This window comes from Ruegeria sp. BC3 (genome assembly GCF_056539265.1).
In genome coordinates, this window is the sequence record NZ_JBQFUP010000003.1 from 284,372 (window position 1) to 398,182 (window position 113,811).

The 113,811-nt window shown below is 58.9% G+C and carries 108 protein-coding genes and 3 tRNA genes (1 of these 111 running past the window's edge); 45 read left to right on the plus strand and 66 right to left on the minus strand.

What is annotated here, in order from left to right:
• The 5 genes from ACR0MV_RS10340 to ACR0MV_RS10360 form a co-directional block, all read right to left on the minus strand.
• Positions 1-211, minus strand: the 5' portion of a protein-coding gene (locus ACR0MV_RS10340) for a DUF3422 family protein (RefSeq protein WP_480702062.1). Its footprint begins 1,067 nt before the window's first position; only the first 211 of its 1,278 coding nucleotides appear in the window; the start codon lies at positions 209-211; its stop codon lies off the left edge, out of view.
• A gap of 107 nt (positions 212-318) precedes the next feature.
• Positions 319-675, minus strand: a complete 357-nt coding sequence (locus ACR0MV_RS10345) for a VOC family protein (protein ID WP_480702064.1) — start codon at positions 673-675, stop codon at positions 319-321.
• A gap of 158 nt (positions 676-833) precedes the next feature.
• Positions 834-2,285, minus strand: coding sequence for an NAD(P)(+) transhydrogenase (Re/Si-specific) subunit beta (locus ACR0MV_RS10350; protein WP_170422610.1), 1,452 nt, complete (start codon positions 2,283-2,285; stop codon positions 834-836).
• Positions 2,286-2,298: 13 nt separating this feature from the next.
• A complete protein-coding gene (locus ACR0MV_RS10355; protein ID WP_170422612.1) occupies positions 2,299-3,870 on the minus strand; it encodes a Re/Si-specific NAD(P)(+) transhydrogenase subunit alpha in 1,572 nt (523 codons plus the stop codon).
• Between the two features lie 126 nt (positions 3,871-3,996).
• On the minus strand, positions 3,997-4,446 hold the full coding sequence (locus ACR0MV_RS10360; RefSeq protein WP_480702065.1) for a methyltransferase family protein: 450 nt from the start codon (positions 4,444-4,446) through the stop codon (positions 3,997-3,999).
• Between the two features lie 216 nt (positions 4,447-4,662).
• Here ACR0MV_RS10360 and kynU point away from each other — a divergent pair, with 216 nt between their 5' ends.
• Positions 4,663-5,856, plus strand: coding sequence for a kynureninase (gene kynU / locus ACR0MV_RS10365; protein ID WP_170422616.1), 1,194 nt, complete (start codon positions 4,663-4,665; stop codon positions 5,854-5,856).
• Here the strand turns inward: kynU and ACR0MV_RS10370 are convergent.
• Positions 5,849-6,427 (minus strand): TetR/AcrR family transcriptional regulator, encoded by a 579-nt coding sequence (locus ACR0MV_RS10370; RefSeq protein WP_170422618.1) that lies wholly within the window; start codon positions 6,425-6,427, stop codon positions 5,849-5,851. The two genes, kynU and ACR0MV_RS10370, sit on opposite strands and share 8 nt — an antisense overlap.
• Before the next feature lie 99 nt (positions 6,428-6,526).
• Here ACR0MV_RS10370 and ACR0MV_RS10375 point away from each other — a divergent pair, with 99 nt between their 5' ends.
• Together ACR0MV_RS10375 and ACR0MV_RS10380 are read left to right on the plus strand one after the other, a co-directional pair.
• A complete protein-coding gene (locus ACR0MV_RS10375) occupies positions 6,527-6,991 on the plus strand; it encodes a (2Fe-2S)-binding protein (protein WP_480702066.1) in 465 nt (154 codons plus the stop codon).
• Between the two features lie 3 nt (positions 6,992-6,994).
• Positions 6,995-9,235 (plus strand): xanthine dehydrogenase family protein molybdopterin-binding subunit, encoded by a 2,241-nt coding sequence (locus ACR0MV_RS10380; protein ID WP_480702067.1) that lies wholly within the window; start codon positions 6,995-6,997, stop codon positions 9,233-9,235.
• 46 nt (positions 9,236-9,281) lie between these two features.
• On the opposite strand, the gene ACR0MV_RS10385 is transcribed toward ACR0MV_RS10380, so the two are convergent.
• The 3 genes from ACR0MV_RS10385 to ACR0MV_RS10395 form a co-directional block, all read right to left on the minus strand.
• Complete coding sequence (locus tag ACR0MV_RS10385; RefSeq protein WP_480702068.1) at positions 9,282-10,061, minus strand: gamma-glutamyl-gamma-aminobutyrate hydrolase family protein; 780 nt, start codon at positions 10,059-10,061, stop codon at positions 9,282-9,284.
• 226 nt (positions 10,062-10,287) lie between these two features.
• Complete coding sequence (locus tag ACR0MV_RS10390) at positions 10,288-10,713, minus strand: GlcG/HbpS family heme-binding protein (protein ID WP_480702069.1); 426 nt, start codon at positions 10,711-10,713, stop codon at positions 10,288-10,290.
• Positions 10,714-10,738: 25 nt separating this feature from the next.
• Positions 10,739-12,871, minus strand: a complete 2,133-nt coding sequence (locus ACR0MV_RS10395; protein WP_480702070.1) for a malate synthase G — start codon at positions 12,869-12,871, stop codon at positions 10,739-10,741.
• Positions 12,872-13,075: 204 nt separating this feature from the next.
• Here ACR0MV_RS10395 and pepN point away from each other — a divergent pair, with 204 nt between their 5' ends.
• The 5 genes from pepN to ACR0MV_RS10420 all read left to right on the plus strand — a co-directional run bounded on the left by pepN (position 13,076) and on the right by ACR0MV_RS10420 (position 19,609).
• Positions 13,076-15,628, plus strand: a complete 2,553-nt coding sequence (gene pepN / locus ACR0MV_RS10400; RefSeq protein ID WP_480702071.1) for an aminopeptidase N — start codon at positions 13,076-13,078, stop codon at positions 15,626-15,628.
• Entirely contained in the window at positions 15,625-16,053 is a 429-nt protein-coding gene (locus ACR0MV_RS10405) for a hypothetical protein (protein WP_480702072.1), read from the plus strand. Before pepN ends, ACR0MV_RS10405 begins: the two co-directional genes overlap by 4 nt.
• A 192-nt stretch (positions 16,054-16,245) precedes the next feature.
• Entirely contained in the window at positions 16,246-17,433 is a 1,188-nt protein-coding gene (locus ACR0MV_RS10410; RefSeq protein ID WP_480702073.1) for a hypothetical protein, read from the plus strand.
• A 70-nt stretch (positions 17,434-17,503) separates the two neighbouring features.
• Positions 17,504-19,015, plus strand: a complete 1,512-nt coding sequence (gatB, locus tag ACR0MV_RS10415) for an Asp-tRNA(Asn)/Glu-tRNA(Gln) amidotransferase subunit GatB (protein WP_480702074.1) — start codon at positions 17,504-17,506, stop codon at positions 19,013-19,015.
• Positions 19,016-19,189: 174 nt separating this feature from the next.
• Positions 19,190-19,609, plus strand: coding sequence for a DUF4177 domain-containing protein (locus tag ACR0MV_RS10420; RefSeq protein ID WP_480702075.1), 420 nt, complete (start codon positions 19,190-19,192; stop codon positions 19,607-19,609).
• Positions 19,610-19,617: 8 nt separating this feature from the next.
• On the opposite strand, the gene ACR0MV_RS10425 is transcribed toward ACR0MV_RS10420, so the two are convergent.
• Positions 19,618-19,989 carry a VOC family protein gene (locus ACR0MV_RS10425; protein WP_480702076.1) on the minus strand — a complete coding sequence of 124 codons (372 nt, stop codon included), beginning with the start codon at positions 19,987-19,989 and terminating at the stop codon, positions 19,618-19,620.
• Between the two features lie 40 nt (positions 19,990-20,029).
• Here ACR0MV_RS10425 and ACR0MV_RS10430 point away from each other — a divergent pair, with 40 nt between their 5' ends.
• Entirely contained in the window at positions 20,030-20,566 is a 537-nt protein-coding gene (locus ACR0MV_RS10430) for a winged helix-turn-helix transcriptional regulator (protein ID WP_480702077.1), read from the plus strand.
• 18 nt (positions 20,567-20,584) lie between these two features.
• Here the strand turns inward: ACR0MV_RS10430 and ACR0MV_RS10435 are convergent, their stop codons facing one another.
• The gene (locus tag ACR0MV_RS10435; RefSeq protein WP_170466164.1) at positions 20,585-20,839 is read right to left on the minus strand and encodes a BolA family protein; all 255 of its coding nucleotides are present in this window, start codon (positions 20,837-20,839) and stop codon (positions 20,585-20,587) included.
• A 106-nt stretch (positions 20,840-20,945) separates the two neighbouring features.
• On the opposite strand from ACR0MV_RS10435, the gene ACR0MV_RS10440 reads away from it, so the two are divergent.
• The gene (locus tag ACR0MV_RS10440; protein ID WP_170422646.1) at positions 20,946-21,572 is read left to right on the plus strand and encodes a J domain-containing protein; all 627 of its coding nucleotides are present in this window, start codon (positions 20,946-20,948) and stop codon (positions 21,570-21,572) included.
• Between the two features lie 5 nt (positions 21,573-21,577).
• On the opposite strand, the gene ACR0MV_RS10445 is transcribed toward ACR0MV_RS10440, so the two are convergent.
• Positions 21,578-22,483 (minus strand): Hint domain-containing protein, encoded by a 906-nt coding sequence (locus tag ACR0MV_RS10445; RefSeq protein ID WP_480702078.1) that lies wholly within the window; start codon positions 22,481-22,483, stop codon positions 21,578-21,580.
• 259 nt (positions 22,484-22,742) lie between these two features.
• Between ACR0MV_RS10445 and ACR0MV_RS10450 the strand changes: the two genes are divergently transcribed.
• The 6 genes from ACR0MV_RS10450 (at position 22,743) to ACR0MV_RS10475 (ending at position 29,340) form a co-directional block, all read left to right on the plus strand.
• Positions 22,743-23,348 carry a methyltransferase family protein gene (locus tag ACR0MV_RS10450; protein ID WP_480702079.1) on the plus strand — a complete coding sequence of 202 codons (606 nt, stop codon included), beginning with the start codon at positions 22,743-22,745 and terminating at the stop codon, positions 23,346-23,348.
• A 149-nt stretch (positions 23,349-23,497) separates the two neighbouring features.
• Positions 23,498-24,484 carry a cobaltochelatase subunit CobS gene (gene cobS / locus ACR0MV_RS10455; protein WP_170422659.1) on the plus strand — a complete coding sequence of 329 codons (987 nt, stop codon included), beginning with the start codon at positions 23,498-23,500 and terminating at the stop codon, positions 24,482-24,484.
• A 13-nt stretch (positions 24,485-24,497) separates the two neighbouring features.
• Complete coding sequence (locus ACR0MV_RS10460; protein ID WP_480702080.1) at positions 24,498-25,199, plus strand: aspartate/glutamate racemase family protein; 702 nt, start codon at positions 24,498-24,500, stop codon at positions 25,197-25,199.
• Positions 25,196-27,073: a cobaltochelatase subunit CobT gene (gene cobT / locus ACR0MV_RS10465; protein WP_480702081.1), complete on the plus strand. Its 1,878-nt coding sequence runs from the start codon at positions 25,196-25,198 to the stop codon at positions 27,071-27,073. The genes ACR0MV_RS10460 and cobT overlap by 4 nt, the downstream gene beginning before the upstream one ends.
• A gap of 70 nt (positions 27,074-27,143) precedes the next feature.
• Complete coding sequence (locus ACR0MV_RS10470; protein WP_480702082.1) at positions 27,144-28,934, plus strand: aminopeptidase P family protein; 1,791 nt, start codon at positions 27,144-27,146, stop codon at positions 28,932-28,934.
• 64 nt (positions 28,935-28,998) lie between these two features.
• Entirely contained in the window at positions 28,999-29,340 is a 342-nt protein-coding gene (locus tag ACR0MV_RS10475; protein ID WP_480702083.1) for a DUF427 domain-containing protein, read from the plus strand.
• Positions 29,341-29,354: 14 nt separating this feature from the next.
• On the opposite strand, the gene ACR0MV_RS10480 is transcribed toward ACR0MV_RS10475, so the two are convergent.
• A complete protein-coding gene (locus ACR0MV_RS10480) occupies positions 29,355-30,680 on the minus strand; it encodes a Rossmann-fold NAD(P)-binding domain-containing protein (protein ID WP_480702084.1) in 1,326 nt (441 codons plus the stop codon).
• A 590-nt stretch (positions 30,681-31,270) separates the two neighbouring features.
• On the opposite strand from ACR0MV_RS10480, the gene ACR0MV_RS10485 reads away from it, so the two are divergent.
• Positions 31,271-32,638: a DUF3179 domain-containing protein gene (locus tag ACR0MV_RS10485; protein ID WP_480702085.1), complete on the plus strand. Its 1,368-nt coding sequence runs from the start codon at positions 31,271-31,273 to the stop codon at positions 32,636-32,638.
• On the opposite strand, the gene ACR0MV_RS10490 is transcribed toward ACR0MV_RS10485, so the two are convergent.
• The 15 genes from ACR0MV_RS10490 to ftsW form a co-directional block, all read right to left on the minus strand.
• Positions 32,635-34,320, minus strand: a complete 1,686-nt coding sequence (locus tag ACR0MV_RS10490) for a chloride channel protein (protein WP_170422683.1) — start codon at positions 34,318-34,320, stop codon at positions 32,635-32,637. The genes ACR0MV_RS10485 and ACR0MV_RS10490 overlap by 4 nt on opposite strands.
• Before the next feature lie 100 nt (positions 34,321-34,420).
• Positions 34,421-36,070, minus strand: a complete 1,650-nt coding sequence (recN, locus tag ACR0MV_RS10495; protein ID WP_480702086.1) for a DNA repair protein RecN — start codon at positions 36,068-36,070, stop codon at positions 34,421-34,423.
• 35 nt (positions 36,071-36,105) lie between these two features.
• Positions 36,106-36,948 carry an outer membrane protein assembly factor BamD gene (locus ACR0MV_RS10500; RefSeq protein WP_170422687.1) on the minus strand — a complete coding sequence of 281 codons (843 nt, stop codon included), beginning with the start codon at positions 36,946-36,948 and terminating at the stop codon, positions 36,106-36,108.
• Positions 36,949-37,075: 127 nt separating this feature from the next.
• The gene (lpxC, locus tag ACR0MV_RS10505) at positions 37,076-37,996 is read right to left on the minus strand and encodes a UDP-3-O-acyl-N-acetylglucosamine deacetylase (protein ID WP_480702087.1); all 921 of its coding nucleotides are present in this window, start codon (positions 37,994-37,996) and stop codon (positions 37,076-37,078) included.
• A 213-nt stretch (positions 37,997-38,209) separates the two neighbouring features.
• A complete protein-coding gene (gene ftsZ, locus ACR0MV_RS10510; protein ID WP_480702088.1) occupies positions 38,210-39,829 on the minus strand; it encodes a cell division protein FtsZ in 1,620 nt (539 codons plus the stop codon).
• Between the two features lie 349 nt (positions 39,830-40,178).
• Complete coding sequence (locus ACR0MV_RS10515) at positions 40,179-40,592, minus strand: hypothetical protein (protein WP_480702089.1); 414 nt, start codon at positions 40,590-40,592, stop codon at positions 40,179-40,181.
• Positions 40,579-41,913: a cell division protein FtsA gene (gene ftsA / locus ACR0MV_RS10520; protein WP_058279582.1), complete on the minus strand. Its 1,335-nt coding sequence runs from the start codon at positions 41,911-41,913 to the stop codon at positions 40,579-40,581. The genes ACR0MV_RS10515 and ftsA overlap by 14 nt, the downstream gene beginning before the upstream one ends.
• A gap of 8 nt (positions 41,914-41,921) precedes the next feature.
• Positions 41,922-42,917, minus strand: coding sequence for a cell division protein FtsQ/DivIB (locus tag ACR0MV_RS10525; protein WP_480702090.1), 996 nt, complete (start codon positions 42,915-42,917; stop codon positions 41,922-41,924).
• Entirely contained in the window at positions 42,905-43,822 is a 918-nt protein-coding gene (locus ACR0MV_RS10530; RefSeq protein ID WP_480702091.1) for a D-alanine--D-alanine ligase, read from the minus strand. The genes ACR0MV_RS10525 and ACR0MV_RS10530 overlap by 13 nt, the downstream gene beginning before the upstream one ends.
• A 108-nt stretch (positions 43,823-43,930) precedes the next feature.
• A complete protein-coding gene (gene murB / locus ACR0MV_RS10535) occupies positions 43,931-44,857 on the minus strand; it encodes a UDP-N-acetylmuramate dehydrogenase (RefSeq protein WP_480702092.1) in 927 nt (308 codons plus the stop codon).
• A 45-nt stretch (positions 44,858-44,902) separates the two neighbouring features.
• Positions 44,903-45,157, minus strand: a complete 255-nt coding sequence (locus ACR0MV_RS10540; protein ID WP_475204732.1) for a DUF2484 family protein — start codon at positions 45,155-45,157, stop codon at positions 44,903-44,905.
• Positions 45,154-45,402, minus strand: coding sequence for a DUF2484 family protein (locus tag ACR0MV_RS10545; RefSeq protein WP_475204733.1), 249 nt, complete (start codon positions 45,400-45,402; stop codon positions 45,154-45,156). The genes ACR0MV_RS10540 and ACR0MV_RS10545 overlap by 4 nt, the downstream gene beginning before the upstream one ends.
• Before the next feature lie 76 nt (positions 45,403-45,478).
• Entirely contained in the window at positions 45,479-46,888 is a 1,410-nt protein-coding gene (murC, locus tag ACR0MV_RS10550; protein WP_170422705.1) for a UDP-N-acetylmuramate--L-alanine ligase, read from the minus strand.
• Positions 46,885-47,982 carry a UDP-N-acetylglucosamine--N-acetylmuramyl-(pentapeptide) pyrophosphoryl-undecaprenol N-acetylglucosamine transferase gene (locus ACR0MV_RS10555; protein WP_480702093.1) on the minus strand — a complete coding sequence of 366 codons (1,098 nt, stop codon included), beginning with the start codon at positions 47,980-47,982 and terminating at the stop codon, positions 46,885-46,887. The genes murC and ACR0MV_RS10555 overlap by 4 nt, the downstream gene beginning before the upstream one ends.
• A complete protein-coding gene (gene ftsW / locus ACR0MV_RS10560; protein ID WP_170422710.1) occupies positions 47,982-49,145 on the minus strand; it encodes a putative lipid II flippase FtsW in 1,164 nt (387 codons plus the stop codon). Before ftsW ends, ACR0MV_RS10555 begins: the two co-directional genes overlap by 1 nt.
• Before the next feature lie 222 nt (positions 49,146-49,367).
• On the opposite strand from ftsW, the gene ACR0MV_RS10565 reads away from it, so the two are divergent.
• Positions 49,368-50,546 carry a BaiN/RdsA family NAD(P)/FAD-dependent oxidoreductase gene (locus ACR0MV_RS10565; RefSeq protein WP_480702094.1) on the plus strand — a complete coding sequence of 393 codons (1,179 nt, stop codon included), beginning with the start codon at positions 49,368-49,370 and terminating at the stop codon, positions 50,544-50,546.
• Here ACR0MV_RS10565 and ACR0MV_RS10570 read toward each other — a convergent pair.
• The 9 genes from ACR0MV_RS10570 to mraZ all read right to left on the minus strand — a co-directional run bounded on the left by ACR0MV_RS10570 (position 50,543) and on the right by mraZ (position 60,236).
• Positions 50,543-50,917 carry a glycine zipper family protein gene (locus ACR0MV_RS10570; protein ID WP_170466232.1) on the minus strand — a complete coding sequence of 125 codons (375 nt, stop codon included), beginning with the start codon at positions 50,915-50,917 and terminating at the stop codon, positions 50,543-50,545. The two genes, ACR0MV_RS10565 and ACR0MV_RS10570, sit on opposite strands and share 4 nt — an antisense overlap.
• A gap of 104 nt (positions 50,918-51,021) precedes the next feature.
• Positions 51,022-52,422, minus strand: a complete 1,401-nt coding sequence (gene murD / locus ACR0MV_RS10575; RefSeq protein ID WP_480702095.1) for a UDP-N-acetylmuramoyl-L-alanine--D-glutamate ligase — start codon at positions 52,420-52,422, stop codon at positions 51,022-51,024.
• A 150-nt stretch (positions 52,423-52,572) separates the two neighbouring features.
• Positions 52,573-53,655 carry a phospho-N-acetylmuramoyl-pentapeptide-transferase gene (gene mraY / locus ACR0MV_RS10580; protein WP_475204740.1) on the minus strand — a complete coding sequence of 361 codons (1,083 nt, stop codon included), beginning with the start codon at positions 53,653-53,655 and terminating at the stop codon, positions 52,573-52,575.
• A gap of 39 nt (positions 53,656-53,694) precedes the next feature.
• Complete coding sequence (locus tag ACR0MV_RS10585) at positions 53,695-55,086, minus strand: UDP-N-acetylmuramoyl-tripeptide--D-alanyl-D-alanine ligase (RefSeq protein WP_480702096.1); 1,392 nt, start codon at positions 55,084-55,086, stop codon at positions 53,695-53,697.
• Positions 55,083-56,564 carry a UDP-N-acetylmuramoyl-L-alanyl-D-glutamate--2,6-diaminopimelate ligase gene (locus ACR0MV_RS10590; protein WP_480702097.1) on the minus strand — a complete coding sequence of 494 codons (1,482 nt, stop codon included), beginning with the start codon at positions 56,562-56,564 and terminating at the stop codon, positions 55,083-55,085. Before ACR0MV_RS10590 ends, ACR0MV_RS10585 begins: the two co-directional genes overlap by 4 nt.
• A gap of 22 nt (positions 56,565-56,586) precedes the next feature.
• Positions 56,587-58,374 (minus strand): peptidoglycan D,D-transpeptidase FtsI family protein, encoded by a 1,788-nt coding sequence (locus ACR0MV_RS10595; RefSeq protein WP_170422725.1) that lies wholly within the window; start codon positions 58,372-58,374, stop codon positions 56,587-56,589.
• Complete coding sequence (gene ftsL, locus ACR0MV_RS10600) at positions 58,371-58,739, minus strand: cell division protein FtsL (protein ID WP_170422727.1); 369 nt, start codon at positions 58,737-58,739, stop codon at positions 58,371-58,373. The genes ACR0MV_RS10595 and ftsL overlap by 4 nt, the downstream gene beginning before the upstream one ends.
• On the minus strand, positions 58,736-59,728 hold the full coding sequence (gene rsmH, locus ACR0MV_RS10605; protein WP_480702098.1) for a 16S rRNA (cytosine(1402)-N(4))-methyltransferase RsmH: 993 nt from the start codon (positions 59,726-59,728) through the stop codon (positions 58,736-58,738). The genes ftsL and rsmH overlap by 4 nt, the downstream gene beginning before the upstream one ends.
• Positions 59,729-59,732: 4 nt before the next feature.
• Entirely contained in the window at positions 59,733-60,236 is a 504-nt protein-coding gene (mraZ, locus tag ACR0MV_RS10610) for a division/cell wall cluster transcriptional repressor MraZ (RefSeq protein ID WP_480702099.1), read from the minus strand.
• A gap of 903 nt (positions 60,237-61,139) precedes the next feature.
• On the opposite strand from mraZ, the gene ACR0MV_RS10615 reads away from it, so the two are divergent.
• Positions 61,140-61,364 carry a DUF1127 domain-containing protein gene (locus tag ACR0MV_RS10615; RefSeq protein WP_170422733.1) on the plus strand — a complete coding sequence of 75 codons (225 nt, stop codon included), beginning with the start codon at positions 61,140-61,142 and terminating at the stop codon, positions 61,362-61,364.
• 374 nt (positions 61,365-61,738) lie between these two features.
• A complete protein-coding gene (locus ACR0MV_RS10620; protein ID WP_480702100.1) occupies positions 61,739-62,029 on the plus strand; it encodes a DUF1330 domain-containing protein in 291 nt (96 codons plus the stop codon).
• Here the strand turns inward: ACR0MV_RS10620 and ACR0MV_RS10625 are convergent.
• Positions 62,026-64,419: an ATP-dependent helicase gene (locus ACR0MV_RS10625; RefSeq protein ID WP_480702101.1), complete on the minus strand. Its 2,394-nt coding sequence runs from the start codon at positions 64,417-64,419 to the stop codon at positions 62,026-62,028. The two genes, ACR0MV_RS10620 and ACR0MV_RS10625, sit on opposite strands and share 4 nt — an antisense overlap.
• A gap of 178 nt (positions 64,420-64,597) precedes the next feature.
• Between ACR0MV_RS10625 and ACR0MV_RS10630 the strand changes: the two genes are divergently transcribed.
• The 7 genes from ACR0MV_RS10630 (at position 64,598) to ACR0MV_RS10660 (ending at position 71,884) form a co-directional block, all read left to right on the plus strand.
• Positions 64,598-65,752: an alpha-hydroxy acid oxidase gene (locus tag ACR0MV_RS10630; protein ID WP_480702102.1), complete on the plus strand. Its 1,155-nt coding sequence runs from the start codon at positions 64,598-64,600 to the stop codon at positions 65,750-65,752.
• Between the two features lie 127 nt (positions 65,753-65,879).
• Entirely contained in the window at positions 65,880-69,317 is a 3,438-nt protein-coding gene (locus tag ACR0MV_RS10635) for a pyruvate carboxylase (RefSeq protein ID WP_480702103.1), read from the plus strand.
• Between the two features lie 78 nt (positions 69,318-69,395).
• Positions 69,396-69,779 carry an MAPEG family protein gene (locus tag ACR0MV_RS10640; protein WP_480702104.1) on the plus strand — a complete coding sequence of 128 codons (384 nt, stop codon included), beginning with the start codon at positions 69,396-69,398 and terminating at the stop codon, positions 69,777-69,779.
• A 316-nt stretch (positions 69,780-70,095) separates the two neighbouring features.
• A tRNA-Gly gene (locus ACR0MV_RS10645) sits at positions 70,096-70,170 on the plus strand.
• A 34-nt stretch (positions 70,171-70,204) separates the two neighbouring features.
• Positions 70,205-70,279: transfer RNA gene (locus tag ACR0MV_RS10650), tRNA-Gly, on the plus strand.
• 86 nt (positions 70,280-70,365) lie between these two features.
• Positions 70,366-71,232 (plus strand): GNAT family N-acetyltransferase, encoded by an 867-nt coding sequence (locus ACR0MV_RS10655; RefSeq protein WP_480702105.1) that lies wholly within the window; start codon positions 70,366-70,368, stop codon positions 71,230-71,232.
• Positions 71,233-71,263: 31 nt separating this feature from the next.
• Complete coding sequence (locus ACR0MV_RS10660; protein ID WP_480702106.1) at positions 71,264-71,884, plus strand: hypothetical protein; 621 nt, start codon at positions 71,264-71,266, stop codon at positions 71,882-71,884.
• On the opposite strand, the gene ACR0MV_RS10665 is transcribed toward ACR0MV_RS10660, so the two are convergent.
• A complete protein-coding gene (locus ACR0MV_RS10665; protein ID WP_170423282.1) occupies positions 71,885-72,124 on the minus strand; it encodes an Lrp/AsnC family transcriptional regulator in 240 nt (79 codons plus the stop codon). It lies immediately after the preceding gene.
• 154 nt (positions 72,125-72,278) lie between these two features.
• Between ACR0MV_RS10665 and hisB the strand changes: the two genes are divergently transcribed.
• Positions 72,279-72,866, plus strand: a complete 588-nt coding sequence (gene hisB / locus ACR0MV_RS10670; RefSeq protein WP_170422751.1) for an imidazoleglycerol-phosphate dehydratase HisB — start codon at positions 72,279-72,281, stop codon at positions 72,864-72,866.
• Positions 72,867-73,505, plus strand: a complete 639-nt coding sequence (gene hisH / locus ACR0MV_RS10675; RefSeq protein ID WP_480702107.1) for an imidazole glycerol phosphate synthase subunit HisH — start codon at positions 72,867-72,869, stop codon at positions 73,503-73,505.
• A gap of 4 nt (positions 73,506-73,509) precedes the next feature.
• Here the strand turns inward: hisH and ACR0MV_RS10680 are convergent, their stop codons facing one another.
• Positions 73,510-73,911: a DUF2147 domain-containing protein gene (locus tag ACR0MV_RS10680; protein ID WP_475204765.1), complete on the minus strand. Its 402-nt coding sequence runs from the start codon at positions 73,909-73,911 to the stop codon at positions 73,510-73,512.
• 134 nt (positions 73,912-74,045) lie between these two features.
• Between ACR0MV_RS10680 and hisA the strand changes: the two genes are divergently transcribed.
• On the plus strand, positions 74,046-74,768 hold the full coding sequence (gene hisA, locus ACR0MV_RS10685) for a 1-(5-phosphoribosyl)-5-[(5-phosphoribosylamino)methylideneamino]imidazole-4-carboxamide isomerase (RefSeq protein WP_170422757.1): 723 nt from the start codon (positions 74,046-74,048) through the stop codon (positions 74,766-74,768).
• A gap of 79 nt (positions 74,769-74,847) precedes the next feature.
• Here hisA and ACR0MV_RS10690 read toward each other — a convergent pair whose 3' ends face one another.
• Complete coding sequence (locus ACR0MV_RS10690) at positions 74,848-75,294, minus strand: DUF302 domain-containing protein (RefSeq protein ID WP_254445692.1); 447 nt, start codon at positions 75,292-75,294, stop codon at positions 74,848-74,850.
• A gap of 417 nt (positions 75,295-75,711) precedes the next feature.
• Between ACR0MV_RS10690 and ACR0MV_RS10695 the strand changes: the two genes are divergently transcribed.
• The 4 genes from ACR0MV_RS10695 (at position 75,712) to ACR0MV_RS10710 (ending at position 79,632) form a co-directional block, all read left to right on the plus strand.
• A complete protein-coding gene (locus tag ACR0MV_RS10695) occupies positions 75,712-77,757 on the plus strand; it encodes a fused MFS/spermidine synthase (protein ID WP_480702108.1) in 2,046 nt (681 codons plus the stop codon).
• A gap of 150 nt (positions 77,758-77,907) precedes the next feature.
• Positions 77,908-78,669 (plus strand): imidazole glycerol phosphate synthase subunit HisF, encoded by a 762-nt coding sequence (gene hisF, locus ACR0MV_RS10700; RefSeq protein ID WP_170422759.1) that lies wholly within the window; start codon positions 77,908-77,910, stop codon positions 78,667-78,669.
• The gene (locus tag ACR0MV_RS10705) at positions 78,666-78,983 is read left to right on the plus strand and encodes a phosphoribosyl-ATP diphosphatase (RefSeq protein ID WP_170422761.1); all 318 of its coding nucleotides are present in this window, start codon (positions 78,666-78,668) and stop codon (positions 78,981-78,983) included. Before hisF ends, ACR0MV_RS10705 begins: the two co-directional genes overlap by 4 nt.
• 73 nt (positions 78,984-79,056) lie before the next feature.
• A complete protein-coding gene (locus tag ACR0MV_RS10710) occupies positions 79,057-79,632 on the plus strand; it encodes a hypothetical protein (RefSeq protein WP_170422762.1) in 576 nt (191 codons plus the stop codon).
• Between the two features lie 4 nt (positions 79,633-79,636).
• Here the strand turns inward: ACR0MV_RS10710 and ACR0MV_RS10715 are convergent, their stop codons facing one another.
• The 4 genes from ACR0MV_RS10715 to rlmB form a co-directional block, all read right to left on the minus strand.
• Positions 79,637-80,107: a CoA-binding protein gene (locus ACR0MV_RS10715; RefSeq protein WP_480702109.1), complete on the minus strand. Its 471-nt coding sequence runs from the start codon at positions 80,105-80,107 to the stop codon at positions 79,637-79,639.
• Positions 80,108-80,305: 198 nt separating this feature from the next.
• Positions 80,306-80,758, minus strand: coding sequence for a YHS domain-containing (seleno)protein (locus ACR0MV_RS10720; RefSeq protein ID WP_170422766.1), 453 nt, complete (start codon positions 80,756-80,758; stop codon positions 80,306-80,308).
• Positions 80,759-80,863: 105 nt separating this feature from the next.
• The gene (locus ACR0MV_RS10725; protein WP_217358964.1) at positions 80,864-81,178 is read right to left on the minus strand and encodes a hypothetical protein; all 315 of its coding nucleotides are present in this window, start codon (positions 81,176-81,178) and stop codon (positions 80,864-80,866) included.
• Positions 81,159-81,932, minus strand: a complete 774-nt coding sequence (gene rlmB / locus ACR0MV_RS10730; RefSeq protein ID WP_480702110.1) for a 23S rRNA (guanosine(2251)-2'-O)-methyltransferase RlmB — start codon at positions 81,930-81,932, stop codon at positions 81,159-81,161. Before rlmB ends, ACR0MV_RS10725 begins: the two co-directional genes overlap by 20 nt.
• Before the next feature lie 116 nt (positions 81,933-82,048).
• Here rlmB and ACR0MV_RS10735 point away from each other — a divergent pair.
• Positions 82,049-82,132, plus strand: a tRNA-Tyr gene (locus tag ACR0MV_RS10735).
• Between the two features lie 88 nt (positions 82,133-82,220).
• Here ACR0MV_RS10735 and ACR0MV_RS10740 read toward each other — a convergent pair.
• From ACR0MV_RS10740 to ACR0MV_RS10770, 7 genes are all read right to left on the minus strand, one after another.
• Positions 82,221-83,342 carry an alanine racemase gene (locus ACR0MV_RS10740; protein WP_480702111.1) on the minus strand — a complete coding sequence of 374 codons (1,122 nt, stop codon included), beginning with the start codon at positions 83,340-83,342 and terminating at the stop codon, positions 82,221-82,223.
• Positions 83,339-84,586 carry a D-arabinono-1,4-lactone oxidase gene (locus tag ACR0MV_RS10745; protein WP_480702112.1) on the minus strand — a complete coding sequence of 416 codons (1,248 nt, stop codon included), beginning with the start codon at positions 84,584-84,586 and terminating at the stop codon, positions 83,339-83,341. Before ACR0MV_RS10745 ends, ACR0MV_RS10740 begins: the two co-directional genes overlap by 4 nt.
• Positions 84,587-84,672: 86 nt before the next feature.
• Positions 84,673-85,194 (minus strand): DUF2478 domain-containing protein, encoded by a 522-nt coding sequence (locus ACR0MV_RS10750; RefSeq protein WP_480702113.1) that lies wholly within the window; start codon positions 85,192-85,194, stop codon positions 84,673-84,675.
• A 72-nt stretch (positions 85,195-85,266) separates the two neighbouring features.
• Positions 85,267-85,932, minus strand: a complete 666-nt coding sequence (locus ACR0MV_RS10755) for an NnrU family protein (protein ID WP_480702114.1) — start codon at positions 85,930-85,932, stop codon at positions 85,267-85,269.
• Between the two features lie 109 nt (positions 85,933-86,041).
• Complete coding sequence (locus tag ACR0MV_RS10760; RefSeq protein ID WP_170422778.1) at positions 86,042-88,108, minus strand: ABC transporter permease; 2,067 nt, start codon at positions 88,106-88,108, stop codon at positions 86,042-86,044.
• Positions 88,105-89,154: a quaternary amine ABC transporter ATP-binding protein gene (locus tag ACR0MV_RS10765; protein WP_480702115.1), complete on the minus strand. Its 1,050-nt coding sequence runs from the start codon at positions 89,152-89,154 to the stop codon at positions 88,105-88,107. Before ACR0MV_RS10765 ends, ACR0MV_RS10760 begins: the two co-directional genes overlap by 4 nt.
• 10 nt (positions 89,155-89,164) lie before the next feature.
• On the minus strand, positions 89,165-90,115 hold the full coding sequence (locus tag ACR0MV_RS10770) for an ABC transporter substrate-binding protein (RefSeq protein ID WP_170422782.1): 951 nt from the start codon (positions 90,113-90,115) through the stop codon (positions 89,165-89,167).
• A 416-nt stretch (positions 90,116-90,531) separates the two neighbouring features.
• On the opposite strand from ACR0MV_RS10770, the gene ACR0MV_RS10775 reads away from it, so the two are divergent.
• Together ACR0MV_RS10775 and ACR0MV_RS10780 are read left to right on the plus strand one after the other, a co-directional pair.
• On the plus strand, positions 90,532-91,194 hold the full coding sequence (locus ACR0MV_RS10775) for a DNA-3-methyladenine glycosylase I (RefSeq protein ID WP_480702116.1): 663 nt from the start codon (positions 90,532-90,534) through the stop codon (positions 91,192-91,194).
• Between the two features lie 59 nt (positions 91,195-91,253).
• On the plus strand, positions 91,254-91,928 hold the full coding sequence (locus ACR0MV_RS10780) for a hypothetical protein (RefSeq protein ID WP_437440826.1): 675 nt from the start codon (positions 91,254-91,256) through the stop codon (positions 91,926-91,928).
• A 3-nt stretch (positions 91,929-91,931) separates the two neighbouring features.
• On the opposite strand, the gene ACR0MV_RS10785 is transcribed toward ACR0MV_RS10780, so the two are convergent.
• Entirely contained in the window at positions 91,932-92,330 is a 399-nt protein-coding gene (locus ACR0MV_RS10785; RefSeq protein ID WP_480702117.1) for a c-type cytochrome, read from the minus strand.
• 92 nt (positions 92,331-92,422) lie between these two features.
• On the opposite strand from ACR0MV_RS10785, the gene ACR0MV_RS10790 reads away from it, so the two are divergent.
• Positions 92,423-92,860, plus strand: a complete 438-nt coding sequence (locus ACR0MV_RS10790; RefSeq protein WP_170466324.1) for a DMT family transporter — start codon at positions 92,423-92,425, stop codon at positions 92,858-92,860.
• On the opposite strand, the gene ACR0MV_RS10795 is transcribed toward ACR0MV_RS10790, so the two are convergent.
• The 3 genes from ACR0MV_RS10795 to ACR0MV_RS10805 form a co-directional block, all read right to left on the minus strand.
• A complete protein-coding gene (locus tag ACR0MV_RS10795) occupies positions 92,844-93,530 on the minus strand; it encodes an ABC transporter ATP-binding protein (RefSeq protein WP_170422792.1) in 687 nt (228 codons plus the stop codon). The genes ACR0MV_RS10790 and ACR0MV_RS10795 overlap by 17 nt on opposite strands.
• Positions 93,523-94,818: a lipoprotein-releasing ABC transporter permease subunit gene (locus ACR0MV_RS10800; RefSeq protein ID WP_480702118.1), complete on the minus strand. Its 1,296-nt coding sequence runs from the start codon at positions 94,816-94,818 to the stop codon at positions 93,523-93,525. The genes ACR0MV_RS10795 and ACR0MV_RS10800 overlap by 8 nt, the downstream gene beginning before the upstream one ends.
• A 64-nt stretch (positions 94,819-94,882) precedes the next feature.
• The gene (locus ACR0MV_RS10805; protein WP_480702119.1) at positions 94,883-95,869 is read right to left on the minus strand and encodes a hypothetical protein; all 987 of its coding nucleotides are present in this window, start codon (positions 95,867-95,869) and stop codon (positions 94,883-94,885) included.
• 334 nt (positions 95,870-96,203) lie between these two features.
• On the opposite strand from ACR0MV_RS10805, the gene ACR0MV_RS10810 reads away from it, so the two are divergent.
• Entirely contained in the window at positions 96,204-96,563 is a 360-nt protein-coding gene (locus tag ACR0MV_RS10810) for a hypothetical protein (protein WP_480702120.1), read from the plus strand.
• Here ACR0MV_RS10810 and ACR0MV_RS10815 read toward each other — a convergent pair.
• The gene (locus ACR0MV_RS10815; RefSeq protein ID WP_480702121.1) at positions 96,560-97,453 is read right to left on the minus strand and encodes a glycosyltransferase family 2 protein; all 894 of its coding nucleotides are present in this window, start codon (positions 97,451-97,453) and stop codon (positions 96,560-96,562) included. The two genes, ACR0MV_RS10810 and ACR0MV_RS10815, sit on opposite strands and share 4 nt — an antisense overlap.
• The gene (proS, locus tag ACR0MV_RS10820; protein ID WP_480702122.1) at positions 97,437-98,777 is read right to left on the minus strand and encodes a proline--tRNA ligase; all 1,341 of its coding nucleotides are present in this window, start codon (positions 98,775-98,777) and stop codon (positions 97,437-97,439) included. The genes ACR0MV_RS10815 and proS overlap by 17 nt, the downstream gene beginning before the upstream one ends.
• 169 nt (positions 98,778-98,946) lie before the next feature.
• Here proS and ACR0MV_RS10825 point away from each other — a divergent pair, with 169 nt between their 5' ends.
• The 5 genes from ACR0MV_RS10825 to ACR0MV_RS10845 all read left to right on the plus strand — a co-directional run bounded on the left by ACR0MV_RS10825 (position 98,947) and on the right by ACR0MV_RS10845 (position 104,733).
• Positions 98,947-100,311, plus strand: coding sequence for an FAD-dependent oxidoreductase (locus ACR0MV_RS10825; RefSeq protein ID WP_480702123.1), 1,365 nt, complete (start codon positions 98,947-98,949; stop codon positions 100,309-100,311).
• A complete protein-coding gene (locus tag ACR0MV_RS10830; protein WP_480702124.1) occupies positions 100,311-101,285 on the plus strand; it encodes an isopenicillin N synthase family dioxygenase in 975 nt (324 codons plus the stop codon). The genes ACR0MV_RS10825 and ACR0MV_RS10830 overlap by 1 nt, the downstream gene beginning before the upstream one ends.
• An 89-nt stretch (positions 101,286-101,374) precedes the next feature.
• The gene (locus tag ACR0MV_RS10835) at positions 101,375-102,448 is read left to right on the plus strand and encodes an AI-2E family transporter (RefSeq protein ID WP_170466348.1); all 1,074 of its coding nucleotides are present in this window, start codon (positions 101,375-101,377) and stop codon (positions 102,446-102,448) included.
• Between the two features lies 1 nt (position 102,449).
• Entirely contained in the window at positions 102,450-103,127 is a 678-nt protein-coding gene (locus ACR0MV_RS10840; protein ID WP_170422812.1) for an HdaA/DnaA family protein, read from the plus strand.
• A 61-nt stretch (positions 103,128-103,188) separates the two neighbouring features.
• Entirely contained in the window at positions 103,189-104,733 is a 1,545-nt protein-coding gene (locus tag ACR0MV_RS10845; RefSeq protein WP_480702125.1) for a Ppx/GppA family phosphatase, read from the plus strand.
• 3 nt (positions 104,734-104,736) lie between these two features.
• Here the strand turns inward: ACR0MV_RS10845 and ACR0MV_RS10850 are convergent, their stop codons facing one another.
• From ACR0MV_RS10850 to scpA, 6 genes are all read right to left on the minus strand, one after another.
• A complete protein-coding gene (locus ACR0MV_RS10850) occupies positions 104,737-105,111 on the minus strand; it encodes a hypothetical protein (protein ID WP_480702126.1) in 375 nt (124 codons plus the stop codon).
• A gap of 37 nt (positions 105,112-105,148) precedes the next feature.
• Positions 105,149-106,144: an endonuclease/exonuclease/phosphatase family protein gene (locus ACR0MV_RS10855; protein ID WP_480702127.1), complete on the minus strand. Its 996-nt coding sequence runs from the start codon at positions 106,142-106,144 to the stop codon at positions 105,149-105,151.
• 3 nt (positions 106,145-106,147) lie between these two features.
• The gene (locus ACR0MV_RS10860) at positions 106,148-106,828 is read right to left on the minus strand and encodes a molecular chaperone DjiA (RefSeq protein WP_170422820.1); all 681 of its coding nucleotides are present in this window, start codon (positions 106,826-106,828) and stop codon (positions 106,148-106,150) included.
• A 9-nt stretch (positions 106,829-106,837) separates the two neighbouring features.
• A complete protein-coding gene (locus ACR0MV_RS10865; protein ID WP_480702128.1) occupies positions 106,838-107,362 on the minus strand; it encodes an N-acetyltransferase family protein in 525 nt (174 codons plus the stop codon).
• The gene (locus ACR0MV_RS10870; RefSeq protein ID WP_480702129.1) at positions 107,359-107,961 is read right to left on the minus strand and encodes a VOC family protein; all 603 of its coding nucleotides are present in this window, start codon (positions 107,959-107,961) and stop codon (positions 107,359-107,361) included. Before ACR0MV_RS10870 ends, ACR0MV_RS10865 begins: the two co-directional genes overlap by 4 nt.
• 105 nt (positions 107,962-108,066) lie before the next feature.
• Complete coding sequence (gene scpA / locus ACR0MV_RS10875; protein ID WP_480702130.1) at positions 108,067-110,193, minus strand: methylmalonyl-CoA mutase; 2,127 nt, start codon at positions 110,191-110,193, stop codon at positions 108,067-108,069.
• Between the two features lie 168 nt (positions 110,194-110,361).
• Between scpA and ACR0MV_RS10880 the strand changes: the two genes are divergently transcribed.
• Positions 110,362-110,808, plus strand: a complete 447-nt coding sequence (locus ACR0MV_RS10880; protein WP_170422830.1) for a DUF4174 domain-containing protein — start codon at positions 110,362-110,364, stop codon at positions 110,806-110,808.
• A gap of 76 nt (positions 110,809-110,884) precedes the next feature.
• On the opposite strand, the gene ACR0MV_RS10885 is transcribed toward ACR0MV_RS10880, so the two are convergent.
• Positions 110,885-112,930, minus strand: coding sequence for an acetyl-CoA carboxylase biotin carboxylase subunit (locus tag ACR0MV_RS10885; protein WP_480702131.1), 2,046 nt, complete (start codon positions 112,928-112,930; stop codon positions 110,885-110,887).
• Positions 112,931-113,047: 117 nt separating this feature from the next.
• On the minus strand, positions 113,048-113,251 hold the full coding sequence (locus ACR0MV_RS10890; protein WP_480702132.1) for a hypothetical protein: 204 nt from the start codon (positions 113,249-113,251) through the stop codon (positions 113,048-113,050).
• Positions 113,252-113,811: the final 560 nt, after the last annotated feature.

Genomic DNA, 113,811 nt, shown 5'->3' on the forward strand with positions numbered 1-113,811 from the left:
TGGCGCCCGGCTGAGGATGCTGCGCACCGTGGCGGTCCAGAAGGTTGATGAGATGCTCCAGATCTTCACGGCGATCCCGCGCGACGGCAGCCTCAGATTTCTTGATGGCCAAAAACACCACGGTGCAAGGTGTCGCCGCAATCGGAAACGGCCGCGCATGCAATTCATTGGCCAGCGCATAGCGCAGCGGATGGTCATCTATCGGCGTCATAAAGGGCTCCGTTTGGTTCCCGGCACTATACGCCATCCGCCGCGCGCATCAATTCTCTTTTTATTTCATATACTTACATGGATACGACGGTATACAAATCCGCTATCTCATTGATTTGGTTGCCACAGCTCAATCGGATTGCCCTCGGGGTCGTGGATGCGCGCAAACTTGCCGACCTCGCTGTCCCATTCGGCATTGGTTTCAACCTTAATCCCAGCCTCCTCCAACTGCGCCATCATGGCAGCCAGATCATCGACCCGAAAATTGATCATCCACTGTTGCTCGGCCCGACCGAAATACTCGGTATTCTGGTCGAAAGGGGCAAAAACCGTATAACCCTCTCGCTGCTTCCACGGCACCGGATCATAGTGATTGACCCCCAAATGCGTTTCATACCACGCGCTCAACGCCTCTGGGTCTCGCGCACGGAAGAACACACCGCCTATACCGTTCACTTTCTCCATTGGGCACCTCCCAAGCGCAATAGCACCATCAGTGTAACACATTCCGCGGGCTTCATCTGGCCCCAAATACCTTGGAAGTCAGGAGGCAAAGCCTCCTGCAAACGAAAAAAGAAAAGGGCGCCCGCAGGCGCCCTTTGCAATTTGATAATACCGTTCGATCAGTCGATCATGGGCAGCAGTTTGTCGAGCGACTGTTTCGCGTCGCCATAGAACATGCGAGTGTTCTCTTTGAAGAACAGCGGGTTTTCGATGCCCGAATACCCGGTGCCCTGACCACGTTTCGACACGAAGACCTGCTTGGCCTTCCAGCACTCCAGAACCGGCATACCGGCGATGGGGCTGTTGGGATCTTCCTGCGCCGCAGGGTTCACGATGTCGTTCGAGCCGATGACAATGGCCACATCTGTGTCCGGGAAATCGTCATTGATCTCGTCCATCTCCAGCACGATGTCATACGGCACCTTTGCCTCGGCCAGCAGCACGTTCATGTGACCCGGCAGACGACCTGCAACAGGGTGGATCGCAAAGCGTACGTTCTTGCCTTTGGCGCGCAGCTTGCGAACCAGCTCGGACACCGACTGCTGAGCCTGCGCAACTGCCATGCCGTAGCCAGGAATGATGACCACGCTATCAGCGTCGTTCAGAGCTGCGGCAACGCCGTCGGCCTCGATTGCGACCTGCTCACCCTCAACTTCCATCTGCGGACCCGAGGTACCGCCGAAGCCGCCCAGGATCACGCTGACAAAGTGACGGTTCATCGCCTTACACATGATGTAGGACAGGATCGCACCGGACGAGCCGACCAGTGCACCAACCACGATCAGCAGGTCGTTGCCCAGCGAGAAGCCGATGGCCGCTGCCGCCCAGCCCGAGTAGCTGTTCAGCATCGACACAACCACCGGCATGTCCGCACCACCGATGCCCATGATCAGGTGATAGCCAATGAACAGCGCCGCCAGCGTCATCAGGAACAGCGGGAAGAAGCCGCCCGATGCTGTGTACCAGAACAGGCAGATCAGCGAGAGACCCGCAGCAGCCGCGTTCAGCGCATGACCGCCGGGCAGCTTGGTCGCCGCCGAGGTCACTTTGCCCGCCAGCTTGCCATAGGCCACAACCGAACCGGTAAAGGTGATCGCACCGATGAAGATGCCCAGGAACAGTTCCACATGCAGGATCGTCAGTTCGGCCGAAGTTTTTTTGGCGATCAGTTGGGCAAAGGCCCCCAGACCGTCCATCTCAACTTCTTTCGCGGCGTCGGCGATGGCGAATACTTCGGCAACATTCTGGATCTCAAAATGCGCGTTGTAGCCAACGAACACAGCCGCCAGACCGACCAGCGAGTGCATCGCCGCCACAAGCTGCGGCATCTCGGTCATCTGGACGCGCTGTGCCACGTACTGACCGATCAGACCACCGCCGATAATCAGCAGAAGCGACAGCAACCACAGGCCGGAACCCGGGCCAACCAGCGTGGCAAAGACCGCCAGCGCCATACCGACGATACCGTACCAGACCGCGCGCTTGGCGCTTTCCTGGTTCGACAGACCGCCGAGCGAAAGGATGAAAAGGACAGCCGCAACAACGTAAGCGGCAGTAGTGAAGCCAATCATCTACCCGGCCTCCTTAAGATTTCTGGAACATGGCGAGCATGCGCCGGGTTACGAGGAAGCCGCCGAAGATGTTGATCCCGGCCATGAAAACGGACAGCGCCGCCAGCAGAATAACCAAGAACGACCCTGATCCGATCTGCATCAAGGCTCCAACGATGATGATCGACGAGATCGCGTTGGTGATCGCCATCAGCGGTGTGTGCAGCGAATGCGCGACGCCCCAGATCACCTGGAAGCCCACGAACACAGCCAGCACAAAGACGATGAAGTGCTGCATGAAGCTGGCCGGAGCGACCAAACCCACAAGCAGCATCAGCGCACCGCCGACACCCAGCAGGGTGAACTGCTGTTTGGTCTGCGCCTTGAAGGCCGCGATTTCCTGCGCCTTTTTCTCTTCCGGTGTCAATTCTTTGACCTCGGGCTTCTTCTGCGCCGCAATCGCCTGCACCTTGGGTGGTGGCGGCGGGAAGGTGATCTCGCCTTCAAAGGTCACGGTCGCGCCGCGGATCACGTCATCTTCCATGTCGTGGTTGACCTGGCCGTCCTTTTCAGGCGTCAGGTCGGCCATCATGTGACGGATGTTGGTGGCGTAGAGCGACGACGACTGCGCCGCCATCCGGCTGGGGAAGTCGGTATAGCCGATGATGGTCACGCCATTGTCGGTCACGATCTTCTCATCCGCCACGGTCAGCTTACAGTTGCCGCCCTTTTCCGCCGCCAGATCAACAATGACCGAGCCCGGTTTCATGCTTTCGACCATGTCCTTGGTCCAAAGCTCAGGCGCTTCGCGGTTCGGGATCAGCGCGGTGGTGATAACGATGTCCATTTCCGGAGCAAGCTCGCGGAACTTGGCCAGCTGCGCGTTGCGGAATTCTTCGGACTGAACCGACGCATAACCACCCGTTGCCGCACCGTCCTGCTGATCTTCTTCAAAGTCCAGATATACGAACTCGGCCCCCATCGATTCGACCTGTTCGGCCACTTCGGGGCGGACGTCGAACGCATAGGTGATCGCACCAAGCGAGGTCGAGGTGCCAATTGCCGCCAGACCGGCCACGCCGGCACCCACAATAAGAACCTTGGCGGGCGGAACCTTACCAGCCGCTGTCACCTGACCGGTAAAGAAGCGGCCAAAGTTGTTGCCGGCCTCGATTACCGCGCGATACCCGGCGATGTTGGCCATCGACGACAGCGCATCCATCTTCTGCGCGCGGCTGATGCGCGGAACCATTTCCATGGCGATGACGTTGGCACCTTTGGATTTGGCCAGCTCCATCCCTTCTTCATTGCCCGCAGGGTTGAAGAACGAAATCAGCGTCTTGTCCTTGGTCAGCCGCTTGAGCTCGGCCTCAGAGGGCTGACGTACCTTGGCGATGATATCGGACGCCTTCCACAGCGCAGCTGCGGTCTTGATCACTTCGACACCAGCGGCCTCGTAAGCTGCATCCGAGAACCCGGCCGCAGCACCAGCGCCCTTCTCGATCAGGCATTCATAGCCCAGTTTCTGCAACTGCACGGCAGAATCGGGCGTCATCGCGACGCGGTTCTCACCGTCAAATATCTCTTTCGGTGTGCCTATTTTCACTGGCATTCCCCCTAATTTTCACTCTGACCGAGCGGGTGGTCGGTATTGTTTGTTAAGCAAAGGTGTATCTTGCGCAACATTATTTCGCAAGCGCAGCATATTACGTTGTGTCATTACCACATCACTTCAGATCCACCTGCGGGTTTGGCGTTCATATCGGGCGAAATCGGCGCGGAAAGTCCTGCGCATTCGATCCTCTTCCGGCACGATGAAACGGCGTTCCAGCAACCAAACAAAGACCGGGATCAGAACCAATGAAGCGACGGCGTCAAACCGCAGGATCAGGCCAGTGAGGATCAGAACATCGCCCGCATAGATCGGGTTCCGGCTGCGTTTAAAGATACCGGTTTGCACAAGCGAGCTGGGGGTTTCATGCGGCATGATCGTTGTGCGATGACGACGGAACTCTGCGGCGGCCAAGGCAATCAGGATCACCCCCCCGCCTATCAGAACCCCGCTAAGAAGGTCGGTGACCCCGCTGTCCAGCGATAACCCCATCGGCATGTACCGCGCCTGCATCCATGCCAGCACGGCAAATCCCAATAACCAAACCGGAGGGATATCAATGTTACGCATGTCGGGCTGACTTTCGTTCCGGCAATGGCGAACATGTCGCGTTTGCACGATCACCTACCGCTTTTCGGCCTCAATAGCAAAACTACAGTTGGTCGCAGGGCAAATTGCCGGTCCCGGCCAGCTCATCCGGGCCAGGGATTGTCAATCGTGGACAGGCCGCCACGGATCAGATAGCCATTTCAAACCAATGTTTTCCAATGCATGCACAGGATCGCGATGACTGACTTTGCCGCTACAAAAGCTATGTTCGATTTGCCCGAAGGCGTTGTTTATCTGGACGGAAACTCGCTGGGGCCCTTGCCAAGCGCGGCGGCGGGACGGGTCAATGAGATGCTGGTTTCTGAATGGGGACAGATGCTGATCACCGGCTGGAACAAAGCCGGATGGATGGCGCTACCGACAGGTCTGGGGGATCGTGTTGGCCGATTGATCGGAGCCGAACCCGGAAGCGTTGTGACAGGGGACACCCTTTCGATCAAAGTCTATCAGGCCGTCGCCTCAGCATTGGACCTGTGCCCGGACCGTAAAGTCGTTTTGTCCGACAACGGCAATTTTCCGTCCGATCTTTATATGGTCGAGGGCCTCTTGCGCTCACTCGGGCCGGACTACGAGCTGCGCGTCGTCGACCCCGAGGATGTCGCCGACAACCTGACCAATGATGTTGCAGTCCTGATGCTGACAGAAGTCGATTACCGCACCGGGCGCATGCACGACATGAAAGCGTTGACCGAGCTGGCCCATGCGAATGGCACGATGACCGTTTGGGATCTGGCGCATTCGGCGGGGGCAATCCCGGTGGATCTGGCGGGATGCAACGCCGATTTCGCCGTCGGCTGCACCTATAAGTATCTCAATGGCGGCCCCGGAGCGCCTGCGTTCATCTATGTCGCGCCGCGTCTTGCGGACAAGGCCCAACCCGCCCTGTCCGGCTGGCTGGGTCACGAATCTCCGTTCGCTTTCGATCTGGATTATCGGCCAGGGCAAGGTATCGAAAGAATGCGGGTCGGCACGCCGCCGATCATCCAGATGACGGCCCTGTCCACAGCGATGGACGTGTGGGACATGGCCGACATTCACGACGTGCGCGCCAAGTCCATTGAACTGACCGAGTTGTTCATAAACCGGGTCGAGGCCGCCTGCCCTGACCTGACACTGGCAAGCCCGCGCGACTCTGCTCGGCGCGGAAGCCAGGTCTCTTTCCGGTTTGAGAATGGCTATGCCCTGATGCAGGCTTTGATCGCGCGCGGCGTGATCGGTGATTTTCGAGCGCCCGACATCATTCGATTTGGCTTCACGCCGCTTTACATCGACGAGAACGATGTAGAGCAGGGCGTTGAAATCCTGGCAGACATCATGAGCAACCGCCTGTGGGATGCACCAGAGTACATGGTGCGTCAGCGCGTTACTTGACCTCCAGGCCCGCGCCGATCAGCGTCGCAAGTTGGACGGTGCGGGCCTCATATTCCTCGGCCCCAATTGCGCTGACCTTCAACCCTTTCAACGTGGTCGTAATCAGCTTGCCTGTTTCGGCGGCGTCCGCATGCAGATGAACGCGCCCCGCCTTTTCTTCGCGTGACAACCAACCTGCGTACAGCCGCGCCAATTCTTCTTCGCCTTTCGAGATGATTTCGCCGGACATAGACTTCGAGGTGTCCAGCATCTCAAGTCCGTGAGAAGAAGCCAGAATGGTTGCCATCCCTTCTGTCTGGGCTGCAATCGCCCGCTTCAAGATCTCCGAGACCGAGCCCGACGTCGACAACGCCTGTGCCACCGCTGCATGCTTCGTGGTGTAGTACAGTTCGGTCAGCTTGGCGACGATCGCTTCTTTATTCCTAAAATGGAGATAGACCGCTGGACGGGACATCCCCGCGCCGCGCGCGATGTCATCCATCGATGTTTTGCGGAATCCATAGGTGGCAAATGCTTGAAAGGCGGAATCCAGGATCGCCTTCTGTCGTGTATCTTCTTTTAAATCAGTCATTCCAAAACTCGTGACACTTTCTGTTCATTTTGTCAATTGACATACTGACACTTTGGATTAATTATGTCAGAAACTAGTCACAGCCAAGAGAGGTGCGCCATGGCGACCGCGCTTAAGATAAATGGAAAGCAACATCAGGTGGACCTGCCAGATGACGTGCCCCTGCTCTGGGTTCTGCGCGACGAAATCGGCCTGACGGGAACCAAGTTTGGTTGCGGCGTCGCTGCATGCGGGTCGTGCACGGTTCACATCGATGGCGAGGCTGTGCGGTCTTGCCAGGTGGCGCTGTCGGATGTCTGGGGCGATGTGACCACGATTGAAGGGCTGGGCACACCGGATGCTATGGCCGCGGTTCAGCAGGCTTGGGTCGACCATCAGGTGGCGCAATGCGGTTACTGCCAGTCGGGACAGATCATGCAGGCTGCAGCATTGCTGGCAGAGAACCCCGCGCCAACAGACGCTGACATCGATGACGCGATGCAGGGCAACCTGTGCCGCTGTGGAACCTACCCCCGTATCCGCGCCGCCATCCACGATGCGGCAACCAAGCTGAAGGAGTCGTAAGCAATGGCTTCCGTAGGAAAAATCCTCCGCCGTACGTTCCTGATTGGCTCAGCCGCGATTGTGGGCGGCGTGGCCTTCGGCGCTTATTACGTTAGCCGTCCGGCTGCGAACCCTTTGAAACCGATCGAAGGTGAAACCGCGCTCAGCCCCTTTGTTCTGATCGACCAGAACGGCGTCACCTTGTTTGCGCCCCGGGCCGAGATGGGACAAGGCGTCATGACCACCTGGGCCGCACTTATTGCCGAAGAGCTGGATGTCGAGCTGGACCAGATTCGCGTCCTGCACGGACCAGCGGCGGCGGCTTACTATAACTCGGCCCTGATCGGTGAAGGTCTGCCCAACAAGGGCTATGACATCTCGGACTTCCAGCACAATCTGGGCGAAGCTCTGGGTGTTCTGGGTCGGACACTCAACTTGCAAGTCACTGGCGGCTCGACCTCGATGAAGGATGGGTTCGAGCGGATGCGCGAAGCGGGCGCAACCGCGCGCGAAACGCTAAAGCAGGCTGCAGCCGATCGATTGGGCGTTGATCGCGCGCAATTGAAAACAGAAAACGGCGAGGTCATCGCACCAGACGGAACCCGTATCCCGTACACAGAACTGGCCGAAGCCGCCGGTCAGATTGAGCCACCTCAGGTCGAATTGCGCGACCCGACCAAATGGCGTTTGCTGGGCCAGAACCTGCCGCGAGTCGATGTGGTTGGCAAATCTACCGGTACCGCTGAGTTCGGCATCGATGTGCGCCCCGAGGGTTTGAAATTCGCCTCTGTCCGCATCAACCCGAAACTGGGTGGCGAGATGAAAAGCTTTGACGCCAGCGCGGCGGAAGGCATGCCGGGCGTCGAAAAGGTTGTAGACCTCGGTAACGGCGTGGCCGTGATTGCCACCAACACCTGGCTGGCAATGCAGGCGGTTGATGCGATTGACGTAGACTGGGGCGATGCGCCCTACCCGCCGGAAACCGATGCTATCTTCGCGGAAATCTCCAAGGCTTTCGATGCCGCCCCCAACTCGACGATGCGCGACGATGGGGATGTGGACATCCTGCCGGACGGCGCGACCGAGATCACTGCAGAGTACACGGCGCCATATCTCGCCCACTCCACCATGGAGCCAATGAACGCGACAGCGTTGTTCACCGGCAATTCGCTGGAGCTGTGGTGCGGGAACCAGGCCCCGACGCTGATCCAGATGCGCGTCGCCAATACGGCCAACCTGGACAAGGACGCAGTGCAGATCCACACAACCTATCTGGGCGGCGGGTTTGGTCGTCGCGGTGAGCTGGACTTTGGTGAGATCGCCACAAAGGTCGCGATGGCAATGCCCGGAGTGCCGGTCCAGACGACCTGGAGCCGTGAAGAGGACATGCGCCACGACTACTACCGCCCCGGCGCGATGGCCCGGATGCGGGGCGCAGTAAAGGATGGTCAGGCCGTTCTGATCGACGGCAAAGTCGCTGCGCAATCCTGCACGCAACAGGCCGTTGAGCGCTATACCGGCATTCCCGGAGGCGGCCCCGACAAGGTTCTGGTCGAAGGTTTCTTTAACCAACCCTATGCGGTACCGAACTACCGCATGAGCGGGCACATTGCTGATCTGAACATTCCCGTCGGTTTCTGGCGCTCGGTCGGAAACAGCCACAACGGCTTCTTCCACGAAACGTTCATGGATGAGATGGCCTATGCCGCAGGCCGTGATCCGCTAGAGTTCCGGCTGGAACTGGCCAAAGCCGAATTCGCCCCGGCTGCAGGTTGCCTAGAGGCGGTAAAAGAGATGTCCGGCTGGACCGGCAAAACCCCCGACGGCGTTGGCCGCGGCGTGGCGATGACCTACAGCTTTGGCACGCCGGTCGCTCAGGTGATTGAGGTTGTTGACGTGGACGGCACCATCAGGATCGCGAAGGCCTGGATCGCCTGCGACGTCGGCCTCGCTCTGGATCCGGGAACCGTCGAAGCACAGATGTTCGGCGGCATGATCTATGGGCTGTCGGCGGCAGTGATGGGCGAGATCACCTTCTCGGACGGCGAAGTCGAACAATACAACTTCCCCGACTATGACGCGCTGCGGATGCACAACGCGCCGGTGACCGAGGTGAAAATCCTTGAAACCAACCGCCACATGGGTGGCGTGGGCGAGCCGGGGACTCCTCCGTCGATGCCTGCGCTTGGCAATGCTCTGTTCGACCTGACGGGCGAGCGCGCGCGCACCCTGCCCTTGATCAATCAGTTCAATCTGCTGGTTTGATCTTGCTGCGCCGGTCTGGTCCTTCTCTCCCGGACCGGCGCAGTGCTTAGGCCGTTTGCTGGATCAGCGCGGTATCTGACCCTTTTGCCCAAGCATGAACCGCTGCACCAAACGCCTTGAACAGCGGGCGCGAAACCGGATCGTTTTCTGCGTCCCATTCTGGGTGCCACTGCACGGAGAGCGTAAACCCTGGCGCATCCTGAATGTAGATCGCCTCTGGTATTCCGTCGGGGGCATGACCCTCGATCACGACGCGGTGCCCCACAGTTTTGATCCCCTGCCCGTGCAGAGTGTTCGTCATCACCTCGGTCGCGCCCATCAGCTTGTGAAAGACACCGCCCTCGTTCAGCGTCACCACATGGCGCAGTGCGAATTTCTCTTCCAGCGTACCATCGGGCGGCATGCGATGGTTCATGCGGCCCGGCAGGTCGCGGATTTCGGGGTAAAGGGTCCCGCCCATCGCAACGTTCACCTCCTGAAACCCTCGGCAGATGCCAAAGAACGGCTGTCCGCGCTCAACACAGGCCCGCACCAGCGGCAGTGTGATCGCATCACGGGCGCGGTCGAACTCGCCATGTGCCTCGGTCGCGGGCTCGCCATATTCCTCGGGGTGGACGTTTGGACGTCCGCCGGTCAGCAGAAACCCGTCGCACACCTCTAGCAGTTCGTCGACCGACACATAGCGCGGATCAGCCGGGATCAGCAGCGGCAGACAGTCCGACACATTTGCGACAGCGTCCGAATTCATCGTCCCACCGGCATGGGTTGGATACTGATCATTCATCAAATACGAATTGCCGATGATACCGACGACGGGTCGAGACATTCTGCGTTCCTGTGCTGTTTCCTTGCTTTCAAAAAAACTATCGGCAGGGTCAAAAGCGCGCAATAGCACAAGCCCTGCGTGTCAGCGCAAGTTCTTGTTCAACACTGCACATGTGAAAAGATACGCAGGTTCTGCGGTTTCTAGCAGCCGCCGCACAGATTTACGGCGCACTTTGCGCGGCGGTCTTGATCGGAGAGCCAACACGGCTCTCCGATAATGTCTTGGATCAGATCTCGCCAGTCAGGCCCGCGGCTTCGATGCCCGCCATTGCGGCGATGGCATCGTTGTCGGATGTGTCGCCGGTTACACCTATTGCACCGATCACCGCGCCCTTCTTGTCGCGCAAAAGAACGCCACCGGGAACCGGCACGACCTGACCACCGTAGACGCCATTCACGGCAGCCATGAAGTAGGCCTGCGCCTCGGCCCGCTGCATCTGTGCGGTCCCCGCCATGCCCAGCATGACGGATCCATAGGCCTTGCCGTGGGCAATCGAGAACCGGCCCGGAGCGGCACCATCTTCACGCTCGAACGCGATGACATGGCCGCCCGCGTCGAGAACGACGGCAGAAAGAGGTTTCAGTTCCATCTCGCGACCTTTTTCAAGGGCCTTGCGGATGATCGTACGGGCTTTGCGGAGGGAAACTGCCATATCGTGTCCTATCGTTCTTGCGGTGTTAAAGGCTGGCTTTCAGTTCCAGACGGCGGGCGTGCAGGACCGGCTCGGTATAGCCCGAGGGCTGCATACGGCCTTTAAAGACCAAATCGCAGGCCGCTTGGAAAGCAATTCCGTCAAAGCCCGGCGCCATCGGACGATAGGCCGGATCACCTTCGTTCTGGCGATCAACTACCGCGGCCATCTTTTGCATCGCGGCCATAACCTGTTCTTTTGACACCACATCATGATGCAGCCAATTCGCGAGCGCCTGGCTAGAGATCCGGCAGGTCGCGCGATCCTCCATCAGACCGATGTCGTTGATGTCCAGCACTTTTGAGCAACCGACACCCTGATCGACCCAGCGCACGACGTAGCCCAAAATACCCTGAGCGTTGTTCTCGACCTCGCGCGTGATCTCATCCGAACTCAGGTTGCGGCCACCCAACAGTGGGATGGTCAGCAGATCGTCCAGTGTGCCCCGCGCGCCACCCGCCGCAAGCTCATCCTGACGGGCCAGCACATCGACCTTGTGGTAATGGGTTGCATGCAAGGTTGCGGCCGTCGGCGACGGAACCCAGGCGCAGGTCGCGCCGGATTGCGGATGACCAATCTTGGCCTCAAGCATATCGCCCATCCGGTCGGGCATCGCCCACATTCCCTTGCCGATCTGCGCTTTACCCTTCAGACCGCAGGCCAGACCGATATCGACGTTGCGATCCTCATAAGACGCAATCCACGGAGTGTTCTTGATGTCGCCTTTGGGCAGCATCGGCCCAGCTTCCATCGAGGTGTGGATTTCATCACCGGTCCGATCAAGGAAGCCAGTGTTGATAAAGGCCACGCGCGATTTCGCGGCACGGATACATTCCTTGAGATTGGACGAGGTGCGACGCTCCTCATCCATAATACCCAGCTTTACGGTATTGCGCGGCAGCCCGAGGATGTCTTCGACCATGTCGAAAATCTCGACCGAAAAGGCGACTTCGGCTGGCCCGTGCATCTTGGGCTTCACCACATAGACCGAACCAGTGACCGAGTTACCCCCCGCGCGCTGCAGATCGTGCATGGCGATCAAAGTGGTGCAGAGCGCGTCCATCAGGCCCTCACCGATCTCGTTGCCATCAGCGTCCAGAACCGCCGGGTTGGTCATCAGGTGCCCGACATTGCGCACCAGCATTAGGGAACGGCCCTTCAGAACACCTGCCCCGCCGTCGGCAGTCTTGTAAGACAGATCATCGGCCAGTTTTCGGGTAAAGGTGTTGCCGCCCTTGGTGACCTCTTCGGTTAGATCACCTTTCATCAGCCCCAGCCAATTGCCATAGGCAACCACCTTGTCCTCGGCGTCCACGCAGGCGACGGAATCCTCGCAATCCATGATGGTGGACAACGCCGATTCCAGATGAACATCAGCAATCCCAGCCGGATCAGTTGCGCCAATGTCGCTGGAGGGGTCGATCACGACTTTGATGTGCAGGCCGTTGTTTTTAAGCAGAATGAACTCGGGGCTCTCGGCGGCCCCACCAAATCCGACAAACCGCGAAACATCGGCAAGCGCGGGCACCAGCGCACCGCCTTCGACACGCAGGTCTGAAACGTCTGCCCAAGAGCCATTAGCAAGCGGCACAGCATCGTCCAGAAAAGCTTTGGCCCAAGCGATGACGCGGGCTCCACGCGCAGCATCATACCCTTTGCCAGCGGGCAGATCGCCCATTGCGTCCGTCCCATAAAGAGCGTCATACAGGCTGCCCCAGCGCGCATTGGCGGCGTTCAAAGCAAAGCGCGCGTTGGTGATAGGCACAACCAGTTGCGGGCCCGGGGTCGCTGCGATCTCGGGGTCGACATTCGCAGTTTCGATCTGAAAATCCCCGCCTTCTTCGACCAAGTACCCGATCTCGCGCAGGAAAGACTGATAGGCGTCCGCGTCATGTTCCTGACCTTGGCGTCCAAGATGCCATGCGTCGATCTTGCCTTGGATCTCGTGCCGCTTGGCCAGAAAGGTGCGGTTCTTGGGGCCCAGTTCAGTGACCATGCGCGCCAGACCATCCCAGAAGGTGTCTGCCGTCACGCCGGTTCCCGGCAGGGCCTGCCCCTCGATGAACTCGGCCAGGATGGTATCCACCTGCAATCCGCTACGCGCCTGTCTGCTGCTCATATTGTCTCTCCCCGAAATGTGCACGGCTGTATGCCGTCAGCATTTAGGATGAAAGTTTCCGATAGGCAACTTTTGATGTCACTTCGCGGTAAAAAAATCTTACCAATTCTTAAACCCAACCATGTAAGCCGCGTGCAGCACCGCTTGCAGCCGACCCGCGCAGGCCATAGTTTCGCGCAAACACGAAATGATGCGAGGCCCCCGATGCGCGACGCTGCCCCCACGACAATTTACCTGAAAGACTACACGCCCTTCGGCTATCTGGTGGACAGTGTACACCTGACCTTTGACCTTGCCGCGCATGCCACCCGCGTCACGTCGCGCATAGCCTTTCGCCCAAACCCCGAGGCCAGCGACAAGACATTCTTCCTGCATGGCGAAGAGCTCAACCTGATCCGCGCATCCATCGACGGTGCGGAAATCACCCCCGAGATTTCTGACAAGGGTCTGACCGTTGCTGCTCCCGACGCGCCGTTCATCTGGGAGGCAGAGGTCGAAATCGATCCCGGAAACAACACCGCACTTGAGGGCCTTTACATGTCGAACGGCATGTACTGCACGCAGTGCGAGGCTGAAGGGTTCCGCAAGATCACTTACTACCCCGACCGCCCGGATGTGATGTCCACCTTTACCGTGCGCATCAACGGCGATCTGCCGGTGCTGCTGTCCAACGGCAACCCGTCAGGCAAGGGTGAAGGCTGGGCTGAGTGGACCGACCCGTGGCCCAAACCTGCCTATCTGTTCGCACTGGTCGCGGGAGAGTTGATCGCGCATCCCGGTCAGTTCACCACCAAGTCGGGTCGAGATGTCGAACTGAACCTCTGGGTCCGCCCCGGTGACGAAGGCAAATGCGCTTTTGGTATGGAGGCGCTGAAAAAGTCCATGAAATGGGACGAGGACGTCTATGGCCGCGAATACGATCTGGATGTGTTCAACATCGTTGCCGTGGACGATTTCAACATGGGTGCGATGGAGAACAAGGGGCTGAACATTTTCAACTCCTCTGCCGTGCTGGCCAGCCCGGAAACCTCGACTGATCTGAACTTTGAGCGGATCGAGGCGATCATCGCGCATGAGTATTTCCACAACTGGACTGGCAACCGCATCACCTGCCGCGACTGGTTCCAGCTTTGTCTGAAGGAAGGGCTGACCGTGTTCCGCGACGCGCAGTTCACGTCCGACATGCGCTCGGCCCCGGTCAAGCGCATCCACGACGCCATCGACCTGCGCGCACGGCAATTCCCCGAGGACAATGGCCCGCTGTCCCACCCGGTTCGACCTGAGAGTTTTCAGGAAATCAACAACTTCTATACCGCCACTGTCTACGAGAAAGGTGCCGAAGTCATTGGCATGCTGAAACGTCTGGTCGGAGACGAGGCCTATGCCAAGGCGCTGGATCTGTATTTCGACCGGCACGATGGGCAGGCTTGCACCATCGAAGACTGGATCAAAGTGTTCGAGGATACGACGGGCCGCGATCTGACGCAGTTCAAACGCTGGTACAGCCAGTCCGGCACGCCACGCGTGACGGTGACCGAAGCCTGGAATGATGGCACCTACACCCTGACACTTGCCCAACGCACAGACCCAACCCCCGGTCAGTCCGAGAAACTGCCTCAAGTGATCCCGGTGGCTGTTGGTCTGCTGGGGCCGAATGGGGACGAGGTGCGCGCGACCGAGGTTCTTGAACTGACCGAGGCCGAGCAGAGCTTTGAGTTCACCGGACTGGCGGCCAAGCCCGTTGCCTCGATCCTGCGCGATTTCTCGGCTCCGGTGATCCTTGAACACGACCACACAGATGCAGAGCGGGCGTTTTTGCTGGCCCATGACACCGACCCATTCAACCGTTGGCAAGCCGGGCGGTCACTGGCCGAGGATACGCTGCTGCGCATGATCCTCGAAGACGCTGCACCCGGGGCCGATTATCTGGACGGCATCCTCGCCGTCCTGCGCGACGGAGATCTGGACCCGGCCTACCGCGCGCTGATGCTTGGACTGCCCTCGCAGTCAGAGCTGGCTGCTGCGTTGTTCGATCGGGGCGAAACGCCTGACCCGATGGCGATCTGGACAGCGGTTGAGACCTTGCGGCAGGCGACCGCTCAGCACGTGCAGGATTTACTGCCGCGGCTGCACAGCGAAACGCTGATCGACGCGCCGTTCAGCCCGGACGCTGACCAGGCTGGCAAACGCTCCCTTGGCGGTGCCGCTCTGGCCCTGACCACGCGTCTGGACAGTGGCGCACGCGCGGCCGAGGAGTACGGCGCAGCGGGTAACATGACCCAACAACTCAGCGCCTTGTCCTGCCTGCTGCGCGCAGGCAAGGGTGAAGCCGAACTGGCCGCTTTCTACAATCAGTGGAAGCATGATCGACTGGTCATGGACAAATGGTTCGGACTGCAGGTTTCCATGGCGTCCCCCGAAGAGACCGCCGATATCGCCCGGACCTTGACCGAACATCCAGATTTCAACTGGAAGAATCCAAACCGCTTCCGGTCGGTCATGGGGGCACTGGCAATGAACCATGCCGGGTTCCACCGTGCTGATGGGGCTGGGTACACGCTGCTGGCGGACTGGCTCATCAAGCTGGATCCGGTGAACCCGCAGACCACCGCACGGATGTGTTCGGCCTTCCAAACCTGGAAACGCTATGACGCAAATCGTCAGAGCGTTATCCGCGCACAGCTGACCCGCATCGCGGAAACGCCCGACCTGTCGCGGGACACGACCGAAATGGTCTCGCGCATTTTGGGCGCATGACCGGGTTCACTTTTACACGCAACAACAGGGCGCCGCGTACGGTCGGCGTCCTGATTTGTGTTTACGCGGCTCTATTGACCCTGGTGATCGTATTCGAGGCCGCGTGGTGGTTGGTTGCTTTGCTGGCGCTGCCCACCCTGCCCGCTTTGTGGGATGTAGCGCAGAACACCAGTGCAGGGCTGAGCCTGAATGAGAGCAAGTTGAAATGGTTCACCGGTTCCAGAGAAGCCGAGATTGATTGCGCGGATATCGACTATGTCCGCTTTGATACGCGCTGGGACTTTTCCGTGCGCGTTTCTTTGGTGCTGAACTCGGGTAAACGGATTCGGCTGCCGGATGAATCGACCCCGCACCATCGGGATTTCGAACAGGTGCTGCAACAGGCTGGATTTCGCGTCGAAAGACATCACTTTGTCGCATTTTGAAACAAAGCGGCAAATCAAGCCCTACTGACGACAAAACTTAATCAATCCGGCTCACAAAGCTTGATCCAAAAGGTATTTCCGGCAAAGATTTCAACCTGAAGTGCCAGTTTTTATGTTTCGAGTGTCACCATGTTCCGGTTTGTAAGGGACTTTTTGTCCCAATCCCGATCCCTATCTGTGCCAGACAAGTGCTTGACTGAGGCAGCACATGAAGCGGTGTTGCCGGATCACGGACAGCTGAACATTCCGCTGGCCGATAGTCAGACGCAGGACGACATCGGACGAAACTCCATTGAACAAGGGCGCTATCTTGCACGGCAGGACCGCTGGACGGAACTGTCCGACCTGATGCGCGCCGCCGACGAAGCAAGAGAAACTGCGCCGGACGGTATGCCCGTCGCAGAATTGCTGGCATTTGGCGCGCGCGCCGATGTGGTTCTGGCCGCCGAGCACGCCCTGTCCGATGCCAAGGCGCTGTCGGAGTTCGACGTACTTAGCGGTATCTCTGAACTGGAAGACGAGATGCGCGCGCATGCTTACGATCCTATGATCGCACTGGTCGTGACACTTGCACATATTGATCTGGCCTGGGCGTGGCGTGGAACATCAAACGAAGCCACCCTGCCCGCGCTGCACCAATCGCGGTGCGCGGCGCATTTCGACCGGGCCGCTGCGATCCTGCCCAAATGCCGCACGGCGGCTGCGGATAGTCCGCTTATCGCCTCAACCGGGTGCGCTCTGCTTGCAGGCCAGCGCAAGGCGCATACACGCGTCGCCGGAGAATATGAGCGGCTGATTGAGCTGGATCCAGCCAACCAAAGGCACATGCGCGCAATGGGCACGCATCTGCTGCCGCGCTGGTTCGGCACCTATGGCGAGCTTGAGGTTCACGCCCTGCGCATTGCAGCCCGCACCCAACAGACTTGGGGCGCTGGCGGATATACCTGGGTGCAATTCGACGCAATCGCGCTCGATCCCGAAGCCTGCGCCCAGTTGGATATCGACTACTTCCTTGAAGGAATGCACGATATTCTGGATCGACGCCCGGACCAGCAAACGGTCAATATGCTGTCGGCTTATTGCGCCATCACGATCCAGAAAGCGGCCGGACAGAACGACACAGCCGATGCCATTCGCAGCCAAATTCATGACGCTGCACACTGGCTGATCCGCGATCATCTGACAGAACTGCACCCGCTGATCTGGGCCCATGCAGCCAACGGATTCAATAACAGCGTTCGCATCAGTTCGCCTGAGCGCTTCGCGGCCCGTGGTCAGCGCGACGCGCTGCGTGCGATTGCCGATCTGTTCCGCGATGAGTTGCGCAGCGGACTGGACGTTACCTTTACCCCAACAGGTTTGCGCCTGTCCGGGCACTGATTCCCCCTTGCCCCTCGCCCCTGCCGGGCCTAATACGCAGGCTTAGACTTCTGCGGAAATGAGGCGCGCCATGCTCGACCTGACATACGAAATGCCCAAACCCAAAACCATTGCCGGGGCCAAGCACGATTGGGAACTGGTGATCGGGATGGAGGTGCACGCTCAGGTCTCGTCCAATGCCAAGCTGTTTTCCGGTGCATCGACCCAATTCGGGGCCGAGCCGAACTCGAACGTGGCCTTCGTGGACGCAGCGATGCCCGGCATGCTGCCGGTGATCAACGAATATTGCGTGGAACAGGCGGTACGAACCGGGCTGGGCCTGAAGGCGGATATCAACTTGAAGTCGGCCTTTGACCGCAAAAACTATTTCTACCCTGACCTGCCGCAGGGCTATCAGATTTCCCAGCTGTACCACCCCATCGTGGGCGAAGGCGAAGTGCTGGTCGAAATGGGTGACGGCACCGCGCGCATGGTCCGCATCGAACGTATCCACATGGAGCAGGACGCGGGCAAATCGATCCATGACATGGATCCGCATATGTCCTTTGTCGACCTGAATCGGACCGGCGTTTGCCTGATGGAGATCGTCAGCCGCCCTGATATCCGTGGCCCGGAAGAAGCTGCCGCCTATATCGCCAAGCTGCGTCAGATCATGCGCTATCTGGGCACCTGCGACGGCAACATGCAGAACGGTAACCTGCGGGCGGACGTGAACGTTTCGATCTGTTTGCCGGGGGCCTATGAGAAGTACCAAGAAACACAGGACTTCTCGCATCTGGGAACGCGTTGCGAAATCAAGAACATGAACTCGATGCGCTTTATCCAGCAGGCGATTGAGGTCGAAGCCCGTCGTCAAATCGCCATCGTCGAAGGTGGTGGCAAGGTCGATCAGGAAACACGCCTGTACGATCCGGACAAGGGCGAGACGCGGTCGATGCGGTCCAAGGAAGAAGCGCATGACTACCGCTATTTCCCCGACCCCGATCTGCTGCCGCTGGAGATTGAGCAAGCTTGGGTGGACGACATTGCCGCCAATCTGCCCGAGCTGCCGGATGATAAAAAAGCGCGTTTTATCAACGAGTTCGGCCTGACCGATTATGATGCCTCAGTCCTGACCGCCGAGGTTGAAAGCGCCGCTTACTTTGAAGACGTCGCCAAAGGCCGCAACGGCAAATTGGCTGCGAACTGGGTCATCAACGAGCTGTTCGGCCGGTTGAAGAAAGAAGACCACGAGATCACCGACTCGCCTGTTTCTCCGGCGCAACTGGGTGGCATCATCGACCTGATTTCCTCGGATGCGATCTCGGGCAAGATCGCCAAGGACCTGTTTGAGATCGTCTACACCGAAGGCGGTGACCCGGCGCAGATCGTCGAAGACCGGGGCATGAAGCAGGTGACCGACACCGGCGCGATTGAATCCGCACTGGACGAGATCATCGCCGCCAACCCGGCGCAGGTCGAAAAGGCCAAGGTGAACCCGAAACTTGCGGGCTGGTTTGTCGGTCAGGTGATGAAAGCCACCGGCGGCAAGGCCAATCCAAAGGCGGTGAACGAACTGGTCAGCAAAAAGTTGGGGTCGTAAGCCTTTCGCTTCAAACAATTCCTATGGTGGGTCCGGGCCATTTGCTCGGACCTTAACAAGTTTCGCGCAGGGTTCGCGCAACAGATGAAACAGAATTTGCCCGGCGGGCGATGATGACTTTTCGAAACCCGGCAACATGCTAGATTGCTTGGGATCGGCAACCAGGAAGATCTGATGCAGCGCTACGAATACAAAGTTGTCCCAGCCCCGCAAAAAGGCACAAAGGCCAAGGGCGTCAAAACCGTCGAAGGTCGGTTTGCCGTGTCGATCGAACAGTTGCTGAACCAGATGGGCCAGGATGGCTGGGAATACCAGCGAGCGGAACTGCTGCCCAGCGAAGAGCGCGCGGGTCTGACCAGCTCAACCGTGAACTGGCGCAATGTTCTGGTGTTCCGCCGCGAGGTTGGAGTGACCTTTACGTCGACCCGAGAACCGGTCGAGACCGCTGAGAGCGACGAGAGCGCTCCGATGGCGCACCCTGTCCCAGGACCGGATGACGTAGAAGCCCCCGCACCGATCTCGGAAGAGCCCAAGGATCCGCCGCTGACCTTGAAGCCTGCAGACCTGTCCGACAAGGACAAAGAGCAGACTTAAAAGACAAGCTACTGGCTTAGATCCTGAGCAAGCATGAGCGCATTGCCGTCAGGGTCATAAAATGTGGCCGTGCTGACCATCCCCTCGATCGTTTCGGTTTCCCCGTCGAACTTGACGCCCGAGGTTTCAAGCGCCTGACGTGCCTCTGCAATATCGGACACCCCGAAAACCGGCACCGTGTTTCCGGGCGTGGGCTCGGCCTGTTCGCCCAGTCCCAAAGTGACCCCGGCAGTTTTGGTGTGCATCTCGCTCCACCCTGCCTCATCGATATGGTGGATCAGTTCGAACCCAAGCTTGGCATTGTACCATTTGGCACTGGCGTGCCTGTCCCGCACGGACAGCGCCAGGGTTATCGTATTGTCCAAAGAAACAAGAGACATCGCACTTTCCCTATGTCTAAAAATAAAGTAACTATACTTTATGGACATAGAAATTCTTGTCAAGCTGACATCCCGCGCCTGGTCTTTGAACATTCTGGCGTTAATGAATTCAGGGATCCCAGGGCGGCAAGCGCCCTTATTGGCCGCGACCAGCGCCAGCAGAACGGCCTTTGCCCAAAGCCTGGATCACCTGATGCAACTTGGGCTTTTGGAACGCAACCCTGGCCACGGTCACCCATTGCGCCCTGAGTTTCGCCTGACCAAAACAGGAGCCGAGATCGCACAGACCGCCGCGCGGATTGTTCAGGCCGTACCTGACGACACCGAATTCGCCCTTCTCAGGCGCAGCTGGACAGCACCGATCCTGGCGCTGACCGACCGGCCACAGCGGTTTTCGGCGCTAAAGTCCGGACTGATGACAATCTCTGATCGGGCGCTGTCGACATCGCTTCAACGCCTGGAAAACAGCGCGTGGATAGAGCGCGAGATTGATGCGAGCCAAAGGCACCCGTTCCCCACTTACAGGGCTGTGAATCAGGGGTTCGCAGTTAATCAGGCCATTGCGCTGGCGGCCTGACCACAGCTTCAGAGCGATTTAGGTATCGATGTCCAAAGCCAGCGCATGGATGCGTGGAACGATATCCCCCAGCGCCTTATGCACAGCGCGATGGCGCGCGACGCGGGATTGACCTTCGAACGCGCTGGCGCGAATGCGGACGTTGAAATGGCTTTCGCCACCTTCTTGAAACCCTGCGTGCCCACGATGGCTTTCGCTGTCATCCACGACCACAAGCTCACGTGGATCAAAGGCGGTTTGCAGGCGGGTACGGATTTCGTCGGTAACGGACATTTTTTGCTCAGCGGCAAAATTTTTGCCGCCCCCCTCTTCTACTTTCGGCTGCTTAGACTAAACTGCTGCCTCCGAGTCGAAAAGATGTGTTCGTAAGGATCAGAGCATGACGAAATCAGACCCCTTCGGATTTGACATGTCCGTTTCCAGCGCCAAGAAAAAGAACCCGCGCGGGCGTCGGGGAATGTCGGGCGCATCTGAAACCTCGACGCGTATCTGCGATCACGAGGGGTGCAACGAACCCGGCAAGTTCCGCGCGCCCAAAGCACCTGACGTACTGGATGACTTTTTCTGGTTCTGCCAGCAGCACGTCCGGGAGTACAACAACAAGTGGAACTTCTTCGACGGCACCACCGAGGCCGAGCTGAACGCGCAGCGCTCCAAGGACAAAGTGTGGGAGCGTGAGACCAAACCAATGGGCGACCCCGAAGCACGCGCCTGGGCCCGTCTGGGTATCGAGGACCCGCATCAGGTGCTTGGCGCGAACAGCACTCAGAACAAGGGCCGCACGTCCGGCGGCGGCGGTCGCCGCCTGCCCCCGACCGAGCGCCGCGCGATCGAAATTCTGGAAGCCAACGACAGTTGGACCAAAGCCGAGGTGCGCAAAGCCTACAAAAAGCTGATCAAAGTGCTGCACCCGGATATGAACGGCGGTGACCGCAGCCAGGAAGAGCAGCTACAAGAGGTCGTCTGGGCTTGGGATCAGATCAAGGACAGCCGGAACTTTAAGTAATCGGGTTACCGCGCCAACGTGCTATTCAACGCCTCGACTTCGGGGCGCTTCAAACAACGAACACGTGTTTGTTTCCAATTGGATGCTGGGCCGCACAGTTCGGGGAAAATCGCACGAAGCTCATCAACGTCTTCACGATCGAAAGCTAAAAGGGCCATATCGCCCAGAAACAGGCTTTCCGTTGGCAAACCATGCGACATCAGTATCGCGTGGCGGTTGCAAGCAACATGGAAGTACGTCACCGGCTCATTGGATCGCACTTGGCGAATTGTATTATCGTTCACAAGATGGATTGCAGCTGCAAATACTCTCGGCTCTCCAAATAGCAATTCGGCGCGCCACCCCTCTAAGAGAATTCTGTGTTGTGGGGACACGTACAAATCGCTGTCGGGCAAACCTTCCCCGATAGCGCCTTTTTTGATGCAAACCGGGCGCAATCGTGGGTTTCGGCCTAACGCGTCCGCGCTCAGGGTTTTTTCGCCGATCCATAAAATAGGCAGTAACTCACCGCTGGAAACGCGCACTTTGTCCCCCACCGACAAATCTTCGACGGGGCAAGGGCCATTCTCTGTTTCGATCAAAGTGCCCTTTACGAAACACGGGACGGTTCCCGCAGGCAGGTCAACCGTCACTATGAGCGAGTCATTGTTACCGTTTCCGGGACCGGTGGATGCGAATATTTCAACAGTGAGCTGCGTGTTCGGGGGAATGTCTGCACCCGGCGTAAGTTCGACGGTCAAAACGCCGGTCGACGAAATTGAAACGGAGTAATCAGAAGGGTCTAACCCGCCTGTCCCAGTAACAACCACACTCCATGAAGCCCCGCCTTTGGTAGCGGTGTACTGCTGCACAACGGAGGTCGATCCACCGGGAATCGCGATCGAAGACGGACCTAAAATTGTAAGTGCCATGCGAACCCTTGATACCTAACAACAAACGAAAACACTTGGCACAGGGTACAACACCTACATTAACTCAAAATTAACATCGAGATGTTAGAATTTGAGTTTTGGCATTGCCGAGGTTCTGCGTTCCCTTTCGGTGCCGGCATTCATTCGCTTCGGGGTGGGGTGTTTGCTCAACCTGTTACAATTTCCCGTTACGCCCTGTCTCATGGGCTGAACCTATGGCCCATATCCAACCTGTGATCTGCCCCTAATGGAACGCGATATGGAACACCTCATCTTCCCGATACATGAGATCGCCTTGTTGGTCGCCACTGGCGCGGCCTTGCTGCTTGGCGCATATCTTGCTGTAAACTTACGCCTGCCACACTTGGGCCTATGGCCCAGCGCTAGCGGTTGGCGGCATCATACCGCGTTTGGGCTCTTCCGACTGTTCTGCGGCGCGACCGTTGTCTTTGCGCTGTCCGAGGTTTGGGTGAATGGCTGGGGCCATTGGGTGCGATACGTGATCGGAGTCCCGATCATGGTGCTGTCCTTTGGGATCACGCTTTGGGGCTATCGCTTTCTGGGCCTCGACAACACCTATTGCGAAAGCAACGGGCTGGTGACCGGAGGGATGTACGCCTATTCGCGCAACCCGCAATACGTGACGTCGGTTCTGGCCACGGTCGGGCTGGGTATTGCCAGTGGGTCGTGGCTGACGCTGGCACTAGCCGCCGCCTTGTTCATCATCTACTTTCTGTTCGTGCTGAACGAAGAACGCTGGCTACTGAAGGGATATGGCCGCGCGTTTCAGGACTATATGCGTTCCACTCCGCGTTTCGTAGACGAACGCAGCCTGATGAGGGTTCGCGACGCGATCCTCAACTAACAGCCGATGCGCTTCGATAAGGCCAGTTTCAAAGAAACATCCGCCTAACTTCTGACGCGCGCGGCTTTCCCTTGCCCTTGCCCGCAATATGTTGCACCACACACGGGTTCAAACCCGGCAATGCGGGCCAAAGGATAAGGACAAGGCGAATGGCTGACGGATCGATCGACGTAAACGCAAAACCCACCGAAGAAATCTCGGTCCGTGACGTGTTCGGTATTGATACCGACATGGCAGTCAAAGGCTTTGCAGATCGCAGCGACCGTGTGCCTGCGATCGACCCGACTTACAAATTCGACCCCGAGACGACACTGGCGATTCTGGCGGGGTTTTCGCACAACCGCCGCGTGATGATTCAAGGCTATCACGGCACGGGTAAGTCGACCCATATCGAACAAGTCGCTGCGCGCCTGAACTGGCCCGCCGTGCGTGTGAACCTCGACAGCCACATCAGCCGGATTGACCTGATCGGTAAAGACGCCATCAAGCTGCGCGACGGCAAACAGGTGACCGAGTTCCACGAAGGCATCCTGCCCTGGGCGCTGCGTAACCCTGTCGCCATTGTATTCGACGAATACGACGCGGGCCGTGCCGACGTGATGTTCGTCATCCAACGTGTGCTGGAGCATGATGGTAAGCTGACCCTTTTGGATCAAAACGAAATCATCACGCCGAACCCGAACTTCCGTCTGTTCGCCACCGCGAACACTGTTGGTCTGGGTGATACAACTGGCCTCTACCACGGCACGCAACAGATCAACCAAGCACAGATGGACCGCTGGTCGCTGGTCTCGACGCTGAACTACCTCAGCCACGACGCCGAGACGATGATCGTTCTGTCGAAAGCGCCTCACTACAACACCGAGAAGGGCCGCAAGACCGTCAGCCAGATGGTCACCGTTGCAGACCTGACCCGGACGGCCTTTATGAACGGCGATCTTTCGACCGTCATGAGCCCCCGGACCGTGATCAACTGGGCACAAAACGCCGAGATCTTCCGCGACGTGGGCTACGCCTTCCGCCTGTCCTTCCTGAACAAGTGCGATGAGCTGGAGCGCCAGACGGTTGCCGAGTTCTATCAGCGCTGCTTTGACGAAGAACTGCCAGAAAGCGCGGCGAGCGTCAGCCTGGGGTGACAGGAGGTCCGCCGTGCATATCGGATTGATTGGCGGAATCGGTGTTGCTGCAACGGTGGTGTATTATCAGCGGCTGAGTGCGGCTATGGCAGCACGTGGACAGCCGTTGGAACTGACCATTGTGAACGCGGACGTACAGGAGTTGATCCGCAACAATCTGTCGGATGAACGGGAAGCTCAGGCGCGGGTTTACGCTAAACTTATTGAGCGGCTGAAATCCGTGGGCGCAGATTGTGCAGCTATCACGTCGTTGGGTGGACATTTCTGTTATGAGGAAACTGTCCCGCTGTCCGCTTTGCCGCTTGTTTCGGCTGTAAAGCCCATGGACGCGTATTTCGCATCACGGGGACTGAACACGGTTGGACTACTGGGAACGCAAGTTGTGATGCGAACCAAACTCTATGGTCAGTTGGCTCGGACACGGGCCGTTGCGCTGGAAGAAGAGATTGAAGGGCTGGGACAGACCTACCAGGATATGGCGGTCGCCGGGGTTTGCACAGAACGGGATCGCGCACTGTTTCTGGACGCAGGCCGCCGGATGGTGAATGATTTGAATGCAGATGCAATCGTGTTGGCCGGAACTGACCTGAACCTTGCCTTTGATGGGCAGGAACCGGGCTATACCGTTGTTGACGCGCTGGATGTGCATGTGGATGTTTTGGCACGTCTGGCAAGTGATGAATGGACGTTGGAAAAAGCAGAGGCGGATAGATGAGTAAACCAAACGACAATCCCGCCGATCCGTTCAAAAAGGCCTTGGCCGAAGCCACCAAGGTTATGGCCGACGATCCCGAGCTGTCGGTGACCTACACGGTCGACCCTTCGGGTATGACCGGCGAGTCGATGCGTTTGCCGCAGGTCAGCCGCCGTATGACCCGCGAAGAGGTCCTGCTGGCGCGCGGAACGGCTGATGCTCTGGCGTTGCAGCGCAAGTACCATGACGACGCGACCCATGCGCGCTATGCCCCTCCGGGCGACATGGCGCGGGACTTGTACGAAGCGATGGAGGTCGCGCGATGCGAGGCGATGGGCGCGCGGGACATGCCCGGCACCGCCAGCAACATCGACGTCAAAATCGGGCACGAAGCGTTGCGCCGTGGCTATGACCAGTGCAAACAACCTGCCGACGCGCCGCTTTCGGTTGCTGCGGGGTATCTGATCCGCCATTTGGCGACCGGACGCGATCTGCCACCTGCTGCCGAAAACATCATGAACCTGTGGCGTGGCTTCATCGAGGAACAGGCTGGCGGAACGTTGGAGAACCTGCAGGATATCCTGTCGGACCAAGCGGAGTTCGCGAAATTCGCACGCCAGATGATCAAAGATCTGGGCTATGGCGACCAGTTGGGCGATGACCCCGATGAGCTGGACGAGGATCAGGAAGATCAGGCCGAAGACGACGCCGAAGAGCAACCTGATCCCGACAGCACCGGTCAAGACGATCAGGACGAACAGGACGCCGACGCCACGCCTGAGCAAACTCAGGAAGAGCAGCAGGACCAGTCTCAGGCTCAGGTCTCGATGGACGAGATGGCCGATGAAGAGATGGGCGACGAGGCCGAGATGCCCGAAGGCGAAGCTCCGCTGGAGCCGCCTGCCCCACCGCCTGCATCCGAGGCCGATCCGGACTACAAAGTCTATCTGAACACCTATGACGAAGAAATTCTGGCCGAGGATCTGGCGGAACCTGCAGAGCTGGAGCGTTTGCGAGCCTACCTGGATCAACAGCTAGAGCCGCTGAAAGGTGCAGTCAGCCGACTGGCCAACAAACTGCAGCGCCGGTTGCAGGCTCAGCAGAACCGCAGTTGGGAATTCGACCGTGAAGAAGGCATCCTGGACGCAGGCCGCCTTGCGCGTGTTGTGGCGAACCCGACCACTCCGCTTAGCTTCAAGGTCGAGAAAGATACCGAGTTCCGCGATACGGTCGTGACCCTGTTGCTGGACAACTCGGGCTCGATGCGCGGGCGACCCATTTCCATCGCGGCAATCTGTGCCGACGTTCTGGCCCGGACGCTGGAACGTTGTAACGTGAAGGTCGAAATTCTGGGCTTTACCACTCGGGCGTGGAAAGGCGGTCAGGCGCGCGAGGCGTGGCTGAACGATGGCCGCCCGCAGCAGCCCGGACGTCTGAACGATCTGCGCCACATCATCTACAAGGGCGCTGATGCGCCTTGGCGCCGTGCGCGACCCAATCTGGGGTTGATGATGAAAGAGGGCCTGCTGAAGGAAAACATCGATGGCGAGGCGTTGGAATGGGCGCATCGTCGAATGTTGGCGCGGCGCGAGCAGCGCAAGATTCTGATGGTGATATCGGATGGTGCGCCGGTCGATGACTCAACGCTCAGCGTGAACCCAGCGAACTATCTGGAAAAGCACCTGCGCGATGTGATCGCCATGGTCGAAAAGCGCAAGATGGTCGAACTGCTGGCCATCGGGATCGGCCACGACGTGACCCGCTACTATGACCGCGCGGTAACAATCACGGATGTAGAACAGCTGGCAGGTGCCATGACCGAGCAACTGGCGGCGCTGTTCGACAGCGATCCCCGTGCCCGTGCACGCGTGATGGGGATGAAAAAGGCCAGCTAAGCTGGCCTTGCCTCCGCCTCCAGTCTTTACCAAAAATGAAGGGCCTAGCCCCTATTCCAAGAGGTGTCTCATGTTTCAGTCCTTCGAAGTCACCGCGCGCCCGGAACAGGGCCCGCCTCGACTGGCTGCGCTGCGGGCCGAGATTGCCCGCGAAGGGTTGGACGGATTCCTGATCCCGCGCGCGGACGCTCATCAGGGTGAGTATGTGGCCCCACGCGATGCGCGTCTTGCTTGGCTGACCGGATTCACCGGATCGGCCGGGTTCTGCGTGGCTTTGACCGGTATCGCTGGCGTGTTCGTAGATGGCCGCTATCGCACGCAAGTCAAAGCACAGGTGGCAAAGGATTTCACCCCGGTCGACTGGCCCGAAATCAGCCTGAGCGCCTGGCTCAAACAGCAGCTGCCGAACGGTGGCAAGGTTGGGTTTGACCCTTGGCTGCACGCGACCGGGCAAATCTCTGCCGTGCTGAAAGAGCTGGACGGAACCGGTATCGAACTGGTGCGCAGCGAAAACCTGGTCGATCGGGTATGGCCCGATCAACCCGCTCCGCCGATGAACCCGGTCAAATCCCATCCGATCGAATTCGCGGGGGAAGCGGCCGAAAGCAAAATCCAGCGGCTGGCGAATGATCTGAAACAGAACGGGTGCAGCGCAGCTGTCATAACGCTACCCGACTCGATCATGTGGCTGCTGAACATTCGCGGCTCGGACATCGGGTACAATCCTGTTGCCCATGGTTTTGCTATTCTGCATGCGGATGGACACGTCGACCTGTTTATGGCCGAACAGAAGCTGACCGACGTGCGGAATCATCTGGGCGAAGGCGTGCAGGTTCACGATCCTGCGGCGTTTCTTGACGCGGTCGCCGAGTTGCAAGGCGCTGTTCAGGTCGATCCGGGTACGCTGCCCCAAGCCGTTGCGGACGTGTTGGGCGATAAGATGCGAGCCGGCGGAGATCCCTGCGCCCTGCCCAAAGCCCGCAAGAACGCAGCCGAAATTGCTGGCAGCGCCGAGGCGCATTTGCGCGATGCCGCAGCCGTCATTGAAACGCTGTGTTGGCTGGACGCGCAAACCCCCGGCACTCTGACCGAAGTGCAGGTGGTCACGCAACTGGAAGAAAACCGGCGTCGGGACAATGCGCTGCAGAACATCTCGTTCGACACGATTGCGGGTACTGGTCCCAACGGGGCGATCATGCACTACCGTGTCACAGACGAGACCGACAGCGTTTTGGAGAATGGGCATTTGCTGGTTCTCGACAGCGGCGGACAATATCTGGACGGCACCACCGACATCACCCGCACCATAGCCATCGGCAATGTGGGCGACGAAGAAAAGGCCTGCTTTACCCGCGTGTTGAAAGGCATGATCAATATGTCCGTTCTGCGCTGGCCCGCCGGTCTGGCCGGGCGCGACATTGAGTGCATCGCGCGCGTCCCCCTATGGGCTGCCGGGCAGGATTTCAATCATGGGGTAGGCCACGGTGTTGGTGCGTATCTGAGCGTCCACGAAGGGCCGCAACGTCTGTCCAAAGTCAGTCACGTGCCTCTTGAGCCTGGCATGATCCTGTCCAATGAACCCGGTTACTATCGCGAAGGTGCCTTTGGCATTCGGATCGAGAATCTTGTGGTCGTGCAGGATGCCCCGTCTCTGGCGACTGCAGACCCCGAGCGCGCGATGCTGAACTGGCGCACACTCACCTTTGTCCCGATTGATCGGCGGTTGATTGTTGTTGATATGCTGACGGCAGACGAACGCGACTGGCTGAACGCCTATCACAGCGACGTTGCGGAAAAACTGCGCCCAAGACTGGGCGTTGACGCTCAACTGTGGTTGGATGCCGCAACTGCACCCATCTGACACTGAACTGTCACATAAACTGTGCAGAGGAGTGATCCGAAAGTAAGACAAGGGAACCGACGAGATGACCGAGATAACTATCCGCAAAGCACCCGGCAAATGGAGCGTTCGTTCCGGAGGCGCTGTCCTTGGAGAGAGCGTGAATGCACTGGAGCTGCTGGAAGGTGATCTGGAACCGGTGATCTATTTCCCACGTGCGGATATCGGCATGGCGTTTCTGGATCAGACCGACAAGGTCACACATTGCCCGCATAAAGGCGATGCGACGCATTTCTCGATCGTCAACAAGTCCTCGGTAACCGAAAACGCGGCCTGGAGCTATGAGGACCCGATCCCGGTTGTTGCCGAGATCAAAGGCTATGTGGCCTTCTACCGAGTGGATTCCGTAAAAGTCGAACAGATTTAAGGGCCGCTTGGCGTTCAGATGGCCTCTCTGACCCGTTCAGCAAGCGCCATATCGCGACGCACCCGCCCATAGGCCTGTGCCATGGATGTCAGCGTATGTGGTTGGCATCCGATCTCGGACAGGCAAGAGGCATCGACAACCCGTACACGGCCTTGAAAAGCTGTCTCAACGGCTTGATCCACGGGCGCTTTCTCGGTGCCCAATGTCAGGTTGTGATAGTGAAACCCTTGCCCCGGCGCGGTGATGCCCAGATTGTGGCGCACGCGATGTGACGCGAGCCAGCGCAAAAGGCCTTGCAGAGCCTCATCCTGATCGGGATCAGACACGTTTGTTGCCTCAATTGGCCCCTGATCCGGCCGATAGCGAAACTGAACATTTGTCTTGCGCGTCCAAATACGCACCGGCTGGACAAAATCAATGAAGCGCCCCATACGCCATCCGCGCAGACGCGGCCCCAAGCCCAGGGTCGTTGTCACCAGACTGACCGGCGCTTGTGACACGGCATAGACAGACGCGAACATATCGCAACGCCCTTCATGCCTTTGTTTGAGCGTCAGGGCGTTGAAATTGCCTCGGTTCATGTAATCTCGTGGCGACCCCAGCGCGCGGCCAAGCCCAAGACAATTGATGGTATAAGGCGCGTGGTCCAAAAATCCGATCTCGGCAACCTGCGGCAGGCTGCGCGCCAGCAAGGTCGCGGTGCCCAGAACACCGGCGGCCAGAAAAACGCGCCGCGCCCGAATCTGCGTGCCGTCGTCCAGTGACAGGCTGACAGATTGCTTATCGTTCTCGATCCGTTGAACCCGACCCGCGCGCACCTCAATCTGAGCGATTTCCGACAGGCGGTTTTCAACGGCCTGCGCCATCGCCCTCAGGCCACTATCCGGTTCATCCTTGGTTCCGACCAAGAGGCGTGGCGCGCTTTGTTCAAGCCCGTCGTCCAACTGTTCTTTGCGGACGCCGCCAATCACGTGCAGGTCGCCTTGCACAGCGTCGCATGCGCCTTTGTACTCGGCCCAGGATCGAAGGAAATCCCCCTGCCCCCAAGGATCGTCACTGTCATAGACTTGCAGTTGTTTGCCCCAGTAGTTGGCAAGCCCACCTATCTCTGCCGCGACAAACATCGGAGGCGCGTCGCCGGATACATCCGTGCGCTCGGCCAGACAGGCCGGTTGTTGCCGCTCATACGCAACCGAGACAATCTTGGCCGGGCCACCTTTGCTGGGCTCGGACGCCGCACCAGTTACAACCACGACCGAGCCGGAAAAGCCGCGCATGGCGGTCAGAGCAGCGTAACCAGCAGGGCCCGCACCAATCAGTGCGACATCAAATACTTGCATGATAAAAACCTTTGCCCGCCATCCACCGCTGAAAGGACCCATCGGTCACAAATCGAGCTCTGCCTGCGAAGCATGAAAACATAAAAAAGTGTTTGATTTGGGAAATCCTGCTTGCGTGCACAGGTGCGGCAAACTCTTGCAAAAAATAAAATGAACGGAAAGCGGGATGCAAAAATCGCATTTCTTAGTGCCTCCGTTAACGAAAGTTCCAGTTCAAAAATAATTCAATGCCGTTATGTCGTTCAAGTTTCACGAATTTCGCCAAGCTCCAAAGCCAAAAAAAGGCGTGGCATGTCACTTCGGAAATTTCGGTCGTTCGCGGCAATATTAACCGATATTAACGAAAAACCCGCGTTTGGATCAAGAAATCGCAGAAAACGTGCTGGTTTCGCACCAGCATTGGGGGTGAGGTTTCACAGGCAAAAACCCGCCAAGAAATACTGGTTTACGCGCATTTGCACCGAGCAACTTCGGGGAAATTCCCCAGTTTCACAACTTCGTGCGGTGCTCACAATGTACTCACGCGGCTGTTGCATGCATTTGATCCACCATGGGTGCACACTGTCCGCAGTCATCATCCAGAGGGTGCCATGTCACTTACCCGCCGTCGTTTTGCAGGATCCGTTGGGGTCGGGCTGATTCTGCCCGGCGCGCTTTCAGCTCAGCAGGATCCAGTTCTTGAAGCCGTACGCTCGACCTTGTTTGGCAGCGCAACAGAGTTCGAAAAGGGCATGGCCTTCCTGCGAAAGCGAGGCAATCCGGACGTCGTTCCGGCCCTTCTGACCGGCATGCGATTTGCCCGGCGGCGCGGCGATGAAATCGCACAGGTGATGCGCGATCTGACTGGGCAGACCATCGGGACTGATTGGTTCGACTGGATGCTCTGGCAGGAACGGAACCCTCAGACTATCCCGCACCCCTCGCTGATCCCGTTCAAGCGCGAGGTCCTGCTAGGGATCGACGCCAACTTTGACGTGTTTCTGAAGCCCGAGTATCTGCAACGCGACCGGATGAAGATCCGACTGGAGGAGATCGCCTGGGGCGGTGTGCGCAAAGACGGTATCCCATCGCTGGATAACCCGGCGCTGATCCCGGCCGCGCGGGCGGACTATCTGAAAGACGACGATCTGGTTTTTGGCGTATCAATCAACGGGGATGAACGCGCCTATCCGCTGCGGATCATGGGTTGGCATGAGATGTTCAACGAGGTGATCGGCGGTGTTCCGGTCGCATTGGCCTATTGCACACTATGCGGCTCGGGCATCCTGTTTGAAACGCAGGTGTCGGGCCGTCAGAAACCATTCGTCTTTGGCTCATCCGGATTTCTGTATCGCTCGAACAAGCTGATGTTCGACCGGCAGACGCACTCTCTTTGGAACCAATACACCGGCAAACCGGTCGTGGGTCCGCTTGTGAACAGCGGCATCGAGCTTAAACAACGTCCTGTTGTCATCACCACGTGGCAAAGCTGGAAAGCGTCTCATTCCAAAACTCAGGTTCTGTCCCGCAATACCGGGCACCGCCGGAACTATGGTTCCGGAGTGGTGTATCAAGAGTATTTTGCATCGCCCGAATTGATGTTCCCTGCCCTTGTGGATCAGTCGCGCCATCAGCAAAAAGACTATGTGTTCGCTATCCGGCAATTCGGCGCGGCCCGAGCTTGGCCGCTTGATGCTTTCAAACGGGCCCGGGTCATCAACGATGCGATTGCCAACAGGCCGCTGGTTTTGATCGGCAATGCAGACAAACGCGCAGTGCGGGCCTATGAGCGAGGGGCACACAAATTTACCGCCGCAGACGGCAGCCTGATTGATGAGGCAGGCCAAAAGTGGACCCTGACCGAAGAAGCCCTGATCGGACCGAATGGCGCGGAAATGCCCCGAGTTGCAGGCCACATCTCTTACTGGTTTGCGTGGGACAACTACTTGGGTGACGCCGCCACAGTCTATCGACGTTAGGAGTGCTCCTCGGCCGCAGTGGCAGCCAGCGCTCTGTTGTACGCCTTAAGCGCATCGATATGGTAAAGCGCGCCAACCGGCTTTTCGGTGCCGTCCGGCTTTACGACAACAACCGGAATACACGGTATATCGTCACGGTCGAAATACGGCATCGCGGCCTCCAGCGTGGCGCTGGCTGCGACACACATTCCCTGCTCGATAAGCTCGTTCGCCTGCTCTTCGGTGATCGAGCGAGGGTCGCCAAGTGGCCGCATTACAGCCCCTGCGCGCAGCATGGCCAGAAGGTAGGCTTGCGGCCCGGCTGCCAGATGTACGTTTCGGCGTTCCAACTGCGTCAGGAAGAATGACCGGTCCACAAGCCGCGAAGCCAACGCCGTCGACATCGAGACCGACACCATCACGGCCAGACCAATCTGCCAGTCTCCGGTCAATTCAAAGACGATCATCGTTGTCGAAATCGGCGCCCCCAGAACGGCAGCAGCCACTGCGCCCATCCCTGCAAATGCATAGAGCGTGTGGGTGCCCGACACATCCGGCAGCAGTCCGGTCGCAATCAAACCAAAGGCCAGCCCCGTTAATGCTCCGATCATCAGCGAGGGCGAAAACACTCCGCCCCCCATGCGCCCACCCATGGTGATCGCGACGGCGACCGTTTTGATCACGGCGAACAAGATGGCAAACGTCAGGGTCAGGTCACCAGTCAGGGCACGGATCGTCGTCTCATACCCCACACCGATAATGTGCGGGAACCAGATCGCCAGCAGCCCCAGCATCGCGCCCGAAACCGCCGGGCGCAGCCAACGCGGCAGAGCAAGCCGGTTTTGGATATGGTTGCCGATATCCTCGGCAAAAAAGATCGACCGCATCAGCAGCAGCGAGACCAGACCACAGATCAACCCGAGGATCAGAAAGGCAGGCAATTCCACGTAGAATTGCAGCGAGCCCGGCGTATCCAGCACAAACTCGGTCACGTCGCCATATTCCAACCGGTTGATCACGGTCCCCGCGACCGAGGCAATAACGATGGGTGCAAAGGCGTGCACAGCGAAGTGGCGCAGCACGACCTCAAGCGCGAACAGAGCCCCCGCAATGGGTGAGTTGAAGCTGGCTGATACAGCCGCCGCAACAGCGCAGCCCAACAGATCGCGCCCTGTGATCCCATCGGCGTGGATTCGGTTGCTGACCCATGTCGAGATCACTCCGGCCATATGCACCACCGGCCCCTCTCGCCCCGTCGATCCACCCGTGCTGAGTGTAATGAGCGAGGCAAAGAAGGACGCGATACCCGCCTTCCCTTCGACCCGGCCATCTGTCAGCGCGGCCCCTTCGATCACGTCCGCAACAGACCGTACGCGGCCATCGTCCGTGAACTTGTGCAAGATGACCCCAACGATCAGGCCGCCGATGATGGGAATGATCAGAATGAGGAACCAAGGCAGCTTTTCAGCGTGGCTGTGCAGCAGCAATATATCATCCGTGTCATAGACATAGGCCTGCAATGACCGGATCGCTTTGCGGAACCCCAGCGCCATGAAACCAGCGGCAATACCAATGGCCAGCGCGATGAACCAGAACTGTATCTGGCTGGGTCCACGCCTCAGCATTACCCGCCAAGCGTCCTTAATCGCGGCCAGAGCCTGATTCAGCTGGTTGCGCAGAACAGTGCGGGTTGATTGGGTCATTGGCCCTCGGGGATCACGTCTTTCCCCTTAGTAAGCCACGGAGCGCCCTGATAAAAGTGAGATCGCGACGGTTTGATTATCGGAAAGCGGCAGAAAAGCCTCAGGCGTCCAACAGGGCCCGAGCGGCGGCGCGGGCTTCGTCGGTAATGGTGTCGCCTGCGACCATGCGCGCGATTTCGTCCACACGGTCAGGATCGGCCAGCGGCACAACGGTGGACAGCGTTTGTCCATCTATGACCTGTTTCTGTACCCGCCAGTGATGTGCCGCGCGGGCTGCCACTTGCGGCGAATGCGTTACGACCAAAACCTGCCCGCCCTGTGCCAGAGCGGCCAGTCGCCGACCGACCGCATCAGCGGTCGCACCACCGACGCCACGGTCGATCTCATCAAAAATCATCGTGCGAGCGCTGTCATCCCCGGCCAGACAAACCTTAAGCGCCAGCAGAAAGCGGCTGAGTTCACCACCCGAGGCGATCTTGTTCAGTGGTCCTGACGGTGCACCAGGATTGGTCGCGACGGTGAAGGCCACGGCGTCGATCCCTTCCGGACCAGCATCCGCAGAGGCAATCTCGGTTCGGAACACCGCGCGCTCCATCTTGAGCGGAGCGAGTTCGGCCATAACCGCGGCATCCAACTGCCCGGCCGCTTTTTGTCGCGCAGCGCTCAAACTCGCTGCGGCGGCGTCATAAGCCGATTGTGCTGCTTCTACGGCGGCACGTTGATCCGCCAAATCTGCGTCCCCGGCATCCAACCGGTTCAGGCGGTCCCGCAACGTGTCTGCAAAGGAACCCAATTCGTCGGGCGCAACATCGTGCTTTCGGGCCAGTGCGCGGATGGCAAACAGGCGTTCTTCGGCCTGCTCCAATTCCGCCGGGTTAAAATCCAAGGCCTGTAAGCATGCGTTGACCCCGTCCTGCGCCTCGCCCAGTTCAATCAGCGCACGTCCAAGGGCCGCAATTGGCTCTTCCAACTGGCCGCCCGCATTGTCCGAAACACCCTCAAGCCAGCGCACGGCGTCCGCCATGGCGCCCTCGGCCCCGTCCCCGCCCATTAGGGTGAAGGCGCGGGCGACATCGTTGCGGATGCGTTCGGCCCCCTGCATCATGCGGCGGCGGGCATCCAGTTCCGCGTCCTCGCCCGGCTGCGGATCAAGCTTGTCCAGTTCGGAAACCGAGTGCCGCAGAAACTCTTCCTCCGCGCGCATCGTCGCGAGGGTTTCTTCGGTTTTCGCAAGCGCCTTTCGTGCACGCGACATTTCGGACCAAGCCGATCGCACCTTGGCCAGACGGTCCTCGACCCCGGCATAATCGTCCAGCATGGCCCGGTGGCCACGCGGGTTCAGCAATCCGCGATCATCATGCTGGCCGTGCAGCTCGATCAAGGTCTCGGACAGCGCACGCAGCACCTCGCCAGAACAGCGGCGGTCATTGACCCAGGCTGTTTTTCGTCCCTCGGCCGTATTCACACGACGCAGGATCAATTCCTCTCCACCAGGCAGGCCTGCCTCGGCCAGAATTGCATGGGCCGGGTGGTCTAAGTGCAGCTCGAACTCGGCCACCACTTCACCTTGCGCAGCCCCCTGGCGCACCAGCTCGGCCCGACCGCGCCAGCCCAAAACGAACCCCAGAGAATCCAAAAGGATCGACTTGCCCGCCCCAGTTTCACCGGTCAAAGCATTCAAGCCCGGCTGAAACGTCAGTTCCAGCCGGTCGATGATCAGCATGTCGCGGATATCGAGGGCGCGCAGCATCGGGTCTTAGCGTCCCACCCCTTTGGCCATGGCGATTACAACCACTCACCCTTGATCGTCTGGCGGTAGATCGTGCTGAGCCAGTTGTTGCCGCGGCTCTTCAGATCCAGCCCGCGCGACGTCAACAGTTTGTAGCCTGCATCGTACCATTCGGACGACTGGTAGTTATATCCCAGAATAGCCCCGGCCGATTGCGCCTCGTCCACCAGACCCAAGGCAAGGTAGGCCTCGATCAGGCGATACAGAGCTTCGGCTGTATGCGAGGTGGTCTGGAAGTCTTCGACCACGACCCGGAACCGGTTTATCGCCGCAGGATAGTGATCCTGACGCAGATAATAGCGCCCGATCTCCATCTCTTTGCCAGCCAGATGGTCGAAGGCCAGATCGAACTTCAAAACCGCCGAGGTCGCGTACTCACTGTCGGGATAAACCTCGATCACGGTGCGCAAGGATTGCAGCGCCTGAAAGGTCAGCCCCTGATCGCGCCCGACCTCGTCAATCTGGTCATAGTAGCTGAGCGCCAGAAGGTACTGCGCATATGCTGCGTCTTCGTCTGCAGGGTAGAAATCGATGTATCGCTGTGCTGCAGCACGGCTTTCTTCGTAATTCCTGTCTGCATGATACGAGAAGGCCTGCATGATCAGCGCGCGCTTAGCCCAATCGGAATAGGGATACAGGCGTTCGACCTCAGAGAAATACCACGCCGCATCGTCCGAACGATTCTGCGACAGCTCAAACTCGCCACGCGTGAAAATCTGTTCGGGGGTGAACCCTTCCAGGTTCTGATCGCGGTCTGCGCCTTTCCCAGCGCACGCCGTCAAAACTGCTGTCAGAAGAATCGCGCTTGCGAATCTGACTGCCGCTTTGGTGCCAACCATTCCGCCTATCCTTGTCGTATTACTTGACGGGGTTATGCCCCGGATTAGGCCATGGTCTAGCACATATAATTCCGGTGCAAAACGCCTTATGCGCCCAATGGCAGAATTGTCGTCAGAGTTGATCCAATCAGGCGACTTCCGGGATTTCGTCCCAGACCAGCCCCTGCCCCGGCAGACGCGCAGCCTGTTCGGGTGTGCACAGGATCGGACGCACCGCGCCGGGCGTTTCGAACAATTTGCGCAGCAGCGTGTTCGTCATAGCGTGACCTGACTTGTCCCCAGTGAAGTGACCAAGAATCGGTCCACCCGCCAGATAAAGGTCTCCCAAAGCGTCCAGCATCTTGTGGCGCACGGCTTCATCTGCGTGGCGGAAACCGCCCGGCGTCAGGACTTCGTCACCCTGAACAACGACCGCATTTTCCAGCGTCCCACCCAAGGCGAGACCGTTTTCGCGCATCGCTTCAACGTCTGTGCGACGGCAGAATGTCCGGCAATCGGAAAGCTCACGCGCAAAGGAACCGTTGCGCATGTCCAGACGTTTGGTCTGGCTGCCGATGGCGCTGTCTTCAAAGTCGATGTGGAAATCGATGATCAGACCGTCTGCGGGTGCAATTGATGCGCTTGCGCCCTCGCGTGTGGCGGTGACCGGTTTCAGAACTTCGTACGCTAGGACCGGGCTGGCTTGACGGCGCACACCCTTGGAAACGATACCGCGCACGAAATCGATCGACGACCCATCCATGATCGGAACTTCGGATCCGTCGATTTCGATCAGAGCGTTGTGGACACCGCAACCGGCAAGCGCGGCCATGATGTGTTCGACCGTAGAAACTGACACGTCCGCGTCATTGACCAATCGGGTGCAAAGCGGGGTGCGCTCTACAACGTCGTAAATCGCAGGAATGAGGGCGTTGCCCAGCTCGATATCCGTCCGCTTGAACCAGATGCCGTGACCGGCAGCTGCCGGTTTCAGGACCATCGTCGCAGGCTTGCCGCTGTGCAGCCCGACGCCTTTAAACGTGACCGGAGATTTGAGCGTATGTTGCAAACTGAACCTCGATGAGTGGTGTCCGACCTGAGCGGGCCGTGTTGGACACTCAGTTAAGGAAGCAGGCGTCAAGGCTCAACTCACTCTTTGTAACCGAATGAAACATGTATGTAACAGATCGGCAAATCCCTGCTTACACCCCATTAAATAACTGTAAATCAAAAGAAAAGGGCCGCCATTTGGCGACCCTTTGCAATCATTTTGTTACCGCGATCAGTTCGCCTGACGCCGCAAAAAGGCAGGGATTTCGATCCGGTCCTGCTCGGGGTCGGCCTCTTCCCGTGCAGGTGCCGTAGCGTCAGATTGGCGCAAAACGGGCTGCTGACGGGGCGGCTGGGCCGGTGTGTCCGCCGCATGACCGGTCATCCGATCGATGAGACGATTGAAACCAAACCGGGGGCGATCATGGCCCTCTTCCTGCGGTGCAGGAGCTTGCTGAGGTGCCGCAGGACGAACCATCGAAGGGCTGCGCTCGGACGCTGGGACGTTCTGAACCGCGGCCTGCAGGCGCTGCAGCGCCTCGGGTGACGGCGTTCCCGCTGCCGGTTGAGGCTGCGGCGCGACGTAGTTCTCGGGCGCAGGCTCAACCGGTTCGGGGGTCGGCTCAAATTCGGCAACGCGCGGCTGGTAGGCCGGAGGCGGCAAGCCATCGTCATCCTGTTCCGCACGCGGCTGGAACTGAGGTTGCGCAGGCTCCTGAGGGGCCTCAAACAGAGACGGCTCACGGTTCACTTCGGTTTGCGGTGCTGGTTCAGCGACCTCCGCAGCGACCGGCGCTTCTTCTTGCGCCGGCTCTTCAGCGGATACCGTGCGTGTCAGCGGTGCCGACATCGAACGGCGCGCGACCGGCACGTCCTCGGTTTTTTCGCTAGCGTCGATACCGGTTGCGACGACCGACACACGCATGCCGCCTTCCATTGCTGTATCTAGGGTCGATCCGACAATGATGTTCGCCTCGGGATCCACTTCCTCGCGGATGCGGTTCGCGGCTTCGTCCAGTTCGAACAGGGTCAGGTCGTGCGAACCCGTGATGTTGATCAGAACACCCTTCGCGCCTTTGAGGCTGATTTCGTCCAACAGCGGGTTGGCGATCGCCTTCTCGGCCGCTTGAACCGCGCGATCTTCGCCGGTGGCCTCGCCTGTGCCCATCATCGCTTTGCCCATCTCGTCCATCACGGCGCGAACATCGGCAAAGTCGAGGTTGATCAGACCCGGACGAACCATCAGGTCCGTGACACCTTTAACGCCCTGATACAGAACGTCATCTGCCATCGAGAACGCCTCGGTGAAGGTGGTTTTTTCGTTGGCCAGGCGGAACAGGTTCTGGTTCGGAATGATGATCAGTGTGTCGACGACCTTTTGCAGCATCTCAACGCCATCTTCGGCCTGGCGCATGCGCTTGGCACCTTCGAACTGGAAAGGTTTGGTCACGACACCAACGGTCAGAACGCCCAGTTCACGCGCGGCCTGCGCGATGATCGGAGCCGCACCGGTGCCTGTGCCGCCGCCCATACCGGCAGTGATGAAGCACATATGCGCACCCGCAAGGTGATCCACGATCTGTTCGATGCTTTCTTCGGCAGCTGCGGCACCCACGGTCGGACGGGCCCCTGCCCCCAGACCTTCGGTGACTTTGACACCCAGCTGAACCCGAGCAGAGGACTGACTTTGCTGCAGCGCCTGTGCATCTGTGTTGGCGACTACGAAATCGACGCCATCCAGCTGTTTCTCAATCATGTTGTTGACAGCGTTGCCGCCTGCACCACCAACGCCAAATACCGTAATCCGAGGCTTCAGTTCGTCGTGCCCGGGCATCGAAAGATTTAATGTCATGCTCTGTCCGCCTGTTTTTTTGACCCGCCAAAGCGGTGTTTTTCTTACCTATCCTTCACCAATCCTACCGTTCGAAACGGCAAACGTCACGCCAAAAATCGCGCGATTCCACAAAATATGGAGGAAATAAGGCGCTGACCGGCAGTATTTCGCATACGCTGCCAGATGTTGCGGAAAGAACTCAATGTAGCACAAAACAGGCGATTTGCGCGCAGCTATCAACCGACGCTTCACCCAAAGGACTCGCTAAACTGTCAAACTGCGGAAAACTGCTCAGGTCCTGCCGCGGGCCTCTTGCGGGCCATGTGGATATCTTGCGGGATAAACGCGCTGGCCGCAACCCATTTCTTTAACTAATCGGGGTACTTGGGCAGTTCAAACCGTCCTCGGTAATGCTGCGTACTTCTTGAATCTCAGTGCTGGCAAATGTCGCCAACCGGACCATCAGGCGGTCTTCGTGCAAGAAAGGCCACCAGCAAACCGGAATGCCATCCGTGTCATCATCATAAAGGAAACATATTTGGCCATTCGGCGTGGTGATCTGCCCGTAAACGCACCCACGCCCCACCATCCGCCAGATCGATAGCGTGGGGCTCAGGAACTCTTCGGTGCCCACAAGCTCGCCCGTGGGGTAGTCGTGGAACATGACGGTTTTGCCCTGGACCGCATTCAGGAACGCCTCGGGCGTGATGCGGGTCTGCGCCTGGGCAGTGAGCGGTGCCAGGATCAGCGCCGCGACGACCACCGCTTTACCAATTGTCACGGAACCAGCGTACCGCACGTTTGAACGGACGCGCAGCGTAGGTGTCCACTGGAATCTCGAAATCCCACCATTCATCCTGCGGGTGCGCTGCGAAAAGGCTGAGCCCTACAGCGGACGAGAACCCCGGTCCTGTCGCCGATTGCGGCAAGCCGTGCACGCGCAGCGGACGCCCCAGGCGCACACGCTGACCAAGGATACGCGTGGCGAGGCCGTCCAACCCCATGATCTGACTGCCGCCACCGGTCAGCACAATCTGCTGACTGGGCATATGCTCGAACCCGGCTGCATCCAGGCGAACGCGCACCTCTTCCAGAATCTCTTCGACGCGGGGGCGCATAATTCCAATTAGCTCGGCACGGCTGACGGTGCGGCGGTCGTGTTCCCAGTCGCCCGTATCTCCGCCAATGTCGATCAGGTCACGATCGTCGGCGCCGGTTGCATGGACACCGCCGTTAAACGTCTTGATCCGTTCGGCCACCGAGGCCGGGATGCCAAGACCCATCGAAATGTCCGAGGTTACATGATCGCCGCCCATGCGCACGCAATCAGCATAGATCATGTGCTTTTTCATGAAGATCGACACGCTCGTCGTGCCGCCACCCATATCGATACAGGCGGCACCCAACTCCTGCTCGTCCTCGACCAGTGCGGAAACGCCGGACACATAGGCCGAGTTTGCGATGCCTGCCAACTCGAGATCGCAACGCTTGATACAGCGCACGATGTTCTGGATCGCCGTCGCGTCAACGGTCAGCATGTGCATGTCGACCGCCAGACTTTGCCCCATCTGACCGCGTGGGTCGATCAGACCCGACCGGTTGTCCAGCGCAAAATTCACGGGCTGTGCATGTAGCACTTCACGCCCTGCCCCATAGTCAGGCACGTCGCAGGCGTTCAGGACGCGGCCCACTTCGGCCTCGGTCACGACCTGACCTTCCAGATCGACCTGCGCATCCAGACCATAAGACCGTGGGTTGGCACCCGAGAAACTCGCGATGACATGATCGACCCGGATATCGGCCATTTTCTGCGCCGCCTGCAGAGCGGTGCGGATGGCGCGCTCGGTCTCCTGCATGGCGGTGACTTCGCCAAACTGCACGCCGCGCGACCGCGTCGTCGCCGCACCGATCACCCGGAACCCTGTCTGGCCAGCCATCGAGCCGATGGTGTTGTCCTCGCTCAGGCGACCGGTCCCGTCGAAGCGCAGTACAAGGCAGGCAATCTTAGAGCTTCCCACGTCCAGAATGGCGACAACGCCGCGCTGCATCGCCTGTCTACGCATCTGCCGCATGGCCCGCTGGGACTGATAGAGATCGGTCATCATGGTCGTTACTGCTCGCTACTCACGTTCACTTTTGTATTCCACCAGTCTTCGCTGGCAGCTTTGGTCATTCTGATTGTCGGACGTTGTCCAAGGCGCATATCGACGACGGCGACATCGCGTTCCAACAGGTCTTGCACCTCATTTACCGCCAGCACACGTTCCAACGCGCGAACTGGGCGCTCTGTTGGCAACATGATGCGTTGGCCGCGATCCAGCACCAGGTCCCAGCGGCGTTCGCCAATGCGTACTAAACCTCGCACGCGACCACCCAAACTGCGGGCTGTGGTCAGCAGCGCCAGCGCCTCGCCGACATGGCCATCTGCGCCTTTGCCGGCGATCAAAGGCAGATTGGCGTGATCCTTGCGCGACGAGATGCGCTTCACATGCGCGCCGGTTTCGTCCAGCAGTTCGATCCCATTGCGCGTCCGCCATACAATGACAGGCTGGCGCTCGACCACGTCCACTTGCAGGATGCCGCCGGGGCGCACCCGCACCGTGGCGGATTTCACGGGGTTCAGCCCCGTGATCGTGTCCCGGATCTGCTCAACATCCAGATCCCACGAACTGATAGGGAAATCCAACGGAACAACTTCGCGAATATCCTCGGACAGGTTGGTTCCTGCCCCATCGATCGCCATCAGATTGACCATGAATTCCGGGCGCTGCTGGATCGAGGTCTTGATGTCCATTACGTAGGCGACAACGGCGTCGCGCCGTTCCTGTGCGCCAAAATAAATGCCAACTGCCGCACAAACCGCCAATATCGGCAAACCGATCTTCAATCCGCGCCGAATTCCCGGCGTCAGCATCCACCGCTGCAAACGGTAGCTGAGGCGCGACGGGGCCGGATCGAACCGGTCGCTTTTGCGATTGAACACCCCGCGCAAACGCAGCTTGGGCTCGGCCCCTGTCCGAGCGCCGGATGCGAAATCAGCATCGGGACCGGATAGCGGCTTGGGACGGTGCACGACGGGCGCGCGCGTGGCCTTCATCGGTCGCATGAGGCGTCCTCCACCATCCAAGCGCAGAGCTGTCCGAATGTCATCCCCAGATGCGCGGCCTGTTCTGGCACCAGTGATGTCGGCGTCATGCCAGGCTGTGTATTGGTTTCCAGCAGGAACAACCCCTCGGCGCCCATACTGTCATCCCAGCGAAAATCGGTGCGGCTGACGCCTTTGCAACCCAATGCATCATGGGCGCGTACCGCGTAATCCATGCAGCGGTCAAAAATCTCGGCCGGAATATCGGCAGGCAGAACGTGCCATGACCCGCCCGGCTTGTATTTGGCGTCATAGTCGTACCAGCCGCCATCCGTCATGATCTCGGTCACGGTCAGGGCGCGGTTGTTCATTACCGTTACAGTCAGTTCGCGCCCCGCGACATATTTCTCGACCATTACCTGATCGGGCATTTCCTCGGACAATTGCGGCGGGCCGTTGGAACCCTCGTGTACGATGTAAATTCCGACGCTTGAGCCCTCGTTGTTGGGCTTGGCCACATAAGGCGGCTCCATCACGTGAACTTCGACCACTTCGACCTTGGGGACAATCATGCTGGGCACGATGGGCAGGCCGACGGCCTCATAGACCTCTTTGCTACGCTGCTTGTCCATGGCAAGGGCCGAGGCCAAAACGCCGGAATGCGTGTAAGGTATACGCATCCACTCCAGCAGACCCTGCACACAGCCATCCTCGCCCCAGCGGCCATGCAGGGCGTTGAACACTACGTCTGGTTTGATGTCTAAAAGGCGCGCATAGAGGTCTGGACCTGCGTCCAGTTCAACCACTTCAAAGCCTTCTCCCACAAGGGCGGCCGCGCATTCGCGCCCAGAGCTGAGAGACACCTCGCGTTCCGCCGAGGGTCCACCCATCAATACCGCCACTTTGGGGTTTGTCCTGCTCGACATTCCCAATGTGCGCCTCAATGTCCCCGGACCTTATGTGGTGGTCCGTACTGCGTTTATGCCTTTGATCCGTCGCCTGAATTTGCCTGTTATGGTCTGACGGTTACGGCTTTATTCTGTCAGCGGATCACCGACCCGCATGATTTCCCATTCTAGCGTGATGCCGCTTGTTTCGTAAACCTTTTTTCGCACCTCTTCGCCCAGCCCTTCTAGGTCGGCGGCGGTGGCGTCACCGGTATTGATCAGGAAATTCGAATGTTTCGGGCTCATCTGCGCGCCGCCTTTTGTGGCCCCGCGCATGCCCGCATCGTCGATGACCTTCCACGCCTTGAGGTCATGCACATCATCCGCCCGCCCGGTCGAAGAAAACCCCGCCGGATTGCGGAAGGTAGACCCAGCGCTGCGATCTTTGGTCGGCTGGGTTTCATCGCGTTTTTGCAATTGCGCCGACATCCTTGCGTGCAGCTCGGCAGGGTCGCCCGAGGGGCCTTCGAAAGTCGCCGAGATCAGCACCGCGCCCTCGGGCAGGTCGGACTGGCGATAGCGAAAGTTCAGATCCTGCGGCGTCAGGTCGACCACCTTGCCCTGCCGGGTCACGATGGTCGCCTTGCGCAGCACATCCGCCGTGTAGCTGCCATAGCAGCCCGCATTCATCCGCACTGCACCGCCGATGGAGCCGGGAATGGTGCGCAGAAAGGTCAGGTCCACCCCCGCATCCGCCGCCTTGCGCGCCACATGCGCATCCAGCGCCGCCGCGCCTGCGGTCACGGTGTTGCCCTCGACCGAGATCCCGTTGAACCCGCGACCCAGCCGGATCACCACTGCGCGCAGGCCCCCGTCGCGCACGATCAGGTTTGACCCGACCCCCATGGGAAAGACCGGAACGTCAGTGGGCAGATCGCGCAGAAACGCTTGCAGGTCTTCGGTATCCGCAGGCTGAAACAGGTAGTCTGCCGGGCCGCCGACACGCAGCCATGTCAAATCATTCAGAGAGCGGCTCTCGGTGAGTTTGCCGCGCGGTGTGGGAAGTGCTGTCATGTTGGCTAGATCGCGGATTCAGAGAGGTAACGCAAGCGGCATCCTTTATTGCGCAGAGCCCATGAACCTGCGCACCCACCGACCAAGGTAAATCACCGGCCAGCGCAGCACAGACATACCCATGGCAAGGACAAGCAGCCCAATCCATGGGCCGTTCTGCAAAGTGACATAACCTAGGATTGGTATGCCAATTGCGATCAGAATGTAGGCACGGGTCCAGTGGTTGTCCTTACTGGGAATCATCGCCAGAACGTTTGCGGCAATGCCCCACAGCGCGGCCAAAGCGATCGACCAGTTCATTGCTCGACCTCCTGCCCGGTCCAGCGCCGCCAGTAGTAACGGATCGGATTGCGGAACATCGAGGCAAAAGCCGCGAAGGCCAGCACCGAATAGAACCAGCCAAAGTCATGACCCAGCCAAACGATAAGCGCCGGCGCTGAGACAAAAAGGACAACGCCCGGTGGAAATTGCAGACGCATCGGCAACATGGCCACGACGGTCGAGGCCAGGACCCATAGGCCCGCAAAAAGCACTGAATAAACCAATTGCCCCTCCGAGGACGATCATTTCTGCAACTGCAACATCACACTTTAGAGTTGCGCTGTAAGAGTGTCCACTCGGTCAAACGGCCTGCTTGTGCTGCAGCCGTTCGGGCAACCCGTTGGCCCAAGCGCTAATCGTACCGGCCCCCAGGCAGACAACCATGTCCCCGGGGCGGGCCTGTTCGCGGACAAGACGCTCCAGATCGTTTTCGTCCAGCAAAGCGCGCGCGTGGCGATGGCCGTGACGGATCAGCCCCTGAACCAGATCATCGCGGGATGCGCCTTCGATCGGGTCCTCCCCGGCGGCGAAAACCTCGGCGATGGCGACAACGTCAGCGTCATTGAAACAGGTACAGAAATCATCAAACAGGTTGGACAGGCGCGAATAGCGGTGTGGCTGGTGCACGGCGATGACGCGGCCATCGGTCGCCTGACGCGCGGCTTTCAGCACTGCTGCAATCTCGACCGGGTGATGTCCGTAATCGTCGATAATGGTGACGCCATCGACCTCTCCGACCTTAGTGAAGCGACGGTTCACGCCACCGAAATTGGCCAACGCATCGCGGATTTCCGACGCCTTCATCCCCAGATGACGGGCAACCGCCACCGCAGACAATGCGTTAGACACATTGTGGTCACCGGGCATCGGAAGAGTGCAGCCTTCGATCACCGTGTCTTCGTACTGCAGATGGATATCGAAATGCGCCACTCCGCCTTTGTAGGTCAGGTTCATTGCTCGCACATCTGCCTGTGCGTTGAACCCATAAGTGCGCACCCGACGGTCCGAGATGCGGCCTACCAGTGTCTGCACTTCGGCATGGTCCGTACAGCAGACGGCCAGACCGTAGAACGGCAGGTTCGAGACGAATTCGTAGAAGCCATCACGCAATTTGTCGAAATCGCCCCAGTGCTCCATGTGTTCGGGGTCGATGTTGGTGACAATGGCGATCGTCGCGGGCAGGCGGTTGAACGAACCGTCGGATTCGTCCGCCTCAACCACCATCCACTCGCCCTGCCCCATCCGCGCGTTCGAGCCATAGGCATGGATGATACCGCCGTTGATAACGGTCGGATCAAAGTCTCCGGCCACCATCAGCTCGGCCATCATGGTCGTCGTCGTAGTTTTTCCGTGTGTGCCTGCGATGGCGATATTTGACTTCAGGCGCATCAGCTCGGCCAGCATGTCGGCGCGGCGCACCACAGGCAGGCCCTGCGCGCGAGCCCCATCCAGCTCGGGGTTGCCCGGTTTGATCGCAGTCGAGACCACGACCACGGCTGCGTTCTCAAGGTTTTCAGCCCGTTGACCTACAAAGATCTCAGCACCAAGGCTCGCCAAACGGTCGGTGATCTTGGACGCTTTCAGGTCGGACCCCTGAACCCGGTAGCCAAGGTTCAACAGCACCTCGGCAATTCCCGACATCCCGATCCCGCCGATCCCAACAAAGTGGATCGGCCCTACGTCTTGCGGCAGTTTGGTTGCTGGATTCATGTGGTCTCCTTCTGCGCCAGGTTTTCTACAAGGGCCACCAGACGCTCGGTCGCGTCGGGGGCACCGGTCGAGAGGGCGGCATGGGCCATCTTTTGCGCGGCTTCGGGGTTTGTCAGAACTGCGGTGATTTGCTCGGTCAGCGCGGGGACGTCAAGTGCGTTTTCGGGGATCAGGATCGCCCCGCCCGCCTGAACCAGCCCACGCGCATTTGCGGTCTGGTGATCGCCCGCCGCAGCGGCAAAGGGAATGAGGATCGAGGGTCGCCCAATGACCGAGATATCGGCGACGCTGGATGCACCGGATCGGCTGATCACAAGCTGCGCGTCAGACATACGGCGGGGCACATCATCGAAGAAGGGCAGCACCTCGGCGCGGATGCCATGATCGGCATAGAATGCGGTCACCCGCTCGCCATCCTCGTCGCGGGCCTGATGGGCCACGCGGATATGCTGGCGCAGGTTGTCGGGCAATGCGGCAATGGCACCGGGAACGACATCGCTGAGGATCCGAGCACCTTGCGAGCCGCCCATCACCAGAACCGACATTGGATAATCGCCCGGCGGGATATACCCCGCAGCGGCTCGTTCCAGAACGGCAGCGCGAACCGGGTTTCCTGTATGAATACCTTGCGCACCCTCAGGCAGATCGGTCGGCCAAACCCCACAGGCGACCTGCGCCACACGCTTCGCGAACAACTGATTGACGCGCCCCAGAACACCGTTTTGTTCGTGGATCATGCGGGGAATACTCAGCATTGTCGCTGCACCCAGCGCCGGGATCGACGGGTAACCGCCAAAACCCACCACCACATCCGGCCTATCCCGCATCATCTGGATCGCCATACTGGTGACACCACCCGCGATCTTCGGCCCGACCAGAGCCTTAGCGGCCAAGCCGCCCCGCGCGAATGTGGCCGAGGCGACCTCGACAATTTCAACTGTTTGCGGAAAGGCTCCGGTATAGCGCGCGCCGCGTTCATCCGTGGACAAGCGCACGCGCCAGCCTTTTTGCAGCATTGCTTCGGCCAGCGCCTGCGCCGGGAACATATGGCCCCCGGTGCCGCCAGCCGCAATCAACAGGTAAGGTTTCCCCATTATCCTCTTCCGCGCAGAATATCGCCAAGTTCGCCCTGAGGGCGGCTTCGGGTGAAGGCCAGCAGCATGCCAACGGCGATACCGCCCGCAATCAGGGACGAACCGCCGTAGCTGACAAACGGCAAGGTCATACCCTTGGCTGGCAGCAGCCGCACCGCAACACCCATGTTAATCATCGCCTGAACGCCAAACATGCAGGCCAGACCGGTGCCTGCCAAACGGATGAACATATCGCGTTCACGCATCAGCCGCAGGAGCGAACGCACAACGATCAAAGCGTAAAGCGCGATAATGATCAGCACCAGGATCAGGCCATATTCCTCGGCCGCGACCGCGATGATGAAATCCGTATGGGCATCGGGCAGAGACCACTTCACCTGCCCCTCACCCACGCCGACGCCGAACAACCCACCTTCGCGGATGGCATTCGTGGCATAGCCAAGCTGCGTGGTCGGATCGACCTCTTGATTCAGGAACCCGTCAATCCGACGGGCAAAGTGTTCCGAGTTCGAATAGGCAAACATTCCGGCCAGAACGACAACACCAGCCATGCCAACCAGCAACAGCATCGGCGCACCGGCCACAAAATACATCACGCCCCAGCCAAACAGGATCAGACAGGCCTGCCCAAAGTCCGGCTGCAGCACCAGCATCGCGACAATCGCCATGCACAGCGCAAAGGACCACAGCCGTCCCGGAGGGCCATTAATCTCTTGCGAGGCAGCCAACAGCCATGCGGCCACAACGACGAAGCCGGGTTTCAGAAACTCGGACGGCTGCAACGAGGCAAAACCCAGAGAGTACCAGCGCACAGCCCCTTTTCCGAAATCCGTCCCGAAGACCGGCAGGAAGGCCAACGCCACAAACGCGCCCAGAAAACCCAGCACTGCCAGACGTCGCACCAGCGTCGGCGACATCATCGAGGTCAGCAGCATCGCAATCAGCGCCAATCCGCCGAACAGCGCCTGACGCTCGACATAATGGAACGGATCAAAGCCGTTTCGACTGGCCAATGGCGGTGAGGATGCCAGCCCCAGCAACAACCCGATGACAAACAGGATCAGAACGCAGGACATCGTCCAACGATCAATCGTCCGCCACCATTTCGGAAGAATCGGTTCACCGCGCTGGTCCTGGACCGCGCCATACACCATCTCAGTCATGAGATACCGCCACTCTCTGCCTCGTTAACGTCCCTTTTTCGGGATCTGTTTGAGAGTCTACAGGGATTTTTGCGTTTGGGCTAGTGGAATGACAGCTCGGCCCGCGAAATCGGCGCTATTCCACGAGGGTCGAAATGCCCAAAGCGTGGCGATGCCCCCTCCTGTCGTTGCGAACCCCGCTTCCTCTTGTCATCTCCGCCAAATCACGCCATCCAGCCGCGCATGAAGTTCGACACGATCATCCTTGGAGCCGGTGCTGCCGGCATGATGTGTGCTGCCCATTGTGGCGGGCGCGTTTTGGTGATCGATCACGCCAAAGCTCCGGGAGAAAAAATCCGCATCTCGGGCGGGGGGCGGTGTAATTTCACCAATATGTATGCGGGGCCCGCGAACTTCCTGTCGCAGAACCCACACTTCTGCAAATCCGCGCTGGCACGGTACACCCAGTGGGATTTCATAGATCTGGTCGGGCGGCACGGTATCGCGTGGCACGAAAAAACGCTGGGGCAATTGTTTTGCGATGGGTCGTCAAAGCAGATCGTACAGATGCTTCTGGACGAAATGGAACGCGCCGGCGCAGATCTGTGGATTCGGACCGAGGTCAAAGACCTGCGCAAAACCGATCACGGCTTCACGCTGGAGGTCGACCGGGAAGGGCAACGACACAGCCTAAGCTGTGCCAAGCTCGTGCTGGCCACCGGCGGCAAGTCGATCCCCAAGATGGGCGCGACCGGATTGGCCTATGACATCGCGCGCCAATTCGGCCTGAAGATGACAGACACGCGCGCGGCCTTGGTGCCGTTCACCTTCTCGGACGGCAAGTTCAAGGATTTGTCCGGCGTGTCCCTGCCTGCCCGCCTGTCAAACGACCGCACCAGTTTTGACGAGGCGCTGTTGTTCACCCATCGCGGGCTTAGTGGCCCATCCGTGCTGCAGTTATCGTCCTATTGGCGCGAGGGTGAGGCAATCCGCGTCAACCTGATCCCCGACCTGCCACTGTTCGACCTGCTGCGCGATCAACGCCAAAGCGGTGGACGCAAAGCGCTGACAACCGAACTGGCGCGTCACCTGCCCGCGCGACTGGTGGACTATCTCAGCCAAAATATCCCAATGTCGGGCAATCTGGCCGACCAATCCGATGCGGCATTAGCCGACTTAATGTCTGCCCTCTCCAACTGGGAACTGACGCCCTCGGGCACCGAAGGCTATCGCACGGCCGAGGTCACCCTGGGTGGGATCGACACGGATAACCTGTCTTCAAAAACAATGGAGGCCAGGGATGTCCCTGGCCTCTATGCAATAGGTGAAGCGGTGGATGTCACCGGATGGCTTGGCGGCTACAATTTCCAGTGGGCGTGGTCCTCGGGCCACGCCGCCGGAACTGCAATCACCGGTCGTTAGCCAACGACGTTGTAGCCACGACCGCGCATACAGTTGCGCACGATCACTTCCTGGTTCTGGGTGTTCTGGATGGCACTTGCACCGGCCCCGACAAGGGCGCCCGCCACTGCGGCGCGGCCAAGATCGCTGGCGCTGTCGTCGATGATCGCCTTGGTTCCTGCAGCACCCGCCGCACCAATTGCAGCGGCACCTGCCGTGTTACCGTCAACCACGGGCTGCGAGCGCGCCAGCGCCTGACACTGCGCCAGATCAGCGTTGTAGTTCGGGCCGACCGGACCATCTACAATCGGCTGATAGTTCGCGCCGGTGTTGGTGCAGGCCCCTACGGCCAGAATGGCGGGCAGGATCAGAGAAAACTTATGGAACGACATGGTCATAACCTCGTGTTAAATTTGCGGGCAAGCAAAACCATTAATCATGGCGCGTCAAGCTGATAGCCGTCAGCTTCGCCCAACCGGCGGTGTATTGCAAACGGCTATTGCGGCAGCCGTTGCTTGACCTGCGCCACGAAGTCCTCTCCGCGCTGTTCGAAATTGTCGTATTGATCGAAACTGGCCGCTGCCGGGGCCAGCAGGACGGTTTCACCGGGTTGCGCGTCTTTCATGGCCTGATCAACGGCCTCGGCCATAGTGGTGCAGACCTGCGCATCCGCTTCCAGTTGCATAGCGAAATGCGCCGCCTCGCGCCCGATCACGTAGGCTTTGACCACCTTATCTGACGCAGCGTTCAGGGCGGTCACTCCGCCCTCTTTCTCAAGCCCGCCGCAAATCCAACGGATTTGCTTAAATGCGCTCAGGGCTTTGAGCGCGCTGTCGACATTGGTGGCCTTTGAGTCATTCACGTAAGTGACACCGTTTGCCTCGGCGACTACCTGGCTGCGGTGCGGCAGGCCGGGATAGCTGTGCAGCGCATCTTCGATCACCCGCGGAGCGAGACCCAACGCGCGACAGGCCGCATAAGCCGCACAGGCGTTCTGATGATTATGTGCCCCCGGCAGCCCTTTGATTTCACGCAGGTCAATTGACCCCGCTTGCCGCCCTTTGCGGTATTCCGACAGGAACCCTTTGCGCGAAAAGACCTGCCACCCCGGGCCTGTCAGTTTGCGCGCGACGGATATGCGAATGACGCGGTCATCGGTCGGACCTTCGGCCAGTTGACCGGCCAAAAACGCGCCTTCCTTCTCATCAATCCCGATTACGGCCCGATCCGGCCCACCTTCGGCGAATAACCGGCGTTTGGCCGCGAAATAGCCGCCCATCCCGCCATGGCGATCCAGATGGTCAGGCGACAAATTGGTGAACACGGCCACATCGGGCGTCAACGAGCGGGCCAGTTCGGTTTGGTAGCTCGATAGCTCCAACACCACGACCGACCCATCGCCGCCCGGGTCGATATCCAGAACGCCTCGTCCGATATTGCCCGCCAGCTGCGCCTCGCGCCCGGCCTCGGTCAGGATGTGATGGATCAGCGCAGCGGTGGTCGACTTTCCATTGGACCCGGTCACAGCGATGACGCGGGGCGGCGTGTCATAGTTGCTCCACTCTGGTCCGGCAAATGAGCGAAAGAACAGCCCGATGTCATTGTCGACCGGAACTCCGGCCTCCAGCGCGGCTGCTACGACCGGGTTCGGTTCTGGATACAAATGCGGAATGCCGGGCGAAACGATCAGCGTGGCGATGCCATCAAACGCCCCATGACGACGCAGATCGGCGCAGGTAAACCCCTCAGCCTCGGCCTTTTCGCGGGCGGCTGGGTTGTCGTCCCAACACACCGGTTCGGCCTTGCCCGCGACCAGAGCCCGCGCCGTGGCCAGTCCCGACCGACCAAGCCCCAGAACCGCAACTTTCTGCCCTGAAAACCCTTTGACCGGGATCATACTGCCCACCCTCGTTTGACTTTGAATTGGCCGCCACACTGCACCGAAGACTTCCCCGATGACAAGGGCACCAAAAGGCTCGCGCGGCAGCGCGAGCCGGGCCCAACAGGTGGCAGGTGGACCGCAGGTCCGCCGAACCTGGCGGGAGCTCTACCGGACTTTCAGCGTCGCCAGTCCGATCATCGCCAAGATCAGCGAGATAATCCAAAAGCGGATCACAATGGTCGGCTCAGCCCAGCCCTTTTTCTCATAATGATGATGTATGGGTGCCATCAGGAACACGCGGCGCCCGGTGCGTTTGAAATACAGCACCTGAATGATCACGCTCAGCGCTTCGACAACGAACAGACCACCCACAACGGCCAGTACCAGCTCGTGCTTCGTGGCAACCGCGATTGCGCCCAGAGCACCACCCAGCGCCAGCGAGCCCGTGTCGCCCATAAAGACCGCAGCAGGCGGAGCATTGTACCAAAGAAACCCAAGCCCCGCGCCAAACAACGCCGAGGTAAAGATAAATATCTCCCCCGTCCCCGGCACGTAGTGAACGTCCAGATACTCGGTAAAGTCGACCCGGCCAACGGCATAGGCAATCACACCCAGAGTCGAGGCCGCAATCATCGCCGGCATGATCGCAAGCCCGTCCAGACCGTCCGTCAAGTTCACCGCGTTGGCCGCGCCGACGATCACGATGATCGAGAATGGAATGTAGAAAACGCCAAGGTTGATCAGCGTATCCTTGAAAATCGGCAACGCCAGTTGGTTCTGCAACGCTTCGGGGTGGTGCAATGACGCCCAAAGAGACGCCAGAACCGCGATGATGACGCCCAGGGCTAGACGCATCCGACCCGAAACACCCTTGGTGTTCTGCTTGGACACTTTCGCATAGTCATCTGCAAAGCCAATCGCCGCGTAAGCCAGCGTCACGAATAGCACCATCCAGACATATGGATTGTCCCACCGTGCCCAGACCAAGGTCGATGTCACCAGCGCGCCCACGATCAGCAATCCGCCCATGGTCGGAGTGCCCGCCTTTGAAAAGTGGCCTTCAGGGCCGTCATCCCGGATCGGCTGGCCCTTACCCTGCTTTTTGCGCAGCACGTTGATCAACGGCTTGCCGAACAGAAAGCCAAAGATCAGCGCAGTCAGAAAGGCGCCGCCAGCGCGGAAGGTGATATAGCGGAAGAGGTTGAAAAAGTCTCCTCCGTCCGACAGGGCGGTCAACCAATAGAGCATTACAGAACCTTTCTCACACAGAGGCGGCGGGCGCGGTCATCAATCAAGCGCGCCCCCTTGCCCCATTTTACGCAAACCGTCAACAATCTGTGCCAGCACCATGCTGAGTGATCCCTTGGCCAGCACGGTGTCACCGGCCTGAATCAGCTCAGGAAGGTGCGCTGCCATCTCGGCACTCGTCTCGAACCACAGCCCGCGTTTGTCCGTCGGAAGCGCATTGTGCAAGGCCTGCATCAGTGGCCCGACACAGTGCACCTTGTCCACGCGCTGCATGGCAGGAACCTCGGCCATCGCCGCATGCATGGCGATTTCATCAGCCCCCAACTCTTTCATATCGCCCAGAAAAGCGATGCGTCTTTGCCCCTGGGCGGCGGCCAGCACGTCCAACGCAGCCTCCATCGAGGTGGGGTTGGCGTTGTAACTGTCATCCAACAACTCGATCCGCCCGCCATCGGCCAAAGCGATCTGTTCGCGCACTCCGCGCCCTTTGACCGGCGACCATCCGCCGAGGCCCAAAATCGCCTCGTTCAGATCAACGCCCATTTCGACGCAGGCCGCGAAGGCCCCCAGCGCATTCATCGCAAAGTGGGTTCCGGCAGACTGCACATCAAATTCAATCGGCTGCCCGCCAACCGTCGCCGTTGCGTGCACCGAGTCGGATTGCTGGGTTACACCGGTCAGCGTGTAGTCAGTGCCTTGGCGTCCAAACTCCACCGCCTTAGCGCCGAGATCTCGTGCGCAATCGCGCAAGATATCCGCATGTTCGATGTCGGCATTCACGATGGCCGAGCCGCCTTCGGTCAGGCCGTCAAAGATCGCCGCCTTTTCCTGCGCGATACCAGCCACCGAGTCGAACGCCTCAAGATGTACCGCCGCAACGGTCGTCACCAGCGCTACATGCGGACGGGCTTGCTGCGCCAGCGGAGAGATCTCTCCGGGATGGTTCATGCCAATCTCGATCACCGCGAATTCGGTGTCCCGTGGCATCCGGGCCAGTGTCAGCGGCACGCCCCAGTGGTTGTTGTAGCTGGCAACGCTCGCATGGGTTTTTCCCTGCGTTTCCAATATCGTGGCCAGCATTTCCTTGGTCGAGGTTTTGCCGACGCTGCCCGTTACACCCAGCACCCGCGCGTCGGTTCGTGCGCGACCGGCCCGGCCCAGAGCTTCCAAACCGGCCTGCACGTCATCTACGATCAACAGGGGTGCATCTTCAGCCACACCTTCGGGAATGCGCGACACCAGAGCTGCGCCTGCACCCTTTTCCAAGGCCTGAGCGACAAAATCATGCCCGTCCCGCGCGGCCTTAAGCGCAACAAACAGATCGCCGGGTTGAATGGTGCGCGTGTCGATAGAAACTCCATCGACCTTCCAATCCGACGTCGCGCGTCCACCGGTTGCCTCAGCAGCCTCGGGCGCAGTCCAAAGCGTCATGCGACCCTCCCGTCTAATGCGGCCACGCTGATGCTGGCCTGTTCGACATCATCAAAAGGCAGAACCTGATCACCAACGATCTGGCCGGTTTCATGCCCTTTGCCCGCGATCAACAACGCGTCGCCCGGTTGCAGAGCGTCGATGCCGCGCAGAATAGCCTCGGCGCGGTCTCCGACCTCTGTCGCGTCCGGCGCACCTTCCATAACGGCAGCGCGAATGGTTGCGGGGTCTTCGCTGCGCGGGTTGTCGTCGGTGACAAAGACCAAATCTGCGTGATTGGCGGCAGCTTGTCCCATCAAAGGGCGTTTGGTGGCATCGCGATCCCCACCTGCGCCAACGATGGCGATCAGGCGGCCCATGACATGCGGGCGCAGCGCCTTGAGCGCGGTCGCCACGGCGTCAGGCGTGTGGGCGTAATCCACGAATACCGCCGCTCCGTTTTCTCGGGTCGCGGCCAGCTGCATCCGGCCACGAACCGTTGTCAGGTTCGGCAGAGTCTCGAACACGCGCTCGGGCTCATCCCCAGCCGCGATGACAAGGCCGCAGGCCAACAGTATGTTTTCGGCCTGAAAGCCACCGATCAGGTTCAGGCGGGTTTGGAAAACCTTGCCCTGCCACGAAAACCGCAGATCCTGCCCCGTGGCGTCAAACCGCTGGTTGATCAGACACAGGTCGGCCTCTCCCAGCCCAACGGTTAGCACTTTCTGACCGCGATCTTTGGCAATCCGGCGGACCTGTGCGCCTTTCGGGTCGCTCATGTTGACAACAACCGTGCCGTCCTGCGGCAGAACCCGATCAAACAAGCCCGCCTTGGCGTTGAAATACGCCTCGAACGTTTCGTGGTAATCTAGGTGGTCCTGGGTAAAGTTCGAAAACCCTGCAGCCGTCAATTGCACACCGTCCAGGCGGCGCTGTTCCAACCCGTGCGAGGACGCCTCCATCGCGGCATGGGTCACTCCGTTCTCTGCCGCCTCGGACAGGCAACGATGCAGGGTGATCGGCTCGGGCGTCGTATGCGCCAGCGGAGCGGTCCACGCGCCTTCGACCCCGGTTGTACCCAGATTGACGGCGGCATGACCCAGCTCGGTCCAGATCTGACGCACAAAGGTCGCTACAGAGGTTTTGCCGTTGGTACCAGTCACCGCAACGATGGTCTGAGGCTGCGCGCCAAACCACAGCGCGGCGCTTCCCGCCAGCGCCTGGCGCGGGTCTTCGACAACGATCAGGGCAGCACCGGACGCGGCCAGTTCATTGGCGGCAATCTCGGCCCCTTCGGCATCTGTCAGGATAGCCGCAGCCCCCATGCGCAAAGCGTATTGGATAAACTCACCGCCATGCACCCGTGTTCCGGGCAAAGCTGCAAACAGGAACCCGTCCTTCACCTCTCGGCTGTCGACAGCCAACCCGGTGATGTCAGGATTGGACCCGCCGCGCGCGGTCAGGGCCAGTTGGCTGAGTTTCTTTGTCCTTGTGCCCATGACCCACCTCTTGCCGGACAGCCTAATTTGAGGTCAGCGTTATAGCAGCGCCCGCATCAGGCTCAAGCCGGGGACGCAGGCCCAGCAGAGGTGCAATCCGACCGATCAGTTCTGCGGCCACGGGGACGGCTGTCCAGCCTGCAGTGCGGCGCTTTTCGCCATAAGCGACGATCGAGGGTTCATCCAGCGTGACGATCAGAACGTATTTCGGATCATAAGCCGGGAACAGCGTGGCAAAGGTCGAGATGACCTTGTCATCATAGTAGCCACCGCGCGGCTTGGGTTTGTCCGCTGTGCCGGTTTTGCCGGCCACTTCGTAACCGGCCACATCGCCAAAGCTGGCCGTGCCATCAGTCACAACGCGCCGCAGCATGCCCTGCGCTTGCTTGGCAGCGCTTTCCGACATGACGCGCGGCCCGTATTGCGGCCCGTTCTTGCGCAGGATCGTCGGACTGACATAGTGCCCGCCATTGGCAATCGCCGCGTAACCAGCGGCCAGATGCATTGGGCTGGTTGACAAGCCGTGACCGTAAGAAATGGTTACCGTGCTCAACTCACCCCATTTCTTGGGCTTGAGCGGCTCGCCCCCCTTGGCCTCGACAATCTCGAATGGAGTGGGATCGAACATGCCAAGCGCCTGCAGGAAATCCTGCTGCCGCTGCGCGCCGATCTGCAAAGCCAGTCGCCCGGTGCCCCGGTTCGAACTGTGTACGATCACATCCGCGACGCTGATCTTGCCGTAGTTCTTGCCGTTGAACTCTCCAATCGGGAAACGGCCAATCTTCATTGGACCCGAAGTGTCGATGATCGTGTTTGAATTCACCAGACCTAGCTGAACCGCCTGAGCGGCTGTGAAAATCTTGAAGACAGACCCCAGCTCGTAAACGCCCTGCACATAGCGGTTGAACAGCGGACTGTCCGACGGATCAAAGCCGGATGTCGGCGGACGCGGGCGATCGTTGGGATCGAAAGAAGGCAATGAGGCCGCCGAGATCACCTCGCCCGTATGCGCGTTCATCAAGACGGCTGATGCGCCCTTGGCGTTCATGATCTTCATGCCGCCATACAGCACCTGCTCGACCGCGGCCTGGACGGTCAGATCCAGCGAAAGTTGCAGTGGTTTATGGCCATTGGCCGGATCTCGCAGATAGTCGTCGAACTGCTTTTCGACGCCTGCAACGCCAATGACCTCGGCTGCGCTGACGCCTTCGCGCCCAAAGCTTGACCCGCCCAAGATGTGCGCGGCCAGACGACCATTCGGGTAGAGCCGCATCTCACGCGGTCCGAAAAGAATGCCGGGATCACCGATATCGTGCACCGCCTGTTTCTGCTCGGGCGAGATACGCTTCTTGATCCACAGGAACTTACGATTGCCGGTGAAGTCCTTGACCAGCCGCTCTTTGTCCAGATCGGGGAAGATCGCAACCAACTGATCTGCTGCCGCAATCGGGTCGATCATCAAGGGCGGCTGCGCGTAGACCGAATAGGTGTCCAGATTGGTCGCCAGAATACGACCTTCGCGGTCCACGATATTGGCGCGCTGCATCGCAATCGCTGCACCGGGGGCCGAGGCGACAGGCTCTTGCGCCTCGGACGTGGCCAGCATGCCCATCCGAACGCCCACCACCGAAAATGCGCAAAAGAAGAACAGACCCAGCACCAACAAACGACCCTCTGCCCTCGCGCGGGCGCGGTCTTTCATGTCTTCGTGGCGTTTGTGGATGTTCTCACGTTCAATGGCTTTAGGGTTCTCTCCGCGCGCACGCGCGTCGAGGATTCGGGCCAGCGGGCGCAGGGGTGTGCGGGTCATGGGATCTGCACCTCACCCAAGGCCTGAGTATCGGTGATCGCCTGCAGTTCGATCGGATCGACAATCGGCAGATCTGGATCCTCGGCATAGGCGATCTGGTCGGCGCGGCCAAACTGTTCGGCCCGCAAGGGCAACAGCCCCAGACGTTCGAAATTCAGATCGGCCAGTTCGCGCAAGCGGTCGGGGCGGTTCAAATAGGCCCATTCGGCGTTCAGCACGGCCAGACGCACCTGCGCCATACCGATTTGACGCTGCAGGGTCTGAGTTTCCTTGACGACCTGCTGCGTACGGTAGTTCTCCTGATAGGCCCACAACGCCAGTCCGAACACGGACAGAGCAGTCAACACATACAAAACACTCTTCATTTTGCCCTTCCCCCTAGTTGCGGCATCCCAACGGCACGGGCCTCAATTTCCCCCGCCGGAGCCTCAGTCCGAATTGCGACGCGCAGCTTGGCCGAGCGCGCGCGCGGATTCTCCTGCAGTTCCTGATCATCCGGACCCACCGCCTTGCGGGTCTTGAGCGTGAACTGCGGCAGTTCCTGTTCAATCTCTGGCGCATAACGGTTAGCGCGTCCGGTTTTGCCTGCACGGGACTGAAAGAACCGTTTGACCATCCGGTCCTCGATCGAATGAAAGGTTACGACCGCCAGTTGCCCGCCGGGTTTCAGCGCACGTTCTGCGGCCATCAGGCCCTGATACAGTTCCTCATATTCGGCATTCACCGCGATCCTCAGACCTTGAAAGCTGCGCGTAGCGGGATGGGACTGCCCCGGTTTGAGACGCGGCAGGCAGGATTCAATGATCTCGGCCAAACGCAATGTCGTTGTAATCGGTTCCGCGGAACGGGCTTTGACAATCGCCTTGGCAATGCGGCGGCTGGCGCGTTCTTCTCCGTAGTGGAACAGAATATCAGCCAATTGCGCCTCGGTCGCGGTGTTGACCAGATCAGCGGCGCTTTCGCCCTCCTGGCTCATGCGCATGTCCAACGGGCCATCTTTCATAAAGGAAAAGCCGCGCTCTGCCAGATCGAGCTGCATCGAGGATACGCCCAAGTCCAGAACGACCCCGTCCAGGTCCTGCGCGTACTCGTCCATGCGAGAGAACACACCGGGCTGCATCACCAACCGGTCACCATAGCCTCCGGCCCACTCGGCGGCCATTTCGAATGCCAGCGGATCGCGATCCACGCCGATAACCCTGTCGGCTCCGGCCTCCAACAGACCGCGAGTGTACCCACCTGCCCCGAACGTCCCGTCCAGCCAGACACCTGACACCGGCGCAACTGCCGCCAGCAAAGGGCGCAGCAGAACAGGGATATGAGGTTTGTCGGAAGGGGTATCAGCGCCGGCCATGCCGTTACGCATCCCCGGTGCCGTCAAGGAACTCCAGAGGATCAAAGTCCTCGGGCTGTTCGTCCAACCATTCTTCGGCAGCGGCCAATTCTTCGGATTCGTAGGTCTCGGGCTTCCAGATCTGGAACGTGTCACCAGCGGCGATGAAGAACGCCTCGCCCTCAAGCCCGATCTTGCTGCGCAGCTTGGCGGGCAGTACCAGACGACCGGTTTCGTCCACGGTGGTCGGGAAAGATTGACCGTGGAACATGCGCTGCAACATCTTCCGTTGCATCGAGCCACGTGGAAGCGCGTCGATTTTGGCGTCGACCTCGTCAATCGCCTGCATGGTATAGCACTCAAGGAACTTGCGACGGTGGTCGCCGTATACAATCACGAGCTCGGGGTTATCACCAGGCTGCCAGTTAGGATCTGAGGCCTCAAGCACACGGCGAAACGAGGCCGGGATTGATACCCTGCCCTTCGTATCCACCTTGTGGTGGCTTTCACCTCTAAACCTGCGCGCCAAGACGACTGTCCCTTTCGCTTGCGCCCCACCTAAGTCTCACGTTCCCCCCGGATGAAAAACGGCGGGTTGATCTGCTGCCACTGATCAACCCGCCGCATTGACCCGCTGAGCGGGATGTCCAGCTGCGCGCGCCACCTGGGGGGATGTCTGCTCGCCCGCGCGCCGGATCTCTTGATTGATGAAAGCGAGATGCCTGTATGAAACCTGAATTTTATTTGGTTCGGGGTCGTTTGGCGCCCCATGTGCCTCGTCCTCATCGGATGAATAAGGGATGACATGGGAATTTATGGAAATCAACAGGAAATTTTCGGACTCACTACCAATACCGGCACCCTAGATGAGTTCAAAACTGAAGAAAACCAACATTTGAGCACAACCAGTAGACTCAATACTCCAGAAGAACACTAAATAAGCCAAAAATATGGCATCACCCAAAGCGTCCCACGAATTCCCAGAAAAATTTTCTCCCCGCCGAGATTCTCAGAAAAAACAGCAAATCGAGTGATTTTTGCAACGAATCACGCACCGAGGAATCCTCTTTAGTCGCGGCTTTTCCCGCCCATCCCAATTGACGCCCATGATTTCCCATAGGGGGTCATCACCAACCCTTAGGCCCTTGAGCGTACTCCGGACGTACAAGAATTAACGAAACCTGCTGAAAAAACCCGCACCACCCTCAAACCTTAAATATCAGACTGAAACTTGCCCCAACGGAAGATGACTCAAAGGGCCATATTTTATTGGAGTCTTTGGCCGCTCGTTTTCAACCAGTTGATATCTATGCATTTGCTGCATAGCGGCATTGACGTTGCCAGGTATTGTGCAATCGCAGCATTTGCCTATTTTCAGTCTCAAGCAAGCGCCGGGCATCACCGGCAACAACGAATAGATCGAGTTAATCAAATGGCTGTAGCAACACAGAACACCGCGCTCAAAGGCGTACCGGCAACTGGCCTGGCTTCGCTGTTTGAGGCTGCAAAGACACGGTTCGCGCGGTACCGCATTTATCGCCAGACGGTCAACGAACTGTCTGAACTGTCGAACCGCGAACTGGCTGATCTGGGCCTTCACCGCTCGATGATCCGCCGCCTGGCCCTGCAAGCGGCCGAAGACCACGTCGCACGGTAAGCGACACAGAAACACCGAGATCAGGTCCTTCCTCCTCCCTTAGGACCTGTATTTCAGCGGCAACGTCTCTCCTCCTCCCTGACGTTGCCGCACCTTATACCGGCCCTGAACGCCGGAACATGATGCACCGGGTACTCCTCCTCCCTTTCCCGGTGTTGAAAGCGCGCGGCGACGTCTCTCCTCCTCCCTGACGTCGCCGCGTCTTACTCATACCGGGATCAAACCCGGGTTCGGATACATCAGGGCTCTCCTCCTCCCTGCCTTGGTGTTGAAAAGAACGGCGGTTCCCCCTCCTCCTCCCTGGGAACCGCCGTTTTTGTTTTTCTGAGTTGGAATGTAGGATGAATGCCTGAACCGATAGTCAGGAGCTTCCAATGGCCGCCTATTTCATCGCGCAGATTTCCATTCACGACCCGGACGGGTACCAGAAGTACCTTGAAGGATTCATGCCGGTCTTTGATCAGCACGGCGGCCGGTTGCTTACAGTTTCATCCAAACCGGTAGAATTGATTGAGGGCACTTGGGCGGAAAACGGCATTGTTTTGATGGAATTTCCATCGATAGAAAGTGCCAAGGCGTGGAAGGACGACCCCGACTACATCGAACTGGCAAAAATCCGGCATCGTACAGCGACGGCCAATATGGTTCTGGTCGAAGGGCTTTAAAACGGAACATCATCCTTAGCGGACAGAAAGCGGGATACCACCTTCTTGATCCCGGCCTTATCGAAATCGACTTCGACCTTATCGCCTTCGATCCCAATCACCGCGCCATAGCCGAACTTTTGATGGAACACCCGCTCGCCGAGCGTGAAACTCGCCACAGCTGTTGCATCGATCACTGTATTTCGGCTTTCTCGCGGTTGTGACGTCCCGTACTGGCCCTGCCGCGCCTGCATCCGCTTCCACCCCGGAGAGTTGTAAACGTTGGCTTCCGCCGCGCGGGTCTCGATACCAGCGGTTGTCTGACCGCCCCCGTAAAGGCCCGGAGGTGTGAGGACTTCAACATGGTCTTCGGGCAGCTCATCGATGAACCGTGATGGCATGGCGTTCTGCCATTGACCGAATACCCGACGGTTTGCGGCAAAGGAGATGGTGCAGACTTCTTCCGCCCGCGTGATGCCGACATAGGCCAGCCGCCGCTCTTCCTCGAGCCCCTTGATCCCGGATTCATCCATCGAACGCTGCGACGGGAACAACCCGTCTTCCCAACCCGGTAGAAACACAGCCGGAAACTCCAAGCCCTTTGCAGCGTGCAAAGTCATGATCGAGACTTTGGCCCCGTCACCGTCCTGCTCATTGTCCATCACCAGGCTGACATGCTCCAGGAACCCTTGCAGATTCTCGAAATTATCCAGCTGGTTGACCAATTCCTTGAGGTTTTCCAGCCGCCCCGGGGCCTCGGGCGTCTTTTCGTTTTGCCAATGGGCCGTATAGCCGGCCTCGTCCAGAATGATCTGCGCCAGTTCGATATGCGACACCTCAGGTTCGCCAAACCGCAAAGGAGCGCCATCATCTATGACCGTGTCATCGTCGACCTCGATCCGAGGGCCTCGCGTTATCGCATTCCACCGCGCCAGCCCATCGATCAGCTCGCGCAGCGCCTTGCCACCCTTACCTTTGATCAACCCGTTATCGACCGCGATCCGAGCGCCATCAACCAAAGACACGCCATTTTCGCGCGCCGTCATCTGAATCGTCTGCTGCGCCTTGTCACCAAGCCCACGTTTGGGTGTGTTCACGATCCGCTCGAACGCCAGATCATCGCCGGGGCTGACCACCAGCCGGAAATAAGCCATCGCATCGCGGATCTCCATCCGCTCATAGAAACGGGGGCCACCGATGACCTTATAGGGCAGACCGATCGTCAGGAACCGGTCCTCAAACGCGCGCATTTGATGAGAAGCACGGACAAGAATGGCGATTTCGTCCAGATTGAAGGGCCGCACACCGCGCGTTCCGCCCTGCATCGCGTCGATCTCTTCTCCGATCCAGCGGGCCTCTTCCTCGCCATCCCAATGGCCGATCAGACGAACTTTCTCGCCATCTTGCGCGTCGGTCCACAATTCCTTGCCCAAGCGGCTTTCGTTGCCCCGGATGACATTGGACGCTGCCGCCAGAATATGCGGGGTCGAGCGGTAGTTCTGCTCAAGCCGCACGACATAAGCACCGGGGAAATCCTTCTCAAACCGCAGGATGTTGCCCACCTCGGCCCCGCGCCAGCCATAAATTGACTGATCATCGTCTCCTACGCAACAAATGTTCTTATGCGCCCCAGCCAGCAACCTCAGCCACAGATACTGAGCGACGTTCGTATCCTGATACTCATCCACCAAGATATAGCGGAACCAACGCTGGTATTGCTCCAGCACGTCCTGATGGGTTTGAAAGATGGTGACCATGTGCAGCAGCAGGTCACCAAAATCCACCGCATTCAGTTCACGCAGCCGGGTCTGATATTGCGCATATATCTCAACGCCTTTGTGGTTGTAGGCCCCAGCGTCTGCGGCAGGCACTTTGTCCGGCGTTAGGGCGCGGTTTTTCCAATCGTCGATTATCCCGGCCAACATCCGAGCGGGCCAGCGTTTGTCATCAATATTGGATGCCTGAATCAACTGCTTGAGCAGGCGCAGCTGATCGTCCGTATCCAAAATGGTGAAATTCGACTTCAGATCGACCAGCTCTGCATGCCGCCGCAACAGCTTGACACAGATCGAGTGAAAGGTGCCCAACCACGGCATTCCCTCGGCCGGTTGGCCCAGCAAACGACCGACGCGGTTCTTCATCTCGCGCGCAGCCTTGTTGGTGAAGGTTACCGACAAAATCTCATTCGGGCGCGCCCGACCAGTGCTAAGCAGATGGGCAATTCGCGCTGTCAGGGCCTTGGTTTTACCGGTCCCCGCCCCAGCCAACATCAGAACAGGACCGTCCAGCCGCTCAACCGCCTCGCGTTGCGCCGGGTTCAACTCGTCCAGATAAGGCATAGGGCGCGCTGCCATTGCGCGCGCGGACAGTGATGCGCCCTCAAAGGCGTCCATTTCGTCGAAACTGCTCATGGCTTTAAAACTACGCCGGATGCGCGACGAGGGAAAGGGTTTGTTCACGCCTTGTTCGCCCTATTTTTTGCAGTCAATTGCACGCGAGCTGGCGCGGCGCGTTCTCCACACAAGACATGGCGGCAGGTCAAAAGCCTAAAATCCTTGCCGAATCGCGCCTTAGGTCTGATCAATCCGTATGGATCTTCACAGTCGTTACCCCGGCATTGCCGACCTGAAACACCGCGCACAGCGCAGAATACCGCATTTTGTGTGGGAGTATCTGGACAGCGGCACCGGGGTCGAGGCCACCCTGCACCGCAACCGCGCAGGGTTGGATCGCGTTGGGTTTCTGCCCTCGATCCTGCACGGACCGATGGAGTTCGACACATCGACCACGTTTCTGGGCCAAACCTACCCTCTGCCTTTCGGCGTTGCGCCAATTGGCATGGCCGGGTTGATCTGGCCCGATGCCGAAGGCCATCTGGCCCGCGCTGCCGCCAGAGCCGGGCTGCCGTTCACCCTTTCGAACGTTGCTAGCCAAAGTCCGGAAGACGTCGCGCCTCATCTGGGGGAAAATGCGTGGTTCCAACTGTACCCGCCCAAAGATCCCGATATTCGCAAGGACCTTTTGCAACGGGTGCGCGACGCCGGGTTCACTACGCTGGTGATGACCGCAGACGTGCCGGTCGCGTCCCGGCGCGAGCGCCAAACGCGCTCGGGGCTGACAAACCCGCCAAGATTGACGCCGCGCCTGCTGGCGCAAATCATGATGCGCCCTGAATGGGCACTTGGAATGGCCCGCAGCGGTCCGCCTCGCATGCGGACGCTGGACAAGTACACGGACAACTCCAGCAACCTGCCGCCGACAGCCCACGTGGGATACTTGCTGCGCACCTCGCCGGATATGGAATACGTGCACTGGTTGCGTGATGCATGGGATGGCCCCCTGATCGTGAAGGGCGTGCAACGCCCCGAGGATGCCGCTCCACTTCAGCAAGCCGGGGTGGATGCCATCTGGATTTCGAATCACGGCGGTCGCCAATTCGATGGTGCCCCCGCCAGTGTCGACGCCCTGCCCGCTATTCGCGCGGCCACAGACTTGCCGCTGATCTTTGACAGCGGGATCGAAAGTGGTCTGGACATCCTGCGCGCCAAGGCGCTGGGAGCCGATTTCGTGATGTTGGGCCGCGGCTTTATGTATGCCCTTGGGGCCTTGGGTGCCCAAGGTCCGGTCCATGCGATCGATATTTTGCGGCAGGATATGCAGGCCAACATGGGCCAGTTGGGGGCCGAGTCGCTGGCCGATCTTCCGCCGATCACACCGCTTGCCGATGCCGCAATGCAGCGCTAAGAGAAAGATAGCGCTAACAAGGGGCGTTTGCGAGCGTTAACATGCCGGTTCTACCCAGAACGACTGATATACGTGCGCGTATTGTCCGCCTATCAACACGGCCAAACAAGTAGGACCGGGACCCGACATGACTGACTTCAACAAGATCCTGATCGCCAACCGCGGCGAGATTGCCATTCGCGTGATGCGCGCAGCCAATGAGATGGGCAAACGCACCGTCGCTGTCTTCGCCGAGGAAGATAAGCTGGGCTTGCACCGTTTCAAGGCAGACGAGGCATATCGCATCGGCGAAGGGATGGGACCGGTCGCGGCATATCTGAGCATCGACGAGATTATTCGTGTGGCGAAGGAATGCGGCGCCGACGCGATCCACCCCGGCTATGGCCTGTTGTCCGAAAACCCCGATTTCGTGGATGCCTGTGTGAAAAACGGCATCACCTTCATTGGCCCCAAGGCCGAGACCATGCGCGCCCTGGGTGACAAGGCAAGCGCGCGTCGAGTGGCCATTGCAGCGGGCGTGCCCGTGATCCCCGCAACCGAGGTTCTGGGCGATGACATGGACGCAATCCGCGCCGAGGCCAAAGTGATCGGCTATCCGCTGATGCTCAAAGCCAGCTGGGGCGGCGGCGGACGCGGCATGCGTCCGATCAATTCGGAAGACGAGCTGGAAGAAAAGGTTCTGGAAGGCCGTCGCGAGGCCGAGGCCGCCTTTGGCAATGGCGAAGGCTATCTGGAAAAGATGATCACCCGCGCCCGCCACGTCGAGGTGCAGATTCTGGGCGACAAACACGGTGAGATTTACCACCTGTACGAGCGGGATTGCTCGGTCCAGCGTCGGAACCAGAAGGTCGTTGAACGCGCCCCTGCCCCGTACCTGTCGGAAGAACAGCGCGCCGAGATTTGCGAGCTGGGTCGCAAAATCTGCGCCCACGTGAACTATGAATGCGCCGGCACCGTCGAATTCCTTATGGATATGGAAACCGGCAAATTCTACTTCATCGAAGTGAACCCCCGGGTACAGGTGGAACACACGGTCACCGAGGAAGTCACCGGCATCGACATCGTTCAGGCACAGATCCTGATTGCCGAAGGGAAAACTCTGGCCGAGGCGACCGGTGCCGCAAGCCAGGCAGACGTGCATTTGACCGGCCATGCATTGCAAACCCGGATCACCACGGAAGACCCGCAGAACAACTTCATCCCTGATTACGGCCGCATCACGGCCTATCGCTCGGCCACCGGCATGGGTATCCGTCTGGACGGCGGCACCGCATACGCGGGCGGCGTCATCACCCGCTACTACGACTCGTTGCTGACCAAAGTCACCGCCAAGGCCCCGACGCCCGAGGCCGCGATTGCCCGTATGGACCGCGCCCTGCGCGAGTTCCGTATTCGCGGCGTCAGCACCAATATCGACTTTGTCATCAACCTGCTGAAACACCCGACCTTCCTATCGAATGAATACACCACCAAGTTCATCGACACGACGCCGGACCTGTTCAGCTTTAAACGTCGCCGTGACCGGGGCACGAAGGTTCTGACCTATATCGCCGACATCACGGTGAACGGTCACCCCGAGACCAAGGATCGCCCGGAACCGCGCGCCGATATGAAAGAGGCCAAGGCCCCCGCGCCCAAGGCCGAGCCGCAGATGGGCACCCGTAACCTGCTGGAACAAAAAGGCCCGCAGGCCGTCGCCGACTGGATGAAAGCCCAGCGGCAACTACTGATCACCGATACAACTATGCGTGACGGGCACCAGTCGTTGTTGGCGACCCGAATGCGGTCGATCGACATGATCAAGGTGGCGCCGACCTATGCGGCCAACCTGCCGCAATTGTTCAGTGTCGAATGCTGGGGTGGTGCGACCTTCGACGTGGCCTACCGCTTCTTGCAGGAATGCCCGTGGCAGCGTCTGCGTGACCTGCGCGAAGCGATGCCGAACCTGATGACCCAAATGCTGCTGCGTGGCGCGAATGGCGTAGGCTACACCAACTACCCCGATAACGTCGTGCAGGAATTCGTGCGTCAGGCATCGGAAAACATCGACGTGTTCCGCGTTTTCGACTCGCTGAATTGGGTCGAAAACATGCGCGTCGCGATGGACGCTGTCGTAGAGAACGGCAAGATCTGTGAAGGCACCGTTTGTTATACCGGTGACATTCTGGACCCGGATCGCGCTAAGTATGACCTGAAATACTACGTCGGCATGGCGAAAGAGTTGCGCGACGCAGGCGCGCATATTCTGGGCCTCAAAGACATGGCTGGTCTGCTGAAACCCGCTTCGGCCAAAATCCTGATCCGCGCTCTTAAGGAAGAAGTCGGCCTGCCGATCCACTTCCACACCCACGACACCGCAGGCATCGCCAGCGCCACCATTCTGGCCGCGTCCGAGGCCGGCGTCGACGCGGTGGACTGCGCGATGGACAGCTTCAGCGGCAACACATCCCAGGCTACGTTGGGTACTGTTGTCGAGGCGCTGCGCCACACCGACCGTGACACCGGGCTAGACATCAAAGCGATCCGCGAAATCAGCGATTACTTCGAAGCGGTCCGCGGCCAGTACGCGGCCTTCGAATCCAGTCTGCAAGCCCCGGCATCCGAGGTATATCTGCACGAGATGCCCGGCGGGCAGTTCACCAACCTCAAGGCGCAAGCCCGCTCACTGGGGCTGGAAGAGCGCTGGCACGAGGTTGCCCAGATGTATGCGGACGTGAACCAGATGTTCGGAGACATCGTGAAGGTGACCCCATCCTCCAAGGTCGTCGGTGACATGGCACTGATGATGGTCAGCCAGGGCCTGACCCGTGCAGACGTGGAAAGCCCGCAGACGGACGTAGCCTTCCCCGACTCGGTCGTGGACATGATGCGCGGCAACCTGGGTCAGCCTCCGGGCGGTTTCCCGGACACCATCGTCAAGAAGGTGTTGAAGGACGAAGCCCCCAACACCGACCGACCGGGCAAAGACGTGCCGCCTGTTGATCTTGAGGCTACGCGCGCCGAGCTATCGCAATTGCTGGAAGGCAAAGAGGTAGATGATGAGGATCTGAACGGCTACCTGATGTATCCCAAGGTGTTCCTGGATTATATGGGCCGCCACCGGGTCTACGGTCCGGTTCGGGCACTGCCGACCCGCACGTTCTTCTACGGCATGGAGCCGGGCGAAGAGATCACTGCGGAAATCGATCCCGGCAAGACCCTGGAAATCCGCTGTCAGGCCATCGGTGAAACCGATGAGAAGGGTGAGGTCAAAGTGTTCTTTGAACTCAACGGCCAACCCCGCGTGATCCGGGTTCCGAACCGTTTGGTGACCTCGACGACTCAGTCGCGCCCCAAGGCCGAGGCGGGCAACGCCAACCACATTGGCGCGCCGATGCCTGGCGTGGTGGCCACTGTCGCCGTAAGCGCGGGACAAGAGGTCAAGGAAGGCGATCTGCTGCTGACCATCGAGGCAATGAAGATGGAGACCGGCATCCATGCCGAGCGTGATGCGACGGTCAAGGCGGTGCACGTCCAGCCCGGCGGCCAGATTGACGCAAAGGACCTACTGGTCGAGTTGGAATGAACAGCCTAACGTTCTAGGCAACGAAGGGCCGCTCGGGCAACCGGGCGGCCTTTTTTGTAGCCCAGAAAGGATCAGATCATGCTGTCTATCACCCCCGTCTATGCCGCGTTGCTGGCCCTTCTTTATGTCGCGCTCAGTGCGCGGGTCATCATGCAACGCCGGGGCGACAAGATATCCTATGGCGATGGCGGCAACACAAACATGCTCAAGGTGATGCGGACGCATTCCAACTTTGCGGAATACGCGCCGTTTGCCTTGCTGATGATCGCTATGGTCGAACTGCAAGGCGCAGGCGCTTGGCTGGTCAACCTGCTTGGGCTGGGTATTCTGTCCGGTCGTGTGCTGCATGCCTATGGCTTTGGCCGCAAACCGCAGATCGTGATATTGCGCCAGATCGGCATGCTGTTGACATTTGCTGTCCTGATCATCGCGGCGATCGCCAGCCTTCTGCTTGCGCTGTGACCCTGCTGGCGGGTCTTAACTCGCCAGAACTCGCGTTTCGATTCGGGGGGCTTCGTTAAAGTGCGGTTGCACGTCCCCCACTCGGTCCTCCTCTTTCCCGGCAAGGGTTGAGGCCAATACAATCATTGCAGCCAGGGCCACCATTTTCAGGTCCTTCAAATGCGCCATTTTTTCACCTCCACTGTTCTTATTCTTCAAAGCTCTGGTTCCTGAACGAATAACTGGCGCAATTCCGTCGCAAATAATTTTCCGCTTTTTTGTTTTTTCCGCTTGCAGCCCCGCGTGGGAATTTATACATCCCTCCTCACTCAACGGCGCGGGCGTAGCTCAGGGGTAGAGCATAACCTTGCCAAGGTTAGGGTCGGGCGTTCGAATCGCCTCGCCCGCTCCATTGAGAGACCGAAAGGTCAAAATTTGTATCTGATGCGGGCGTAGCTCAGGGGTAGAGCATAACCTTGCCAAGGTTAGGGTCGGGCGTTCGAATCGCCTCGCCCGCTCCAGATACCAAACTCTCCAAACCTTCTGGTTCTTTCGATGTCATTGCGGCATCCTCGGGGTTGTACGCAACCACGACGGAGACGCGCCCATGCCAGAATATGTTATTCGCGCTTTGACAAAGGATGAGGTCCAAACAGCCGTGGACTGGGCGGGTCAGGAAGGCTGGAATCCGGGTTTGCACGACGCGGTGTGTTTCCGCAGTTCCGACCCCGAGGGGTTCAAGGGCGGATTTCTGGACGGGCAGATGATCGCGTCGGCCTCGGCGGTGAATTATGACGATAACTATTCGTTTCTAGGGTTTTATATCGTTCGGCCAGAACACCGTGGATCGGGATATGGGCTGCAAGTGGCCGAGGCCGTCAAAGCGCATTGCGAACACCGGAACATGGGTATGGACGGCGTGGTCGAGCAGCAGGACAATTATCGCAAATTCGGCTTCACATTGGCCTATGACAACTATCGCTTCTCAGGCACGGCGGGGGAAATCCTGAACTCTTTGGGCCGGTCTGCGCACGATCAGATTGCACCGCTGGGTACGCTCACAGACGCGCTGAGGACGTATGACCGGGGCCTGTTCCCCGCCCCACGAGAGACCTTTCTGAAGGCCTGGCTTGATGCACCAAATCATGTCTCGCGGGTGTTTGAAGAAAACGGCCAAATTCGGGGATACGCCACACTGCGGCGCTGTCTGAGTGGGTACAAAGTTGGGCCCTTGTTTGCTGACACGACCGAGATCGCGCAGGCCCTTTTGGTGTCGCTGCTCACCACTCTTCCAACCGATCAGATGGGGTCCGAGGTGTTCATCGACATGCCCAACCCCAACGCACAGGCCATAGCATTGGCGCAACAGTTGGGATTGACCAAAGTGTTCGAAACAGGTCGGATGTATTCCAGTCACGCACCCGAGATCGATCTGGACCGGATCTACGGAATTACAACGTTTGAGCTGGGGTGATTTCCGCCTCAACTTGCTGAGAAACGATCAATTGAGAAAGCTCGAAGTTATGCCGGGAAAGAACCAAAGACGATTGCTGCTTGAGATGTTTGAAAACCTGCCGGGCATAAGCTTCATGGTTCTGTTTCGAACAACAGATGACCTGCAACTGGCCGGTTGGGTCGGAACAACTCTGGCGGCAGCGGTCTGCGTTGCATATGCCCGAGGGGTCCTGCGGCCGCAGCCAATCTTGCTTGGGATCAACCTTTTCATGATCGCAATCACGCCGTTGATCGAAGGCCTCATTCTATCGGGCCATCGCACCGCCGCGACACTGTTAATCGGAAACATCGCGACGCTGGTTTTGATGAGCGTGTTTGTCGTCGGGCTGATTTTGACGGCCTTCGCACGAAACGGTTTTCTGAACTATCAGCCCAGCAGCACCAAACAAAAGCGCGCGCATTCTGCTGTTCTGTTGATGGTTTGCGCGTTGGGTATCGTGTGGTCACTCTTGGCAGGGGACAATTATCTTGTTTCACTGGCAGCCCCGTTGATGGTGTTGTTCGGGACACATCAGTTGCTCCGGGCAGGAGCAAATGATCAGCAGTCACGCAGCGGCGCGGTTCTGGTGTGTGCGCCGCAGCACCCTTCGGTCTCCGAGGCTTCGATCTAGTCAGAACGCCTTGAACGTCATTGTCGTCAAAGACCGTTCGATATTCGGGATCACCAGCAGGTTTTCGTTGATGAAATGACCGACATCGTCCGTCTCAGGGATGTAGAGCTTAAGCAGCAGGTCGTATTCGCCGCTGGTCGAATAAAGCTCAGAGTGGATTTCGCGCAGCGCGATCTCTTCGGCGACCATGTAGGTGGTGCCGGGTTTGCAGCGGATCTGGATGAAAACGCAGGTGGACATGGGCCGTGCCTTGTTGATTGAATTGCCCGCAGGCTGGCATGGGCTGCGACCGGGCGCAATCCCCTGCAACAGTTTGCGGCGAATACCACAGTTGGTCTGGATAAGGCGGCCCATCCGCGTCTATAAGCGCGCCTGTAGCAAAAGGAATTCGCCCATGCGCAGCGCAAAGATCAGCCGTCAGACCGCCGAGACCGAGATCTCGGTCGAGGTCAATCTGGAAGGCACCGGCACCTATGACAATCAGACCGGCGTTGGCTTCTTTGACCATATGCTGGATCAGCTTGCGCGCCATTCGCTGATCGACATGACAATCCGCGCAAAGGGCGATTACCACATCGACGACCACCACACGGTCGAAGATACCGGCATCGCGTTAGGTCAGGCCCTGACCCAGGCTCTGGGCGACAAGAAAGGCATCCGTCGCTATGGCGAGTGCCATCTGCCCATGGATGACGCACAGGTGCGCTGTGCGCTGGACCTGTCTGGCCGTCCGTTCCTGATCTGGAATGTTGATTTGCCTACGCCCAAGATTGGAACCTTCGACACCGAACTGGTGCGCGAGTTTTTTCAGGCGCTCAGCACCCATGGCGGCATCACACTGCACATTGACCAATTGCACGGTTTCAACAGCCACCACATCGCCGAAGCGGCCTTCAAGGCCGTTGCCCGCGCGTTGCGCCTGGCGGTTGAAACCGATCCGCGCAAGGCTGACGCGATTCCGTCCACGAAGGGCGCGCTGTAAATGCTGACAGCCATCATTGACTACGAGAGCGGCAACCTGCACTCGGCCGAAAAGGCGTTTCAACGCATGGCGCGCGAGGTGAATGCAGGTGAAGTCGTTGTGACCTCGGACGCGGACGTCGTTGCGCGTGCGGATCGGCTGGTGTTGCCCGGTGACGGCGCTTTTCCCGCCTGTGCCGCCGAGTTGCGTGGACACAAAGGCATTTACGACGCAATGGTCGAGGCCGTCGAGCAGAAGGGCCGCCCTTTTCTGGGCATCTGCGTGGGCATGCAGTTGATGGCTTCGAAAGGCCACGAATACATTGAGACCGACGGTCTGGATTGGGTGGCGGGTGATGTCGTGCGAATCGAACCGTCAGACAGTGCCCTAAAAGTGCCCCATATGGGTTGGAACGACCTGGTTCTGGAAAGCGACCACCCGGTCTTTGCCGGAGTACAAACAGGCGACCATGCCTATTTCGTCCACTCCTACCACTTCCGGGTCACCAATCCGGCCGAGCGGTTGGCCTATGTCGACTACGGGCAGGAAGTCACGGCCGTGATCGGCCGCGACACGATGGTTGGAATGCAGTTTCACCCTGAGAAAAGTCAGGATGTGGGGCTGCGTATGATCGGGAATTTCCTGACCTGGACCCCGTGACGGTTTACTGAACGCGCGTCCAGTCCTGCCCGCGGCACACCAGACCACCTGCAACACAACCCTTGACGGTCAGCTTGTTTTGGCTGTCCAGCGTCATTTTCGAGCTGTAGGTCTTGTCACGGTCCGGCGCCCAGATTTTGCCACCGCTATAACTGCCACCGCCATCGGGAACCATGTCCCAGATGATCTGTTTGCCCAGGTTTTCATAGCTCAGTTGCTGATTACCCTGGCCATCAAAGGCCGAGTCGATGGTTCCGCAAATGGCGCTGCCACATTCAGCGATCGATACGTGCAGATACCCGCCGGTATCTCCGGGCTGAGTTTTCCAAAGGCCATCAACCGGGTCTGCTGCGGCGCTGCCCGCTGCCATGGCCGCGAAGGCTGCTACGAGTGTGAGTTTCTTCATTATATCCTCCCTGTTTGGCTGCCACTCTGGCCCGCTGGTCGGCTTCGGGCAAGATTGACTTTGCGTCGCGTTGCATCCCCTGCCCCGCTTGTGCGATATCCCGCGCGAACACTTCTGATATAGGGCCGCCTGACATGATCCTCTACCCCGCCATCGACCTCAAAGACGGCCAGGCCGTGCGCCTGTTGCGCGGAGAAATGGATAAGGCCACCGTATTCAACGACGATCCGGCCTCTCAGGCGCGCGCGTTTGTCGAGGCGGGCTGCGAGTGGCTGCATCTGGTGGATCTGAACGGTGCCTTCGCGGGTGAGCCAGTCAACGCCGCACCGGTTGAGGCCATCCTGAAGGAATGCAACGTACCTGCCCAGTTGGGTGGTGGCATCCGCGATATGGCAACGATCGAAGCCTGGATCGAAAAAGGGTTGGCTCGGGTCATTCTGGGCACCGTCGCGGTCGAAAACCCCGATCTGGTCCGCGAAGCTGCTAAAGCGTTTCCCGGCAAAGTGGCCGTGGGCATCGATGCCCGCAACGGAATGGTCGCCACCAAAGGCTGGGCCGAAGAAACCAACGTCCATGTGACCGACCTAGCCCGCAGCTTCGAAGACGCAGGCGTCGCGGCGATTATCTATACTGACATCAACCGCGACGGAGCGATGCAAGGGCCGAATATTGAGGCAACAGCAGACCTGGCCCGCGCGGTGTCGATCCCTGTGATTGCATCTGGTGGCGTTTCGTCCATCGACGATCTTATCGCCCTGCGAGACTGCGGTGTCGCGCTAAACGGCGCGATCTCGGGCCGCGCTTTGTATGACGGGGCGATTGACCTAGCTGACGCGTTGAAGGCGCTAAGCAACTGACAAGCCATTTGGCAAAGAGCTGCCGAGTTGATCAGGCGGCAGCTCAGCCTTTTTTCTGAATTCGAGCGGTCGACCCGCGCTATTGCGCCGCGACCGAGGTCAGCTTGGCAAGCGCGCCGCGCATCTTTTCTATGACAGGCGACTTCTCGACTTCGTCAAGGTCGTCCATCGTTTCTTTGGGATCTTCATAGGCCAGCCAAACCTGCCCATTCTCGTCTTCGTAAGCCTGAACCTTGAGCGGCAAGAACAAACCGGCCCGCGGATCGATCTGCATTGCCGGGGTGCCCAGCGCTGGATTGCCAAAGATCAGTACCTGATTGGCCGGAATGCTAAGCCCGACCTTGTCCGCGCCTGCAGCGTGATCAACCCGCGCGAAAACGGTTGCGCCCGCGTTGCCCACGGCAGCTTCGAGGGCGTCCATAGCCTCTTGCACCGATTTGTTCGTGTTTACCTTGATGATATCGTCGGCCATGGCGGACATTGCCCCTCCGAAGGTCAGAATAGTTGCCAGTATCAGTTTTCGCATATTGGAGTTCCTTCTGTAATTTTCACTGTTAATTCCACAGGTTTGCGCAATTACGAGATCACAAGTCCGGCATCGGCAAGGCGTCGCTGATGGCTGAATAGTTGCCGTGCCAGCCCACCCGTCGACCGTTTTTCATCCGAGAACAATACGTCCCTCTAACAGACATTTTACCAAAATTAGCCCCAACTTGGTCTTATTTCGCCGATAGCGTCGCGGCAACGAACTCGAGCAGGGATTTCAGCCGTGAGCATTACAAGCACAGAGTTGTCGAACAATTCGTGGTTCAGATTTGCGATAGTATTCAGTTTTTGCACAACAATTTTTGTCAGCGCGTCTTTGTTGTTCTTTGTCCAGCCGCTGTTTGCCAAATTGGTCCTCCCCCAAATTGGCGGAGCACCCGCGGTCTGGACGACCGCAATGCTGTTCTTTCAGGTGGTGCTGATTGTTGGCTACATCTACGCGCATGTTCTGACAAAATGGCTGTCGCTGCGCTGGCAGCTTGTGACACATCTGGTGTTCTGGGCATCGGCGCTAACCTTTCTACCTTTGTCGGTCAGCGGAAGTTGGAGCTACGACGCATCCAGTTCCACCGCTTGGCAAACCCTTAAGCTCTTTGCCCTTGGTGTCGGCCTACCCTTTGCGGTTCTGTCTGCAAATGCGCCCTTGTTGCAGGCCTGGTACGCCCGTTCAGGTGGCCCTTCGGCGGATGATCCCTACTTCCTTTACAGTGCCAGCAACGTCGGTTCTCTGCTGGCCCTTCTGGCCTTTCCTTTGCTGGCAGACCCCCTTTTGGGCGCACGTGAAACCAGCAACATTTGGTCAGTAGGCTTTGTTATGTTTGGCGGGCTGTTGCTGATCAGCGGACTGGTGACAGTGCGCGGGGCGAACACCTTCGCCGTGGCACCAACAACCGATGTCGCCTACAGCACACCCAAGCTGAAGCATATCGCGAAATGGGTCGTCATCGCATTTGTACCATCATCGCTGATGCTGTCCTTCACCACGAAGGCCAGCACTGATCTGGGTTCGATCCCGTTGATCTGGGTTGTACCTTTGGCGACCTACCTTCTGTCGTTCATCTTCGCCTTTGCAAAACTAAAAAGGCTGAGCGTCAAGTCTCTTCAAATCCCAATGCTTCTGGCATTGGTGCTTGGCACAGTGCTTCTGACCAAAATCGTCGACCAGCTTTCGACCCCCTTCGTCTTCCTTTTGTACGTGCCCGTCCTGTTCGTAATCGCCCTTTATGCACACAGGCTGCTGTACGAAATGCGCCCACCGGCCGAGCAACTGACAGTCTTCTACATCGCTCTTTCGGTCGGCGGTGCGTTTGGGGGACTGTTCAATTCGATCATCGCACCGCTTGTGTTCGCGCAAGAGGTCGAAGCCCAACTGACCATGATTCTGGCGGGTGGACTGCTTCTGTTCGGGAAAGGCCCGATTACTCCACGCGCACTGGCATTCGGGTTTCTCGCGAGCTATCCGACCCTGTATGCAGCCGGGGTGTTTGGCGCTTCAAACCCCTTTGACGATGCGACATTGCAGACGATCATAGTAATCTCGATGCTGATCGGAGCCTTTGCCCTATTCCGAAATCACCCCGCCAGCATTGTCGTGATCATCGCAGCGCTGATGCTGCCCGTTTTCTGGGACAAAAAGGACTCGTTGTTTCAGGACCGCAGTTTCTTTGGAACTCACAAGGTTTTTACGACCGGCGACCTGCGGCTGTACCAAAACGGAACCACTTTGCATGGCTTGCAGTTTGAATCCGAGTTTGGCACGCGGCCCACGCCACAATCCTACTATTACCCGAAAGGTCCGATGGCGCAGGTTATAACGTCCGAATTTGGCCGCCAGTCCGACAGTATCGGCATTGTCGGTCTTGGGGTCGGGGCGCTGTCCTGTTACAAGCTTCCGACCCAGGAATGGGCCTTTTTCGAAATCGACGTCATGGTCGATCGTGTGGCGCGTGACCCCTCAATGTTCACTTACATCTCGGAATGTGCACCGGATTCGCCTACGCATCTGGGAGATGCCCGGATTGTCATGGCGCAAACGGATTATACATTCGATATTCTCGTGTTGGACGCCTACAGCTCGGACGCGATCCCGTTGCATTTGATAACCAAAGAAGCCGTCCAAATGTACACCGAGCGCCTGGCAAGTGACGGCGTTCTGGTTTTCCATATCAGCAACCGCTACTACGATCTGTCGGCGCCACTGGCGCGCATTGCCGACGAACTTGGGCTGCACATGGCCTTGCAAAGGCATTTCCTTGACGAAGACTCCGAGTACATTGGAGGCAATCACTCCATCGTCGCGATTATCAGCCCGGACGAAGCCAGGATCGAAGGTATCTTAGCCGACGACAAATGGAAACCTGTCCTTTCGGATGGACGCGGACCCTGGACCGACGACAAGGCCAACCTTCTGTCTGCGCTGAAGTGGCTGCAAAACGAGAAGTAAAGTCACAGCAGGTCCCAAGTTCGCAAGTCGGGTGAGGCTGCAGCACCAGGACGACAAAGCCAATCGCCCCGCCGATTTCCGCAACAGCCTCAACGGCACTGGAAACGGCGGGGCTTTGACGTTAGAGGTGCGGCAGCAAAGGACGCTGCCATGTTGAAAACCCGCATTATTCCCTGTCTGGACGTCGCCGATGGCCGTGTGGTCAAAGGTGTCAATTTCGTAGGTCTACGGGATGCGGGCGATCCGGTTGAATCGGCCAAAGCGTATGATGCAGCCGGCGCGGATGAGATCTGTTTTCTGGACATCCATGCCACCCACGAAAACCGTGGCACAATGTTCGACGTGGTGCAGCGCACGGCTGAACAGTGCTTTGTTCCACTGACCGTGGGCGGAGGCGTGCGGACCAAGGACGATGTGCGTGCCCTGCTGCTGGCCGGGGCTGACAAGGTCAGCTTCAACTCTGCCGCTGTTGCAAACCCTGACGTCATCGCCGAAGCCGCAGACCAGTTTGGCAGCCAGTGCATCGTCTGCGCCATCGACGCAAAGACCGTCAGCCCGGGCAAGTGGGAAATCTTCACCCATGGCGGACGCAAACCCACCGGCATCGACGCCGTTGAGTTTGCCAAGACCGTTGTGACCAAAGGCGCGGGTGAAATCCTGCTGACCTCGATGGACCGCGATGGCACTAAAGCAGGGTTCAACTTGCCCTTGACCCGCGCGATCAGTGACGCGGTGGATGTGCCGGTGATTGCCAGCGGTGGCGTCGGTAACCTGGAGCATCTGGTCGAAGGCGTGACCAAGGGCGGTGCCAGCGCCGTTCTGGCGGCGTCGATCTTCCATTTCGGCGAATACACAATCCGCGAGGCCAAGGAACACATGGCCGCAGCTGGCATTCCAATGAGGCTGACATGAGCATCCTTCACGATCTGGCCGCCACGATTGAAGCGCGTAAGGGGGCCGAGCCCGACTCGAGCTGGACGGCCAAACTGCTGGCCAAGGGCCCCGAGAAATGCGCCGAGAAATTCGGGGAAGAAGCAATTGAGGCCATCATCGAAGCCGTAAAGGGTGATCAGGATAAGCTGATATCCGAGGCCGCAGATGTGCTTTATCACCTGCTGGTCATGTTGGCGTCACGGGATGTAGCGCTGGATGATGTACTGGCCGAGCTAGGTCGCCGTCAGGGCACCAGCGGCATTGCCGAAAAGGCATCGCGCCCCAAGACCTAAGCGTGGGTTCCGCCCTGCCCGTCTGCCCTATATAGTACCGTGTCAGTGTATTGACCGACCGAGGGACACGGGCATGACCAGAACTCTGGCCGTTTTGCTGGCCTTGCTTTCGCTTGTAACGCTTGCCGCCTGTTCCACGCCGCCGCCCCAGACCGGGGACGAAGTGCAACGACTGGCGACGCAAATCCGCAGCCTCGGCCCAGATATCGACCCGGAAGAGGCCGACCGCGCCGCCCGTATTGCTTATTCCTACACAGCACAACTGGTGCAGGAATACGAAATCACCGACCCGCCCCTGATTCACAATGCCAAGGTCAACAAAGGCCTGCGCCCACGTGGGTTGTGCTGGCACTGGGCCGAAGACATCGAACGCAGGCTAAAACAGGAAAACTTCCAAACGCTGGAACTGCACCGCGCCATCGCCAACGCCGACAACTCGTTTCGCATTGACCACAGCACCGCAATTGTCAGCCGCAAAGGCGACACGATGTATGAGGGCGTTATTCTGGACCCCTGGCGCTATGGCGGAGTTCTGTACTGGTCGCCCTTGGTTGAAGACACGCGGTACGAATGGGTCCCCCGCGACGTTGTGCTGGAAAAACGCCGATTGGAACAGGTCGCCCGGATGAAACTCCAGCCCGGCACCTGACCAATCACAGCTTGGACGAAATCACCCCGGTTGCGAAACCGCCCATACGCAGTTCACCGAACAATCGCTGATACTCGATTTTCGGACAGCGATTCATCACGACATCCACACCGCGCGCTTGTGCCTTGGCGGCTGCTTCCGGATGCTCAACGCCAATCTGCATCCAGATGGTGCGGAGATCGGGAAAGGCCGACAACGCCTCGTCAACGATCGGGGGAACGGCCTCGGACCGGCGGAAGATATCGACCATGTCGACGGGTTCTGAAATCTCGGCCAGGGATGCCCGAACAGTTTGACCAAACAGCGCTTTCCCCGCATGGCCGGGGTTCACAGGAATGACCGTGTACCCTTTTAGCGACAAATACCGCGCAACGTAGTAGCTGGGCCGTACGGGGTTCATCGACACGCCAACCACAGCAACGACCTTTGTGCGCTGCAGGATTTCTTTCAGAAATGAGTCTGTGTATTCCGTCATACGGCCACCCTAGACGCGGTCCGGCCAAGAAAAAAGCGCCCAGGTCGAACCTGAGCGCCAGTTGTTGGAACGAGGGACAGTGAAATGACCCGCGGCAGTTCCGTTCCGCGGTCACTGTGACATTTAGGCATAAGTTCGGAGAAAAAAAGGGGCGCGTCGCTTTTTTGTGATGACATGGTGAAAAAAGCGAAGTCCCGCCTAGTCGAGATATAGAACGACCGGCCAGTTTTCTTCGGCCATCTCAATGAATTCAGCCCGGTCGCCGCGCCAAACCTTTTCAATTTCGGGCGAATGGGTCAGGTACAACCGCCCGTCCACCATATCCCACAGCATGGGATCGGTGCTTTTCAGCAAACCTTGAGCCATGGCATAGGCGCAGTAACCGCCAAACTGCGGGGCGTATGCGCGCGGATTGCTTTCAAACAGATCGCGATTCTCGGCCGAGGCGAAATGCCATTCTGCCCCTTTCCAGATCACCGCGTATTCCGGCATGCCCCTAACGGGGGCCGTGCCCTGGAAGTAAGACACAGGATCAAAGCCCGCCATGACCGCGCCGTCTGTTTCAAAATAGACGGGCATGTCCTGGGCTTGGACGGCAGGGACGAGGGCAAGGGCAGCTATCGCCCCAAGTATGATTTTTCTGATCGGCATCGCGGGTTCACGGTTACAAAGTCAGGGTATCAAAATGCAATCATTTTGCGCTCAAAACACCCCAATTAACGCGCTTGTGAACAGCCGTGTCGTATTGCGCCGGTGTCAGTCAAAAATATCCTCGACGACATCCCAGGCCTCGTCCATGACACGCGCGAAAAGACCCTTTTTCTTCTTTTTCTTTTTGTTCTTGTAAGGCGGTGCCGAGGTATAGCCTTCACGCTTCGGCTTACTGTCACTCAGCTTGCGCTTGGGCACCATCTTGAGGTCATGCAACGGGGCCCCACAGCTGGAACAACTCAACTCGTGGCGTTGCTTTCCCTTCAGAACCAGCGCAGCACGGGTTCCGCAATAACAACAGGTCGCGATTTTGGACGGGCTGGGAATGGGACTCTCCTGTCTATCGGTGCTTTGACGCATATAGGGCAATTGCGGCAGCATTTGAGACGTTGAGCGAGCCAAACCCTCCGGCTGCGTCGATTTTCACCAATTGATCAACGGTTTCTTTGGTCTTTTGCCGCAACCCCGGCCCTTCTGCCCCAAGAACCAAAGCAACCGGCCGGTCCAGCTTGCCGCCCAATGCGGTTTCGATCGTGTCCTCGGCTTCGCCGTCCAGACCCAGCACGAGGAACCCCATGCCCTGCAGTTCGACAATCGCGTCGGCCAAATTGCGCACCCGCAGATACGGTTGGCGTTCCAACGCGCCACTGGCCGTTTTCGCCAGCGCCCCTGTTTCCGGAGCGGAATGGTGCCGTGTACCGATGACCGCACTCGCGCCTAATACCTCAGCCGAACGAAGAATCGCCCCGACGTTGTGCGGATCCGTGACACGGTCCAGCAGAATTATTCTGGGATGCTCGCGTCCAATACAGTTTTCAGCCAGCCCGCCCCAGTCCAGCGGCTTGACCTCAAGCGCTGCGCCCTGATGCACGGATCCGGGATCAATCGGCGCGGTGAACTTGCGAGGGTCGACCATTTCGGCCTCGACCCCTGCAAATTCAATGGCTTCCGTCAGTTTGTCCCGCGCATTTCGCGTTACGATCAGGCGCAGTTTCTGCCGGTTCGGGTTCATCAAAGCGTCCCGAACGGCGTGCAGACCAAACAGCCACACGGTTTCAGACGCCGCAGCCTTGCGCGCCTGTTCCTTTTCTACGACCCACTTGGGTTTCTTCATTTCTTGGGCCTCCCGGCCGGGAATTCGGTTTCCTGCGCCAAAGCGGAATTTTCCTGTTGACGCTCCTTTAAGGCGCTAGTAATCACGCCTCCACGTCAGGTGCAACGCCTGACAGTGGGCGACAGGCCGCAAGGTGTGGCAGGGGACTGTAACTCCCTCGCGGAGACGCACGCCTGGTTCGATTCCAGGGTCGCCCACCATTCTTCCAAGCAATTGAAAGTAATGGTGTTGTGCAGCAGTGCTGCGCAGTTCTTGCCGCGATAAGTTGTGCAGCAACTCAGGCGGCTGCTAATTTGGCAAACATTCCCACTCGTGAACGATCTTGCCCTCTTTGATCGCCAGTATCCGTCCGAACTGGTTCAATACGGCCTCGCTCTGAGTCGGACGCAACAAAGCGATATCGCCGGGCGTGACCGAGGCTGCGTTGGGCCCGGTCCAGACCTCTTGATTGCTGGAGCGGCCGAAAATCCCAGAATAACCAAAGCTTTCGGGAAAGACGGGTTGTGCCAGGAAATGCCCACCGAACACCGCGATATCCGTTTTCTGTCGCGGCAGAAAATCCAACCCAGGCAGCGCGTTCCCCGGAAGCGCCTTGAGGACAGGAGTCGCAATGAAAGCCGCCGGCTCAAAGGACCGGGTTGTTTCGTGGTCAAAATCGCTGGGCTTGACCAGAACTGACCCAAAGGCGACCTCGGTCGCCAGACCGCTGGCAAAATAGCTTTGAAACGTCAGGCTGCCGCCCGTGTTCAGGCACAGGCCGCGCCCGCCCTCTGGCAGGGCCGAAACACCGGTGCGAAACGCAGCAGCACTCGCCCGTTCGGCCCGCTTGCGTAGCAAACCCGGCAGTTTGGCCAAATGCGCCTCGTACCCCATCACCCCGACAATCTGTCCGTAAGGATGGGTTGTGATTTGTTGCGTCAGTTCCGCGACCTGCCCCGGGCGTATTCCACCACGGTGCAAACCGATATCCAGCTCAAGCGACAAGCGCAGAGGGGTTTTGCGGTCCGTTGCAAGGGTCAGGTATTCCCCGAGTCGCGCCGGAGTGTCGATCAACCATTGAACGCGCCGCGCAGCGTCTGGGCTACTCGACAGAAGCCGCGCGGCCGTGGTCACGGGCAGCGGTTTTCCCAGCAGATGGTCCGTGTCCGGCTCGGCCATCAACAGCGCCTGGAGCATTGGTTCCGAGAAGGTCATCAGCCCCGAGGTCGGAAGGCGTTCGCGAATGAAATCCAACAAGGGCAGGCACGGCAGGGACTTGGCGACCAACCGGCGCGCCAGACCAGCGTCGGCAGCGCTATTTGCGACGGAACAATTTGTATCCAACCGATCCAGATCGACGACCACAACAGGCTTATCCACGCCATAGGCGCGCAGGGTATCCGACAGCGTCTTCAGATAAGCTTCGGTCATGGTCGAAACAGCCGGGCTAGTGCTGGCGTTAGAAACTTTCCATCCGGATCAACCTGTTCGCGAAGGGCGCAGAACCGATCAAAATCCGGATACATCGTCGACAGGTTTTTATAAGTCAGGCTGTGCATCTTGCCCCAATGGGGCCGCCCCCCTGCTTCGACGAATAGGGGCTCAATCGCATCGAAGTAACGTTGGTGATCCTCGCCCGCGTCGGTGTGAATAGCGACTGAGATGCGTCTGCCACCCTGGAACGGAGACAGACAGGCGGTATCGCCAGCGGTCTGCCGCACCTCGATCGGGAAATAGATGTCCTTGTGGTCGCGATGAAGGCGCGTGAGCACCTCTTGAAGAACGTCCCCAGCGACATCGGGGGGCAGATGGTACTCCATTTCTTTGAACGGAATACGCCGGTCGCTGCACAACACACGCCAGCTTTCGCCGACGTAATCCTCATCCGACTGCGCCATGGTCAGCAGCTTGAGCAAGGCACCGCGCAGACCCTCGCTGACCTTTCCTGCGCTGCGGGCGAGCTTCAGAACCTTCACCGCGATCATATCCAAATCGCGCGGCGCCTTGGTTTCAGCGGCATCGGTCAGCGCATGGCGAATCTCGACGGTTTTTCCGGTGAATGGGATGTAGAAGAACTCGAAATTCCGGTTCTCGGCCCATTTCTGGTGCATCGTCGCAAGGCTATCCTGAACCGAGTTCAGTTCCACTTGTCGACGCAGATTGTATTTCGGAACGACAGAAATCTGGGCTTCGGTCAGCACGCCCAGCATCCCCAAAGTGACCTGCGCCATTTCCAGGGGGATGTCTTCGGTGGTCAGGATATCTCCGCTCGCCGAAACCATCCGCGCAGCGGTGATCTCTGCGGCAAGGCAGGGCAGTTCGCGCCCAGTGCCGTGTGTCGCGGTCGAGACCGCACCGGCCAGCGATTGTGCGTTGATGTCACCCAGATTGCGAAAGGCCAGCCCCTTCCCCCCCAGCGCCGGGGACAGATCGCGCAGCCGCGCGTTGGCATTGACCCAGACGCGACCGTCTTCAACGTCACCCAGAGTGGGCAGGTTCAGCGCCGAGAGGTCCAGTATCCGTTCGCCACCGGCCACAATCGGAGTAAACGAGTGCCCTGCCCCCAACACTCGCAGGCTTTGGGGTTGTGCTATCGCTTGCTGTAGTTCGGCAATTGACGACGGGCGCGCAATTGGTGTGTCAGCGCGCTGGTTTCCGGCCCAGTTGGTCCACATACTGTCTCTCCTCCGGGTCAGAGGATTGCAGCAGTAGCAGCACGAAACAAGTCAGGATAACAGAAGCTTACCCTACGGGAGCTTTATCAGGCTGCAGCCACGCGCTGCGCAGTCACGCGGTCAAACCAGTCTGTGATGCTTTCGACATTCGGTTCGATCTGCTCGGCCGCACCGCCGGTGAAGGCGTCGAACTTTTCCCGGTTCAGGCCGTTCACGCCCACCAGCACGGGAATGTCCTGCGCCAGCGCCTCAGCGATCACAGGGCGGAAACCACGTCCGTCGGCCTCATGCTTGCCGAATTTGTTGATGATCAGCAGCTGCGGTGCATCGGCCAAAGATGAGGTCACATACCCCACCGCCTGCTCCAACGCCGCGGGGTCCAGACGACAACCGCGCGATTGCTCACCAAGGGATTGCGAGATCCGAATGGTCTCTCCCTCGGGCAAAACGCGGACATCCATGTCACATTTGCTGCTGTCGGCACATTCGGTGTTGGTTTGCACCACGCCCGCCAGGCTTGCGCCCTTGGACAACAGGTGTTCCGCAACCGCGCTGAGAAGACGATCCGTCGCTCCGCGGTCGGTGGTGGTGACATAGGCCAGATGCATCGAAGGACCCCTTGGTACAAATGTGTGACATTCCAGATAGCACGCAAGTGCTTGCACGACCACTCCTTTGCCTCACGGCACCGGAGAAAACCCGATCACAGGTGCGTGCAGGTGAAACAGAACCACGAAGATGGCAAGCGCGACCAGCCAAACCCAAAGGCGCGGCCAGGGCTGTGGCGCGTGCAGAGACAGGCGCGCGGTGTTTCGGGACAGTCGCGTCCACTCGGCCCCCATCTCACGTTGCTTTCGGCGGTCGATCAGCGCCATGCCGACCAAAGCAAACCCGAAAAATAGCCCAAACAGGATCACATGGGACAGGCTTCCATTCGCCAACAGATGCGCACCTGCCCACAGCATCAAAGCGGCCAGGATCGGATGACGTGTTGTCCGCAGGATCCCCGGATTCTCAGGATCGAAGGCGCGGTTTCCCATCCCGCCAAACGAAAACGGGTTGTGAATTGATAGACCTGCCACCGCCAGCCAGCACACCACCGGCATCGCCAGCAGCGGAGCCCAGCGAAAGACGACGAGCGGCGGGATAACTTCAACATAAGGTGCGCGGGCCGCAGCAACGATTAGCCAGGCCAGGACAAGCAGCGATAGCGCGGAATAGGCAGCGAAATAGCCCTTGCGGCCAAGTGCCGTGATCAAACGCCCGCGCACACCCGGACGCACCGGGATAGCGTGGCTGAGAAGAAAGGTGATCAAAGCTGCAAGGAAAAAGGCCCAACCGGTCATTATTGTCTCCGAACATGTCACAACGGGCCTACGCCCCCGAAACCGCCAAGTCCTTGTCCGAAATCAAGTGTGGGCAAGAAGGGGCGAACGCGCCGCCCCTGCCCTAAGTTTACAGGCCCAATGCCTTGCGTTGTTCCTCGGCAAAGCCCTGCACGATGCGATCGGCGATCAAAGCCAGAATCGCCATCGCCGCACCGGCCGAGATGCCCAGCCCCACATCCGCCTGTCCCAATGCCAGATAGATCGACTGACCCAGACCGGTGGTTCCGATCAGCGCCGCGATCACCAACATGGCAAAGGCATAGAGGATGGTCTGGTTCAGCCCCAACAGGATCGTCGGCGCGGCATAGGGCGCACGAACATCGCGCATGATCTGCCACTCGGTCGCACCGCTGGAGATTGCGGCTTCCATCATCTCGTCCGGGGTGTTGACCAGACCATGCCGCGTGTATCGGATCATCGGGACGATCGCGTATGCGCAAATCGCAAGAAAGGCCGAGAACTCGCCGATCTGGAACACCATCAGAACCGGGATCAGGAAGACGAACAGCGGGATAGTTTGCAGCATGTCGCAGATCGGGCGCACGACTTTCCAGACCGGGGACCACACCGCGCTGGCCAGACCTATCAATCCTCCGACAACCGCGCAGGTGAACACCGCCGCACCGCTGAGGTAGAGCGACAGTAAGGCGCGCTCCCACAATCCCGAAACCAGAATGGTGCAAAGCAGTCCGACCGAAAGCGCCGCAAGACGCCAACCGCCCGCGACATAGCTGAGCGCACCTACTGCGGTCAGGACAAAGGGCCAAGGCAGGTTCGATATCCCGGTTTCCAACATGCCGATGAGGGTCAGAATGACCAAACCGGCGGTCAGTTGGCCGCGCCAAGCCATCAGACCTGCGACGGCAACGCCAAAGGCAAACAGGCCGTAGCTCATGCCGGGCGTCCACTGAAAGCCCCAGGTAAAGGGTAATACCGCCTGGTCCAAGCCGATCCGCAAAGGCAGCAGCACATAGAACAACGAGTTGTTCTTGAGCGCGTCCAACCACGGCCCGTTGGCTTGGGTAAACGCGGTCAGACCGCTATCGACAGCTGCGGCCACCGGGTCCAACAGGGTCAGTTCGGACGGGTTCGGCAGCCACGCCCAGAAGGCAGCGGTGAACAGTGCGGTGAACCCAAGCACAGCCCAGACAACGCGCCGGTCGTACTGTTTGCGCTCGGTCGCCAGCGTCCCGCTCATGCGGTCAATCACCACGGCAAAAACCACGATCACGAGACCGGCCATAAGCGACTCGCCAAACTGCGCCTTGCGCATGGTCAGAAGAACTTCCCACCCGATGTCATTGAATCCGCCAATCACAGCCGCGATGATCACCATCGACAGGGCCGCCATAAGGCACTGGTTCACGCCGACCATGATCTGGGTGGCCGCAGCGGGGATTTCCACCTGAAACAACTGCTGGAACCGCGTTGCGCCGGACATGATCGCGGCCTCTTTGATCTCGGGTTCTACCCGCTCCAGACCCAGCATCACGTTGCGCGCCATTGGGGGCGCCGCATAGATGGCCGAGGCGATCAGACCCACAACGGGGCCAAAGCCAAACAGAAGCAAAAGCGGGGTCAGATAGGCAAAGGTCGGTACCGTCTGCATCACGTCCAGCACCGCTTGGACAAAGGACTTCACGCGCGGCACTTCGTTGGCGAGGATGCCAATTGCGCCGCCGACAGTTAGCGCGACAGGGACCGAGACCGCGACCAGCGCCAGAGTGTTCATGCTTTCGGCCCAGTACCCTGATGCCAGTACGAAACAAAGCCCAAAGAATCCCAGCGCTGCCATAGGCAAGCCACCCAAATACCAGCCCAGCGCTGTGACCAGGCCGATCAGGATCGGCCAGGGCGTGCTGCCCAACAGAAAGTTGGCCCAGTTCATGGGATAGGCCATCAGGTCGGAAAACAACCGCATGGCTGGTTTGATGCCGTTCAGAAACCAATCGAGAAAGGCACCAACCCACTGAGTGGCCGGCAATTCCCAAGCGGCGGGCCATTTGACCAGCCAAGGGGCGACGCCTTCAAGCGTTAGGCAAAGCGCACCGACCACCACCGTGATCAACGCGGCCTTGGCCCCAACCGTCAGCCGCAAGTCGCTTTGCGAAGGGATATCCGTGACAGCGGTCATGTTTCTTCCACCTGCAGCGCGGCTGCCAGATCCGAAGGATGAACTGTTCCAACGATGTTGCCAGCCTCATCACGCACCGGAACGGGCTCATACAGTTCCATGCAATGTGCCAATGCGGCGTCCAAGGTCATCGAGGTCGTCAGCCCCGGATCATCCGGGCCGCGTTCGGCTTCGTCGCGCATGACCGAGGCGACCTTGGCATGCTGACCCTTGGCCACATCTTTCGAGAACTCGCGCACGTAATCATCGACCGGACGCAGGACGATGTCCGTCGGCGTGCCGATCTGAACGATCTTGCCATCGCGCATGATGGCAATGCGGTCCGCCAGTTTCAGCGCCTCTTGGATATCGTGGGTAATAAACACGATGGATTTCTTCAGAGTCGCCTGAATGCGCAGGAATTCGTCCTGCAGCTGGCGACGGATCAGAGGGTCGAGGGCCGAGAACGGTTCATCCAGAAACCAGATATCGGGGTTTACGGCCAAGGACCGCGCGATCCCGACCCGCTGGCGCTGACCACCGGAAAGCTGGCGCGGGAAGCTGTCCTCGCGACCTTCCAGACCGACCAGCGAGATCACCTCTTGCGCGCGTACCAGACGTTCCTTTTTGCCAACGCCCTGAACACGCAGCGGATAGGCCACGTTCTCGGCGACGGTCATATGCAGAAACAGGCCGAAATGCTGGAACACCATGCCCAGCTTTTTCCGCCGCAGATCGGTCAGCGTTTTCTTGGATGCGCCAACGACATTCTCACCATCGACCCGGATCTCTCCGCCGGTGCCCGGCAATAGCTGTGAGATACAACGGATCAGCGTGGATTTACCGGACCCGGACAAACCCATGATGACGAACAGCTCGCCCTCTTTCACGTCGAAATTGGCATCCTGAACGGCCGGAATGAACCCGTGTTCGCGCAGATCGATAGCGGCCTTGTCTGCGTCATTCCCTGACCGAGACAGCGCGTCGGTCAGGGCCTTTTCTGCGCCTTGGCCAAAGACCTGCCAGAGATTCCGGCAGGCGATGGCTGGCGTATTCGCGTCAGTCACTTATGCGAACTCACTGCGTTGCTGCGTCAACAACCGGACGCCACTTGTCTTCGTTCTCGGCCATCCATGCGGCAACAACTTCTTCGACCTGACCGCCGTCAACGTCGATTGCGCCCATCATCGGCTGCTGATCTTCAACTGCCAGCTCAAAGTTCGAGAGGATCTCAAAGGCTGCAGGCCATTTGTCTTCCATACCGCTCCAGCTGGCCTTGAAAATGCGCGACGGCGAGAAATCACAGTCGTTCACAGCGTTTGGGTTCGGGCCCCATGCCGGGTCGTTAAAGCACGCCTCTTCACCGACCGGCAGGTCAACGAACTGAACGTCATAAGCCGACATCGCCCAATGCGGTTGCCAGAAAGTGATCAGCAAGGGTGACTTGCGCTCGGTCGAGGCGCGCAGTTCAGCGATCAGAGCACCTTCGGACCCCGCAGGAACAGCCTTGAACGGCAGCTCAAGTCCAACCATACGGTCAGCACCGGGCGTGCCCCAGTCAGCCGGGTAGTCGACCAGACGGCCACCGGGCAAAGTTTCTGCAGTTGCAAAGACTTGCGCGCAGTCTTTCAACGCTTCCCAAGCAGGCAGACCTGGGCACAGTTCGGCCACGTGCGCCGGGTAGGCAATGCCTTCCTTGGCGTCCAGACCCAGATCGCCGATCTCGACGACCGTGCCTTCTTCGATCTTCTTGGCATATTCATCCGATACGTTCGACGACCAGATTTCCAGCGTTGCTGTGATGTCGCCATCTGCGATCGCCTGGAACTGGTTCATCATGCCGGCGGTGACAAATTCGACGTTGTAGCCCGCGGCCTTCAGCATCTCGCCCGCGACGTGGGTCGTCACGTGCTGACCGGTCCATTCGTTGATCGCCAGTTTGATCGGCTCGTCCACGGCGCCCATATCGGCGGCATAGGCGGAGCCGGCTACCGTCATCGCCAACAGGCTGACACTGAGTTTTTTCATCGACATTCTCCCTGTCTTTTCTGTTCATCGCCCTGCTTGGTGCAAACTTTCGCACCGAAACGCGTGTCGGACGACAATACCATGTCGCAACATGCACAATTTTAGCCGCAAAAGGGAAGTGAACAGTTCGGCCACGGACGGAATTTTTCGCCCAAAACCAAGCCGCAAGTCCCCACCTGCTGCAATCTGCATAACGCCCGACCGTATGAGTTTTGATTGTTTTTTCGACCGGACATTGATTGACGAGTCAATCACAAACCCGAATCCCCAGTTTTGTCGAGCTTTTCTTTTATCAAACTCGGTTTTTTCTTCCCTGCGCCTATCTTCGCAGCACCCTGGATCCGGCAACGCGTCACGGTTTGAGACCTTGCAACCCAGCATTCCTCGGGCAAACCTGCTGGCGAAGGAGACAGCGTATGCGCCATTTTGACGAAGTTTTTAAGATAGCGGCCGACCGCCATGGCGGCGCAGCGGCGTTGGAGCAAAAGCTGAGCAAACCCAAAAGCTTGGAAGACCTAGCTGCCATGCCGGATGACCGCTGGCTATCGATCATCACCAAAACCATCTTTCAGGCCGGTTTCAACTGGAAGGTCATCGAGAACAAATGGGAGAGGTTCGAAACCGCATTTGACGGGTTTGACGTGGGGCGCTGTGCCTTCATGGATGACGAAAAATTCGACGCCCTGCTTCAGGACACGCGCATCGTGCGCAACGGGACCAAGATTGCAGCCGTTCGCGACAATGCCGCTTTTCTGCTGGAACTGCGCGAAGAAGGCGGTGCGGGTCAGGTGCTGGGGGGCTGGCCCTCGAACGATTATGTAGGACTGCTGGCAATGCTGAGCAAACACGGCTCGCGCCTTGGCGGCACCTCGGCGCAATATGCCATGCGGTTTGCCGGGCGCGACAGCTTCATCCTCTCGCAGGACGTCACTGCGCGGCTGATTGCCGAAGGCGTTGTTGACAAAACGCCGACCTCGAAAAAGGCGATGGCAGCGGTGCAAGAGGCCTTCAATACCTGGATGGACCAATCAGGCCGGTCACTCACTGAAATAAGCCGTGTTTTGGCAATGAGCCTTTGAAAACAGCTTGCAGCGCGGGTTCTTCGGATTAGGCTTTGTCTATGGCTTGCCGAATTTTAATGACGCTTTTTCTTTTGATTGCAGCCTGTGGCCGTCCGCTGACAAATCAGGAACGCGCCTTTGCAAGCGCCGTACAGGGTGAAACGCTGAACCTGGATCGCGTGCGTCTTGTCGAAGGCGCCCCTGTTGCGCCGATCACGTTCTACCGCAAAGACCGGCCGCGTTTGGCTTGCCGTGAACGCATTTTACCCCCCACCGAAGAGGGTGTGGTCACCGCAAAACCGGCTGCCGTTGCCTTGTTCAACAAGGTCTACTTCACAAAAGACTGGTACCTTGAGGATTATATGTCCGACTTCCCCGACCAGATGGATCTGATTGCCGCGATGTTGCTGGCGCATGAATTGACCCATGTATGGCAGTGGCAGAACCGAGCCGTCACCGGCTACCACCCTCTACGCGCCGCGGCGGAGCATGGAGGCAACACAGATCCCTACCTGTTCGACCTTGATACATCGCCTGACTTCCTGTCTTACGGTTTCGAACAACAGGGGGCGATCGTCGAAGAATACGTGTGCTGCCGCGCGCTCGACCCCACCGCGCCGCGAACGAAACGTTTGCATGATATGCTGGGTGCCCATTTCGACCTGTCCCCCCTGCCCGGCGCGCAACGTGAACGTGCCGTGGTCATCCCGTGGAGCGGGGCAAAGGTCGAAGGAATTTGCCGCGAGGGCTGAGGCCTATTGAAGCGTCTGCAGATACGCCACCAGATCGACAATCGGCTGGCTGGTCAGGATCGGCTGACCGTCAGGCGTTTTCATAGACGTATCCTGCCCCTCGAAATATGGCCCGTATACGGGCATCGGGCTGCCGTGACTGACCAAAGGATCGCGCCCGTCGATGCGCGCCACGACGCGGGCGGTTGGGAACACCCCGTCCTCGGCAGCCAATTGCGTCAGGTCGGTCGGTTGGATCACCAGCACGCCAGCCATCGGGCCATGCCCGGTTGCCTCGATTCCATGGCAAGTGGCGCAATAGTGTTGATATAGCTCAGCCCCCGTTTCGACATTTTGCCCAACGGCCTGAGACGCGAACGCCACCACGCCTGCACAAACGGTTCCGAACATCGGTCTGATCATCGCATCCTCCTGTCACGATTGACATTTGTAGGCTTGCCCGGTGGCCAGCTTGGCGCAATGATCCAGATCAACGAAGGCGGAGGATACGGGCCATGACACAATATGCAGCCATCATGCTGGCAGCCGGAATCGGAGTCCCAATCCTGGCGGCGTTGAACGCGGCCCTGGGTAAGCTGATCGGATCGCCGACTACCGCTGCTGTGGTCTTGTTTGCCATCGCCTTTGGCGCGTCTGCGCTGGTGATGCTGCTATTCCCCGGGTTCGAAGCTTTGTCCAAGGTCGCTCAGGCCCCGAAACACCTGCTGCTGGCCGGTGTTCTGATCGCGTTCTACGTTCTGTCGATCACCCACGTCGCGCCGCATTTCGGTGTCGGCAATGCGGTGTTCTTTGTGCTGCTGGGGCAGTTGATCAGCACGGCAGCAATTGACCATTTCGGTCTGTTCGGCGCTCAGGTGACGCCGCTGACATGGATACGCGCCGGAGGCATTGCTGTGATGGCCGTTGGCGTCGCGATCACTCAACTGGCCTGAGGACGCCCGCCTCCAGCCGCAGCTTGCGGTCCATGCGCGCGGCCAAATCCATGTTATGCGTGGCGATCAGGGCGGAAAGCCCCTCGTCTCGTACCAGTGCCATTAACGCGTCAAACACCTGATCCGAGGTTTCGGGGTCCAGATTGCCCGTCGGCTCATCCGCTAGCAAAACGCGCGGCTTGTTGGCCAACGCGCGGCAGAAAGCGACGCGTTGTTGTTCGCCACCCGACAAGGCGGCGGGGCGGTGATCCGCGCGCGCGGCGACACCCACGCGATCCAACAAAGCCATCGCCCGGTCCTGCGCCGCTTTCTCGGAAACGCCATTGGCCAGTTGCGGCAGAGTGATGTTCTCAAGCGCGGTGAACTCGGGCAGCAAGTGGTGGAACTGATAGACAAAGCCCACATCCTGCCGGCGCAGCGCGGTGCGGGTCCGGTCACCCTTGCCTGCAACGTTCTGACCGGCGATTTCGACCGATCCGTTGTCCGGCCTGTCCAGCAGGCCGGCGATATGCAGCAACGTTGATTTGCCCGCTCCCGAGGGCGCGACCAGCGCCACGGCTTCACCGGCCCGCAGTTCAAGATCGACACCGCGCAATACCTGAACCTCTCCGGGTGTGCCTTTCAGATAGGTCTTGGTCAGACCGTCCAGCCGCATCGTCACTTCATTCATAGCGCAGCGCCTCAACCGGGTTCAGCCGCGCCGCACGGCGGGCCGGGAAATAAGTGACGATGAAGGAAAGGCCCAACGATAGTCCAATCGCCTTAAGCACATCCGACAAGTGCAATTCGGCAGGCAGGGAATAGATGCCACGAATGGAAGGATCCCAAACGCCTCCGCCCATCACGTAATTCACGAACGAGAAGATCGGGTCGATATAGATCGCAAACAGGCAGCCCAGGATCACGCCCATTGCAGTGCCAATGATGCCGGTGAACGCCCCGCAGATGAAAAAGACACGCAGAACCGAACCCTCGCTTAGACCAATGGTGCGTAGGATACCGATGTCGCGGCCTTTGTTTTTGACCAGCATGATCAGGCCGGACACGATGTTCATCGCCGCGATCAGGACAAGGATCGACAGGATGATGAACATCACGTTGTCCTCGACCTCAAGCGCCCGCAGGAACCCGCCCGATGCATCCTGCCACGTCCAGATCTGGCTGCGCTCACCCGCGGCCTCAAGGATCGGGATCAGGATCGGGGTCAGCTCCTCGGGCCGTTCGACCATCACTTCGATCTCATCGGCCACGCCTTCGCGGTTGAAGAAGCTCTGGGCTTGCCCGAACGGCATGTAGACGCGGGTGCGGTCGATGTCATAACGCCCTGCCGAGAACACATAGACTACGCGATAAGCGTTCACCCTTGGCGATGTCCCAAACGCGGTCTTTACGCCATTTGGCGAGGTCAGCTTAACCGTATCGCCCACCGTCGCCCCGATGCTGCGCGCCACGCCCGAGCCGATGGCGATCACGTCCTCTCCATCCTGGAATTCGGCCAGATCACCCACTGCTTGTTCGCTTTCTGCGACGCCCGGCAGATCGCGCAGGTCATCCGGACGGATGCCAAACACCTCAACGCCGCTGCTGCGGTCGCGATTGGTGATCAGAACCTGCCCCTTAACCAAAGGCGCTGCGCGTTCGACACCTGGCACTTGCGCGATGCGCGCGGTCCTCTCGTCGTAATCCGCAATCCGGCGGATCAAGTTGCCCTGTCCGTCGAACTCTCCGGCGGAATAGACGGTCACATGCGCGTTGGCACCCAGAATGGTTCCCACAAACTCGGCCCGAAAGCCCGAGCGCACGGCCAGAGTGGCAATCAACGCGAAGACGGCCAAGGTGATACCGATCAGTGAGATCCAGGTCATCACGCTCACGCCGCCCTCAGCGCGGCGCGCGCGCAGGTAGCGCCAAGCGATTTTCCACTCAAAAGGGGCAAAGGGCGGGGGTGTTTTGGCCATGCCTGCTCCGGTTCGTTGATTGTCGCGACCCTTTCGGCATTTCGCCGGATGGTCAACCCGGTTGTCAGCCCGTCAGGCTGGCGGTGCGGTTTAACACCTGTTCTGCGTGGGTCCGATCGCATATGCCCCGATGTTCCAACTCGGCAAAGACGCGGTCGCGCAGGTTGGCCGGTAACTTCGACAAAGCCCGGTTATGCAGGCCCAGTGTCAAGGCTGACGGATCTTCCAGCATTGCCAGCTGCGTTTCGACCACCTCAGGTGAATAGGACGGCCAAATCCCGATATTGCATTGCGCTTTGTCTTCAAACCATGGCGCATAACCTTCCGGCGACTTCAAGCAATAGGCGTTCATCAGCATAAACTCGGACGGCCGCCTGCGCGAACCGAACAAGGACTGGACCGAGCCATAGCGATCATTGATCTCATCCAGCAGAGCCAAAATCAGCGAACGTCGCACGGCAAAGGGTGTCGAAAACGTCGTGGTGCGCAGGCCGCTTGGATCGATCTGCCGCCCGCCCAGGGCATCCAGGCTTTCAAGCAACCATTTTCGGTGAAACTCGCTTTCGACGTCGATGAACGCCATGCGCGCCGCGCCGCTCTCCGCGAAGAACTCGGACCCGTCAAAGCTGCGCAGAAAAAGGTTCTTGGTGTCCAGGATCACCATATTCTCGCTGGTAGCGACGCGCGCAGCGCCCAGTTTGAGCACCTGCTGACTGCGATAGCCGTTGGTCCCGCGCCAGCCGTGTTTGCGCGCTCCGGGGATGCGAAAGCGGTTTTCGATCAGAACCCGGTCCGAAAACGACCGCCGCGCGTATTGACCGGGCTGCAACAACAATTCGTCACCGCCCACCACCCGGACCTTAGACCGATGCGGGCCATAGGCATTCAAAATGGGTTCGACCTGCGCCTGCAGCCTGTCTTCGTTTGAATCGTTCAGGATCACATGGATCGAGCCAACAAGATCAGGGTCCACAAAACGGGCAAAGGACAACGCCTGAAGTTCCAGCAGGGGAAAGTCCTTGGAAAACACGACCGTTGCGAAGCTCAGCAAATCAAGGACCCTTTCTTGGTTTTGGGTCGTGTATCAGCAAAAACCGACATGTCCAATTCGCTGCAAGCCCCCCAAAGGGCGCGAATCAGTCTGAGCCTTCGAATGAGGCGCTCGATCTATAGGTGTCTACATAATCCTAAAATACACCACTAGTTGTGACGTAAATCACAGACAACCCCGCATTGTTTCAGGTATGAAGTCAATGTGAGCATGGCGGGGCAAACTGAACTCAAAATGCAACATTCGAAACGCAACTTTATTTCGCGTTTTGCTTATTTTTAGAAACTTTGTCACCCTGATTGTGGGGGAATACATTTTAGAGCGGGGGTCGCTCATGAGTATTCGAATTGAAACTGAAAACCCGGGCGCAATTTCGGCCCGGCAAGCATCAACAGAATTGGATTGCGAAACCGCAGCTTTGTTGCGTGCAACGATCCTTCCAGTCTTTTCCAGCGCAGCAAGCTGGGCGGGCCTGACGGACATCCTGAAAGACAAAGGATATCGCCTGGTTTTTCGGGACGGTCGGATGTGCATCACAGATCACGCGACCGGAGACCGGGTGTGCGGTCTGCGCTTTCTGGGCCTTGAGCTGAAGGATTTGGTTCTGCGCCTGGGTCGCCCGATCGTCGTTGCACGAGGTCAACAAGCGGACGGAGACGTTCTGACCGCAAGACCGACCGCGGGTCGCGCTTAAAAGCTGCGCCAGAACTGCACGGATCGCCGCGTGGTTTTCCACAGACTGTGACGTCCCGCAGCTTTGATGGCATCCGACGTTCCGGGCTTGAGCAGACGTTCCAAAATCAGCGGCGCTGGCATGTGCCCGCGCCGGTAGAATCTGAAAAAATCTTTCTGGGTCAGGTCCCGTGCCGCTTTGAACCCGTCATAGTACTTAACCCAGACACGCGCGTAATCCTCGGCCGTGACAACGACATCATTGGTCACGCCCCGCCCCCAGAACATGGAAATGGGATCGTCCGTGCGTTCGCCCTGATACCCTTCGGTCAAAAGGCGCAGCATCAGATCATAGTCGGCAGCAACGCGGAACTGCGTGTCATGCCCGCCCAGCGCCATGAATACATCCCGCTTCAATAGAACCGAGTTATGGCAGAATGGCATTCTCTGCAGGATCGCCGTCAGAGACATCCGTTTCTCACGGCTTTCCGAACCGTCCTCGTACCGACGAAGGGTCGAGCCATAGAGGAAATCGGGCCGCGTTGCTTCCAGCCGGTCCGCGACCGTGTTCAGAATGTCATCAGAGGCCAGCGAGTCATCCGAATTCAGGAACAACAGGTATTCGCCGCGAGCAGCTTGTGCCCCCTTGTTCATAGCGTCGTAAAGTCCGCTATCGGGCTCGCTGAACAGACGGGTGCGCGGGGCATCTGCGGTCAGGTCCTGCAGAAACGAGACCGTGCCGTCGGTCGACGCTCCGTCCTGAATGATGTGCTCGGCCCGAACGCAGGTCTGGCGCGCCATGCAATCGATCACTTCGCGAAAGCTCTCCTGCCGTTCTTGCGACAGCAGGTTATACGTCGCGGTGATGACCGAGATCAGCGGCGCGCCGAAGGGGTCAGCCGACGCGCTCATAGATCTCGGCGATCTTGGTGACGGCGGCTTCGGGGCTCAGCTCTTCGCTTTCACCGGTGCGGCGGCAGGTCAGCTCGACCACACCGTTCTTCAATCCACGCGGGCCGACTGTGATGCGCCATGGCAGGCCGATGAGGTCCATGGTGGCGAACTTGCCCCCTGCCCGTTCGTTGCGATCATCATACAGCGGTTCCAGACCCAACGCGGTCAGTGCACCGTAGATTTTGTCACAGGCTGCGTCGGCTTCTTCGTCACCTTGCTTGAGGTTGACAATACCGCAATGGAACGGAGTGACACCTTCGGGCCAAATGATGCCCTTGTCGTCATGGCTGGCCTCGATGATCGCACCGACCAGGCGGCTGACACCGATACCGTGGCTGCCCATGTGAACCGGCGTCGGCTTGCCATCGGGGCCCTGAACAGTTGCGCCCATCGCTTCGGAATACTTGGTGCCGAAATAGAAGATCTGGCCAACTTCGATCCCGCGCGCCACGCGGCGACGCTCTTCCGGGATCTGATTGAACAGCGCCTCGTCATGAGTTTCATCGGTGCGGGCGTACTTCGAAGTGAACTCTTCCAGGATCGCCTGACACTGCGCGCGGTCATCATAGTCGATTTGGCGATCACCAAAGGTCAGATCGGTGACGGCGCTGTCATAGAACACTTCGGATTCACCGGTATCGGCCAGCACGAGGAATTCGTGCGTGTTGTCGCCACCGATGGGGCCGGAATCAGCGCGCATTGGCAGGGCCTGCAGACCCATACGCTCGTAGGTGCGCAGATAGGTGACCAGATGACGGTTATAGGCGTGCAGCGCGTCCTCTTTGGTCAGGTCGAAATTGTAGCCGTCCTTCATATAGAATTCGCGGCCACGCATCACGCCGAAACGGGGGCGGATCTCATCACGGAATTTCCACTGGATCTGGTACAGGGTCAGCGGCAGGTCTTTGTAGCTGTTGACGTGGCCGCGGAAGATATCAGTCACCAGTTCTTCGGCGGTCGGTGTAAACAGCATATCCCGGTCATGCCGGTCTTTCATACGCAGCATTTCCTGACCGTAGTCATCATAGCGCCCGGATTCGCGCCACAGATCCGCCGATTGGATGATCGGCATCTGGATCGCAATGTGGCCAGCGCGCGCCTGCTCTTCATGGATGATGTTTTCCAGCTTGCGCAGAACTTTGAAGCCCAAGGGCAGCCATGAATAGATCCCGGCAGAGGCTTGCTTGATCATCCCGGCACGCAGCATCAGCCGGTGGCTGACGATCTGAGCCTCGGAGGGGTTTTCCTTGAGAACGGGCAGAAAGTAACGGCTGAGGCGCATTGTCGAACCTTTGAGGGTGAATTTGAACTTAAAAGGTTGATTATGCCAAAGCCCCGCTGGGGGCAATCGGGCATTGGCGATTTTGCGACCACAGGTCAGTAGGTTTTTTGATTGACCCGCCAGTCAGGGTTTCCAATTGTAACGGAAATGTAAATCCCATGAGGCGCCGATGCAGACCATTCAGGAACCCGCCCGTCAAATTCCCGTTGTTCACAAGACAGACGTTCTGGTCGTAGGCTCCGGCCCCGCCGGGTTGGCCGCCGCCTTGGCCGCGGCGCGTGCCGGGGCCGAAGTGTCACTGGTCGACCGTTTCGGCTGCATGGGCGGCAACATCACCGCAGTCGGCGTTGAAGGGTTTGCCTGGTATCGGCACGAACAGACCGTCGAAGCAGGCGGTATTGGCATGGAGTTCGAAAACCGCGCCAAGGACATGGGTGCGGCAGTGCCTGAAAGCCAGTCGCTCAGCTATGAGCTGGACAGCGAAGGGTTCAAGCTGGTGGCCGACAAATTAGTCGAAGAGGCTGGCGTCCACCCGATGCTACACCGGCAGTTCGTTGCCCCGATCATGGACGGCGATCGGATCACCGGGATCATCACCGAATCCAAGGCCGGGCGCGAGGCCATTCTGGCCCGCGTTGTCATCGACGCCACCGGCGATGCGGACGTGGCCCATCGAGCCGGTGCACCGACTCACAAGACAGCACGCGAGGACATGATGGCAGCCTCGGTCATGTTCCATCTGGCCGGCGTCGACAAACGCGCCTTTATGGAAGGCGTCAAAGCCGATCCGCAGACGTACAAGGACTGGGGCGGCGGCGGTGAGTGGAACATCGAAACGAGCGGCAAAGAAGACGACATGTTCTCGCCCTTCGTGCACAAGCCATTCCAGCAAGCGATTGATGAGGGGCTGATCCCGCCGCATCTGAACACCATCGCAGGCACTTGGGGCGCGATGCACGATACGGGTGAGCTGACCTATATGAACCTCATCCATCTGGCCGAGATCGACGGCACGGACCCTGACAGCCTTACAAAGGGTGAGATTGAGGGCCGCCGCCAGTCCATGCTTGCCATCGAAGCCCTGCGCCGGTTCATGCCCGGGTGCGAAAACGCACGGCTGCGGAATTTCGGGATGACCATCGGCATCCGCGACACCCGCAAGATCGACGCGGTGTACAACATGACCGAGGAGGACGCCCGCCATCAGGGCCGGTTTGAGGACACAATTGGCATCTACCCGGAATTCATCGACGGCTACGGCATCCTGATCTTGCCGACCACGGGGCGGTACATGCAGGTCCCCTATCGCTCGATGCTGCCAAAGGGTGTCAAAGGACTGCTGGTCGCGGGCCGCTCGCACGGAGCAGACAAGGTGGCACACGCCGCGACGCGCAACATGGCCTGCTGCGCGGTCATGGGTCAGGGTGCCGGCATCGCCGCCGCGCTCTCATTGAAAAGCAATCAGGACGTGCACGAATTGAATCTGGCCCCCGTGCACAAAGAGTTGGACCGGCAAGGCGTTAGGATTCACTGATGCAAACCATTCCCACGATCGATATCTCTCCGCTGCAAGACGCGGCGCATCCGGACCACGGCGCTACGATCCAGCAGATCCTGGACGCGTGCACCGACATTGGTTTCCTGTCCATCACTGGCACAGGCATTTCGCAGAATACCGTCGACGAGGTACGCGCTAAGACCCGCGCGATTTTTGACATTGATGAGCAAAGCAAATGGGACCAGGCCATCACGCGGGACAACTATCGCGGTTTCATTCCAATGGGCTTTTTCACGCCCAATGACGGCTCGGGCAAGGCTGACAAATACGAAGGCTACAAACTGCATTTCGACGTCGCCGATGGCGACCCGGTGCAGCAGGATTGTGCGCTTTACGGCCCGAACCTTTGGCCAAAGGAAACGCCGGAGGCGCGGGATGTCATTCTGGGGTATTGGGCGCAGCTGGATCGCGTGACGGACCTGTTGCTGGGTGCACTTGAAATCGGCCTGAACCTGAAACCGGATGTCTTGAAGGACGCGTTCATCACGCCGATGACCAACATGACACTGCTCCACTACCCTCCGCAGGCCCCGGACGAAGAAGGCTATGGCATTCATCCCCACAAGGATACCGATGCCCTGACCATCATCGCCCCGGATCCAGTTGGCGGGCTGGAAGTACAAACGCGCGACGGAGGCTGGATCACCCCGGATTGTCCACCCGGTGGTTTTGTCGTCAATATCGGTGACATGCTCGAACTGTGGTCGGGCGGCCGGTTGAAATCCACACCGCACCGGGTCGTAAACACATCCGGCAAGGAACGGTACTCATTCCCTTATTTTGCGGTTCCGCGCCACGATGTGGTCGTTAAGCCGCTGTTGCCACCGATGCCCGGCTTTGACCGACCTGCCGTTCACTGCGGTCATTGGTCCAAAGAAATCTGGCGCACCAACTGGCCGGATGAGACCGCAACGGCTGACACGCCAGAGCTTGGGACGCTTGGCTCGTGAGCCACGCCAATCGTCAGGCATGAACCGCTTGCATCACCGCGCCGCATAAGCGAAGAACACCGGTAACAGCAGGAACCAAGGGGGCAAGCATGGCGCTGCCGGTGAAGGATCAACTCAGATACTGGGGCGTTGCGGCAGCCATTTTTGTGCTGTTGTTGTGGGCCCTTGGCGATGTCCTGCTGCCCTTTGTGATCGGCGGGGCCATTGCCTATTTCCTTGATCCGATTGCGGACCGGCTAGAAAACCTTGGGCTGTCGCGCATGGCGGCCACAGCCATCATCACGGTCGTCGGAATTTTGGGCTTTGTCCTGATGATCCTGATGGTTGTGCCCGCATTAATCACCCAGCTGATCGAATTGGTCGAGGTGATGCCCAGCCTGTTCCAGCAACTGCGCGGTTTTATCGAGAAACAGTTCCCATCCCTTCTGGACGCCGAATCCAACTCGCACCAGGCTTTGGTGTCGCTGGGTGAAACGCTGCAATCCAAGACCGGCGACGTGTTGCAATCCGTCGCGGCCTCGGTCGGGTCTGCGATCAATGTGGTTGTCCTACTGGTCATCGTTCCGGTCGTCGCAGTCTATATGCTGCTGGACTGGGACCGCATGATCGCCCGTATCGGAGAGCTGCTGCCGCGCGATCACGCCCCGACGATCAAGCGTCTGGCGGGTGAAATTGACGCCGTTCTGGCCTCGTTCGTGCGCGGCATGGGTACCGTCTGTCTTATCCTTGGGACCTACTACGCTGTCGCATTGATGGCGGCAGGTCTGCAATTTGGCCTGATCGTCGGATTTATCGCCGGTTTGGTGACCTTCATCCCCTATCTCGGAGCTCTGATTGGTGGCACTTTGGCGATTGGTCTGGCCCTTTTCCAGTTCTGGGGCGACTGGGCGCATATCGGTCTGATCGCTGGCATCTTTGCTTTGGGTCAGGTGACCGAGGGAAATTTTCTGACGCCCAAACTGGTGGGGAATTCAGTGGGTCTGCACCCTGTCTGGTTGCTGCTGGCCCTGTCTGTGTTTGGCGCGCTGTTTGGCTTCGTGGGTATGCTTGTGGCCGTACCTGTTGCCGCCGCTCTTGGTGTTCTGGCGCGGTTTGGAACGTCCGTGTATTTGCACAGCCGTCTTTACACAGGTCTGGAAAGCACGGATCAGGAAGACGCTTGATATGGCCCATCAGCTAAGCTTTGACCTTCCGGCCAAGACTGCGCTGGGGCGTGAGGACTTTTTTGTTTCCCCGGCGAATGCGCTGGCGGTTGCCATGATTTCGGCGACCTCTTGGCCGGGCAACAAACTGGTGCTGAGCGGCCCCGCCGGAGCAGGAAAGACCCACCTGGCGCATGTCTGGGCGGCCGAAACGGGCGGACGGATCATCCTAGCCTCGGACCTTCGGCACGAGGATGTGCCCGATCTGGCCCGCACCGCTGTAGCGGTCGAAGACGTGCCCATGATTGCGGGAGATTTGGAGCAGCAAAAGACGCTCTTTCACTTGCACAACCTGGTGCTGGCAGAAGGCAACGCGCTGCTGATGACCGGGCGGCTTGCGCCTAAGTTCTGGCAGCTGCCTCTGCCGGACCTGCAAAGCCGGATCGAAGGCGCGCACCACGTGGCGCTTGATCCGCCGGACGACGCCCTTCTGGGTGCGGTTCTGGCAAAGCTGTTCGTCGACCGGCAACTGAACCCCAGCCCCGATGTCATCGCCTATCTGGTCAAACACATGGACCGACGATTTGAAACTGCAGCCAATGTCGTGGCACAATTGGACCAATTGGCCCTTGCGGAAAAGCGCGACATTACCCGGACGCTGGCTGTACGTGTTCTGAACGCGGATATGGATGATGTCTAATCTGGGCGTTGACCCAAACCCGGTCATCTCGCATTCTGCACCCGGAATATCTGGAAGTGACATGGATCAGACTGTCGAAACCGAAATCCCTGACTGGGGGCCGTTCGGAAAGCCCTTGTTCGACGATCCCCAGGCCCGAGCCCTATCGCGGGTCGGCGTCGTCGATGTTGGATCGAACTCGGTCCGTATGGTGATCTTTGACGGCGCGGCTCGATCGCCTGCGTATTTCTATAATGAAAAAGTGATGTGCGAGCTGGGCGCAGGCCTGTCAGACACAGGGCGCCTTAATCCGGTCGGCCGCAAACGCGCACTTTCTGCACTCAGCCGGTTTGCTCGTCTGGCAGACGATCTGGGCTTACCCGGATTGCATGTGGTGGCAACCGCCGCCGTGCGCGAGGCCGAGGACGGGCCCGACTTTTGCGCCGAGGTTCAGGCCGAGACCGGCCTGACGGTGTCGGTCATCAACGGCGCGGAAGAGGCTCGCCTGTCCGCGCAGGGCGTTCTGCTGGGATGGCCCGGTGCTTACGGTCTGATCTGTGACATCGGCGGATCGTCAATGGAACTGGCCGAGATCGGCGATGGCGAAGTTGGCCGCCGCGTGACCTCTGCGCTGGGTCCGCTGAAACTGCGGGACATCAAAGGCGGACGCCGGGCACGTAAGGCGCTTATCAAGACTACGATGGAGAGCCTACGGGATAAAATGGGCCCGCAGCGCGACCGACTTTTCCTTGTCGGCGGCAGCTGGCGGGCCTTCGCGCGTCTGGATATGTTGCGCCGCGGCTATCCGCTGAACGTCCTGCACGAATATCGCATGACCACCACGCAGGTGCGCGAGACCATCAAATTCATCGAAAGCGGTGATCCCGAGAAACTGCGGAGCGCAGCGGGTGTATCAAGCTCGCGGATGGCGTTGATTCCTTATGCGATGGATGTGCTGGCGCGTCTGATCCGCACCTTCAAGCCCAAGGACATCGCAATCTCAAGCTATGGGATTCGCGAAGGTTTGCTGTACGAGCAGATGCCCCAAAACCTGCGCGACCGCGATCCGCTGATCGAAGCCAGCCGTTTTTCCGAGGCCAAGGATGCCCGCCTGCCCGGCTTTGGCAAGCTGCTGTTCGAATTTGTCATGCCGATTTTCAAATCGGCCCCACCTGCGCGTGTACGCCTGATCAAAGCGGCCTGCCTGTTGCATGATGTCAGCTGGCGCGCGCATCCCGACTACCGGGCTGAGGTTTGTTTTGACAACGTGACACGTGCCAATCTGGGCGGCCTGAAGCATTCGGAGAGGGTTTTCATTGGACTAGCGCTGCAGCACCGCTATCGGAACAAGCGCGAAGGCAACCGGTTCGCTCCTTTGTATGAGCTGCTGGACGAAAAGGAACAGAAACAGGCGGAAATTCTGGGTAAGGCGATGCGCTTTGGAGCCATGTTGTGGATGAAAAGCGACGCCAAAATGGGCACGTTGAAATTCTACCCCAAGAAGCGCCAGCTTGAACTGATCCTGCCAAAGGCGGCAAGCCCGTTGTTCAGCGAAGTCGCGGTGTCGCGGTTGAATTCGCTGGGCAATGCGTTGAAATCGGAAACCCGCGTTATCGTCAAAGGCTGAGCCCTAGATTTCGGTTTCACCTTCGGGCGCACTTTCGGGCAATTCCGGTTGCTCATCAGGTGCTTGCGGCGGTTTCTTGCGGATGATTATATCACCGTTTGGCAACATCTCGGGCGCTTCATAGGCGCTCCAGTCCTGAATCTCGCCCGCCAGTTCGGCAAGCGCGGGCCCCATTTGCTCGATAAAGGATTGCATGGCCGGACCGAATTGATCAGCCAATCCCAGCAAATCCTCAAGCGCGGGCTCCATCTCTTGGCGCAGGCCTTCAAAAAACAGCTCGGCCCCCTGCTCCATGAGGGATTTTGCACCCTCGTCCTCGGCAACGGCTGGACCGGCCAGAACGGTGCAAAGCGCACAGATCGGTATGAGACGTTTCATGTGGGAACCATAGAGCAACCGCACTTCGGTTGAAAGATCACAGCTCAATATCGAGCGTAACCGGAAAATGGTCCGATGCGGTCAGCAATGCCTGTTGCAGGTCAGTGCTCGATTGACAGATCGGGTCGTGTAACGGATGCCAGATGCGCCAATTCGGCCGTCGATCCCGCAGACCGTCGCTGATCATGATGTAATCCAGCAGCGCTTCAAGAAACTGACCCTCATCAGGCTGTGCAAAGCGCGCGGTCGACGGATGCTGACCCATATCTGCCCCAATCGCCGTCACGGCGTGAGGATCGAACAGCCCTGTTTGCAACAGGATTTCAACCGAAGACCTGCCAAACAGATGTTCGAATTCATCCAGCCCGGGACCATCATTCAGATCGCCCAACAGGATCACATGCTCATCCTCTGCCAAATGCGCCTTGATCCGTCGGCTGAGCCAAATCGCCTGAGCCAACTGCTTTCGGCGATTTGCAATGGAAATCCGTATCGCTTCGTCCCGGCTTTCGGCCCCGTGCGGCGCTTTTGACTTCAGATGCGCACCGATCAGGCGGAGGTGTTGCCCCGAGCTGGTTTCAACAGCCAATTCCATGGGCGGCTTGGAGAACTGCACCTCATCTTCGGTCGCATCAATATCAAGATCGATATTGAACACCTGATCGAAGCGTGGGGCCGACCTGTCACCCTCTTTCGGGTCATGACGCAGCTTCAGAATGTGCGGATCGTAAAGCAGAGCCAATTCCTGATGGGTGTCATTGGCAAATCCCATGATCGCATTGCTGGTACGCAACTCGAACGCCTCGGCAAACCTTTGCAGCGCACGCACCGTGTTCTGCGTTTTGCCGGTATTGGGAGCCTCGACGACCAGAACGGCATCCGCATCGATGGCCGTCAGAACCTTGGCAATCGCTTCGACCTGCTGAGCCTTGGTCACATCGTGCCGACCGGACCAGCTGTCATCCACGATCAGCTTGTCCTTGCGATCAAACAGATTGGCGAACCATTCGATGTTATAGGTCGCCACACGCATGGCTCAGGCCCGCGCACCGTTGATTTCATCCCAGGCCCGGTTGATGTCGATCATCTTCTTCTCAGCCAAGCGAATGGCTTCTTCGGGCACGCCGCGCGCCATCATCGCATCGGGGTGCGTTTCCCGGACAAGTTGCCGCCAAACCTTGCGGATATCGGGCAGCGGCATGTCACGCGGCACGCCCAGAACCGTGTAGGGGTCGTTTGGTGCATCGGGTACAAACCGCGCGCGCAGCGCTAAAAATTGTGCGTCGGTCTGCCCGAAAATACGGCTGACCTCTTCCAGAAACTCGTTTTCGTTGGGATGATAGAACCCGTCCGCCATGGCGATGTGAAAGAGCCCCTCCATCAAGTCGCAAAGCGTGGTGCTGTCTTCCGAGAACATGCGCGCAATTTTGCGCGCATAGTCCTGATAGCCAGCAACATCCGTGCGCGCCATGTTGAACACACGTGCGGCACCTTCCTCATCATCACGGGCAATCTGGAAAACATCCCTGAAAGCCGTGACTTCGTCCCTGGTCACCTGCCCATCGGCCTTGGCCATTTTCGCACCCAAAGCGATCACTGCGATTGTGAACGCCACCGAGCGTTCGGGCGGCGAGCGCAGTTTTTCAAAAACGGCTGTAAGGCTTTCGCCCTGTGCAAGCGCGCTGAGCGCATCGGATATGCGGGTCCAGATCGACATGAGCGCACCCTAGCGTCCCTGATCGCGCGTGTCAGGTGCGACAGATATGTTCGTGCCAAGAATTTTCTGCATCAGAACAAGGTCCAGACGTTTGCCCCATTTGAACCCGACCTCGGGCATACGGCCAACTTCGGTGAACCCGAGGGCTGCGTGAAAGGCTATCGCACCGGGGTTCGCAGACGAGATCCCGGCCACCAGAACGTGCACGCCTTGGGCCTGCGCGATATCCTCCAGTGCGCGGATCAAAGCCCGGCCGGTTCTTTGCCCACGCGCTTGTGGAGCCAGTTGGATCGTCAACTCACTGCAATCCGCGTATCCCGGACCGGACCGAAAGGGGCCGTAGGTGGCGAACCCAAGCACCTCTCCGCCCTCATCCGCGACCAGATAGGCGGGGCTGCGCGTTTCGATATCGCAGGCTATGCTGTCAACGCTGCGTTCATCGGTTGTAAAGGTCACAAGCGTGTCGCGGATGATCGCGTTGGTAATTGCAGCGATCCCTTGGGCATCGGACGCTGTGGCTTGCCTGATCCTCATTCCAGTACGCGCACACCATGCGGTGTTTCGAACTCTGCCCGCAACGCGGCTGGGCCGGTGTCGAACACCACGCCGTCTAGTGCTCCAAGCAGACGGGCCAAGTCCAGCGCATCGGGGTGATACACGACCAATCGTTGCAACCGGCAACCACTGTCCTGCAGCATCGTGGCCGGGTGCAGATCGCCATGCCACTGGATCAGCGCGGGGAAAAGGTTGTCAAAAGGCAGGCGGCCATTCGGCGGCACCGCCATCTGCCACCGCAGAGCGCCACGAGTCAGGTCAATCGGGTGCCCCACACCATCGGGAAAAACGGTAAGAGCGGCCTCAATGTCCGGAACCCGACAAATCCAATTGCTCAGCCGGGGTGCCCCCTTGAACCGATCCAGATTAAACCACCTTGTTCTGTCTGGGTTTGGCGCACTCGGATCAATCGCGATCGCTTCGAGATACAGGCCATCACGCAGACCCAAAAGCCGGTTGTAGGTGCCGAATTTCTCGTGCTTTCCACCATCCTGCAAGGGAACGCCCAAAGCCTGTTCAAGGTGGGATGACGCCTCTTCCAGCGTTTCGCCTGCAACGGCCAGATGATCCAGTAACATGCGCGCCCTCCGATGAAAAACGACCAGACCCAACGGGATCTGGTCGCATGTTTTCTTCAAAGACGTTGGATCACAAGGCTTTTCGGCGAAAAACCTTGCGCTGAGTCACGCTTTGGCTTCGCCGATCAGGCGCAGGATGTCTTGTGCGGCCTCGGGAATGTTGGTGCCCGGACCAAAGATCGCCTTTACGCCATGGTCATAAAGGAACTGATAGTCCTGCTGCGGGATCACGCCGCCGCAGATGACGATGATATCCTCGGCACCGGCTTTCTTGAGTTCTTCCACCAGCTGCGGCGCCAGCGTCTTGTGGCCTGCCGCCTGCGAGGAAATCCCGACCACGTGCACATCGTTGTCCACCGCATCCTGCGCGGCCTCGGCAGGTGTTTGGAACAGCGGGCCCACATCCACGTCAAAACCGATGTCGGCAAAGGCGGTTGCGATTACCTTCGCGCCGCGGTCGTGACCGTCCTGCCCCATCTTGACCACCAACAGACGGGGGCGGCGGCCTTCGGCTTCGGCGAACTCTTCGATGGATTTCTGGATCGCTGCAAAACCTTCGTCACCTTCGTAGGCGGCACCATACACACCGGCCAGCGTCTTCACCTCGGCGCGGTGACGGCCGAATTCCTTCTCCATTGCCATGCTGATCTCTCCTACGGATGCGCGGGCGCGGGCGGCCTCGACGGCAGCGGCCAGCAGGTTTCCACCCTCGCGGGCGGTGGTGGTCAGGGCCTCAAGTGCGGCCTCACACGCGGCTTCGTCCCGCGTTGCACGGATACGCTCCAGACGCGCGACCTGAGCTTCGCGTACGGCAACGTTGTCGACGTCCAGAATGTCGATCGGGTCTTCCTGTTCCTTGCGGTATTTGTTGACCCCAACGATGACCTCGTCGCCCTTGTCGATCATCGCCTGACGACGGGCAGCACTTTCTTCGATCCGCAGCTTGGGCATTCCCGATGCAACGGCCTTGGTCATACCGCCCATCTCTTCGACCTCTTCCATCAACGCCCAGGCCTTTTCGACCAACTCATTGGTCAGGCTTTCGATGTAGTACGACCCGGCCAGCGGATCGACCACATCGGTCACGCCAGTCTCTTCCTGCAGCACCAGCTGGGTGTTCCGGGCAATGCGAGCCGAGAAATCGGTGGGCAATGCAATCGCCTCGTCCAGAGCATTGGTGTGCAAGCTTTGCGTCCCGCCCAGAACCGCGCTCATCGCCTCATAAGCGGTGCGGATCACGTTGTTATAGGGGTCCTGTTCCTGCAAGCTGACACCCGATGTCTGGCAGTGCGTGCGCAGCATCTTGGACCGCTCAGATTTCGCCCCGAAATCGGTCATTACGCGATGCCAAAGGGTACGCGCGGCGCGCAGCTTGGCGATCTCCATGAAGAAGTTCATACCGATTGCAAAGAAGAACGACAGACGGCCTGCGAACTTGTCCACGTCCATCCCGGCCTCAGTCGCCGCACGGACATATTCCCGCCCGTCGGCCAGCGTATACGCCAGTTCCTGTACCAGGTTCGCCCCGGCCTCTTGCATGTGGTAGCCAGAGATCGAGATCGAGTTGAATTTCGGCATCTCGTTCGAGGTGTACTCGATGATGTCCGAAATGATCTTCATCGACGGTTCAGGCGGGTAGATATACGTATTCCGCACCATGAACTCTTTCAGAATGTCGTTCTGAATAGTGCCCGCCAGCAGCGATTTGTCGTGCCCCTGCTCTTCCCCCGCGACTATGAAACTCGCCAAAATCGGGATCACCGCGCCGTTCATGGTCATCGAGACCGAGACCTTGTCCAGCGGGATACCGTCAAACAGGATCTTCATGTCCTCGACCGAGTCGATGGCCACGCCAGCCTTGCCGACATCACCGACCACGCGCGGATGATCACTGTCGTACCCGCGGTGCGTCGCAAGATCGAAGGCGACCGAGACACCCTGCTGACCGGCGGCCAGATTGCGACGGTAGAAGGCGTTCGACTCTTCGGCTGTCGAAAACCCGGCATATTGGCGGATCGTCCAGGGACGCCCCGCATACATCGTCGCCTTAACCCCGCGCGTGAACGGGCCAAAGCCAGGAAGCGAGCCCATATGCGGCAGGTTGGCTGTGTCCTCTTGCGTGTACAAAGGTTTGACGTCGATACCTTCCAATGTTTCTTTGGTCAGGTCGTCCAACGGGCGTCCGCGCAACTCTTTCTCGGCCAGCGCCTGCCAGTCTTTCGTATCGGTCATTGCGTGTTCCTTTTCTCAATTCGGGTCGCAGTCAGGCTTTGCCCATGCGATTTGACGATCAGCGCCGCCCGTTTCGGCGGGGTTGAGCGCGATATTTTGAAGCCTGCGTGCAAATCGCCGGTCGCATTCACCGGCGCAGGGGCTATATTCAAACGAACAGGAGGCCCCATGACACGAACGCTTGCCCTTGTTTTCTCGGCACTATTCCCGCTGGCCGCGATGGCTGCCGACGGGGCTGCACCGGCTGAGGACGAATTCGTTCGCCCAGTAGGCGACAGCGAACTCAGCGAATTCTTGTGGGTCAACCGACCCATCGTCGTATTTGCGGATACCCCGGCAGACCCGCGGTTCCAGCAGCAGATCGACATGCTAGTCGAAGGCGAAGCAGCCATGCGAGATCGCGATGTCGTCGTGCTGACCGATACCGATCCATCGGCCAGGTCCCCTATCCGGTCACAGCTGCGGCCGCGCGGCTTCCAGATGGTGTTCGTCGACAAGGACGGCGTCGTCAAACTGCGCAAACCGTCCCCGTGGAGCGTGCGCGAGATCGGCCGTTCCATCGACAAGACGCCCCTGCGCGAACGCGAAATCCGCGAACGGCGCGAGGGCGGCTGAACGCCTTTGCCACGCCCAGTACCCCCGGCGCAAAACGCCGGGAAAACCTTGGGATATGGCAAAAGCAGGGTCACGATCACTCGAACTCGATGATCACTTCGTCCACGGCGAGGCTGTCGCCGGGGCCCGCGTTGACCTTGGCAACAACACCTTTCTTCTCGGCGCGCAGGATGTTCTCCATCTTCATCGCCTCGATCGTGCACAGCGCCTGGCCTTCCTGCACTTCCTGGCCCACTTCGACATCGATCTTCACGACCAGGCCGGGCATCGGACAGAGCAGCATTTTCGAAGTATCCGGCGGCAGCTTTTCGGGCATCAGCTTGGCCAGCTCTGCCTGACGCGGACGCCGCACATTTACCTTCAGATCCGCACCCCGGTTACGAATGCGGAACCCGCCCGAGATCTTGCCGACCTTCAGGACCAGCGGGCTGCCATCGACATCCAGAACGGCCAACTGGTCACCTGGCGTCCAGTCTGATGCGACGCGCATGGTTTGCCCGTCCTCAAACTTGATCGTTGCCCCTTCTTTGTCAGCGCCGACGCGTACCGCGAATTCGTTGCCTTGCACGGACACAACCCAACGGTTGCCGACTTTACGCTCGTGATTGTCCATCCGGCCGGAAACGCGCGTCCGGCGAATTTCCGAAACACGATACATCGCCGCGCAGGACGCTGCGATCCGCCGCAGATCACCTTCGGGCAGTTCGACGCCTTCGAAACCATCCGGATACTCTTCCGCGATGAAGGCTGTGGTCATATCACCGCTGACGAATTTCGGGTGATCCATCACGGCCGACAGGAACGGAAGGTTGTGACCGATGCCTTCAACCTCAAAGCTGTCCAGCGCCACGCGCATCGCCTCAATCGCGGCTTCACGGGTCGGAGCCCATGTGCACAGCTTTGCGATCATCGGGTCGTAATACATGCTGATCTCGCCGCCTTCATAGACGCCGGTATCGTTACGCACGGCCGCCTCACCTTCTGGCGCGTCACCTTGCCACTTGCCGTTCACCAGCATCGGACCGGCGGCGATTTCCTGTGGCGGACGATAACGGGTCAGACGACCAATTGATGGCAGGAAGTTACGGTATGGGTCCTCAGCATACAGACGGTTTTCAATCGCCCAGCCAGTCAGTGTCACATCGTCCTGAGTGATGGTCAGCTTTTCACCGGCCGCCACACGGATCATCTGCTCGACCAGATCAACACCAGTGATCAATTCGGTGACCGGGTGCTCCACCTGCAGACGCGTGTTCATTTCCAGAAAGTAGAAGTTCTTGTCGCCATCGACGATGAATTCCACAGTACCCGCGCTGGCGTAATCCACGGCCTTGGCCAGGGCCACAGCCTGTTCACCCATCGCCTTGCGGGTCTCGGGATCGAGGAAAGGCGACGGAGCCTCTTCCACCACTTTCTGGTTCCGGCGTTGGATCGAGCATTCGCGCTCGCCCAGATAGATGCCGTTACCGTGACTGTCGCACAGAACCTGAATTTCGATGTGGCGCGGCTGGGTCACGAATTTCTCAATGAAAATCCGGTCATCGCCAAAGGAATTCGCAGCTTCGTTCTTGGACGACTGGAAACCCTCGCGCGCTTCTTCGTCGTTCCACGCGATCCGCATACCCTTACCGCCGCCGCCGGCGCTGGCCTTGATCATGACCGGATAGCCGATTTCATTCGAAATCTTTACAGCCTCTTCGGCATCCTCGATCAAACCCATGTAGCCGGGAACGGTCGAAACGCCAGCCTCCTGAGCGATCTTCTTCGAGGTGATCTTGTCACCCATGCTTTCGATCGCGCCTTTTGGGGGGCCGACAAACGCCACGCCTTCCGCCTCCAGCGCTTCTGCGAATTTGGCGTTTTCCGACAGGAAGCCGTAACCGGGGTGGACGGCCTGCGCGCCGCTTTGGCGGATGGCATCCATAACCTTGTCGATCACGATGTAGGACTGGTTCGCAGGCGGCGGGCCGATGTGAACCGCCTCGTCCGCCATCGACACATGCAAGGCGTTCTTGTCTGCGTCCGAATAAATGGCAACGGTGCCGATACCCATTTTGCGGGCGGTCTTGATAACCCGGCAGGCAATCTCACCCCGGTTGGCGATCAGGATCTTGTTAAACATGGAACGTCCTTTGTCTTGGTGTTCTGAAAACGCAAAATGCCGCCGCGGAGAGTATTCTCCACGACGGCATGATGCGTGATTACGATCGGGGCGACGCACGCCCCGGAAAACCCGGTACTACCTACAGGTGTTCTGTGTCTTGCAATACAGGACGTTGCCTGCCGCGCCGACCACGGCCCCAAACAGCAGGTCCGAGTTGAGAACTGCTGCGCCGACCGCGCCCGCACCACCGCCAAGCAGCGCCTGCTCGCCGGTGTTGTCGCCGCAGGCGGCCAGGCCCGCACAGGTCGCCATTGCAAGAATGAGTTTTGAGATGCGCATGATATCTGCCCCTTTTGGATTCTTGATGTGTTCGGGGGCAGATGCGTTATTCCGGCCTTGTTATTCAATAACAGGCAGTCCTGACTGAGGTTTTGCGCAGATTTGTGCCGCTTTACGTACAGTACACGCGAAAAGAAAAACGCGGACAGGACTTTGTGAAAATCACAAGCCTGCCCGCGGAAGGAAGGGGTACGGAATAGTAGGTGCATGTGCGACGCAGGCAAAGTAGAGCCGCACGGCTTGAACAGGTTGCTCGGCACAATCAACCGCGTAAACAAAGTATTGTTTCTGGTAAGGATTCCGGCTGGAAATCGCCCATTAGGCGAATAGGCGCGCAGATTCGTGCCGAGGCTCTGCGATGCACCGGGCGCCTTCTCACACTGCGAAACCGTCACAGTTCCGTTACAAAACGCCTTCGAAAGGTGGTTTTCTGCATCTGCATCATCACGGGTCGCCAAAGGCGGAGTTGGAATTTCCTTTCCGGGCTGCAAATGGTTAACCGATCTGTTCACCCCGGCGTGAGCGCAGCTCGAAATCCGAGCACGTTTCCTTGAGAAATC

Coding starts and splice junctions, on each gene's coding strand:
- ACR0MV_RS10780 (WP_437440826.1), top strand. CDS start 91,254: ATGACGCTTTTTCTTTTGATTGCAGCCTGTGGCCGTCCGCTGACAAAT.
- recN (WP_480702086.1), bottom strand. CDS start 36,070: ATGCTGCGCGCCCTCGATATCCGCGACATGCTGATCATCGACCGGCTG.
- ACR0MV_RS10785 (WP_480702117.1), bottom strand. CDS start 92,330: ATGATCAGACCGATGTTCGGAACCGTTTGTGCAGGCGTGGTGGCGTTC.
- ACR0MV_RS10680 (WP_475204765.1), bottom strand. CDS start 73,911: ATGAAGAAACTCACACTCGTAGCAGCCTTCGCGGCCATGGCAGCGGGC.
- ACR0MV_RS10810 (WP_480702120.1), top strand. CDS start 96,204: ATGAGTATTCGAATTGAAACTGAAAACCCGGGCGCAATTTCGGCCCGG.
- ACR0MV_RS10615 (WP_170422733.1), top strand. CDS start 61,140: ATGGCTGTAGCAACACAGAACACCGCGCTCAAAGGCGTACCGGCAACT.
- ACR0MV_RS10825 (WP_480702123.1), top strand. CDS start 98,947: ATGCAGACCATTCAGGAACCCGCCCGTCAAATTCCCGTTGTTCACAAG.
- ACR0MV_RS10525 (WP_480702090.1), bottom strand. CDS start 42,917: ATGCGACCGATGAAGGCCACGCGCGCGCCCGTCGTGCACCGTCCCAAG.
- ACR0MV_RS10620 (WP_480702100.1), top strand. CDS start 61,739: ATGGCCGCCTATTTCATCGCGCAGATTTCCATTCACGACCCGGACGGG.
- ACR0MV_RS10855 (WP_480702127.1), bottom strand. CDS start 106,144: ATGCGTGTGGCGACCTATAACATCGAATGGTTCGCCAATCTGTTTGAT.
- ACR0MV_RS10485 (WP_480702085.1), top strand. CDS start 31,271: ATGTCACTTACCCGCCGTCGTTTTGCAGGATCCGTTGGGGTCGGGCTG.
- scpA (WP_480702130.1), bottom strand. CDS start 110,193: ATGACCGATACGAAAGACTGGCAGGCGCTGGCCGAGAAAGAGTTGCGC.
- ACR0MV_RS10720 (WP_170422766.1), bottom strand. CDS start 80,758: ATGCCGATCAGAAAAATCATACTTGGGGCGATAGCTGCCCTTGCCCTC.
- ACR0MV_RS10405 (WP_480702072.1), top strand. CDS start 15,625: ATGACCGGGTTCACTTTTACACGCAACAACAGGGCGCCGCGTACGGTC.
- ACR0MV_RS10625 (WP_480702101.1), bottom strand. CDS start 64,419: ATGAGCAGTTTCGACGAAATGGACGCCTTTGAGGGCGCATCACTGTCC.
- murB (WP_480702092.1), bottom strand. CDS start 44,857: ATGACAGCACTTCCCACACCGCGCGGCAAACTCACCGAGAGCCGCTCT.
- mraY (WP_475204740.1), bottom strand. CDS start 53,655: ATGCTCTATTGGTTGACCGCCCTGTCGGACGGAGGAGACTTTTTCAAC.
- ACR0MV_RS10690 (WP_254445692.1), bottom strand. CDS start 75,294: ATGCGAAAACTGATACTGGCAACTATTCTGACCTTCGGAGGGGCAATG.
- ACR0MV_RS10430 (WP_480702077.1), top strand. CDS start 20,030: ATGGACATAGAAATTCTTGTCAAGCTGACATCCCGCGCCTGGTCTTTG.
- ACR0MV_RS10370 (WP_170422618.1), bottom strand. CDS start 6,427: ATGACTGATTTAAAAGAAGATACACGACAGAAGGCGATCCTGGATTCC.
- cobS (WP_170422659.1), top strand. CDS start 23,498: ATGGCTGACGGATCGATCGACGTAAACGCAAAACCCACCGAAGAAATC.
- ACR0MV_RS10790 (WP_170466324.1), top strand. CDS start 92,423: ATGACACAATATGCAGCCATCATGCTGGCAGCCGGAATCGGAGTCCCA.
- ACR0MV_RS10345 (WP_480702064.1), bottom strand. CDS start 675: ATGGAGAAAGTGAACGGTATAGGCGGTGTGTTCTTCCGTGCGCGAGAC.
- ACR0MV_RS10695 (WP_480702108.1), top strand. CDS start 75,712: ATGCTGTTCTTTCAGGTGGTGCTGATTGTTGGCTACATCTACGCGCAT.
- ACR0MV_RS10665 (WP_170423282.1), bottom strand. CDS start 72,124: ATGTCCACCTGCGTTTTCATCCAGATCCGCTGCAAACCCGGCACCACC.
- ACR0MV_RS10475 (WP_480702083.1), top strand. CDS start 28,999: ATGACCGAGATAACTATCCGCAAAGCACCCGGCAAATGGAGCGTTCGT.
- ACR0MV_RS10590 (WP_480702097.1), bottom strand. CDS start 56,564: ATGGGCACAAGGACAAAGAAACTCAGCCAACTGGCCCTGACCGCGCGC.
- hisH (WP_480702107.1), top strand. CDS start 72,867: ATGCTGACAGCCATCATTGACTACGAGAGCGGCAACCTGCACTCGGCC.
- ACR0MV_RS10760 (WP_170422778.1), bottom strand. CDS start 88,108: ATGACCGCTGTCACGGATATCCCTTCGCAAAGCGACTTGCGGCTGACG.
- murC (WP_170422705.1), bottom strand. CDS start 46,888: ATGAATCCAGCAACCAAACTGCCGCAAGACGTAGGGCCGATCCACTTT.
- ACR0MV_RS10380 (WP_480702067.1), top strand. CDS start 6,995: ATGGCTTCCGTAGGAAAAATCCTCCGCCGTACGTTCCTGATTGGCTCA.
- ACR0MV_RS10800 (WP_480702118.1), bottom strand. CDS start 94,818: ATGGCCAAAACACCCCCGCCCTTTGCCCCTTTTGAGTGGAAAATCGCT.
- ACR0MV_RS10890 (WP_480702132.1), bottom strand. CDS start 113,251: ATGCGCATCTCAAAACTCATTCTTGCAATGGCGACCTGTGCGGGCCTG.
- kynU (WP_170422616.1), top strand. CDS start 4,663: ATGACTGACTTTGCCGCTACAAAAGCTATGTTCGATTTGCCCGAAGGC.
- murD (WP_480702095.1), bottom strand. CDS start 52,422: ATGATCCCGGTCAAAGGGTTTTCAGGGCAGAAAGTTGCGGTTCTGGGG.
- ACR0MV_RS10385 (WP_480702068.1), bottom strand. CDS start 10,061: ATGTCTCGACCCGTCGTCGGTATCATCGGCAATTCGTATTTGATGAAT.
- rlmB (WP_480702110.1), bottom strand. CDS start 81,932: ATGAAGAAACCCAAGTGGGTCGTAGAAAAGGAACAGGCGCGCAAGGCT.
- ACR0MV_RS10715 (WP_480702109.1), bottom strand. CDS start 80,107: ATGACGGAATACACAGACTCATTTCTGAAAGAAATCCTGCAGCGCACA.
- ACR0MV_RS10815 (WP_480702121.1), bottom strand. CDS start 97,453: ATGAGCGCGTCGGCTGACCCCTTCGGCGCGCCGCTGATCTCGGTCATC.
- ACR0MV_RS10860 (WP_170422820.1), bottom strand. CDS start 106,828: ATGTCGATCTGGACCCGCATATCCGATGCGCTCAGCGCGCTTGCACAG.
- ACR0MV_RS10745 (WP_480702112.1), bottom strand. CDS start 84,586: ATGTGGACCAACTGGGCCGGAAACCAGCGCGCTGACACACCAATTGCG.
- ftsZ (WP_480702088.1), bottom strand. CDS start 39,829: ATGACATTAAATCTTTCGATGCCCGGGCACGACGAACTGAAGCCTCGG.
- cobT (WP_480702081.1), top strand. CDS start 25,196: ATGAGTAAACCAAACGACAATCCCGCCGATCCGTTCAAAAAGGCCTTG.
- pepN (WP_480702071.1), top strand. CDS start 13,076: ATGCGCGACGCTGCCCCCACGACAATTTACCTGAAAGACTACACGCCC.
- ACR0MV_RS10850 (WP_480702126.1), bottom strand. CDS start 105,111: ATGAAACGTCTCATACCGATCTGTGCGCTTTGCACCGTTCTGGCCGGT.
- ACR0MV_RS10635 (WP_480702103.1), top strand. CDS start 65,880: ATGACTGACTTCAACAAGATCCTGATCGCCAACCGCGGCGAGATTGCC.
- hisB (WP_170422751.1), top strand. CDS start 72,279: ATGCGCAGCGCAAAGATCAGCCGTCAGACCGCCGAGACCGAGATCTCG.
- ftsW (WP_170422710.1), bottom strand. CDS start 49,145: ATGACTGAGATGGTGTATGGCGCGGTCCAGGACCAGCGCGGTGAACCG.
- ACR0MV_RS10865 (WP_480702128.1), bottom strand. CDS start 107,362: ATGAGGATCAGGCAAGCCACAGCGTCCGATGCCCAAGGGATCGCTGCA.
- proS (WP_480702122.1), bottom strand. CDS start 98,777: ATGCGCCTCAGCCGTTACTTTCTGCCCGTTCTCAAGGAAAACCCCTCC.
- ACR0MV_RS10885 (WP_480702131.1), bottom strand. CDS start 112,930: ATGTTTAACAAGATCCTGATCGCCAACCGGGGTGAGATTGCCTGCCGG.
- ACR0MV_RS10450 (WP_480702079.1), top strand. CDS start 22,743: ATGGAACACCTCATCTTCCCGATACATGAGATCGCCTTGTTGGTCGCC.
- ACR0MV_RS10755 (WP_480702114.1), bottom strand. CDS start 85,932: ATGACCGGTTGGGCCTTTTTCCTTGCAGCTTTGATCACCTTTCTTCTC.
- ACR0MV_RS10360 (WP_480702065.1), bottom strand. CDS start 4,446: ATGCGTAACATTGATATCCCTCCGGTTTGGTTATTGGGATTTGCCGTG.
- ACR0MV_RS10655 (WP_480702105.1), top strand. CDS start 70,366: ATGCCAGAATATGTTATTCGCGCTTTGACAAAGGATGAGGTCCAAACA.
- ACR0MV_RS10490 (WP_170422683.1), bottom strand. CDS start 34,320: ATGACCCAATCAACCCGCACTGTTCTGCGCAACCAGCTGAATCAGGCT.
- ACR0MV_RS10725 (WP_217358964.1), bottom strand. CDS start 81,178: ATGCGTCAAAGCACCGATAGACAGGAGAGTCCCATTCCCAGCCCGTCC.
- ACR0MV_RS10375 (WP_480702066.1), top strand. CDS start 6,527: ATGGCGACCGCGCTTAAGATAAATGGAAAGCAACATCAGGTGGACCTG.
- ACR0MV_RS10540 (WP_475204732.1), bottom strand. CDS start 45,157: ATGAACTGGTCGATCGCTTTGGCCGCGCTGTGGGGCATTGCCGCAAAC.
- ACR0MV_RS10420 (WP_480702075.1), top strand. CDS start 19,190: ATGCAGCGCTACGAATACAAAGTTGTCCCAGCCCCGCAAAAAGGCACA.
- ACR0MV_RS10555 (WP_480702093.1), bottom strand. CDS start 47,982: ATGGGGAAACCTTACCTGTTGATTGCGGCTGGCGGCACCGGGGGCCAT.
- ACR0MV_RS10565 (WP_480702094.1), top strand. CDS start 49,368: ATGAAGTTCGACACGATCATCCTTGGAGCCGGTGCTGCCGGCATGATG.
- ACR0MV_RS10770 (WP_170422782.1), bottom strand. CDS start 90,115: ATGAAAAAACTCAGTGTCAGCCTGTTGGCGATGACGGTAGCCGGCTCC.
- ACR0MV_RS10740 (WP_480702111.1), bottom strand. CDS start 83,342: ATGACCGAAGCTTATCTGAAGACGCTGTCGGATACCCTGCGCGCCTAT.
- ftsA (WP_058279582.1), bottom strand. CDS start 41,913: ATGACCGATCTCTATCAGTCCCAGCGGGCCATGCGGCAGATGCGTAGA.
- ACR0MV_RS10830 (WP_480702124.1), top strand. CDS start 100,311: ATGCAAACCATTCCCACGATCGATATCTCTCCGCTGCAAGACGCGGCG.
- ACR0MV_RS10775 (WP_480702116.1), top strand. CDS start 90,532: ATGCGCCATTTTGACGAAGTTTTTAAGATAGCGGCCGACCGCCATGGC.
- ACR0MV_RS10350 (WP_170422610.1), bottom strand. CDS start 2,285: ATGATTGGCTTCACTACTGCCGCTTACGTTGTTGCGGCTGTCCTTTTC.
- ACR0MV_RS10570 (WP_170466232.1), bottom strand. CDS start 50,917: ATGTCGTTCCATAAGTTTTCTCTGATCCTGCCCGCCATTCTGGCCGTA.
- ACR0MV_RS10710 (WP_170422762.1), top strand. CDS start 79,057: ATGACCAGAACTCTGGCCGTTTTGCTGGCCTTGCTTTCGCTTGTAACG.
- ACR0MV_RS10440 (WP_170422646.1), top strand. CDS start 20,946: ATGACGAAATCAGACCCCTTCGGATTTGACATGTCCGTTTCCAGCGCC.
- ACR0MV_RS10705 (WP_170422761.1), top strand. CDS start 78,666: ATGAGCATCCTTCACGATCTGGCCGCCACGATTGAAGCGCGTAAGGGG.
- gatB (WP_480702074.1), top strand. CDS start 17,504: ATGCTCGACCTGACATACGAAATGCCCAAACCCAAAACCATTGCCGGG.
- ACR0MV_RS10480 (WP_480702084.1), bottom strand. CDS start 30,680: ATGCAAGTATTTGATGTCGCACTGATTGGTGCGGGCCCTGCTGGTTAC.
- ACR0MV_RS10390 (WP_480702069.1), bottom strand. CDS start 10,713: ATGGCAGTTTCCCTCCGCAAAGCCCGTACGATCATCCGCAAGGCCCTT.
- hisA (WP_170422757.1), top strand. CDS start 74,046: ATGATCCTCTACCCCGCCATCGACCTCAAAGACGGCCAGGCCGTGCGC.
- ACR0MV_RS10395 (WP_480702070.1), bottom strand. CDS start 12,871: ATGAGCAGCAGACAGGCGCGTAGCGGATTGCAGGTGGATACCATCCTG.
- ACR0MV_RS10750 (WP_480702113.1), bottom strand. CDS start 85,194: ATGCATCTGGCCTATGTCACCACCACCGACCGCGGAGCGACGGATCGT.
- ACR0MV_RS10425 (WP_480702076.1), bottom strand. CDS start 19,989: ATGTCTCTTGTTTCTTTGGACAATACGATAACCCTGGCGCTGTCCGTG.
- ACR0MV_RS10870 (WP_480702129.1), bottom strand. CDS start 107,961: ATGTTACTGGATCATCTGGCCGTTGCAGGCGAAACGCTGGAAGAGGCG.
- ACR0MV_RS10500 (WP_170422687.1), bottom strand. CDS start 36,948: ATGGTTGGCACCAAAGCGGCAGTCAGATTCGCAAGCGCGATTCTTCTG.
- ACR0MV_RS10595 (WP_170422725.1), bottom strand. CDS start 58,374: ATGACCCGCACACCCCTGCGCCCGCTGGCCCGAATCCTCGACGCGCGT.
- ACR0MV_RS10630 (WP_480702102.1), top strand. CDS start 64,598: ATGGATCTTCACAGTCGTTACCCCGGCATTGCCGACCTGAAACACCGC.
- ACR0MV_RS10585 (WP_480702096.1), bottom strand. CDS start 55,086: ATGACGCTTTGGACTGCGCCCGAGGCTGCTGAGGCAACCGGTGGACGC.
- ACR0MV_RS10530 (WP_480702091.1), bottom strand. CDS start 43,822: ATGTCGAGCAGGACAAACCCCAAAGTGGCGGTATTGATGGGTGGACCC.
- ACR0MV_RS10435 (WP_170466164.1), bottom strand. CDS start 20,839: ATGTCCGTTACCGACGAAATCCGTACCCGCCTGCAAACCGCCTTTGAT.
- ACR0MV_RS10845 (WP_480702125.1), top strand. CDS start 103,189: ATGGATCAGACTGTCGAAACCGAAATCCCTGACTGGGGGCCGTTCGGA.
- ACR0MV_RS10835 (WP_170466348.1), top strand. CDS start 101,375: ATGGCGCTGCCGGTGAAGGATCAACTCAGATACTGGGGCGTTGCGGCA.
- ftsL (WP_170422727.1), bottom strand. CDS start 58,739: ATGAAGAGTGTTTTGTATGTGTTGACTGCTCTGTCCGTGTTCGGACTG.
- ACR0MV_RS10795 (WP_170422792.1), bottom strand. CDS start 93,530: ATGAATGAAGTGACGATGCGGCTGGACGGTCTGACCAAGACCTATCTG.
- ACR0MV_RS10445 (WP_480702078.1), bottom strand. CDS start 22,483: ATGGCACTTACAATTTTAGGTCCGTCTTCGATCGCGATTCCCGGTGGA.
- ACR0MV_RS10880 (WP_170422830.1), top strand. CDS start 110,362: ATGACACGAACGCTTGCCCTTGTTTTCTCGGCACTATTCCCGCTGGCC.
- rsmH (WP_480702098.1), bottom strand. CDS start 59,728: ATGGCCGGCGCTGATACCCCTTCCGACAAACCTCATATCCCTGTTCTG.
- ACR0MV_RS10470 (WP_480702082.1), top strand. CDS start 27,144: ATGTTTCAGTCCTTCGAAGTCACCGCGCGCCCGGAACAGGGCCCGCCT.
- hisF (WP_170422759.1), top strand. CDS start 77,908: ATGTTGAAAACCCGCATTATTCCCTGTCTGGACGTCGCCGATGGCCGT.
- ACR0MV_RS10640 (WP_480702104.1), top strand. CDS start 69,396: ATGCTGTCTATCACCCCCGTCTATGCCGCGTTGCTGGCCCTTCTTTAT.
- ACR0MV_RS10840 (WP_170422812.1), top strand. CDS start 102,450: ATGGCCCATCAGCTAAGCTTTGACCTTCCGGCCAAGACTGCGCTGGGG.